Origin of the sequence: Streptomyces sp. Ag109_O5-1, assembly GCF_003814875.1 — a bacterium.
Classification (GTDB): Bacteria; Actinomycetota; Actinomycetes; order Streptomycetales; family Streptomycetaceae; genus Streptomyces; species Streptomyces sasae.
In genome coordinates, this window is record NZ_RKQF01000001.1 from 1,360,641 (window position 1) to 1,475,983 (window position 115,343).

Annotated in this window: 87 protein-coding genes and 3 pseudogenes (2 of these 90 cut by a window edge); 47 read left to right on the forward strand and 43 right to left on the reverse strand. The window is 70.6% G+C overall.

Features of this window, described 5'->3' with window-relative positions; all coding sequences use genetic code 11:
• Window positions 1–43: pseudogene (locus EDD90_RS06225) on the forward strand (SDR family oxidoreductase) (its annotated part extends 391 nt beyond the left edge of the window); the annotation flags it as partial.
• A 163-nt stretch (window positions 44–206) separates the two neighbouring features.
• The gene (locus tag EDD90_RS06230) at window positions 207–2,108 is read left to right on the forward strand and encodes an OmpL47-type beta-barrel domain-containing protein (protein WP_123972138.1); all 1,902 of its coding nucleotides are present in this window, start codon (window positions 207–209) and stop codon (window positions 2,106–2,108) included.
• Between the two features lie 483 nt (window positions 2,109–2,591).
• Here the strand turns inward: EDD90_RS06230 and EDD90_RS06235 are convergent, their stop codons facing one another.
• From EDD90_RS06235 to EDD90_RS06245, 3 genes are read right to left on the reverse strand one after another with little or no spacing between them, the layout of a single operon-like run.
• Window positions 2,592–3,254: a 3-oxoacid CoA-transferase subunit B gene (locus EDD90_RS06235; protein WP_123972139.1), complete on the reverse strand. Its 663-nt coding sequence runs from the start codon at window positions 3,252–3,254 to the stop codon at window positions 2,592–2,594.
• Entirely contained in the window at window positions 3,251–3,946 is a 696-nt protein-coding gene (locus EDD90_RS06240) for a 3-oxoacid CoA-transferase subunit A (protein ID WP_123972140.1), read from the reverse strand. The genes EDD90_RS06235 and EDD90_RS06240 overlap by 4 nt, the downstream gene beginning before the upstream one ends.
• Entirely contained in the window at window positions 3,943–5,148 is a 1,206-nt protein-coding gene (locus EDD90_RS06245; RefSeq protein ID WP_123972141.1) for a thiolase family protein, read from the reverse strand. The genes EDD90_RS06240 and EDD90_RS06245 overlap by 4 nt, the downstream gene beginning before the upstream one ends.
• A gap of 71 nt (window positions 5,149–5,219) precedes the next feature.
• On the opposite strand from EDD90_RS06245, the gene EDD90_RS06250 reads away from it, so the two are divergent.
• Window positions 5,220–6,101 (forward strand): LysR substrate-binding domain-containing protein, encoded by an 882-nt coding sequence (locus EDD90_RS06250; protein ID WP_123972142.1) that lies wholly within the window; start codon window positions 5,220–5,222, stop codon window positions 6,099–6,101.
• 415 nt (window positions 6,102–6,516) lie between these two features.
• Here EDD90_RS06250 and EDD90_RS06255 read toward each other — a convergent pair whose 3' ends face one another.
• Window positions 6,517–6,786 (reverse strand): hypothetical protein, encoded by a 270-nt coding sequence (locus tag EDD90_RS06255; RefSeq protein ID WP_260327666.1) that lies wholly within the window; start codon window positions 6,784–6,786, stop codon window positions 6,517–6,519.
• A gap of 838 nt (window positions 6,787–7,624) precedes the next feature.
• Here EDD90_RS06255 and EDD90_RS06260 point away from each other — a divergent pair.
• Genes EDD90_RS06260 through EDD90_RS06265 form a run of 3 tightly spaced genes read left to right on the forward strand, consistent with a single transcriptional unit; the run spans window position 7,625 to window position 9,791 of the window.
• Window positions 7,625–8,689, forward strand: a complete 1,065-nt coding sequence (locus EDD90_RS06260; protein ID WP_123972143.1) for an aromatic ring-hydroxylating dioxygenase subunit alpha — start codon at window positions 7,625–7,627, stop codon at window positions 8,687–8,689.
• Window positions 8,686–8,856 carry a hypothetical protein gene (locus EDD90_RS55145; RefSeq protein ID WP_185148957.1) on the forward strand — a complete coding sequence of 57 codons (171 nt, stop codon included), beginning with the start codon at window positions 8,686–8,688 and terminating at the stop codon, window positions 8,854–8,856. Before EDD90_RS06260 ends, EDD90_RS55145 begins: the two co-directional genes overlap by 4 nt.
• The gene (locus EDD90_RS06265; protein ID WP_123972144.1) at window positions 8,853–9,791 is read left to right on the forward strand and encodes a PDR/VanB family oxidoreductase; all 939 of its coding nucleotides are present in this window, start codon (window positions 8,853–8,855) and stop codon (window positions 9,789–9,791) included. The genes EDD90_RS55145 and EDD90_RS06265 overlap by 4 nt, the downstream gene beginning before the upstream one ends.
• Here the strand turns inward: EDD90_RS06265 and EDD90_RS06270 are convergent.
• Window positions 9,742–10,485 (reverse strand): IclR family transcriptional regulator C-terminal domain-containing protein, encoded by a 744-nt coding sequence (locus EDD90_RS06270; RefSeq protein WP_123972145.1) that lies wholly within the window; start codon window positions 10,483–10,485, stop codon window positions 9,742–9,744. The two genes, EDD90_RS06265 and EDD90_RS06270, sit on opposite strands and share 50 nt — an antisense overlap.
• A 193-nt stretch (window positions 10,486–10,678) precedes the next feature.
• On the opposite strand from EDD90_RS06270, the pseudogene EDD90_RS06275 reads away from it, so the two are divergent.
• Window positions 10,679–11,213 (forward strand): annotated as a pseudogene (locus EDD90_RS06275) (ABC transporter substrate-binding protein); the annotation flags it as partial.
• A 19-nt stretch (window positions 11,214–11,232) separates the two neighbouring features.
• Window positions 11,233–12,048, forward strand: a complete 816-nt coding sequence (locus tag EDD90_RS06280) for an ABC transporter ATP-binding protein (RefSeq protein WP_123980948.1) — start codon at window positions 11,233–11,235, stop codon at window positions 12,046–12,048.
• On the opposite strand, the pseudogene EDD90_RS06285 reads toward EDD90_RS06280, so the two are convergent.
• The 11 genes and pseudogenes from EDD90_RS06285 to EDD90_RS06335 all read right to left on the reverse strand — a co-directional run.
• A pseudogene (locus EDD90_RS06285) lies at window positions 12,017–13,132 on the reverse strand (discoidin domain-containing protein); the annotation flags it as partial. The gene EDD90_RS06280 and the pseudogene EDD90_RS06285 overlap by 32 nt on opposite strands.
• A gap of 235 nt (window positions 13,133–13,367) precedes the next feature.
• Window positions 13,368–14,993 (reverse strand): glycoside hydrolase family 13 protein, encoded by a 1,626-nt coding sequence (locus tag EDD90_RS06290; protein WP_123972146.1) that lies wholly within the window; start codon window positions 14,991–14,993, stop codon window positions 13,368–13,370.
• Between the two features lie 30 nt (window positions 14,994–15,023).
• The gene (locus EDD90_RS06295; RefSeq protein WP_123972147.1) at window positions 15,024–15,905 is read right to left on the reverse strand and encodes a carbohydrate ABC transporter permease; all 882 of its coding nucleotides are present in this window, start codon (window positions 15,903–15,905) and stop codon (window positions 15,024–15,026) included.
• Window positions 15,902–16,858 (reverse strand): carbohydrate ABC transporter permease, encoded by a 957-nt coding sequence (locus EDD90_RS06300; protein WP_123972148.1) that lies wholly within the window; start codon window positions 16,856–16,858, stop codon window positions 15,902–15,904. Before EDD90_RS06300 ends, EDD90_RS06295 begins: the two co-directional genes overlap by 4 nt.
• A 5-nt stretch (window positions 16,859–16,863) precedes the next feature.
• A complete protein-coding gene (locus EDD90_RS06305; protein ID WP_123972149.1) occupies window positions 16,864–18,216 on the reverse strand; it encodes an ABC transporter substrate-binding protein in 1,353 nt (450 codons plus the stop codon).
• A gap of 182 nt (window positions 18,217–18,398) precedes the next feature.
• The gene (locus EDD90_RS06310; protein ID WP_185148958.1) at window positions 18,399–19,394 is read right to left on the reverse strand and encodes a LacI family DNA-binding transcriptional regulator; all 996 of its coding nucleotides are present in this window, start codon (window positions 19,392–19,394) and stop codon (window positions 18,399–18,401) included.
• Window positions 19,395–19,536: 142 nt separating this feature from the next.
• Window positions 19,537–21,081, reverse strand: coding sequence for an amino acid permease (locus EDD90_RS06315; RefSeq protein WP_123972150.1), 1,545 nt, complete (start codon window positions 21,079–21,081; stop codon window positions 19,537–19,539).
• 88 nt (window positions 21,082–21,169) lie between these two features.
• A complete protein-coding gene (locus EDD90_RS06320) occupies window positions 21,170–21,985 on the reverse strand; it encodes an ABC transporter permease (RefSeq protein ID WP_123972151.1) in 816 nt (271 codons plus the stop codon).
• Window positions 21,986–22,003: 18 nt separating this feature from the next.
• Window positions 22,004–22,867, reverse strand: a complete 864-nt coding sequence (locus EDD90_RS06325; RefSeq protein WP_123972152.1) for an ABC transporter permease — start codon at window positions 22,865–22,867, stop codon at window positions 22,004–22,006.
• A 3-nt stretch (window positions 22,868–22,870) separates the two neighbouring features.
• Window positions 22,871–24,073, reverse strand: a complete 1,203-nt coding sequence (locus tag EDD90_RS06330) for an ABC transporter substrate-binding protein (protein ID WP_185148959.1) — start codon at window positions 24,071–24,073, stop codon at window positions 22,871–22,873.
• A 39-nt stretch (window positions 24,074–24,112) separates the two neighbouring features.
• Window positions 24,113–25,144: an ABC transporter ATP-binding protein gene (locus EDD90_RS06335; RefSeq protein ID WP_123972154.1), complete on the reverse strand. Its 1,032-nt coding sequence runs from the start codon at window positions 25,142–25,144 to the stop codon at window positions 24,113–24,115.
• A 123-nt stretch (window positions 25,145–25,267) separates the two neighbouring features.
• Here EDD90_RS06335 and EDD90_RS06340 point away from each other — a divergent pair, with 123 nt between their 5' ends.
• Window positions 25,268–26,008: a FadR/GntR family transcriptional regulator gene (locus EDD90_RS06340; RefSeq protein ID WP_123972155.1), complete on the forward strand. Its 741-nt coding sequence runs from the start codon at window positions 25,268–25,270 to the stop codon at window positions 26,006–26,008.
• A 38-nt stretch (window positions 26,009–26,046) separates the two neighbouring features.
• On the forward strand, window positions 26,047–26,841 hold the full coding sequence (locus EDD90_RS06345; RefSeq protein WP_123972156.1) for a cache domain-containing protein: 795 nt from the start codon (window positions 26,047–26,049) through the stop codon (window positions 26,839–26,841).
• 52 nt (window positions 26,842–26,893) lie between these two features.
• On the opposite strand, the gene EDD90_RS06350 is transcribed toward EDD90_RS06345, so the two are convergent.
• Window positions 26,894–27,565, reverse strand: coding sequence for a hypothetical protein (locus EDD90_RS06350; protein WP_185148960.1), 672 nt, complete (start codon window positions 27,563–27,565; stop codon window positions 26,894–26,896).
• Between the two features lie 226 nt (window positions 27,566–27,791).
• On the opposite strand from EDD90_RS06350, the gene EDD90_RS06355 reads away from it, so the two are divergent.
• The 3 genes from EDD90_RS06355 to EDD90_RS06365 all read left to right on the forward strand — a co-directional run bounded on the left by EDD90_RS06355 (window position 27,792) and on the right by EDD90_RS06365 (window position 29,467).
• Complete coding sequence (locus EDD90_RS06355; RefSeq protein WP_123972158.1) at window positions 27,792–28,448, forward strand: helix-turn-helix transcriptional regulator; 657 nt, start codon at window positions 27,792–27,794, stop codon at window positions 28,446–28,448.
• 37 nt (window positions 28,449–28,485) lie between these two features.
• Window positions 28,486–29,025: a toxin-antitoxin system, toxin component gene (locus tag EDD90_RS06360; protein ID WP_123980952.1), complete on the forward strand. Its 540-nt coding sequence runs from the start codon at window positions 28,486–28,488 to the stop codon at window positions 29,023–29,025.
• 214 nt (window positions 29,026–29,239) lie between these two features.
• The gene (locus EDD90_RS06365) at window positions 29,240–29,467 is read left to right on the forward strand and encodes a hypothetical protein (RefSeq protein WP_123972159.1); all 228 of its coding nucleotides are present in this window, start codon (window positions 29,240–29,242) and stop codon (window positions 29,465–29,467) included.
• A 14-nt stretch (window positions 29,468–29,481) separates the two neighbouring features.
• Here the strand turns inward: EDD90_RS06365 and EDD90_RS06370 are convergent, their stop codons facing one another.
• A complete protein-coding gene (locus EDD90_RS06370; RefSeq protein WP_123972160.1) occupies window positions 29,482–30,162 on the reverse strand; it encodes a 4'-phosphopantetheinyl transferase in 681 nt (226 codons plus the stop codon).
• Entirely contained in the window at window positions 30,110–31,015 is a 906-nt protein-coding gene (locus EDD90_RS06375) for a metallophosphoesterase (RefSeq protein ID WP_123972161.1), read from the reverse strand. Before EDD90_RS06375 ends, EDD90_RS06370 begins: the two co-directional genes overlap by 53 nt.
• Window positions 31,016–31,339: 324 nt before the next feature.
• On the opposite strand from EDD90_RS06375, the gene EDD90_RS06380 reads away from it, so the two are divergent.
• Together EDD90_RS06380 and EDD90_RS06385 are read left to right on the forward strand one after the other, a co-directional pair.
• Window positions 31,340–32,461, forward strand: coding sequence for an ATP-grasp domain-containing protein (locus EDD90_RS06380; RefSeq protein ID WP_123972162.1), 1,122 nt, complete (start codon window positions 31,340–31,342; stop codon window positions 32,459–32,461).
• Window positions 32,462–32,655: 194 nt separating this feature from the next.
• Window positions 32,656–34,335: a carbohydrate binding domain-containing protein gene (locus EDD90_RS06385; protein WP_123972163.1), complete on the forward strand. Its 1,680-nt coding sequence runs from the start codon at window positions 32,656–32,658 to the stop codon at window positions 34,333–34,335.
• Between the two features lie 80 nt (window positions 34,336–34,415).
• Here EDD90_RS06385 and EDD90_RS06390 read toward each other — a convergent pair whose 3' ends face one another.
• The 5 genes from EDD90_RS06390 to EDD90_RS06410 all read right to left on the reverse strand — a co-directional run bounded on the left by EDD90_RS06390 (window position 34,416) and on the right by EDD90_RS06410 (window position 41,927).
• Window positions 34,416–35,303: a sulfotransferase gene (locus EDD90_RS06390; RefSeq protein WP_260327669.1), complete on the reverse strand. Its 888-nt coding sequence runs from the start codon at window positions 35,301–35,303 to the stop codon at window positions 34,416–34,418.
• Window positions 35,304–35,480: 177 nt separating this feature from the next.
• Window positions 35,481–36,731 carry an alpha-L-fucosidase gene (locus EDD90_RS06395; RefSeq protein ID WP_123972164.1) on the reverse strand — a complete coding sequence of 417 codons (1,251 nt, stop codon included), beginning with the start codon at window positions 36,729–36,731 and terminating at the stop codon, window positions 35,481–35,483.
• 4 nt (window positions 36,732–36,735) lie between these two features.
• Window positions 36,736–39,780, reverse strand: coding sequence for a glycoside hydrolase family 38 C-terminal domain-containing protein (locus EDD90_RS06400; RefSeq protein WP_123972165.1), 3,045 nt, complete (start codon window positions 39,778–39,780; stop codon window positions 36,736–36,738).
• 48 nt (window positions 39,781–39,828) lie between these two features.
• On the reverse strand, window positions 39,829–41,166 hold the full coding sequence (locus tag EDD90_RS06405) for a 6-phospho-beta-glucosidase (protein ID WP_123972166.1): 1,338 nt from the start codon (window positions 41,164–41,166) through the stop codon (window positions 39,829–39,831).
• Window positions 41,163–41,927 (reverse strand): DeoR/GlpR family DNA-binding transcription regulator, encoded by a 765-nt coding sequence (locus EDD90_RS06410; RefSeq protein ID WP_123972167.1) that lies wholly within the window; start codon window positions 41,925–41,927, stop codon window positions 41,163–41,165. The genes EDD90_RS06405 and EDD90_RS06410 overlap by 4 nt, the downstream gene beginning before the upstream one ends.
• Before the next feature lie 127 nt (window positions 41,928–42,054).
• Here EDD90_RS06410 and EDD90_RS06415 point away from each other — a divergent pair, with 127 nt between their 5' ends.
• From EDD90_RS06415 to EDD90_RS06455, 9 genes are all read left to right on the forward strand, one after another.
• The gene (locus EDD90_RS06415) at window positions 42,055–43,074 is read left to right on the forward strand and encodes a carbohydrate kinase family protein (RefSeq protein ID WP_123972168.1); all 1,020 of its coding nucleotides are present in this window, start codon (window positions 42,055–42,057) and stop codon (window positions 43,072–43,074) included.
• Between the two features lie 77 nt (window positions 43,075–43,151).
• Window positions 43,152–44,429: an ABC transporter substrate-binding protein gene (locus EDD90_RS06420; RefSeq protein WP_123972169.1), complete on the forward strand. Its 1,278-nt coding sequence runs from the start codon at window positions 43,152–43,154 to the stop codon at window positions 44,427–44,429.
• 127 nt (window positions 44,430–44,556) lie between these two features.
• Entirely contained in the window at window positions 44,557–45,441 is an 885-nt protein-coding gene (locus tag EDD90_RS06425) for a carbohydrate ABC transporter permease (RefSeq protein ID WP_123980956.1), read from the forward strand.
• Window positions 45,408–46,334 (forward strand): carbohydrate ABC transporter permease, encoded by a 927-nt coding sequence (locus EDD90_RS06430; protein WP_398928457.1) that lies wholly within the window; start codon window positions 45,408–45,410, stop codon window positions 46,332–46,334. The genes EDD90_RS06425 and EDD90_RS06430 overlap by 34 nt, the downstream gene beginning before the upstream one ends.
• A 181-nt stretch (window positions 46,335–46,515) precedes the next feature.
• On the forward strand, window positions 46,516–47,424 hold the full coding sequence (locus tag EDD90_RS06435) for an alkaline phosphatase family protein (protein WP_123980960.1): 909 nt from the start codon (window positions 46,516–46,518) through the stop codon (window positions 47,422–47,424).
• On the forward strand, window positions 47,421–50,363 hold the full coding sequence (locus tag EDD90_RS06440; protein WP_123972170.1) for a glycoside hydrolase family 2 TIM barrel-domain containing protein: 2,943 nt from the start codon (window positions 47,421–47,423) through the stop codon (window positions 50,361–50,363). The genes EDD90_RS06435 and EDD90_RS06440 overlap by 4 nt, the downstream gene beginning before the upstream one ends.
• 49 nt (window positions 50,364–50,412) lie before the next feature.
• Entirely contained in the window at window positions 50,413–52,248 is a 1,836-nt protein-coding gene (locus tag EDD90_RS06445) for a LamG-like jellyroll fold domain-containing protein (RefSeq protein WP_123972171.1), read from the forward strand.
• 26 nt (window positions 52,249–52,274) lie between these two features.
• Complete coding sequence (locus EDD90_RS06450) at window positions 52,275–53,948, forward strand: PHP domain-containing protein (RefSeq protein WP_123972172.1); 1,674 nt, start codon at window positions 52,275–52,277, stop codon at window positions 53,946–53,948.
• 154 nt (window positions 53,949–54,102) lie between these two features.
• Window positions 54,103–54,996 carry an alpha/beta fold hydrolase gene (locus tag EDD90_RS06455; RefSeq protein WP_123972173.1) on the forward strand — a complete coding sequence of 298 codons (894 nt, stop codon included), beginning with the start codon at window positions 54,103–54,105 and terminating at the stop codon, window positions 54,994–54,996.
• Window positions 54,997–55,024: 28 nt separating this feature from the next.
• On the opposite strand, the gene fxsT is transcribed toward EDD90_RS06455, so the two are convergent.
• From fxsT to EDD90_RS06495, 8 genes are all read right to left on the reverse strand, one after another.
• Window positions 55,025–59,110 carry an FxSxx-COOH system tetratricopeptide repeat protein gene (gene fxsT / locus EDD90_RS06460; protein ID WP_123972174.1) on the reverse strand — a complete coding sequence of 1,362 codons (4,086 nt, stop codon included), beginning with the start codon at window positions 59,108–59,110 and terminating at the stop codon, window positions 55,025–55,027.
• A complete protein-coding gene (locus EDD90_RS06465) occupies window positions 59,097–60,404 on the reverse strand; it encodes a TIR-like protein FxsC (RefSeq protein WP_123972175.1) in 1,308 nt (435 codons plus the stop codon). The genes fxsT and EDD90_RS06465 overlap by 14 nt, the downstream gene beginning before the upstream one ends.
• Before the next feature lie 48 nt (window positions 60,405–60,452).
• Window positions 60,453–61,289 (reverse strand): aminoglycoside N(3)-acetyltransferase, encoded by an 837-nt coding sequence (locus tag EDD90_RS06470; protein ID WP_260327671.1) that lies wholly within the window; start codon window positions 61,287–61,289, stop codon window positions 60,453–60,455.
• The gene (locus EDD90_RS06475; RefSeq protein ID WP_123972177.1) at window positions 61,286–63,424 is read right to left on the reverse strand and encodes an FxsB family cyclophane-forming radical SAM/SPASM peptide maturase; all 2,139 of its coding nucleotides are present in this window, start codon (window positions 63,422–63,424) and stop codon (window positions 61,286–61,288) included. The genes EDD90_RS06470 and EDD90_RS06475 overlap by 4 nt, the downstream gene beginning before the upstream one ends.
• Before the next feature lie 478 nt (window positions 63,425–63,902).
• A complete protein-coding gene (locus EDD90_RS06480) occupies window positions 63,903–64,358 on the reverse strand; it encodes a MaoC family dehydratase (RefSeq protein ID WP_123972178.1) in 456 nt (151 codons plus the stop codon).
• 36 nt (window positions 64,359–64,394) lie between these two features.
• Complete coding sequence (locus tag EDD90_RS06485) at window positions 64,395–65,906, reverse strand: long-chain fatty acid--CoA ligase (RefSeq protein WP_123972179.1); 1,512 nt, start codon at window positions 65,904–65,906, stop codon at window positions 64,395–64,397.
• Between the two features lie 10 nt (window positions 65,907–65,916).
• The gene (locus EDD90_RS06490) at window positions 65,917–66,792 is read right to left on the reverse strand and encodes an amidohydrolase family protein (protein WP_123972180.1); all 876 of its coding nucleotides are present in this window, start codon (window positions 66,790–66,792) and stop codon (window positions 65,917–65,919) included.
• Complete coding sequence (locus EDD90_RS06495; RefSeq protein ID WP_123972181.1) at window positions 66,792–67,709, reverse strand: SDR family NAD(P)-dependent oxidoreductase; 918 nt, start codon at window positions 67,707–67,709, stop codon at window positions 66,792–66,794. The genes EDD90_RS06490 and EDD90_RS06495 overlap by 1 nt, the downstream gene beginning before the upstream one ends.
• A gap of 119 nt (window positions 67,710–67,828) precedes the next feature.
• On the opposite strand from EDD90_RS06495, the gene EDD90_RS06500 reads away from it, so the two are divergent.
• The 3 genes from EDD90_RS06500 to EDD90_RS06510 are packed head-to-tail and all read left to right on the forward strand — an operon-like array spanning window position 67,829 to window position 70,470.
• A complete protein-coding gene (locus EDD90_RS06500; RefSeq protein WP_394365529.1) occupies window positions 67,829–68,362 on the forward strand; it encodes a MarR family winged helix-turn-helix transcriptional regulator in 534 nt (177 codons plus the stop codon).
• Window positions 68,359–69,129 carry an IclR family transcriptional regulator gene (locus EDD90_RS06505; RefSeq protein ID WP_123972182.1) on the forward strand — a complete coding sequence of 257 codons (771 nt, stop codon included), beginning with the start codon at window positions 68,359–68,361 and terminating at the stop codon, window positions 69,127–69,129. Before EDD90_RS06500 ends, EDD90_RS06505 begins: the two co-directional genes overlap by 4 nt.
• A 9-nt stretch (window positions 69,130–69,138) precedes the next feature.
• A complete protein-coding gene (locus EDD90_RS06510) occupies window positions 69,139–70,470 on the forward strand; it encodes a lanthionine synthetase LanC family protein (protein ID WP_311737199.1) in 1,332 nt (443 codons plus the stop codon).
• On the opposite strand, the gene EDD90_RS06515 is transcribed toward EDD90_RS06510, so the two are convergent.
• The 3 genes from EDD90_RS06515 to EDD90_RS06525 all read right to left on the reverse strand — a co-directional run bounded on the left by EDD90_RS06515 (window position 70,455) and on the right by EDD90_RS06525 (window position 74,916).
• The gene (locus EDD90_RS06515; protein WP_123972183.1) at window positions 70,455–71,270 is read right to left on the reverse strand and encodes a hypothetical protein; all 816 of its coding nucleotides are present in this window, start codon (window positions 71,268–71,270) and stop codon (window positions 70,455–70,457) included. The two genes, EDD90_RS06510 and EDD90_RS06515, sit on opposite strands and share 16 nt — an antisense overlap.
• A 114-nt stretch (window positions 71,271–71,384) precedes the next feature.
• Complete coding sequence (locus EDD90_RS06520; RefSeq protein ID WP_123972184.1) at window positions 71,385–71,984, reverse strand: sulfatase-like hydrolase/transferase; 600 nt, start codon at window positions 71,982–71,984, stop codon at window positions 71,385–71,387.
• A 265-nt stretch (window positions 71,985–72,249) separates the two neighbouring features.
• Window positions 72,250–74,916 carry an FAD/NAD(P)-binding protein gene (locus EDD90_RS06525; protein ID WP_260327672.1) on the reverse strand — a complete coding sequence of 889 codons (2,667 nt, stop codon included), beginning with the start codon at window positions 74,914–74,916 and terminating at the stop codon, window positions 72,250–72,252.
• A 322-nt stretch (window positions 74,917–75,238) separates the two neighbouring features.
• Here EDD90_RS06525 and EDD90_RS06530 point away from each other — a divergent pair, with 322 nt between their 5' ends.
• The 3 genes from EDD90_RS06530 (at window position 75,239) to EDD90_RS06540 (ending at window position 79,243) form a co-directional block, all read left to right on the forward strand.
• On the forward strand, window positions 75,239–76,492 hold the full coding sequence (locus EDD90_RS06530) for an Ig-like domain-containing protein (protein ID WP_123972185.1): 1,254 nt from the start codon (window positions 75,239–75,241) through the stop codon (window positions 76,490–76,492).
• Window positions 76,493–76,670: 178 nt separating this feature from the next.
• Entirely contained in the window at window positions 76,671–78,080 is a 1,410-nt protein-coding gene (locus EDD90_RS06535; RefSeq protein ID WP_123972186.1) for a glycoside hydrolase family 16 protein, read from the forward strand.
• A 647-nt stretch (window positions 78,081–78,727) separates the two neighbouring features.
• The gene (locus tag EDD90_RS06540) at window positions 78,728–79,243 is read left to right on the forward strand and encodes a transglycosylase SLT domain-containing protein (protein WP_123972187.1); all 516 of its coding nucleotides are present in this window, start codon (window positions 78,728–78,730) and stop codon (window positions 79,241–79,243) included.
• 428 nt (window positions 79,244–79,671) lie between these two features.
• Here the strand turns inward: EDD90_RS06540 and EDD90_RS06545 are convergent, their stop codons facing one another.
• Window positions 79,672–80,571 (reverse strand): AraC family transcriptional regulator, encoded by a 900-nt coding sequence (locus tag EDD90_RS06545; RefSeq protein ID WP_123972188.1) that lies wholly within the window; start codon window positions 80,569–80,571, stop codon window positions 79,672–79,674.
• A gap of 145 nt (window positions 80,572–80,716) precedes the next feature.
• Between EDD90_RS06545 and tkt the strand changes: the two genes are divergently transcribed.
• The 13 genes from tkt to EDD90_RS06610 all read left to right on the forward strand — a co-directional run bounded on the left by tkt (window position 80,717) and on the right by EDD90_RS06610 (window position 99,408).
• A complete protein-coding gene (tkt, locus tag EDD90_RS06550) occupies window positions 80,717–82,795 on the forward strand; it encodes a transketolase (protein ID WP_123972189.1) in 2,079 nt (692 codons plus the stop codon).
• A gap of 41 nt (window positions 82,796–82,836) precedes the next feature.
• Complete coding sequence (gene tal / locus EDD90_RS06555) at window positions 82,837–83,979, forward strand: transaldolase (protein ID WP_123972190.1); 1,143 nt, start codon at window positions 82,837–82,839, stop codon at window positions 83,977–83,979.
• A complete protein-coding gene (zwf, locus tag EDD90_RS06560) occupies window positions 83,979–85,547 on the forward strand; it encodes a glucose-6-phosphate dehydrogenase (protein ID WP_123972191.1) in 1,569 nt (522 codons plus the stop codon). The genes tal and zwf overlap by 1 nt, the downstream gene beginning before the upstream one ends.
• Window positions 85,544–86,482: a glucose-6-phosphate dehydrogenase assembly protein OpcA gene (gene opcA, locus EDD90_RS06565; protein WP_123972192.1), complete on the forward strand. Its 939-nt coding sequence runs from the start codon at window positions 85,544–85,546 to the stop codon at window positions 86,480–86,482. Before zwf ends, opcA begins: the two co-directional genes overlap by 4 nt.
• Entirely contained in the window at window positions 86,475–88,115 is a 1,641-nt protein-coding gene (gene pgi / locus EDD90_RS06570) for a glucose-6-phosphate isomerase (RefSeq protein WP_123972193.1), read from the forward strand. Before opcA ends, pgi begins: the two co-directional genes overlap by 8 nt.
• 170 nt (window positions 88,116–88,285) lie before the next feature.
• Window positions 88,286–89,173 carry a phosphogluconate dehydrogenase (NAD(+)-dependent, decarboxylating) gene (gene gnd, locus EDD90_RS06575; RefSeq protein ID WP_260327673.1) on the forward strand — a complete coding sequence of 296 codons (888 nt, stop codon included), beginning with the start codon at window positions 88,286–88,288 and terminating at the stop codon, window positions 89,171–89,173.
• Window positions 89,174–89,179: 6 nt separating this feature from the next.
• Complete coding sequence (locus EDD90_RS06580; RefSeq protein ID WP_123972195.1) at window positions 89,180–89,773, forward strand: histidine phosphatase family protein; 594 nt, start codon at window positions 89,180–89,182, stop codon at window positions 89,771–89,773.
• 256 nt (window positions 89,774–90,029) lie between these two features.
• On the forward strand, window positions 90,030–91,277 hold the full coding sequence (locus EDD90_RS06585) for an ROK family protein (RefSeq protein ID WP_123972196.1): 1,248 nt from the start codon (window positions 90,030–90,032) through the stop codon (window positions 91,275–91,277).
• A 19-nt stretch (window positions 91,278–91,296) separates the two neighbouring features.
• Window positions 91,297–93,144: a glycoside hydrolase gene (locus EDD90_RS06590; protein ID WP_123972197.1), complete on the forward strand. Its 1,848-nt coding sequence runs from the start codon at window positions 91,297–91,299 to the stop codon at window positions 93,142–93,144.
• A gap of 261 nt (window positions 93,145–93,405) precedes the next feature.
• Window positions 93,406–94,677 (forward strand): ABC transporter substrate-binding protein, encoded by a 1,272-nt coding sequence (locus EDD90_RS06595; RefSeq protein ID WP_123972198.1) that lies wholly within the window; start codon window positions 93,406–93,408, stop codon window positions 94,675–94,677.
• Window positions 94,678–94,696: 19 nt separating this feature from the next.
• Complete coding sequence (locus EDD90_RS06600) at window positions 94,697–95,662, forward strand: carbohydrate ABC transporter permease (protein WP_123972199.1); 966 nt, start codon at window positions 94,697–94,699, stop codon at window positions 95,660–95,662.
• Window positions 95,659–96,525 carry a carbohydrate ABC transporter permease gene (locus tag EDD90_RS06605; protein ID WP_123972200.1) on the forward strand — a complete coding sequence of 289 codons (867 nt, stop codon included), beginning with the start codon at window positions 95,659–95,661 and terminating at the stop codon, window positions 96,523–96,525. The genes EDD90_RS06600 and EDD90_RS06605 overlap by 4 nt, the downstream gene beginning before the upstream one ends.
• Before the next feature lie 27 nt (window positions 96,526–96,552).
• On the forward strand, window positions 96,553–99,408 hold the full coding sequence (locus EDD90_RS06610) for a glycoside hydrolase family 2 TIM barrel-domain containing protein (RefSeq protein WP_123972201.1): 2,856 nt from the start codon (window positions 96,553–96,555) through the stop codon (window positions 99,406–99,408).
• 54 nt (window positions 99,409–99,462) lie between these two features.
• Here the strand turns inward: EDD90_RS06610 and EDD90_RS58520 are convergent, their stop codons facing one another.
• From EDD90_RS58520 to EDD90_RS06625, 3 genes are all read right to left on the reverse strand, one after another.
• Complete coding sequence (locus EDD90_RS58520) at window positions 99,463–101,382, reverse strand: glycosyltransferase family 39 protein (protein WP_123972202.1); 1,920 nt, start codon at window positions 101,380–101,382, stop codon at window positions 99,463–99,465.
• 273 nt (window positions 101,383–101,655) lie between these two features.
• Complete coding sequence (locus tag EDD90_RS06620; RefSeq protein WP_123972203.1) at window positions 101,656–103,446, reverse strand: sugar phosphate isomerase/epimerase and 4-hydroxyphenylpyruvate domain-containing protein; 1,791 nt, start codon at window positions 103,444–103,446, stop codon at window positions 101,656–101,658.
• 110 nt (window positions 103,447–103,556) lie between these two features.
• Window positions 103,557–104,438 (reverse strand): shikimate dehydrogenase, encoded by an 882-nt coding sequence (locus tag EDD90_RS06625; protein WP_123972204.1) that lies wholly within the window; start codon window positions 104,436–104,438, stop codon window positions 103,557–103,559.
• A 157-nt stretch (window positions 104,439–104,595) separates the two neighbouring features.
• On the opposite strand from EDD90_RS06625, the gene EDD90_RS06630 reads away from it, so the two are divergent.
• On the forward strand, window positions 104,596–105,261 hold the full coding sequence (locus EDD90_RS06630) for a TetR/AcrR family transcriptional regulator (RefSeq protein ID WP_123972205.1): 666 nt from the start codon (window positions 104,596–104,598) through the stop codon (window positions 105,259–105,261).
• A 197-nt stretch (window positions 105,262–105,458) separates the two neighbouring features.
• A complete protein-coding gene (locus EDD90_RS06635) occupies window positions 105,459–106,820 on the forward strand; it encodes an MFS transporter (RefSeq protein WP_123972206.1) in 1,362 nt (453 codons plus the stop codon).
• A 56-nt stretch (window positions 106,821–106,876) separates the two neighbouring features.
• Here EDD90_RS06635 and EDD90_RS58525 read toward each other — a convergent pair whose 3' ends face one another.
• Genes EDD90_RS58525 through wecB form a run of 4 tightly spaced genes read right to left on the reverse strand, consistent with a single transcriptional unit; the run spans window position 106,877 to window position 112,746 of the window.
• Window positions 106,877–109,066: a glycosyltransferase gene (locus EDD90_RS58525; RefSeq protein ID WP_123972207.1), complete on the reverse strand. Its 2,190-nt coding sequence runs from the start codon at window positions 109,064–109,066 to the stop codon at window positions 106,877–106,879.
• Window positions 109,063–110,874: a hypothetical protein gene (locus tag EDD90_RS06645; RefSeq protein ID WP_123972208.1), complete on the reverse strand. Its 1,812-nt coding sequence runs from the start codon at window positions 110,872–110,874 to the stop codon at window positions 109,063–109,065. The genes EDD90_RS58525 and EDD90_RS06645 overlap by 4 nt, the downstream gene beginning before the upstream one ends.
• Window positions 110,874–111,665 (reverse strand): bifunctional 2-polyprenyl-6-hydroxyphenol methylase/3-demethylubiquinol 3-O-methyltransferase UbiG, encoded by a 792-nt coding sequence (locus EDD90_RS06650; RefSeq protein ID WP_123972209.1) that lies wholly within the window; start codon window positions 111,663–111,665, stop codon window positions 110,874–110,876. Before EDD90_RS06650 ends, EDD90_RS06645 begins: the two co-directional genes overlap by 1 nt.
• Complete coding sequence (wecB, locus tag EDD90_RS06655; protein WP_123972210.1) at window positions 111,658–112,746, reverse strand: non-hydrolyzing UDP-N-acetylglucosamine 2-epimerase; 1,089 nt, start codon at window positions 112,744–112,746, stop codon at window positions 111,658–111,660. Before wecB ends, EDD90_RS06650 begins: the two co-directional genes overlap by 8 nt.
• Window positions 112,747–112,784: 38 nt before the next feature.
• Between wecB and EDD90_RS06660 the strand changes: the two genes are divergently transcribed.
• Both EDD90_RS06660 and EDD90_RS06665 read left to right on the forward strand, forming a co-directional pair.
• Window positions 112,785–114,260 (forward strand): glycosyltransferase family 4 protein, encoded by a 1,476-nt coding sequence (locus tag EDD90_RS06660; RefSeq protein ID WP_123972211.1) that lies wholly within the window; start codon window positions 112,785–112,787, stop codon window positions 114,258–114,260.
• A gap of 78 nt (window positions 114,261–114,338) precedes the next feature.
• On the forward strand, window positions 114,339–115,343 hold the 5' portion of the coding sequence (locus EDD90_RS06665) for a nucleotide sugar dehydrogenase (RefSeq protein WP_123972212.1). 318 nt of this gene lie beyond the right edge of the window; 1,005 of the gene's 1,323 nt are visible here — the first part of the coding sequence; its start codon is at window positions 114,339–114,341; its stop codon lies beyond the right edge, outside the window.

The following is a 115,343-nucleotide window of genomic DNA, read 5'->3' on the forward strand; positions in this document are numbered from 1 at the left end:
GGTCATCGACTGCGACCAGGACGTCTTCGGCGGGATGGACTGAGCCGCAACGGGAGGTGCGCTCCCCGCGAACCGGACCGCCGAAACCTCCGTCCTGGAGCCCGCTGCACGACCACGTCGATGCCCCGGCCCTGCGCCCGGCCAGTGGAGTGACCACGCGTCGCGTCACGCGGGGTGGAAACCGGGCGTCACCATACCGTGCGGCCATGAACACACAGCGTCATATCGGTGCTGTCGGGAGAAGAGCCGACAGCACAGGCCTGTCCCACTCCGGCAGGCTCGCGGTCCTGGGCATACTGACCTTGGTACTGGTCACTCTGGCGGCAGCCGGCACACCGGCCGCCGCCGCGCTGCGTTCGGGTTCCCTCCTGACCGTGAGGTTCACCAACAACAGCGACCGCGACCTGACCCTGGGCTCGAACAGGTACAACGGGTGCCCCGCCACCCTGCCGGACCGTATCGACGCGGGCGCCACCGCCACCTGGACCCTCAACGCGTGCAACGACCCCAGCGGCAACGTGGGGACCGTGGCATTCAACATCGCCCGGGAGTCCGGGCGGGTGAACATCGGGTGGAACGCCCCCCTGGTTGGTACGGCGAGCTACACCGAGTCGGCACCGTCCAGCTACGTGGTCAGCCACAGCGGTGGACAGGGTCTCGACCCGACCGTCGACTTCACCTTCGACTGCAGCTCCAGGACCTGCGACGGAATCCCCGACAGCTGGAAGACGAACGGTGTCTACATCAACCCGGCCGACGGCAGCGCCCACACCCAGCCCGGGCCCGGCCTGAAGTTCATCGACCTGCCGGCGATGGGGGCCAGCGTCAACAAGCCGGACATCTTCGTCCAGGTGGACTGGATGGCGGACACGACACACAGCCACGCCCTCTCGGCCGACGCGATCAAGCGGGTGGTCAACGCCTTCGCGAACTCGCCGTACCGCCGCCACTCGCCGAGCACCGGCATCAACCTGCACGTGGACGCCGGGCCGGACAGCATCCTCGACTTCGCGACCAACAAGACGTGGGGAACCCTGAGCACGGCCCGAAAACTCCCCGAGACGAAGAACCTGGGAACCTCGGTCAACGGCCGCTACCAGTGGAATGCGTTCAACACGATCAAGACGGAGGCCGGAGGCTTCACCAGCACCGGTCGGGCGCCGATCTTCCACTACGCCATCTCGGCACACAACCTGGAGTCCGGCAGCACCTCCAGCGGTATCGCCCCCACCCCGGGCAGTGACCTCATCGTCAGCCTGGGCAGCTTCACCAATCAGGTGGGCACCGTCTCCGAGCAGGCCGGTACGTTCATGCACGAGTTGGGCCACAACCTCAACCTGGAGCACGGCGGGAACAACGACGTCAACCACAAGCCGCAGTACTTCAGCGTGATGAACTACCTGTACCAGATGGGCCTCACCTCCGGGTCCACCACCGGAACGATGGACTTCTCCCGTCAGAGCACCGCACTCGACGAGAACAGCCTCGACGAGAGGTCGTATCCGACCAGCAGCGGGAACTACGACCTGAAGCACTACTGTCCGAACCAGGCAGGGGGCGGCTCCTTCGTCACCGTTCCCGCGGCGGACAAGCAGGTCGACTGGAACTGCGACGGCCAGATCACGGGTCTGGTCGGCTACGACGTCAACAACGACGGAGCGCGCACCACGCTCACCGGCTGGGACGACTGGAGCAACCTCCTGCTCCGTGCCGGCTCCATCGGCACCAGTTCCTCGGGCACCATGCCGGCGCCGACCTTGGAGGACGAGATGACTCCGGCCGACGAGGCGATGAACGAACCGCTGGACACCACGCCTCCGGTCACCAGGGCCAGGACGACCCCGCGCCCCGACAGCCACGGTGTCTACCACTCGAACGTCACCGTCACCCTCACCGCCACGGACGACCTGTCCGGTGTGGCCAGGACCGAGTACGACCTCGACGGCAAGGGCTGGAAGAAGTACACCTCACGGATCAAGGTGCGCGGCGACGGCAAGCACGAACTGCTGTTCCGCTCGATCGACCACGCGCAGAACCACGAGCTCGCGAAGTCCCTAGGTATCCGCATCAAGAGCGACTCGCACGGACACGGGGGCGGGGGCTCCTGACCCCGGACTCCGGCTCCTGACCCGAGACACCCTGACGGCCCCCGGCTCGCCCGGCGGGCCGTCCGGTTTTGCCGGCCGGCGGCCGCGCTCCGCTGCCACCCCCGTGACTCACCTCCGACTCACGGCATCGTGCGCCTCATCGTCCCTCCGGGCGTCTCGTGCCGACGCGCTGTCCGGTTGCCGCTCGGCGTTGTCCACCGTTCGCGGCACGTGACAAGGGCCAGGGTGCGACGACCCCGCCCGACACTCGCGGGCCCCCGGAACAGGACCTCAGTCCAGTACGGCGGAGCCGGGTTTCCGCGTACCGCGACCGAGGTGGGCGGAGCAAGGCGGTCAGGACGGTCTCGGTGGTCCCGTCGGAGTGGACGACCCCGACCTGGTTGACGCTGTTCAGCGGCCGAGAGAGCGGGGCCGGTCGGCCAGCCAGGTGGCCGCCTTCCGCCGGAACGCGGCACAGTCCGGGCGGTGCGGCAAGGAAGCGGTCTACGACAGTTGGATGCCGAGTCGCTCCGCGAGTTCGTGAGCGTTGACGCCGTAGGTCTCCCGGATCCGTACGCCGTCGGGGCCGACGTCGAAGACGCCGTGGTCGGTGTAGACGCGGCTCACGCAGCCGACACCCGTGAGCGGGTAGGTGCACCGCTCCACGAGTTTCGGTTCACCGGAGCGGGTGAAGAGCGTCATCATCACGTAGACGTCCTTCGCGCCGATGGCGAGGTCCATGGCGCCCCCGACGGCTGGGATGTCCTCGGGCTTGCCGGTGGTCCAGTTGGCGAGGTCGCCGTCGAAGGCGACCTGGTAGGCCCCCAGGACGCAGACATCGAGGTGCCCGCCGCGCATCATCGCGAAGGAGTCGGCGTGGTGGAAGTACGCCGCCCCGGGCAGCTCGGTCACCGGGACCTTGCCGGCGTTGGTCAGGTCGGGGTCGACCGCGTCGCCCTCGGCCTTCGGGCCCATGTTGAGCATGCCGTTCTCGGTGTGCAGCACCACCCCGGAGCCGGCCGGCAGATGGTCGGCGATCTTGGTGGGCTGCCCGATGCCGAGGTTGACGAAGGAACCGGCCGGGATGTCACGTGCGATGACGGCGGCCAGTTCATCCATCGAGAGCCGGTGGTCGGCGCGCACCTGATCGCTTCGCGTGATGGTCATCGTGCCCCCTGCACGGTGTAGTGACGGGCCTCGACCTGGACGACCCTGTCGACGTAGATGGACGGGGTGACGACGGCCTCGGGGTCGAGCTTGCCGGGCTCGACGACTTCGTCGACCTGGACGATGGTCGTCGTCGCGGCCGTGGCCATGACCGGTCCGAAGTTGCGGGCGGTCTTCCGGTAGACGAGGTTGCCCATCACGTCCGCGATGTGCGCACCGATCAGCGCGTAGTCCCCCTTGATGGGGTACTCCAGCAGGTACTTCCGGCCGTCGATCTCCCGTTCCTCCTTCCCCTCGGCCAGCGGTGTGCCGACCGCGGTCGGGCAGTAGAAGGCGCCGATACCGGCACCGGCCGCGCGCATCCGCTCGGCGAGGTTGCCCTGCGGCACCACCTCGAGTTCGATCTTCCCCGCGCGGTAGAGGCCGTCGAAGACCCAGGAGTCGGCCTGGCGTGGGAAGGAGCACACCACCTTGCGCACCCGGCCCGCGGCCAGCAGCGCGGCCAGCCCGACATCACCGTTGCCGGCGTTGTTGGACACGATCGTGAGGTCCTTCGCGCCCTGCCGGATGAGCGCGTCGATCAGATCGAACGGCATCCCGGCCAGGCCGAAGCCTCCGACGAGGATCGTTGAGCCGTCCTCGATCCCGGCGACGGCGGCGTCGGTGCTTTCGAGGATCTCCGCGCGGCTCATCGGTCCGCCCCCGTGACAGCGCAGTTCTCGAGTACGACGGCCAGGCCCTGACCGACTCCTATGCAGATCGCGGCGACGCCGTAGCGCTGTCCCGTCTCGCGCAGCACCTTGGCCAGCGTGGCGAGGATCCGGCCGCCCGAGGCGCCCAGCGGATGTCCGATCGCGATGGCGCCGCCCTTCTGGTTGACGATGGCGGGGTCGATCTTCCACGTGTCGACGCAGGCGAGCGACTGCACGGCGAAGGCCTCGTTGAGCTCGACCGCGCCCACCTGGTCCCAGCCGATCCCGGCCCGGGCCAGTGCACGGTTGGCGGCCTCGACCGGGGCGTAGCCGAAGGCCTGCGGCTCCAGCGCCATCACGCCGCGGCCGGCGATACGGGCGATCGGGTCGGCCCCGATCACGGCCGCGGCCTTCTCGCTGCCCAGCAGCACCGCGGAGGCGCCGTCGTTGAGGGGGCTGGCGTTGCCCGCGGTGATGGTTCCGCCCTGCTCCGCCGTACGGAAGACCGGCCGCAGCCCGGCCAGGACCTCCGGCGTGGATCCGGCCCGGATGCCCTCGTCGCGGGCGAGGTCGACGCCCTCGACCGGCACCACCAGGTCATCGTAGAAGCCCGACTCCCATGCGGTGTGGGCGAGTTGGTGGGATCGGGCGGCGAACTCGTCCTGCCGTTCGCGGGAGATCCCGAAGCGCTCCTGGAGCTGTTCGTTGGCCTCGCCGAGGCTGACCGTCCACTCCTTCGGCATCCGCGGGTTGACCAGCCGCCAGCCGAGCGTGGTGGAGACCGCGGTGACGTCGCCGGCCGGGAACGGTTTCGCCGACTTCGGCAGCACCCACGGCGCTCGCGTCATGGACTCCACGCCGCCGGTCAGCACCACCTCGGCGTCCCCGGACTCGATCGTGCGACTGGCCGTCATCGCCGCGTCGAGGCTCGACCCGCACAGCCGGTTGACCGTGGTGCCGGGCACGCTCACCGGAAGACCGGCGAGCAGCGCCGCCATGCGGCCGACGTTGCGGTTCTCCTCGCCGGCGCCGTTGGCGTTGCCCCACACCACGTCGTCGATCGCGACGGGGTCGAGGTCCGGCACCCGGGCGAGCGTCGAGGTGATCGCGGCGGCGGCGAGGTCGTCGGGGCGCACCCCGGCCAGCGCGCCGTTGAAGCGGCCGAACGGCGTGCGTGACGCGGCGTAGAGGAAAGCACTCATGGCAGCGACGCTAATCCCGGGCCACGATATTCTGAAGTACGCATATTCGAGCCGATTGATATGGAAGACATATGGATCTGCGTCACCTGCGGTACTTCGTGGCGGTGGCCGAGGAGCGCCACTTCGGTCGCGCCGCCGAGCGGCTCCACATGGCCCAGCCGCCGCTCTCCCAGCAGATCCGCCAGCTCGAGACCGAGCTCGGCGTCGAGCTGCTCCACCGCACCACACGCCGGGTCGACCTCACCGAGGCCGGCCGGGCCTACCTCGAGCGGGCGCGCGCGATCCTCGCCGACGTCGACGAGGCCGCCCACCACGCACGGCTCGTCGCCGCCGGCTCGGTGGGCCACCTCGCGATCGGATGCGTGGGCTCGGCGACGTACAGCCTCCTGCCCGCACTCTCGCGGCGGCTCACGGAGGAGCTTCCCGGCGTCGACTTCTCCTTCCGCGGCGAGATGCTCGCGCCCGACCAGGCCGACGCGCTGCGCACCGGCGCGATCGACGTCGCCCTGCTGCGTCCTCCGGCGGCCGACCTCTCCCTCACCGTGCACACTCTGCGCCGGGACCGGCTCGTCGTCGCCGTACCGGTCGACCACCCCCTCGCCCGCCGGAAACGCCTGCGGGCAGCGGACCTCGCCCGTGCCGACCTGATCGTGCACTCCGCCGACCGCCGGTCGGTGATGTACGACGTGGTGCTGGGCCTTCTGCGCGACGCCGGTGTCGAGCCGCGCATCCGCCACGAGGTCGGCGAGACCTCGACGCTGGTCACGCTCGTGGCCGGCGGCCTCGGCGTCGCGGTCGTGCCCGAGCCCGTGACCGCGTTGGCGCTCGACGGCGTCACCTATCTGCCGCTGGCCGGCGCCGACGCCCGCGTGGAGCTGGCCGTCGCCCACCGCGCGGACCGCTCCGAGCCGCACCTGGCGCGCACCGTGGGGATCATCCAGGCGATGTTCTGAGACGTCCACCGACGCCGGACAAGGCCCCGCACTTGGCGCGACAACCCCGCCTGGCAACGTCGGGTGATTCAGTGGGCCCGGTGGGCGCCGGCCTGCGAAGCTGCCACCCCAACGGCTGTCCCTCCCCCTGGGCTCGGCCTTTACGGAAACTCATCCTCACCAGGAAGTCGCCGTGGCCGGTGCGCGCCGCGGTCTCGTCGGGCAGCGCGAAGAGTCTGGCCCGGATCGACGCCCGCGGGGTCGGCCGGCCCCTGAAGGAGCGGCCGGGTAGAGCTGCACGAGCACCATCTTCGATCGCATCCCGGTCACTTCCGGCCGTTCAGTGTGATCATTCGATTCGGCTGCACCTGGTTGCCGGAATCCGGGGGAGGCACTGCTGCCGGTCCCGGCGGCGGCAGGTTCAGGAGGCCGGGCCTCAGTTCAGTACGGCGGGGTTGATCGTTCCGCGCTGCACCTTCGCGTCGTGGGGCTCGGCGAAACCGGCGTCGGTGATGTAGAGCCGGTTTCCGCGTACCGCCACGGAGGTGGGTGAAGCGAGGCCGTCCGACGCGGTCAGGGCGGTCTCGGTGGCCCCGTCGGGATGGACGACCGCGACCTGGTTGAGGCCGTTCTGCGCGGCGAACACCACGTCGGTGCGGTCGTTGAGAAAGTTGAAGTCGCCGACGCCGGTGAGGCCGCTGGTCACGGTGTGGATCCGGCCCGGGGCTCCGGTGGCGGTGACCGGGATCCGCAGCAGCGTACCGGATGTTGCGAGAGCGCCGGCTGCACCTCGCGAGGCGGCGGGGCCTCGGCCACGCCACCCGCCTACCACCCGTCTCCTGGATGGCCCCTGCCGCCCGGCAGGTCGGGCTCGGCCAGGAACCGCCATTCCCCGGCCGTCGCACGTCAGCCGCCCCGCCTGAAGACATGTCCGCAGGACATGACCACGAAAGGCGTGCACCACCAGCGAAGAATCCGCTGGTGAGCCCCCTGCCCCTGGCAGCCGACCACAGCCACTCAGCGCCTCTTCAGCGGCTCATCGGTCCGACTGCTCGTCGCGCCGTCCCCGTACGCGAGGCGAACCAGCACGTGACCTCACACCACCCTGACCAGCGGCGACACGCTCAACAGCCTAAAAGGGTGCGGATTCGAGCCGGATTCGACCCGAGAACCCCAGACTCCAAAACGATCAGTAGTTGAGCTGCAGTGATGATGATTCTTGCCGCTGTATCGGGCATCCATCAACAGATGGGTATCACATTCGCAATTAAGCGGACGTGTTTGGGCGATTAACGCTACGCAGTGAGTAGTCGCACTCGCCGTCGCCCTCTCCGGCCAACCCAAGCGCGAACCGAACAGCAGCACCACCCGGGCCACCTACTCTGGCGACTAGGGGCTGACAGAACAGGGCTCTGACCAGCCTCTTTACAGAAGTCCTTCCGCCTGACAGAAGCCACCTTGCCGAGCCGACACAAGCCTCACGACCCTGATTCCAACCACGGCACGCGGGGCGACGGAGCCCCGCCGACAGGGACGGGAACCCCATGCCTCACACGACCGCCTTCGCCAGGAACCAGTGGTACGTCGCCGCCTACAGTCATGAGGTGGGGCGGGAGTTGCTCGGGCGGACGGTGCTCGGGGAACCGCTCGTGTTCTACCGGGCCGAGGAGGACGGTGCGCCCGTCGCCCTCAACGACCGCTGTGTGCACCGCCGTTACCCGCTGTCGGAGAGCGGGCTCGACGGGGACCGGATCGTGTGCGGGTACCACGGGTTCACCTACGACCGGACCGGCGCGTGTGTGTATGTGCCGGGGCAGAAACGCATCCCGCGTACCGCCCGCGTCGCCTCCTACCCGGTCGTCGAGCAGGACTCCCTGGTGTGGGTGTGGATCGGCGACCCGGCGCTCGCCGACCCGCAGTCCATCCCGCGCGCGCGTCACCTCGACGCCCCCGGCTGGACGACCGTCCGGGGCATGGAGCCGATCGACGCCGACTACGGCCTCCTCGTCGACAACCTCCTCGACCTCTCCCACGAGACCTATCTGCACGGCGGCTACATCGGCACGCCCGAGGTCGCCGAGACGCCCATCACGACCGAGGTCGACGAGGGCGCGGGGATCGTGCGGGTGAGCCGGCACATGGACGACGCCGAGTGCCCGCCGTTCTACGCCCGTTCGACCGGGATCGAGGGCCGGATCACCCGCTGGCAGGACATCGAGTACCACGCGCCGTGCCTGTATCTGCTGCACAGCCGGATCGCGCCGGTCGGTGTGGTGCCGGAGGCCGACGGCAGCGACCCGAACGGCTTCCACACCGAGATCACCTATGCGATCACCCCATCCTCGGACGGCAAGGTGTACGACTTCTGGATGGTCTCCCGGGACTGGGCGACGGATGACGCCGAGGTCACCGAGTTCCTGCGGGGCAACAACCACACGGTGGTCATGCAGGACGTGGACGCCCTCAACCTCCTGCAGCGGACCCTGGGTTCGGAGCGTGCCGGCTACCAGGAGCTCAGCATCAACATCGACACCGGCGGTCTCGCCGCCCGCCGTATCCTCGCCCGGCTGGTCGAGGAGGGCGACAAGCCCGTGGAGAAGGTCCTGTGAGCACACCGACCGGCGAGGTCTACCGCATCGACTGGCTGCCGGGCACCGACGTGCTGCACGGCACCTGTCACTGCGGGGCCGAGCACACCGCCCAGGACCCGGTCGAGATGTGGGAGTGGATGCTCGGCCACCCCGAAGGACACCAGCCCCCGGAGAGCACCGCATGAGCACGTACGAGGCCGAACTGATCGTCAGCGAAAGGGTGTCGGCGGCCGACGGTGTCCTCGCCCTCACCCTTCGGCACCCCCTCGGCGAAGAGCTTCCGGGCTGGGAGCCGGGGGCGCATCTCGACGTCCTGCTCGGGCCGGAGCTGGAGCGGCAGTACTCGCTCTGCGGGGACCCCGGGGACCGTACCGCCTGGCGGATCGCGGTGCTCCGGGAGCCCGACGGGCGGGGCGGATCCGCCTACGTCCACGAGCAGTTGGGCGTCGGGGACAAGGTGCGGGTGCGCGGGCCGCGCAACCACTTCCGTCTCGAACCGGCGTCCCGCTACCGGTTCGTCGCGGGCGGCATCGGGATCACCCCGGTCCTGCCGATGCTCGCCGCCGCCGAGGCCGCGGGCGCCGAGTGGACCCTGCTGTACGGCGGACGGACCCGGCAGTCCATGGCGTTCACCGACGAGTTGGCGCGGTACGGCGGGGAGCGGATCACCGTCGCCCCGCAGGACGAGACCGGGCTGCTGGATCTCGGCCCGGTACTGGACGTCGTCCCGGACGGCACGCTGGTCTACTGCTGTGGTCCGGGGCCGTTGCTGGACGCGGTGGAGGCCCGCTGTCCGGCGGGCGTGCTGCGGGTCGAAAGGTTCCAGCCCAAGGAGCAACAGGCAGGCGGGGAGCGGGAGTTCGAGGTCGTTCTCGCGCAGAGCGGCCGTAGTCTCACCGTCGCACCCGGCGTCTCCGTGCTCGACACCGTCCGGGCCGCCGGGGTCGAGGTGCTCTTCTCCTGCACCGAGGGCACCTGCGGCACCTGTGAGACCGATGTCCTCGAAGGCACCCCGGACCACCGGGACTCGGTGCTCACCGAGGAGGAGCGGGCGGCCGGGGAGACCATGCTCATCTGTGTGTCGCGTTGCCGGGGGGAGCGTCTGGTGCTCGATCTGTGATCCGCAGGTCCGCCTCGATCGCCGCCACGGCCGCCCGCAGGCGCGGCAGCAGCTCGCGGCGGGCCCTCGCAGCGGAGGTCCGGCCGGAGTGCATCGCGAGCGTCACCCCGGCCACCACCCGGCCGCTCCGGTCCCGTACCGGGGCGGCCAGCGTTCTGACCCCGCTCTCCGGGTCGCCGTCGAGGATCGCGTACCCCTGACGCCGTATCACCCTGGCGTGGGACGAGGGGGACTCCGACGCCCGCGCCGGCAACACCCGGCCCGCCGCTGTGTCGTGGGCCGGAAAGCGGGCTCCCACTGCGATCGTCGCCGCCATCACCTGCCGGGCCGGGACCCGGGCGACGCACACGACGGCGTCGCCGTCCAGGATGCAGAGCGCGGCCGACTCCCCCGCCACCGCTACGAGTTGCTCCAGATGCGGCTGCGCAAGGCTCGGCAAGTCGAGGCCGGAGAGATAGGCGTGGCCGAGCTCCAGGACGCGCGGGGTGAGGCGGAAGCGGCGGCCGTCCGAGTGCACGTAGCCCAGGTCGGCGAGAGTGCGCAGCAGGCGGCGGGCGGCGGCGCGGGGCAGGTCGCAGGCGCGGGCCACCTCGCTGAGCGTGCGCGCCGGATGCTCGGCGTCGAAGGCGCGGATGACGGCCAGGCCGCGCTCGAAGGACCTGACGAAGTACGGTGCGCGGGCATCACTGGACATCGGCGCCTCCCCGGTCCGACACAGGCCGAGAACACGGTGAGAGCGCGGTTCGATAACTGTCAACAATTTTGTCAGCTAAACCCATTGACCGGGTCGTCCAGCCGGTTCTACCTTCCCGCTGAGCACCAACCGAGCGCCATTGTGCGCACAGCGCACAGCCTGTCGGAACACCGTTGTCTGCACAGGAGGAGCCATGCGTCGTCTGCTCGCCGGTCTAGCGACCGGCATCTTTCTGCTCGCCACGGCGGCCCTGCGGCTCCTCCGGGGGCTCGTCGTCCACCTCGCCCTCGTCGGGCGGCACCACCACCGTCAAGGTGGGAATCATCCCCATCGTCGATGTGGCCCCCCTCTATCTCGGCCAGAAGGAGGGCTTCTTCGGCAAGCGCGGTCTGGCGCTGTCGATGACGCTCGCGCAGGGCGGTGCGGCCATCGTGCCGGGTGTGACAAGTGGTCAGTTCCAGTTCGGGTTCTCCAATGTGACCTCGCTGATGATCGCCCGGTCCAACGGCGTGCCGGTGCAGGCGATCGCCAACGGCGTGGCCTCGACGGGCGTCGCGGGCAAGGACTTCGGCGGGCTCGTCGTGAAGAAGGGCAGCAGCATCACCTCGCCGAGACAGCTGGAGGGCAAGAAGGTCGCCGTCAACACGCTGAAGAACATCAATGAGACCGCCGTACGCGAGTCGGTCCGCAAGGCGGGCGGCGATCCGGACAAGGTGCAGTTCGGTGAGCATCGTGGAGGGGCGGGTCATGCTCGACGTACCCGGCCTGAACAAGGTCTACGAGGGGTCCGGCCGCCGGGTCGAGGCGGTACGGGACCTCACTTTCACCGTGGAGGCGGGCGAACTCGTCTGTCTGGTCGGCCCGTCGGGCTGCGGCAAGACCACTCTTCTCAAGTGCATGGGCGGACTGCTCATCCCGACCGGCGGCGAAGTCCTCCTGGAGGGCCGGAGGGTGACCGGGCCACCGCCCGGGATGGCGTTCGTCTTCCAGGAGTACGGCCGCAGCCTGTTCCCCTGGATGCGGGTCGCCGCGAACATCGAACTCCCGCTGAAACAGAAGGACTTGACGCGCGAGCGGCGAAAGGAACTGGTCACGGACGCGCTCCGCTCGGTCGGTCTCGCGGACGCCGCCGGCGCCTACCCCTGGCAGCTCTCGGGCGGTATGCAACAGCGGGTGGCGATCGCGCGTGCCCTCGCCTACGAGCCCCGGGTCCTCCTCATGGACGAGCCGTTCGCCGCCGTCGACGCCCAGACCAGGGCCGACCTGGAGGACCTGGACCTCGGTCTGTGGCGGGAACGCGGGATCACGATCCTGTTCGTCACCCACGACATCGACGAGGCGGTCTATCTGGGCCAGCGGGTGATCGTCCTGTCCGCCTCCCCCACCGTCGTCCAGGAGCAGCTGAAGGTCGATCTGCCGGACCGGCGGGACCAGTTGCACACCCGGGTCGCCCCGCGCTTCGCCGAGCTGCGGACCCATGTGTACGAGCAGATCCAGGCGGCGAAGCGCGGGGTTCCCCGGGAGCCGGGGGTCACGACGTCAGATACGCCTCCACCTCACTGAACTGCCCGGCCGGCCAGCCGTCGTTGGCGCTGACGGTGAGCCGCAGATAGCGCAGGCTGGTGGAGCCGGGCAGGGCGACGGTGACGGTGTTGCCGGTGGCCGGGTCGAAGCGGTAGCCCGTGGCACCCACGACCGTCGAGTAGCTGGAGCCGTCGGTGCTGCCCAGCACGGTGATGGTCTGGGTGCGTGCGTTCCAGGCCGAGAGCGGGGGCAGTTTCAGCACCAGCCGGCGGACCGCGTAGGAGGAGCCGAGGTCCACGGTCAGCGACTGCGGGAACGCGTTGTTGGCCGACTCCCAGTAGCTGTTCGCGTCGCCGTCGACGGCCTTGCCGGGCGTGTAGACGTCCTGCGAGCCGGTGGCGGTGGCCGGGCGGCCCTTGGCGAGGTTGCGGCCCGGGTCCGGGTCGGGATTGCCCTGCCCCGGCGTCGGCCAGGTCGAGCAGTCCGACCAGGTGCTGGACCACCCGGAGTTGCCGCCCCCGTCGGTGAGCGCGAAGGGGCCGGAGTTGGAGGGGTAGGGGCAGTTGTAGATGCCGGCCGCGCCCACACTCGTGGCGGTGACGTTGCGGAGGGTCGCAGCGCCCTGGGCCTCGGCCTGGACCACGACCGTCCCGGTGTTCCGCACGATCGCCCCGTCCACGGTGACGTTGCGGACCGGGTAGCCCTGCCCGCCGCCGGAGACGAACTCGAAGGCGCTGTACGGGCTGTCGGTGATCGTCGTGTTGGTGATGCTGACGGTGGCGTTGATGGCGCTGTCGTACGAGTCGACGCGCAACGCGCCCATCGGATGGTTCCAGTTGGGGTTCATCGCGCCGGTGCGGACGAGCGTGTTGCCGTCGACCGTGATGGTGCCGGCCAGCGGGTTGAAGGGGTCGAGGAACTTCTGGTTGGAGATGGCGATGCCGCTGCCGAGGGCGTCGGTGTCGGAGATCAGGTTGTTCTTCACGGAGATGTCCGTGCCGCCGTAGATCGCGATGCCGTTGGCGAGGTTCGGCTGGGAGATGGTGTTGTTCGAGAAGCTGGAGTTGGTGTCGGGCGAGTACAGCGACCACATGGCGAGGGAGTCGTCGCCCTGGTTGCGCAAGGCCGATCCTGGTGCCGGTGGTGGTCGCCGACTCCGCCTCGACCGAGGTGAAGGGCACACTGGCGCCCGCCGCCGCATGGGCGGCGGCGGCGATGGCGACGAGCATGCCGGCGGCGAGAGCCACCACCGCGGCCACGGATGGCATGCTCCTGACAGATCTGACCATGGTGCTGTGCATGTGCCGATCCCTTCCTGGTGGGGGGTGCTCGGGGACAGCGGGATGCGCGCCGGCGGTTCAGCTCAGCAGCCAGGCCGCCGTGTCCTGCGGAAGACGGCCTTCGTCGTCCAACGGGCCGCTGGTCAGCAGGAGTCGAGTGTGGTCGGGGAGTTCAGCGGGGGCGGGCGCGAGGTTGACCACGCAGGTCACGCCAGCGGCGCGGGTGAAGGCGAGGACGCCTTCGGGGGCGGGCAGCCAGGTCAGCGGGCCGTGGCCGAAGACGGGGCGCAGGGCGATCGCCCGCCGGTAGAGGGTCAGCATGGAGCCGGCGTCGTCCTGCTGACGGTCGACCGCATACGAGGCCCAGCCGGCCGGCTGCGGCAGCCAGGGCTCCGCCTGTGAACCGAATCCCGCATACGGCAGATCGGCCGCCCAGGGCAGTGGCACCCGGCAGCCGTCGCGGCCGGGGTCGGTGCCGCCGGACCGGAAGTACATCGGATCCTGGATGCGGTCCACCGGGATCTCGGCCTCCGGCAGCCCCAGCTCCTCCCCCTGGTAGATGTACACCGCGCCGGGCAGGGCCAGGGACAGCAGGGCGGCCGCGCGGGCCCGGCGTGTGCCCAGCTCCAGGTCCGTCGGGGTGCCGAAGGCTTTGGCGGCGAAGTCGAAGGCGGTGTCCTCACGGCCGTACCGGGTGACCGTGCGGGTCACGTCGTGGTTGCACAGCACCCAGGTGGCGGGGGCGCCGACCGGCGCGTGTTCCGCGAGGGTGGTGTCGATCGACGTCCGCAGCCGGTTCGCGTCCCAGGGGCAGGAGAGGAAGGAGAAGTTGAAGGCGGTGTGGAGTTCGTCGGGGCGCAGGTAGCGGGCGAAACGTTCGGTGTCGGGGAGCCATACCTCGCCGACGAAGACACCGGCGTAGACGTCGGCGACCTCGCGCCAGGAGCGGTAGACGTCATGGAGTTCGTCGCGGTCGACGAAGGGGTGCGGCTCCGGGTGGGTGGCGAGGTCGGGCAGGTCGGGGTCCTTGGCGAGCAGGGCGGCCGAGTCGATGCGGACGCCGGCGACGCCCCGCTCGAACCAGAACCTCAGGATGTCCTCGTGCTCCTGGCGGACGGCGGGGTGGGCCCAGTTGAGGTCGGGCTGTTCGGGGGTGAAGAGGTGGAGGTACCACTCGCCGTCGGGAAGCCGGGTCCAGACGGGTTCGGTGGAGCCGACGAACTGGGACGGCCAGTCGTTGGGCGGGAGTTCGCCGTTCGCGCCGCGCCCCGGCCGGAAGTGGAACAGCTCGCGCTCGGGACTGCCCGGGCCCGCCGCCGACGCCGCCCGGAACCAGGAGTGCTGGTCGGAGACATGGTTGGGGACGATGTCGACGATCGTCCGGATGCCCAGCTCGCGCGCCTCCGCGATGAGTTTCTCGGCCTCGGCGAGGGTGCCGAAGACCGGGTCGATGGCCCGGTAGTCGGCGACGTCGTAGCCGCCGTCCTTCATCGGTGACGGGTACCAGGGGCTGAACCAGAGTGCGTCCACGCCGAGTCCGGCGAGGTACGGCAGCTTGGCGCGGACGCCCGCGAGGTCTCCGGTGCCGTCTCCGTCGCCGTCGGCGAAGCTGCGGACGTACACCTGGTAGATGACGGCCGACCGCCACCAGTCGCGGTCCTCGCGGTCCTCGTGGCCCTTCGGGGCATGGCTGGGCTGTCCCACGGTGCGTGCCTTTCTGTCGAAGGAAGGGCGTCAGCCCTTGGTGCTGCCCGCGCTGATCCCCGCGATGATGTGCCGCTGGAAGACGAGGAACATCGCGACCATCGGGATGCTGGCGATCACCATCGCGGCGATGAGCACGGTGAGCTGGATGTTCTGCGACAGCTGGACCAGGGCCACGCTGATGGGCTGCTTGTCGGTGTCGGAGAAGACCATCAGCGGCCACAGGAAGTCCTGCCAGACCGCGACCAGGGCGAAGATCGAGACGACCCCGAGGACCGGCCGCGACATGGGCAGGACGACCGACCACAGGATGCGCAGCTTTCCGGCGCCGTCGATCTCTGCGGCCTCCAGGACGTCCTGCGGCAGCTGGTCGAAGAACCGCTTCAGCAGATACAGGTTGAAGGCGTTGGCGACGGCCGGCAGCCAGATGCCGAGCGGGTCGTTGAGCAGGCTGGTGTGGATGAAGGGCAGGTCGGCGGCGGTCAGGTACTTGGGGACGACCAGGGCCTGGGCCGGGACCATCAGGGTGGCCAGGATGCCGCCGAGGATCACCTTGCCGAAGGCCGGTCTCAGCTTCGACAGGGCGTAGGCGGCCGCCGTGCAGAACACCAGCTGGAAGGCCCAGGCGCCGGCGGCCTGCACCACCGTGTTCCACAGGTGCTGCGGGAGCTGCATCAGGTCCCAGGCGTCGGTGTAGCCGGAGATGTGCAGGTGCTTCGGGATCAGGGTGGGCGGGGTCTGGGCGACCTCGTCCGGGGACTTCATCGCGCCGGTCACCATCCAGTACACGGGGAAGAGGAAGGCGAGCGCGAAGAGGACGACGACTCCGGTGAAGACGGTCCAGTAGATCGCCTTGCCGCGCGGGCGGGCCAGCGTCGCAGGGGAGATCAGGGTGCGGGTGGCGCTGCTCATCCGTCCTCCCCGGATCGGGTCAGCCGCAGGTAACCGGCGGAGAAGATGCCGAGCAGCACCAGGAGCATCACGCTGAGCGCGCAGGCACCGCCGAAGTCGTTGTAGAGGAAGGCGTACTTGTAGATGAGGTAGAGCACGGTGACCGTGGCGTTCTCCGGGCCGCCCCCCGTGATCACGAACGGTTCGGTGAACACCTGCATGGTGGCGATGATCTGAAGGAGCATCAGCATGAGGATGACGAACCTGGTCTGAGGGATCGTCACATGCCGGATGCGCTGCAGAAGATTGGCTCCGTCGAGTTCGGCGGCCTCGTACAGCTCGCCGGGGATGGACTGGAGGGCGGCCAGGTAGATCAGGACGGTGCCGCCCATGTTCGCCCAAGTGGCGACGATCACCAGGGAGACGAGCGCGGTGTCGGCGCCGTTGGACCAGTTCGAGGTGGGCAGGTGCAGGAAGCGCAGGGTCTCGTTGGCGAGGCCGGCTCCGGGGTCGTAGAACCACTTCCACAGCAGGGCGCTGACCACCGGCGGGATCATCACCGGCAGATAGACCACGACCCGGAAGAACGCCTTCGCGTGCCGCAGTTCGTTGAGGACCAGGGCGAGGACGAAGGGGATCGCGAAGCCGATCAGCAGGGCCAGCAGCGTGAAGGTGAGGGTGTTGCGCCAGGCCGCCGAGAACTCGGGGTCGTGCAGGACCCGGGTGAAGTTGGCGGTGCCGACCCATTCGGGGGACGAGCCGGGCGTGTACTTCTGGAAGGCGATCACGACCGCGCGGATCGCCGGGTACCAGGAGAACAGGGCGAAGCAGATCAGTCCGCCGAGCAGGAAGCCGTAGGCGCGGGCCTGGTCGAGCAGCCGGCGCCGCCTCCGGTCCCCTGCCGGGGGCGGCGCCGGGACCTGTCGGGCGCCGACCGCCGCGGGGGAAGGCCGGCGCTCGGCCGTCTTGGTCATGGTGGTCAGCCCCGGGCCAGGATGCCGTCGATCTTGTCGTTGGCGTCCTTGAGGAGCTGGTCGATGTCGGCGTCCTTCTTGGTGAGGACGGCGGAGACGGTGCCGTCGAGGACGGAGTAGATCTGCTGGGCGTCCGGCGGCTCGATCTTCATCTGCAGGGACTGGTTGCCGTCCAGGAACGCCTGGTAGTTCTTCACCGGGACGTTGGCGTTGGCCTTCTTGACCTGCTGGTCCTTGGCGTCGGCGGTGCCGGTGAACAGCCGCGGCTCGGGCAGGCCGACCGGGGCGTTGTTCTGCTTGGCGCGGGCGTAGTCGCCGAGGAAGCCGTCGCCCGGGGTGAGGAACATGGAGTCCAGCCACTTGAGGCCGGCGTGGATCTGGGCGGGGGTGTCCTTCTTGTTGAACATGTAGCCGTCGCCGCCGATGAGCGTGGCCTTGCCGCCGGGCATCGGGCCGAGGGCGAGGTCGTCGTAGTTGCCGCCCTTCTCCTTGACCAGGATCGGGATGTTGTCCGGGGCGGAGAGGTACATGCCGAGCTTGCCCGAACCCATCATCTGCTGCACGTCGTTGATGATCAGCAGCTGCTTGCTGCCCATCGAGTTGTCGGTCCAGCGCATGTCGTGCAGGTTCTGCAGGACGGCATGCCCCTCGGAGGTGTCCACGGCCGCCGTCCTGCCGTCCGCCGACACCACGTCGCCGCCCTGCGAGTACAGCTCGGCGGTGAAGTGCCAGCCGCCCTGGTTCTGGGCGCTGTAGTCGGCGTATCCGACGGTGCCGTTGCCGAGTGCGGCGATCTTCTTGGCGTCGGCGCGGACCTCGTCCCAGGACGTCGGGGGCTGGTCGGGGTCGAGGCCGGCCTGCTGGAAGAGCTTGCGGTTGTAGATCAGGCCCATGGAGTAGCCGGTGCGCGGGATGCCGTAGACCTTGCCGTCGACGGTGTAGATGTCGCGCAGCTGCTTCTGGATGGTGTCGTAGCTCTTCAGATCCTTGAGGTACGGCGTGAGATCGGCGGCCTGGTTGATGTTCACGACGTGCTTGGCGTCGGTGAAGTACGTGTAGAAGACGTCCTCCATCTGGCCGCCGGCGAGCTTGGCGTCGAAGGTCTTCGGGTCCTGGCAGGGGAACGCGTCGTGCGCGACGACGTCGATGTCCGGGTTCTTCTTCTCGAAGGCGGCGATGTCCTGCTCGAAGAACGACCGGTCGACCTTGGCGCTCTTCGGCGGCTCGCAGTTGACGGTGATCTTCGTCTTGCCGCTCCCCGCGTCGTCGTCACCCGACCCGCAGGCCGAGGCGGAGAGCGCTAGGGACGAGCAGACGCCGATCGCGACGAGAGCACGGCGGAACCCGGTGCTGGACATCGGTGGACCCCCCAGAACAGGAGCGTTGGGCGCCGCACCGGGACCGGTGGGCGTCGCACACTCAAGCACCGGCGCCATACGTCCGCAAGATGTCGCGCAGAATCTGTAATTATTCGACAGCCAGCTGGATCTCTTGAATGCCTCCGTGGATCTCCTTGTCTCTCCTTGTCTCTCCTTGTTTCTCAGTCGCGGGGTGCTTGCGCGGTGGAGCCGCGGACCACCAGTTCGGGTTCGAAGAGCAGTTCGTCGCGGGCCACGGCGCTGCCGTTGATCTGCGCGTTCAGCAGCTCCACGGCCGCCCTGCCCATGGCCTCGATGGGCTGGCGGACGGTGGTCAGCGGGGGTTCGGTGCAGTTCATGAACGCGGAGTCGTCGTAACCGACGACCGACACCCGCGACGGGACGTCCATGCCCTTGCGGCGGGCCGCCCTGATCGCCCCGAGCGCAAGCGGATCGCTGGCGCAGATGATGCCGGTGACACCCCGGTCGATGAGCCGGGTGGCGGCCGCGTGACCGCCCTCGATCGAGAACATGGCCCGGGCGACGTGCGCGTCCGGAAGGTCGCCCATGGTGCGCGCGGCGGCCAGCTTGCGGGCCGACGGCATGTGGTCGGCGGGGCCGAGGACGAGACCGATCCGCTCGTGGCCGAGGGAGGCGAGGTGCCGCCAGGCCTGCTCCACCGCCACCGCGTCGTCGCAGGAGACGCCGGGGAAGCCGAGGTGCTCGATGGCCGCGTTGACCAGCACCACCGGGATGTTGCGGTCGGCGAGCAGCCGGTAGTGGTCGTGCGGCGCGTCGGCCTGGGCGTACAGCCCGCCGGCGAACACCACGCCGGAGACCTGCTGTTGCAGCAGCAGCTCCACGTAGTCCGCCTCGGAGACCCCGCCCTTGGTCTGTGTGCACAGCACCGGGGTGAGCCCGAGCTGGGCCAGCGCGCCGCCGATGACCTCGGCGAACGCCGGGAAGATGGGGTTCTGCAGCTCGGGCAGGACCAGACCGACGAGCCGGGCGCGCTCACCGCGCAGCTGGGTGGGCCGCTCGTAGCCGAGGACGTCCAGGGCGGAGAGCACCGCCTGCCGGGTGGCCTCGGAGACCCCGGGTTTGCCGTTGAGCACCCGGCTGACCGTGGCCTCACTGACCCCGACCTTCTTGGCCACTTCCGCAAGTCGTCGCGTCATAACCGCAAGACTAGCGCAAGTAACGCAAGCCTTTTGCGTAAACCAACGGACTCATGGTGCCGCAACGGCACACGCGGAGCGGCCGGCAGCGAGGAGGCTGCCGGCCGTGCCGGTCACCGTCGGGGGCGGGGTGGGGCTGTCGTTACGCGGACTCGGTGGGCTCGGTGGGCTCGGTGCCCGTGGCAACCGGCTCCGCCGCCTGTGTGGGCACGCGGGCGTCGTCGCGGATGTGCTCGCGGGGGCGCGCGATGAGCAGGTAGAGAATTCCCGCTCCGAGGACGATGCCGACCGAGATGGGGACGAGCCAGCGGTCGAAGAATCCCGTGCCGTTGGCCGGTGTCTTGATGCTGAGCACGATGATCGCGGTCACGCCGTAGACCAGGCCCAGCAGGTTGACCGCCCAGCCCCAGCGGCCCAGGCGGAAGGCTCCCGACGGCTGCCAGCCGCGGGCCCGGGCGATCGCAGAGGCGAGCACGACGCTCTGGAAGCCCAGGTAGATGCCGACGACGGCGAAGGTGATGATGCGGGCCACGGACGCGGAGGGCAACAGGGTGATTCCGGCCGGGACGACGGTGGCGACCGCGATCGCGCCGGGCGGCATGTGGAACGTGGGGTGGATCGTGGAGAACGCGCGCGAGCCGGCGATGACGCCGTCCCGGGCGAAGGAGTAGACCAGGCGGGTCGCGGCCGCCTGGATGGCGAGGACGCAGGAGATGAAGCCGAGCACGATCAGGGCGAGGGCGAACTTGGCGCCCACGGTACCGAGCGAGGCGTCGAGGATCGTGCCGATCGGGTTGGTGTCCTTGCCGCTGAGCACGGCGCCCATGTCGGGGACGGCCAGCAGCAGACCGAGCGTCAGGATGACGGTGGCCAGGCCGCCCACGGCGAGGGTCATGCTCATCGCCCGGGGGATCTTCCTGGACGGGTCCTTGACCTCTTCGGCGATGTCGCCGCACGCCTCGAATCCGAAGAAGATCCACACGCTGAACAGCGTCGCGGCCAGGAAGGCGCCGACCTGGCCGCCGGAGCCGCCGGCCCCGAGGTTGTGGCCGATGACGGAGATGCCCTGGTGGCGGTGGAAGAACAGCAGGTACAGACCGAGGACGACGGTGCCGACGACCTCGGCGACCACACCGGCGGTGGCGGCGAACGCCAGCCGTCTGACTCCGGCGAGGTTGACGGCGCCGCAGAGCACGATGACGACCACCGCGGTCAGGACCGTCGTGGCGTGGTTCACCGGGTAGCCGAGGAGCGGTCCGGCGTACCCCGCGATCGGGAAGGCGACCGAGGTGATGGTGATCAGCAACGCCCAGGTGTACATCCAGCCGGACAACCAGGCGTACCGCGGGCCGACGAGCCGCTTGGTCCACTGGTAGATGCCGCCGGCGATCGGGTACTGCGACGAGGCCTCGGCGAATGTCAGCATGACCAGCCCCTGGCCGATCAGGACGATCGGAATCGACCAGAAGAACACCGGGCCGCCGGTGGCCAGGCCGTAGCCGAACAGCGAGTACACGCCGACGAGAGGAGAGAGGTAGGTGAAACCGACCGAGAAGTTCTGCCACAGGCCGAGCGCGCGCGTCAGCTGCTGCCGGTAGCCGAGAGCGGCCAGTTGCGCGGCATCCGCCGCGTCCTGCCCGACGGGTTCGACGGGTTCTACGGCGGTGGGCGGAGGGCTCGTCGACATGCGGGGACTCCTTCGGGTTCGGGTTCGGGAGGTGCCCCGATATCCGGCTTGGGTGTTCGTCAGGACGTGGCTTCCCGGGTCGCCCCGGTCAGACCCGGCTTGCCGTGGCCGTGTCCGCGGACAGGCGTTGGGCGACGTAGATCGGAACGACGGACAGCAGGACCAGGACCGCCGCCACCACGTTCACCACCGGCGCCTGTTGGGGCCGGGTCATGTTGTCGAAGATCCACAGGGGCAGGGTCTGCACCCCCGGTCCCGCGGTGAACGTCGTCACCACGATCTCGTCGAAGGAGAGCGCGAAGGCGAGCAGTCCGCCCGCGAGCAGCGCCGAGCGCACCAGCGGGAAGGTGACGTCGACGAAGGCGCGGAAGGTGTCCGCGCCGAGGTCGGCTGCCGCCTCCTCGTAGCTGCCGGAGGTGCGGCGCAGCCGGGCGACGACGTTGTTGAAGACGATCACGACGCAGAAGGTGGCGTGTCCGACGACCACGGTGAACAGGCCGAGTCCGACGCCGAGCGGCTGCAGGACCGTGCTGAACGCCGAGTTGAGGGCGATGCCGGTGACGATGCCGGGCAGCGCGATCGGCAGCACGACCACGAAGGAGAGCGCGTCGCGGCCGAAGAAGCGGTACCGGGCGACGGCGAAGGCGGCCAGTGTGCCCAGCACCAGTGCGATCGCGGTGGCGCCGAGCCCGGCCTTGACCGAGGTCCACAGTGCGTCGCGGGCGCCGGAGCTGTGCCAGGCGACCGTCCACCAGCGGGTGGTCAGGCCGGGCGGCGGCCAGCTCGCGCTGCGGTCGGGGTTGAGGGAGTTGACGAGGACCAGGAGCAGCGGCACGTAGATGACGGCGAAGCCGAGGGCGGCGGCGACGCGGAGGGCGATACGGGCGGACCGGGAGAGTGGCATGTGACGTAGCACCCGTCGTCAGAGGCTGCTCAGCGCCCCCGTGCGCCGCATCGCCAGCAGGTACAGCACGATGACGACGACCGGGACGGTGGCGAGCGCGGCGGCCATGGGCAGGTTGAGTTCGATGTTGGCGTAGACGAGGTTGCCGATGAGCTGGGACTTGCCGCCGACGATCTGCACGGTGATGTAGTCGCCGAGGCTGAGCGAGAAGGTGAACACCGATCCGGCGGCCACCGACGGCAGCACCATCGGCAGGACCACGGACCGGAAGGTCCGCCAGGCGCGGGCGCCCAGGTCCGCCGACGCGTCGAGCAGGTTGTCCGGCAACTGCTCCAGCGCGGTGTGGATCGGCAGGATCATGTACGGCAGCCACAGGTATGTCAGCGTGAGCACGGTCGCCGGCAGCCCGAAGCCGGGTCCGCTGAGCCCGAACGGCTTCAGCATCCAGTCGGCGAGGCCGCCCTCGGAGAGGATCAGCCGCCATGCGTACACCTTGACCAGGTAACTCGCCCACAGCGGGGTGAGGATGGCGACCACGAGGAGCGGGCGCCGGCTCGGCCTGGCCACCCTCGCCGTGTAGAAGGCGACCGGGAAGGCGATCACCGCGCACAGGGCGGTCACCGCGAGGGCGACGCCGACGCTGCGCAGGATGACCTGCCGGAACACCGGTGTGGTGAACAGCTCGTGGAAGTTGTCGGTCGACCAGACCTTGACGACTTCCGAGGTGAAGGAGTCCGTCGTCCAGAACGCCGAGACGAACAGGACGGCCAGGGAGCCGAGGTAGAGCACGGCCAGCCACAGCAGCGGGGCGGTCAGCAGCAGGGCGAGGCGGAGCCGGGGGCGCCGGTGCAGCGCCCCCGCGGTCCGGGTGAGCACGGTCATGGCTCAGCCCTTGATCTCGGTCCAGGCCTGCACCCACTTGGCGTACGGCACGCACTTGACGTCGGTGCGGCCGTCCAGGCACTGCTCGATGGGCGTGTTCCAGAAGGCGATGTTCTTCCAGTAGCTCTCGTCGGCCGCGTGGTAGGTCGTGCAGAAGTTCTTGTCGGCGGTCAGGGCGCAGGCCTTGGCGTTGGCCGGGGCCTCGCCGAAGTACTCGGCGACCTCGGCGTTGACCTTCGGGGAGACGATCCAGTTCAGCCACTGGTAGGCGCAGTCGGGGTGCTTGGCCTTGGCGGAGACCATCCAGGTGTCGGACCAGCCGGTCGAACCCTCCTTGGGCACGAAGGCCTTGACCTTGGCGCCCTCGCCGGCGGCGAGGTTGGCGATGACCTGCCAGCTGGTGCCGATGACGGAGTCGCCGCTCTTGAAGGCGGAGATCTCCTTGAGGTAGTCGCTCCAGTACTCGCCGATGTCCGCGTTCTGCTGCTTCAGCAGGGCGACGGCCGCGTCGAACTGCTTCTGGTCGAGCGCGTAGGGGTCCTTGATCTTCAACTCGGGCTTGGTGGCCTTGAGGTACAGGGCCGCGTCGGCGATGTAGATCGGCGAGTCGTACGCCGTCACATGGCCCTTGTACTTCGCCGCGTCGTCGAAGACGGCGGACCAGGAGGTGGGTGCGGGGCTGACCTTCTGGGTGTTATACATCAGCAGGTTGGCGCCGCGGCCGTGCGGGATGCCGTACATCTGGCCCTTGACGGAGTTCCAGGCGCCGTTCTTCAGGCCGCTGAAGATGTCCTTGTAGTTCGGTACGAGCTTGGTGTTGACGGGGGCGGCGTCGCCGGAGGCGATCAGGCGCAGGGAGGCGTCGCCGGAGGCGGAGACCGCGTCGTACTCGCCGGTCTTCATCAGTTTGACCATCTCGTCGGAGCTGGCGGCGACCTTGGAGTGGACCTGGCAGCCGGTCTGCTTCTCGAAGTCGGTGACCCAGTCGACCTTGGGGTCGTCGGACCCGTCCTCGACATAGCCGGCCCAGGCGATCAGGTTGACCTCGCCCTCGGACTTGCCGAGCTTGGCGAGCGGCTTGAGGTCGGGCGGGTTGAGCCCGGTCGAGGCGCCGGAGCCGGAGGAGCCGCAGGCGGTGGCGGCCAGCAGCAGGGCGGCCGCGGCTGCCGAGGCGAGGGGACGGTTGAGGCGCACGACGTACTCCATACGTGAGGGACGGCGGATCCGGAGGCGAGGGACGGCGGATCAGTCGGGGACGTGGACGGTGTGCCGGCGCTGCCAGCGCAGCCGGACGCGGGTGCCGCGGTAGGCGGCGACGTCGTCGGCGGAGGTGTCGAGGTTCTGCTGGAGCGCGGTGAGCCGGCCGCCGCCGTCCAGGTCGACCAGGAAGCGGGTGGCGTCGCCGAGATAGACGACCTCGGCGACGGTGCCGACGGCGTCGGCGTGTCCTTCCCCGTCCGGGTCGGCGCTCTCCTCGAGGACCCGGATCTTCTCGGGCCGGATGCTGTGGGTGCCGTCCTGGCCGAGCACCCGGCGGGCGGTGTCGCCGGTGAGCAGGTTGGAGGTGCCGACGAAGGAGGCGACGAACGCGGTGGCGGGGCGTTCGTAGATCTCGGCGGGGGTGCCGACCTGTTCGATGCGGCCCTGGTGGAAGACGGCGACGCGGTCGCTCATCGTCAGGGCCTCCTCCTGGTCGTGGGTGACGAAGACGAAGGTGATGCCCACCTCGCGCTGCAGGGCCTTGAGTTCGATCTGCATCTGTTCGCGCAGTTTGAGGTCGAGGGCGCCGAGGGGTTCGTCGAGGAGCAGGACGCGGGGGCGTCCGACGAGGGCGCGGGCCAGGGCGACGCGCTGGCGCTGGCCGCCGGAGAGCTGGGAGGGGCGGCGGCCGCCGTAGCCGTCCAGGCGGACCTCGGCGAGCGCTTTGCGGGCGCGGACCAGGCGTTCGGCCTTGGGGACGCCGCGGACCTTGAGGGAGTAGGCGACGTTCTGCTCGACACTCATGTGCGGGAACAGGGCGTAGTCCTGGAAGACGGTGTGCACGTCCCGTTCGAAGGGGGCGCGGCCCGTGACGTCCTGTCCGGCGAGTTCGATCACGCCCGAGGTGGGGGTCTCGAAGCCGGCGATCATCCGCAGGACGGTGGTCTTGCCGGAGCCGGACGGGCCGAGCATGGAGAAGAACTCGCCGTCGCGGATCTCCAGGTCGACTCCGGTCACGGCGGTCGTGTCACCGAACGACTTCCGCAGATCCCGCAACCGGATCGCGCTGGCCTCCATGGGCGGGAACCTTTCTGCCGCTTTCTTGCGTTGCACCTGGTGACCGGAAAGATATGAAGTCATAGTTCAGAGCTCAAGACCCTTCTGAGGTAAAGCTTGGGTCAACGCATAGGGTGGTGGGCCGTGAGACAGCAGCAGACGGACGGCGGCGCCCGAAAGGCCGTCTTCGCCCCGGTGGACAGCGGCGCCCGGGTCGACGCGGTCGTGCGCCGGATCGGCGATGCCATCGAGCTCGGCCTGCTCGCCGACGGGGAGCAGCTGCCCGGCGAGACGGAGCTGGCCGGACAGCTGGGGGTGTCCACGGTGACCCTGCGGGAGGCGCTGATGGCACTGCGCCAGCAGGGCCTGGTCGTCACCCGCCGGGGCCGCGGCGGCGGCAGTTTCGTCTCCCTCCCCGAGCTTCCCGGTGCGGAGCGGCTCAGGGAACGCCTGCGCGGCTGGAGCTCGGAGGAGCTGCGCGACCTCGGCGATCACTGGGCGGCCCTGTCCGGCACGGCCGCCCACCTCGCTGCCGAGCGCACCGAGGACCACGACCTCGACCAGCTCAGGCGCACCACCGAGGAACTGTGCAAGGCGCCGGACGCGGCGGCGCGCAGCCGGGTGTACGGCCGTTTCCATGTGGAGCTGGCCGCCGCGGCGCAGTCGGCACGGCTCACCCGGGAACAGGTCGCGCTCCAGACGGAGGTCGGGGCGCTGCTCTGCCTTGTGCTCGGCGACGACGAATATCGTGAAGAGGTGGCGGACCGTCACCGGTCCGTAATCTCGGCCGTGCAGGATGGGGCGCACCAATCGGCCAGGGAGCTGGCCGAGCGGTGCGTACGGGACTCGACGGCGCGGCTCATCGCCCTGCGTCTGGCCCTTTAGCCGCGCCGCGCCCGGTCCCCCGTCCGCTGGAGGGCAGCATGAGCCGCAGCACCGCCCCCTCCGGTCCGGCGAACACGACACTGGACGCCGGCGCCGACACCGAGGAGTACGTCGCCGCGCGGGTCGGCCGTGCCCTGGAGGCGGTGTTCGACGCCGTCGCGCAGACCCGTGCCGACACGGCCGCGCTACTGGCCCGGGTCGCCGCCGAGGGCCGCCGGCCCGTGACCGCCGATCTCGCCGCACTGCGCCCCGGGCTCCATCTGCGCCTGACCCGGCAGGAACTGGTCTCCGGCGTCGGCTTCGTGGCCGCGCCCGGCCTGCTGGCCGACGTCCCGGCCTGGCTGGAGTGGTGGCAGACCGACGCCCAGGGAGACGTACGGCCTCTGCTCCTCGACCTCGATCCGCGGTCGTCGGCCTACTCGGACTACACGCACTGGGATTGGTTCGCGCTGCCCCGGGACACCGGACGGCGGGCGGTGGCCGGGCCGTACGTCGACTACCTCTGCTCGGACGAGTACAGCCTCACCCTGTCCGCGCCGGTGGAGGTGGGCGGGCGCTTTCTGGGCGTGGCCGCGGCCGATGTGTATCTGCGGCACTTCGAGGCGGCCGCGCTGCCCCTGCTGCGGGAGCTGCCCGGGCCCGCCCGGCTGGTCAACGCCCGCGGCCGGGTGGCGGCGTCGGCGGACCCGGCACATCTGGCCGGATCCCTGACCAGGGGGCCGGACTTCGCGGCCGTCCTGGAGAGCGGACGGCCGGGCGTCTTCGACGGGACCCGGCTGGTGCCCTGCCGAGGCGTGCCGCTCGTCCTGGTCGTGGCCCCGGAACGGGGATGAAGCCGACGTCCGGCCCGGCGCCGTCGGCGACCTGAACGCCGGCGGTGCCGGGTCAGGCTCCGGGGGCCGGAACGACGGTCAGATGGGCGCCCAGGCCGCCGGGCCTGCGGGAGCGGCGGGGGGTGGCCACGGGCCGTGGGGTGGCGCGCAGTACCAGGGTGTAACGCGCGTAGCCCAGGTCCTGAAGGGTCTTGGGGGTCTCGCCGACGACCCGGCACTCGGTGGCGCCCAGCAGCGGGTCCGGGTGGCGCAGCGGGCGGACGGCACCGTCGAGCTGAGCGCCGTCCTCGCCGACCGCGCGCAGCCAGTGCGGCAGCCCCTGCCGGAAGGCGGCCTCCATGATGGGGTCCTGGGCGATCTCCCGGCGGATCGACTGGAGTTCGGGGTCGTGGCCGTACCGTTCCAGAGTGGTCTTGAAGTGTGCGAGCAGCGGCAGGCACCAACCGGCCTCGTGCGCGCCGAGCACCGAGCCGGCGTCCGGGTGGAAGAGGACGAAGCGGAGGAAGTTGTCCCCCGGCATGGCGGTGGGGTGCGGGGCGACCGCGCGGAAAAGTGTCCCGAACGCGCCGTTGGCCAGCACGACGTCCCAGCGGTGGTCCACGACCAGGGACGGGAAGGGGACCGCGTCCAGCAGCAACGCGTAGTCCTGGAGATACGCCTGGACCTCAGGACTCTCGGGGACGGGCCGCGGCGCCGGCCGCCGCCCACCTGCCTGATATGCCATCGGGAGGTCACCCCTCTTGCCTATGCGGCCTTCTCGCGGCGATGTGATCCTGCTGCTCCACCTGGAGTCATGTCAACTATCGTGGCATTTCATGCCTGTTGACGGCCGAAATTGGCCACAGTTGTGGCGAGACCTGGATGTGAGTTCGAACGACCCGCTAATCTCCCGTGAGTTCACGACTTGTGAGAAGTCCCTGCTTCCCCTGAGAGACACAGGAGTTCTGTCGGTGACGGATGGCTACAAGGATCCGGGCGCCACGGCGACCGCCCAGCTGCCGGCCGACGTCGCCCGCGTCACCGCGCTCGCCGACCGGCTCGGGGTACGGCATGCCGACGTCTTCGACGTCGGGCGGCTCTCCTATGCCTCCGGTGTCCCCGAGTCCGTGGTGCGGGCCCTGCTGAGCGGCCGGCCCGCGGGCGAGCCGGACGTCCAGGCGCGCTTCCTGCAGCGCCTGGACCTGCTGCGCCGCACCCGCCTCAAGCCCAATGGCCGGAAACACACCCAACAGGAGATCGCCGACGGCGCGGGCATGTCCCGGCAGCAGGCCGGCGCGCTGCTCAACGGCGACCGGCGGCCGACGATGGAGCACTGCGACGCCCTCCAGCGGTTCTTCCGGGTGCACGCCGGCTTCCTCACCGCGGAGGACCCGGAGGCCCTTGCGGGCGCCCTCCAGCGGGTCGAGCAGGAGCTGCTGCAGAAGCTGGCCGACCGGGAGCGGGCCGCGGCCGGGGCCGCCGAGGACCCCCTGGAGCGGCTGCTGCAGGACCACGGGGTGCGCGGGATCGCCTGGCGGGCCGCCCAGCTGCCCACCGACCAGCACCGGGACAAGGTCGCCGAATGGCTGGACATGCTCCTGGAGAGCGTCAAGCGGCCCGAGTCGTGAGCTGAGCTGAGGGAGAACAGTGGGCATCGGCAGGGACATGCGCCGGCTGAGCGGTGAGCTGGTCGGGGAGCTGACCCTGCCCGCGCCCGCCCCGCCCCAGGAGCTGTACCGGGCGCTGTGCGACGCGATGGGCCGCCGCCGCGGCCGTCCCGTGCTGTTCCGTACGGCCGTCTTCCCGCCCGGCACGGCCAGCGGACTCTGGCTCGACCTGGCCGACAGCGACCTGGTCGTCGTCGAGGAACGCACCGCTCCCGATCACCAGTTGGTGATCCTCGGCCACGAACTGTGGCACATGCACGCCGGGCACCACGGCCATGACGTCGAGGGGGTCGGGGTGGCCGCGCGGCTCCTCGCCGAGGGGACGGGCGGCGAGCAGGCCGCGGTCCAGGCAGCCGTGCTGCGGGTCGCCGCCCGCACCCGCTGCGTCCGGGCCGAGGAGCGGGACGCGGAGACCTTCGGGCTGCTGCTGGCCAGCAAGTGCCGGACCTGGCTCGCCGGTTCGGCCCTGCGCGGGCCGGTACGGCGGCACGACGTCGCGGGGCGTATCGAGGCATCGCTCGGCTATCCGGGGAAGTGACCCGGCCGGGCCGGATTCCGTTGCCGGAACGGCGAAGAGACGTTCCCTCAGGGGGCTCGCGGCGCGGTTGCGCGTCGGCTGAGCGGGGGAACCGAGGTGTGGCCGGACGGCGTTGTCAGTGGCGCGCGGCAAGCTGGAGGGTGCGCACCGCACACGCGGTGGGCCCGCGCCGCACGGGCGTGTGACCGCGACGACCGACGGGGAGAGCCGACCCATGCCCACCGCTGTACTGACCGACCATGAGCGCACCGCCGTCCAGGCCTATCTGCGGCTGCTGCACACGGTGCGCGCGGCCTTCGACGGACCACCCGGCGAAGACCGGCCCCCGCTCGTACCACCGGCCGTGCTCGCCGAGGCCGAGGAGGCCCTGACCCGAGCGGGCCTGGCGGGCAACGAGGAGGCGTTCTTCCGGTTGCTGCACGACTGGTGCCCGCCCGTCTGAGCCGACGGGGGCGGTCAGGGGTGCGGCACCACCACGGCCGAGGCCAGCATGCCGTACCCCGCGCCCCAGCGGCCCTCGAAGACCTCCAGCTGCCGCCCGCCGACCGTCGGGCCGGGGACCAGGAGGCGGGCGCGCAGCGTGCCGCGCGGCCGTTCACCGGGCTCCGGGAAGAGCTCGATGTCGGCCTCCATGAAGTCCAGCCACTTCCCGGTGAGGGGGAACCACGCCTTGTAGACGGATTCCTTGGCACTGAACAGCAGGCGGTCCCAGTGCACCTCGGGCCGCTCCGCCGCCAGGCGGCCCAGCCGCTCCTGCTCCGAGGGCAGCAGCACGGACTCGCCGACGCCCTCGGGCAGCGGGCCCTGCGGTTCGGCGTCGATACCGATCGACGCCAGGTCGGCGGCGCGGGCCAGGGCGGCGGAACAGTAGCCCTCGCAGTGGGTCATGCTGCCGATCAGCCCGTCCGGCCAGCGCGGTGCGCCCCGCTCGCCGCTCACGACCGGCTGTGGCGGGACCCCCAGCTTCTCCATGGCGCTGCGGGCGCAGGCGCGCACGGCGGCGAACTCGCGGCGCCGCTTGGGCACGGCCCGCGCGACGATCGCCTCCTCCTCGGGGTAGAGCGGGGCCTCGCGGATCGTCTCGTCACCGAGCATCTCCACGACCACCACCGAGTCCGGGAGCAGCTCCTCGATCACCGGTTCCGACCTCCATCGGCAGTATGCGGCGCAGTTCGCCCGGCGGCCGGGAGCGCTTGCGCCACTCGCGGGGGTATCCCACGGAGACTTCTTCGAAGCGGACGCCTTCGTGCCAGGTGGTGCGGGGGATGTGCAGATGACCGTAGACCATGGTGTCGACGCGGAATCTGCGGTGCCAGTCGGCGGTGAGTGTGGTGCCGCACCACATGGCGAACTCCGGGTACCAGAGCACGTCCGTGGGGTGCCGGTCCAGCGGGTAGTGGCCCGCCAGCACGGTCGGCAGGTCCTCGGGCAGCTCGGCGAGCCGACGCTCGGTGGCCTCGACCCGGGCCCGGCACCAGGCCTCGCGGGTCGGATAGGGGTCGGGGTGCAGCAGGTACTCGTCGTTGCAGACGACGCCGGTGCCGTGCGCGTAGGCGAGGCCTTCCTCCTTGGTGGCGCAGCCGGCCGGCAGGAAGGAGTAGTCGTACAGCAGGAACAGCGGTGCTACGACGACCGGGCCGCCCGGGCCCTCCCAGACCGGGTAGGGGTCCTCGGGGCTGACCACGCCCAGTTCCCGGCAGAGCTCGACGAGGTGCTCGTAGCGGGCGACGCCGCGCAGGGTGACCGGGTCCTTGGGGTGGGTCCACAGGTCGTGGTTGCCGGGTGCCCACAGCACCTTGCGGAAGCGGCCGGCCAGGGTTTCGAGGGTCCAGCGGATGTCGGCGACGGTCTCCGCGATGTCACCGGCGACGATCAGCCAGTCCTGGTCCGTTTCCGGTCGCATTTTCCCGACGAGCTCGCGGTTCTCCGGGTACGTGATGTGCAGGTCACTGATGGCCAGCAACCGCCCGGCACCGGCCGTGGACTCCACCCCGTACCCCTTCCGATCATGTCGTCTCCACCCACCACAGCACACCACGGGCACGGCGAACAAGGGGACCCGGCCGACCGGGCGTATGCCCGTCACCGGCCAGTCAAGGAAACCGGCAGGGACGGCGCAGGAAAACGCGCGTGGACACTCCGGGGAAATCCGTAACACTGGCGTTGCACGCGGGGCCCCTTGAAAGCCGTATGATCCCCCCAACACCACCGCCACGAACTTCCCTTCGACCAGGGCGGTTTGGTGACCCTCCAACCACCCTGCCCGGGCACGGGCCCGCTGACCCCTGCCCGAAAACCCCGAAAGGCGGCATTAATGCGCTCTCGCGTACGCGTCTGGCTCAACCGCACGTACGCGGAGAACGTGTTCTTCATGGATCAGTTGCGGAAAAATCCCAGCGACCGGGCGGTCGAGATCCATGCGACGCACGGTGACGCGGACTCCCCCGTGCTGGCCGCCGCCGACACCGCCGACCTGGAGCCGGAGGGTCTGTCCCCGGCCGCCTACGTCGAGTACGCCCTCGACCAGTGCCAGCGCCGTGGCATCGATGTCTTCGTGCCCCGGCTGCACCAGTCGGCGATCGTCGCCCACCGCGCCGACTTCGAGGCGGTCGGCACGGCCCTGCTGGCGCCGACGCCGGAGGGGACCGCGGTCTTCGAGGACAAGGCGACCGCGTACGAGGCGGTCGCCGCGGTCGGCGTGCCGGTGCCGCCGTGGTGGCGGGTCCGTACGGCGGACGAACTGGTCGACGCGGTCGAGAAGTTGGAGGCCGACGGGCACAAGGCGTGCTTCAAGCCCGCGGCCGGTGCGGGCGGGGTGGGCTTCCGGGTGATCACACGCGCCCCCTTCTCGCTCTTCCACCTCGGCGGGTTCCCCGGGCCGTACGTCCAGCTCGACCTGGTCGTCAACGCGCTGCAGCAGGCCGATCACCCGGTGGACTGGCTGGTGATGCCCCGTCTGGAGGAACCTGAGGTGTCCGTGGACTGCCTCACCGGTCCCGACAACCTGGTCCGGCTGGCCGTGGGCCGTACGAAGAAGGGCCGCCGGCGCGGTTTCACCCTCGACGAGCGGTGGCTGGAGCCGGCGCGGATCATCGCCGAGGGCTTCGGGCTGCACTACCTGTCCAACATCCAGTTCCGGATGTACGGCGACGAGCCGGTCCTGCTCGACGTCAACACGCGGCCCGCGGGCGGGTTGCACCAGCTGTCCCTGTGCGGCGTCAACGCGCCCTGGGCCGCGGTGCAGTTGGCGCTGGGCGAGGACCCGGGGGTGATCGAGCCGCCGTTCCTGGGGCAGGACTACGCGGTGGTTTCGGGGCCGCGGCCCGTACTGCCGTCCGTGCCGGTGGCGCGGGAGGAGGTCGACGTTGTGTTGGCGCCGGCGTTGCCCGTGGAAGTGGAGTCGGTTGACGCTGCGGCTGCGGTGTTGCCGCTCTAGATTGTCGGCCGACTGCGGGTCCACTGTGGCTGGTCGCGCAGTTCCCCGCGCCCCTTTCGGGCGCCTCACCTCACCGGTATGGACCAATTCTCGTTCGTCTTCTTGACACGCGGATTGGTCCATACCAACTTTGTTGCGCACCCCCTCGCACGTTCGTGCACTCCCGAACACCCCCATTCCTTCAGGGAGATCGTGTGCGCAACTCACTCAGACGTTCCAGACATCGGATACTCGCCCTGCTCGGGTCCGCCGCACTCGCGCTCGCCGGGGCGATCGCGCTGCCCGGTACCGCGCAGGCGGCCAACGTCCTGTCCAACCCCGGCTTCGAGTCGGGGAGTCTCTCGCCCTGGTCATGCTCCGGGAACCTCGGCTCGGTCGTGTCCTCCCCCGTGCACGGTGGCTCCAAGGCCCTTGCGGGGGCCGTGAGCTCCAGTGACACCGCCCAGTGCACCCAGACCGTCGCCGTGCAGCCCAACACGACGTACTCGCTGAGCGGCTGGGTCCGCGGCTCGTACGTCTATCTCGGGGTGACCGGCGGCACCTCCACCTGGACCACCTCGCCGTCCCAGTACAGCCAGCTGAGCGTCTCCTTCACCACCGGCGCCTCGCAGACCAGCGCCCAGATCTATGTCCACGGGTGGTACGCCCAGGGGCCGTACTACGCCGACGACATCAGCCTCGACGGGCCCGGCGGCAGCTCGGACACACAGGCGCCCACCGCACCCACGAACCTCACCTCCACCGGGAAGACCTCGTCGAGCGTCTCCCTGTCCTGGTCGGCCGCGACGGACAACGTCGGGGTGACGGCGTACGACATCTACAGCGGGTCGAGCCAGGTGGCGAGCGTCTCCGGGACCACCGCCACGGTGAGCGGGCTGGCGGCCAGCACGGCGTACACCTTCACGGTGAAGGCACGGGACGCGGCCGGGAACGTCTCGGCGGCCTCCAACGCCGTGTCCGTGACCACGAACGCGGGCAGCGGCGGCGGCACCGGCTTCAAGCAGGCCGCGCCCTACCTCTTCGAGGGCTGGGGTGATCCGCCGAGCCCGTCCACCGTGATGAGCGCGACCGGCATCAAGAACTTCACCATGGCCTTCGTGCTCGACTCGGGCGGCTGCACCCCGGCCTGGGACGGCAGCAGGGCACTCACCGGTGGCGTCGACCAGACCGCGATCAACCAGATCCGGGCGGCCGGCGGTGACATCACCCCGTCGTTCGGCGGCTGGCAGGGCAGCAAGCTCGGCGCCAACTGCTCCTCCGCGAGCGCGCTGGCCGGAGCGATCCAGAAGGTGATCGACGCCTACGGTCTCAAATCCGTCGACATGGACATCGAGAACACGGACGAGTTCGAGAACGAGGCCGTGCAGGCGAAGATCCTGACCGCCCTGAAGACGGTCAAGGCCAACAACCCCGGTCTGAAGACGATCGTCACCTTCGGGACGTCCACCACCGGGCCGACGTACTACGGCAACAGGCTGATCGAGCAGGCTCAGTCGATCGGCGCCGGCATCGACGTCTTCACGATCATGCCGTTCGACTTCGGCGGCGGCTCCGACATGTACGGCAACACCGTCGCCGCGGCCGAGGGGCTGAAGACCAAGCTGAAGTCCACGTTCGGCTGGGACGACGCGACGGCCTACGCGCACATCGGGATCTCCGGCATGAACGGGCTGTCCGACCAGCAGGAGACCACGACCCCGGCGATCTGGACCCAGATCCGTGACTGGGGGAACTCGCACCACATCGCCCGGCTCGCGTTCTGGGCGGTCAACCGGGACCGCGGCTGCGCGGGCGGCGGCGTGGTGAGCAACTGCTCCGGGATCAGCCAGAACAACTGGCAGTTCACCTCGATCACGGCCGGCTTCACCGGCTGAGCGAGCGGCCGGTTTCACCGGCTGACCGGGCTTCCGGTCTGACCGGCCGAGCGGGCAGCGACCGAACGGCGTGGGGGTGCCTAGACGGGGTACCCCCACGCCTTCGCTATCTCCGCCAGCCGGGGCGGGAGTTCGGCGCCGGGGTCGGCCTGCCGGGCGGCCTGGATACGGCCGGACCTGATCTCCTCGCTCCAGTCGCCGAGCTTGGGGCGGAAGGTGCCGTGGTCCTTGGTGCCGTACTCGAGCATGCCGCTCTCCCAGGGGACACCGAGGTACTCGCACAGGCCACGGGTGACCTGCTCCGGTTCGGCGGTCAGGTCCTCATAGGTGATCACATGGGCGCCGGGGAGCTGCTGCCGGGCCTCTTCCAGCTTCTCGGCGTAGCCCAGGACCTCGCCGCGGATCTGGTCGTGGTCGGGTTCGGCGCGGCGGCTGGTCAGGGACTGGATGACGGCGCCGGGGTGGCGCAGCAGCAGGACGAACCGGGCCTCGGGCCAACATCGGTGCAGCCGGGGCCACATGAGGGTGTTCGGCGGGGTCTTGTCGACGATGACGTCCTTGCCGCTGCGGGAGAGTTCGAGGTGCAGCACGCGGTCCCACAGGACGTGCTCCAACTCGTCCTTGTCCAGGGCGAGTTCCTTCATGGCGTCCGCCGTGAACTCCCGGGACATCCGGACGTGGACCGTGCGCAGATGCATCTCGTGCGGGGCGCGGATACGGCTGTGGCTGTTCAGCAGCACCCGCAGGAGGGTGGAGCCGGAGCGCACCGAGGAGAGGACGAAGACCGGGGACTGCACCAGGCGCGGGGCGAGCGGGGCCACATAGCCGCCGGAGGGCTGCTCCTGCCCGACCGGGCGCTGCGTCGGGATCCCGTCCAGGGTCCTGCGCGACGGGCTCACCGCCTGTGCCATGAGCCGTCCGCGGCGCTTGAGCCCCTTGGCGATCGCTGACATTCGCGGGTCTCGCACGGTGATGCCTCCCTCTCGTCCCTGCCGTCACGCATCCCAGGGGTGCCAAGCGAACTCAAGGTGTCCAAGAGGCGAACCAACAGGGTCACGGCGGCCCGAAAAGCCGCCGTGACCTGTGCACTTACCGATCTCTTAATTCTTCATATGAGAATCTCCGGCTTTTGTGGCCGAAGAACCTCAGAACCGGCCGGATCCCCGGTACAGCTCCAGCTCCCCGTCGAGTTCGACGGCGAGCACGGTGGCGTACGGGTCGAGGTCGGCCTCGGCCGGCGGGTCGATCCACAGCACGCCCACCGCCTCGTGCAGTCCGCCGACCACCCGGTGGCCGAGTTCGGTGCCGGTGCCGAGCACGGTCACCTTGGTGACCTTCGTGGCGAGGCCGCGGACACCGATCTCGGCGCGCGGGGCGTCGAACAGGGTGAGGTAGAGGGTACGACGGTCCGCGGAGAGCGTGCTGGGGCCGTAGTGGTGCCCGGCGGGCAGCCCGCGGACGGTCCCGTACACCGCTTCTTCATGCTTGCGGATCCACTCCCCCAGCCCCTCAAGGCGCTCCACCTGCGGCTGGGGGATGGTGCCGTCCTCCATGGGGCCGACGTCCAGCAGCAGGTTGCCACCACCGCCGATGGTCTCGGTGAAGTAGCGGATCAGCTGGGCCAGTGACTTGTGGTTGTGGTCGTGGTGCTGGTAGCCCCACGAGTCGTTGATCGTCAGGCAGAGTTCCCAGGGGCCCTCCGGGGGCACCACGGGGGCGCCCTGCTCGGGGGTCGCGTAGTCCCCCTCGCTGAGCATCCGCGCGTTGAAGACGACGTGCGGGACGTACGAGCGGATCAGCGCGGCGAGTTCGGGGATCCGCCACTGCTCCTCACTGCGGTCCCACTCCCCGTCGAACCACATCAGGTCCGGCCGGAAGCGGGACGCCAACTCCCTTGTCTGGCCGTCCCGGTAGACGATGAAGCGTTCCCAGGCGGCCAGGTCCTCGTCCTCGGCCGCCACCTCGGAGTAGCGGTTGTCCTCCTGCTCCGGCGGGCGGCCGGGCTTGCGGGTGGAGGCGTAGTCGGGGTGGTTCCAGTCGGAGTGCGAGTAGTAGAGACCGACCTTCAGCCCCTTCTCGCGCAGGGCCTCGGCATAGGGGCCGAGGTAGTCCTTGCCGAGGTTGAGGTCGCCGTACTCCGTGTCCCACAGGGCCACACCGTCATGGTGACGGCTCGTCAGCACGGCGTACTTCGCGCCGGCGCGGGCGAACAGGTCCGCCCACGCCCTCGGGTCGTACGCGGCGCCGGTGAACCGGCCCAACTGGGACATGTACTGCTCGTGCGGCACGATGTCGTCATAGAAGGACCAGGACTCCTGGACGCCGTCCACGGCGTAGATGCCCCAGTGCACGAAGATCCCCAACTTGGCGTCGGTGAACCAGGGTTGCATCGCCATACGGTCAGCCCCTCCGCAGCCGGAGGGTGAGGATCTGGAAGGGGCGCAGCTCCACCGCGACGGTGTCGCCGTCGGTGGCCGCGTCCTCCAGGGGGCGCTCCAGCAAGTCGGTCACCTGGGCGCCCGCGAGCGGGAAGCCGGTGCGCAGGACGCCCTGGGCGCGACCGCCCCGGGACTCGTAGAGCCGGACCACGACATCGCCGGAAGCGTCGTCGGCGAGCTTGATCGCCTCGACGGTCACGCCCGCACCGTCCACCGAGACGACCGGCTGCGGCTCGCCCGCCGAATCGGCCACCCGGAGCGGGAGGTTGAGGGCGTAGCCGGCCTCGACCGCGTCCTCGATGCTCGCGCCGGGCAGCAGGGAGTAGGTGAAGCGGTGGCGGCCCTGGTCGGCGCCCGGGTCCGGGACGCGCGGGGCGCGGACCAGGGAGAGGCGGACCGTGGTGGTCGTGCCGCCGTCCTCGCGGACCGTGCGGGAGACGTCGTGGCCGTAGGTCGAGTCGTTGATGACGGCGACGCCGTAGCCGGGCTCGGCGAGGTGCACCCAGCGGTGGCCGGAGACCTCGAAGCGGGCCGCCTCCCAGCTGGTGTTGGTGTGGGTGGGCCGCTGGACGTGGCCGAACTGGATCTCGGCGGAGGAGTGCGCGGCCCGGATGTCCACCGGGAAGCCGGCCTTGAGGAACTTCTCGGCCTCGTGCCAGTCGATGTCCGTCTCGAAGTCGATCCGGGGGCTGCCGGCGCGCACGGTGATCGTCTGGACGATCGTCGAGCCGTTGCCGAACGGACGGGTGACCCGGACCGAGCCGAGCAGCGGGTCCTCGTCGACGACCGTGATCTCGGAGGGGTCGAGGAGGTCCGTGTAGCGGTTCTTGTAGTGCTTGTCGACGTCCCAGGCGTCCCAGTAGTTCGGGAGGTCGGTGTGCAGCCGGAGCAGGTTGCCCTGGTCGGCGAGGACCTCGCGGGCCGCCCGGAGGTCGTACACGGACGACAGCGTGCCGTCCTCCGCGATCTCCACGCGCACCAGGCCGTTGTCGATGACCCGGCCGGTGACGGTCACCGGCTGCGGAGTCCCGGCGCCGCCCGTCAGCGGGGCGCTGCCGCTCGCGGGGACCTCGACGTACACCGGGGTGCCCGCGCCGTCGCGGACGACCTCCGCGCGGTCGTAGGGGCTGGTGTTGAAGACCCGGGAGGTGCCGCCGCCCAGCGCGGTGACCGCCTCGGCGGTCAGGACCTCCAGTTCCTCGGCGACGCGCGCGTACTCGGCCTCGGCCTCGCGGTGCACCCAGGCGATCGAGGAGCCCGGCAGGATGTCGTGGAACTGGTGCAGCAGGACCGTCTTCCAGAGCCGGTCCAGCTTCTCGTGCGGGTAGCTGTAGCCGGGCGCGTGCAGGGCGGCCGTGGTCGCCCACAGCTCGGCCTCGCGCAGCTTGTGCTCGCTGCGCCGGTTGCCCTGCTTGGTGCGGGCCTGGGAGGTGTAGGTGGCGCGGTGCAGCTCCAGGTAGAGCTCGCCGACCCAGACCGGGGCGTCCTCGTACTCGGCGCGGGCCTTGGCGAAGAAGGCGTCCGGGTGCTCGACCTCGACGCGCGGCGAGCCCTCCAGGTCCTTCAGGCGGCGGGCACGCTCCATGATCTCGCGGGTGGGGCCGCCACCGCCGTCGCCCCAGCCGAACGGGGCCAGCGAGCGGGTCGCGGCGCCCTTCTCGGCGTAGTTGCGGACCGCGCGGGACATCTCCTCGCCGCTGAAGCGGGCGTTGTAGGTGTCGACCGGCGGGAAGTGCGTGAAGATCCGGGTGCCGTCGATGCCCTCCCACCAGAAGGTGTGGTGGGGGAACTTGTTGGTCTGGTTCCAGGAGATCTTCTGGGTGAGGAACCACTCGTTGCCGGCCAGCTTGGCGAGCTGCGGGTAGGCCGCATTGTAGCCGAAGGAGTCCGGCAGCCAGACGCCCTTGGTCTCGATCCCGAAGTGCTCGATGAAGAACCGCTTGCCGTGCACGAGCTGGCGGGCGATCGCCTCGCCGCCGGGGAGATTGCCGTCGGACTCGACCCACATGCCGCCGACCGGGGCCCACTGGCCCTTCTTCACGGACTCCTGGATCCGGGCCCAGACCTGCGGGTAGTTGTCGCGCACCCACTCGTACTGCTGGGCCTGCGAGCAGGCGAAGATGAACTCCTCGTACTCGTCCGCCAACGATGTCACGTTGGAGAAGGTCCGGGACGTCTTGCGCTTGGTCTCGCGGATCGGCCACAGCCAGGCCGAGTCGATGTGCGCGTGGCCGACGCCGGAGATGACGTGCGCGCTGGCGTGCGCGGGCTTCGACAGCGCGGGCTTCAGGGCCTCGCGGACGGCGGCGGCCGAGCCGGAGATGTCGTCCAAGTCCAGCAGGTCCATCGCGTGGTCGAGGGCGTGCGCGATCTCGTGCCGGCGCGGGTCGTGCTCGCCGAGCTCCAGCATCAGCTCGCGCAGCACCTGGATGTCGAGGTCGAGGTGCCAGACGTCCTCGTCGAGGACGGCGATGTCGGCGCGCTTGAAGGTGTAGAGCGGCTTGTCGCCGGCCGTCAGGACATCGCCGAGGGGCGTGGGCTCGCGGAAGTCGTTGGCGAGGATGTCGGGGTTGGAGGCGGCCTCGACCAGGTAGTCGATCACCTCGCCGCCGGTCGCCGGGTCGGCGATCCGCACGTACTGGTTGAGCGGGTTGACCGCCTTCAGCGGGGTCCCGTCGGTCAGGTGCACCAGGGCCTCGGCCTGGTTGCCGGGCCAGTCGCCCACGAACCCGAGGTCGATGACAGCCTCGACCCGGCGGCCCGCGAACTCCGCGGGCACCTCGCCGTGCATCCGGAACCAGGTGGTGCCCCAGGGCGGGCCCCATGGGGTGTCCATGGCGAACGGCTCATAGGGGGCGGCCGCGGCCTCCTCGAAGGGGACCGGCTCCCCGGGGGCCTGCCAGGCGGCGACCTCGAAGGGGACGGTGGCCGCGTAGATCGCGGGCTTGATGCGCTGGTTCTGGAGGCGCTCTACGCGCTCCTCGATCCGGCGGCGTTCGTCGTGCATGGAAGTCTCCAGAAGAGGGTGAGAAAGCGCTTTCCGATCCGCTGACGTCTACTTTAGATAACCCAGGCCGGGGTGGACCGAGGTGTACCCCTCCACCAGCCGACGGGCCACGTTCACCGAGTCGACCAGCGGGTGCAGCGCGAACGCCTTCACCGCCGTCGTGCGGGATCCGGACTCGGCCGCGGCGAGCACCTCGCGCTCCACGGCCTTGACCGCGCAGACAAGACCGGTGGCGTGGTCGGGCAGCGGGGCGACGGCGACCGGGTGGGCGCCGTTGGCGTCGACCAGGCAGGGCACCTCGATGACGGCCTCGCCGTCGAGCGCCGAGAGGGTGTCGCGGTTGCGGACGTTGAGGATCAGGGTGGTGCGTTCGTCGCGGGCGATCGCCCGCATCAGGGCCAGGGCGACCTTCTCGTAGCCGCCGGACAGGTCGTCGGCGTCGCGCTCGCCGGCGCCGGCCGTCTCCCGGTTCTCGGCCATGTAGGTGGCCTCGCGCTCGGCGCGGGTGCGGTCCCAGACGTCCAGGGCCTTCGCACCCGGCTCCGTGACCGCCTCGTAGAAGTGCGCCTGCTGGTCGCGCAGGAAGGCACCGCGGGTCTTCTCGGCCTGCTGGTAGGCGCGGACGGCCTCGCGGTTGAAGTAGTAGTAGTGCAGGTACTCGTTCGGGATCGCCCCGAGGGACTGCAGCCAGTCGACGCCGAAGAGCTTGCCCTCCTCGAAGGAGCCGAGCAGGTCGGGGTCGGCGAGCAGGCGCGGGAGCTCGTCGCGGCCCGCGATGTGCAGGCCGCGCACCCAGCCGAGGTGGTTGAGGCCGACGTAGTCGATCCAGGCCTCCTTCGGGTTCGCGCCGAGCACCCGGGCGATCCGGCGGCCGAGGCCGACCGGGGAGTCGCAGATGCCGATGACGCGGTCGCCGAGGTGGCGGGACATGGCCTCGGTGACGAGGCCGGCCGGGTTGGTGAAGTTGATGACCCAGGCGTCGGGGGCGAGCCGGGCCACCCGCCGGGCGATGTCGACGGCGACGGGCACGGTCCGCAGCCCGTAGGCGATGCCGCCCGCGCCGACGGTCTCCTGGCCGAGGACGCCCTCGGCGAGGGCCACCCGTTCGTCGTCGGCCCGGCCCTCCAGGCCGCCGACGCGGATCGCGGAGAAGACGAAGTCGGCGCCGGTGAGGGCCTCGTCCAGGTCGGTGGTGGCGGTCACGGTCGGCGCGTCGGGCACGTCCGCGGCCTGTTCGGCCAGGACCCGGGCGACCGCGGAGAGCCGGCCGTGGTCAAGATCGTGCAGCACGACCTCGGTGACCCGCCCTTCGGCCCGGTCCGCCAGCAGTGCGCCGTACACGAGCGGCACACGGAATCCGCCGCCGCCAAGAATCGTCAGTTTCACGCTAGAGCCTTTCCTGCCAGGACCACGTCGACACCGGCCTCCTCCAGGGCGGACCGGGTCGCCGGGTCGACCGACGCGTTCGTCACCACCACGTCCAGGTCCTCGGGACCACAGACCTTCGCCATGCCCGTACCCGGGAACTTCGCCGCGTCGGCGAGCAGGACGACCTTGTCGCTCGCCTTGATCATGGCGCGCTTGACCGGCACCTCGACGACCGTCGTGTCCATCACCTGGCCGCCCGGACGCACCCCGCTGGTGCCGAGGAACAGCCAGTCCGCGTGCAGCTGGCGCAGGTTGTCCTCGGTGAGGAAGCCGACCAGGGAGCGGTACTCGCGGCGGAGCATGCCGCCGAGCAGCACCAGCTCTATGCCCTCGTCGTCGGCGAGCTCCTCGTAGACCACCAGGTTGCTGGTGATCACGGTGAGGCGGCGGCCGTGCAGCTGGCGGGCCAGCCGGTAGGCGGTGGTACCGATGTCCAGGAGCACCGACTGGCCGTCGGCGACCATCGACGCGGCGTGCGCGGCGATGGCGTCCTTCTCGGCCACCCGCACCTCGGCGACCTCGGCGAAGGGCTGGTCGCCCTCCTCCACGACCGCTCCGCCGTGCACCCGGGTGAGCAGCCCGTCCTCCTCCAGCTTGACCAGGTCACGCCTGATCGTGGCCGGGCTCACGCCCAGCTGTTCGGAGAGGTCGGTCACAGCGGCGGGCCCGCCGGAGCGCAGGGCCCGCAGGATGAGTTGATGTCGTCGTTCTGCCAGCACACGGCGAACACTACTCGTCATCTTCAATCAAATCCATGCTCACTTCTGCTCGGGTATTGACCAATCCCACGGATCAGCGCACGATTCCCGTCATCAAAATGACGAGTTTTGACGAGAGGGTGTGCGCGTGGACGACGACAGGCCCGATGTGCTGCTGACCGGGCTGCTCTTCTACGACCTCGTCCTCACCGGCCTCGGGAAGCCGCCGACGCCGGGCGAGGAGATCTGGACGTCCGGTATGGGCTGCGGCCCCGGCGGCATCGCGAACCTCGCGGTGGCCGCGGCGCGGTTCGGCCTGCGCACCTCGCTGGCCACGGTCTTCGGCGACGACTTCTACGGCGCCTACTGCCGCGAGGTCCTGGCCGGCCAAGAGGGCGTCGACCTCTCGCTCTCCCGCGTCGCGGACGGCTGGCCCACCCCCGTCACCGTCGCCCTCGCCCACGGTCAGGACCGCGCCCTGGTCACCCACGGCCAGGAACCGCCGTACTCGCAGGACGTGCTGATGGGCGACCCGCCCGAGGCGCGTACGGCGCTGGTGCACATCGAGGCCGAGCCGCGCGAGTGGATCGCCAAGGCGGCCGCGAACGGCACCCGCGTCTACGCGGACGTCGGCTGGGACCCCACCCAGGAATGGTCCCGCGACCTCCTCGACCAGCTCGCCCTGTGCCATGCCTTCCTCCCGAACGAGACCGAGGCCATGGCCTACACCCGCACCGACAGCGCGCGGGCCGCGCTCGGCACGCTCGCCGAGCTGGTCCCGGTCGCGGTGGTGACGCGCGGCGGGGACGGCGCGCTGGCCGTCGACCAGACCACCGGCGAGTACGCGGAGGTCCCGGCCCTGGCCGTCGACGTGCTGGACGCCACCGGCGCCGGGGACGTGTTCGGCGCGAGCTTCGTCGCGGCCTCGCTCGGCGGCTGGCCGCTGGCCGAACGGCTCAGGTTCGCGGTGCTCGCGGCCGGGCTCTCCGTCCAGCGGCACGGCGGGGCGCTCGCGGCCCCCGGCTGGTACGGCGTCGACCGCTGGTGGCGCTCACAGACCGATCCCGAACTGCGGCGCGCGTACGGCTTCCTGGCCGACCGCATCCCGGCCGACGTGGGTCCGCCCGTGCACCACGCCCCCGTCACCCCGCCCGCCCCGCAGCACTGACCCGCACCCGATCCACAGCCCACGCCCGACACCACTACGCCCCTCAGTACCACGAACAGGAACAACAGGAGTGACCCGTGGACCTTTCACGTAGAGGCTTCCTCCAGGCCGCCGCGCTCACCGCGGCCGCGTCCGGTCTGACCGTCGCATGCGGCGGCTCAGGATCGGGCGGCACCAAGAACGGCAAGAACCTCACCCTGTGGTACTGGGGCGGTGCGCTCAGCGACAAGGTGGTCGCGGAGGCGAAGACCCACTTCAGCGGTTCGGTCAAGCTGACCGCCGCCTCCATCGGCGGCGACTTCAAGCAGAAGCTCACCACCACGCTCGCCGCGGGCGGCTCCTCCGTGCCCGACATCACGGGCATCAAGGGCGAGGACATAGCCTCCTTCCTGCCCAACGCCTCCCGCTTCCTCGACCTGAACGACCTGGGCTTCAAGAAGCTCTCCTCGCAGTACCTGGGCTGGAAGACCAAGCTCGCCCAGACCTCCGACGGCAAGCAGATCGGCTTCCCGATCGACATCGGCCCCACCGCGCTCTTCTACCGCGAGGACCTGTTCGCCAAGGCCGGCGTGGCCACCGACCCCGCCAAGGTCGCCGCGCTGGTCACGACCTGGGACGACTACTTCACGCTCGGCACCGAGCTGCAGAAGAAGAACCCCGGCACCTTCCTGGTCAACAACATCGGCTCCGTGTTCGACATGACCGTCGGCCAGGGCACCCAGCGGTTCATCGACAAGAACAACCACTTCATCGGGGACCAGGACCACATCCGCGCCGCGTGGACCACGTCGGTGCGCCCCTACACCCTGGGCCTCGACGCCAAGATCAACGACAACTCCTGGAACGCCGCCGTCGGCAAGAACCTCCTCACCGAGCTCGGCGCCGCCTGGCACGCGCTGGACATCGAGCAGGCGGCCCCGCAGACGAAGGGCAAGTGGCGGGTGTGTGCGATGCCCGTCGGACCGGCCAACCAGGGCGGCTCCTACCTGGCCCTGCCCAAGCAGTGCCGGAACCCCGAAGAGGCCTTCAAGATCATCAGCTGGATCCTCAGCCCGGCCAACGACGCCCGCGGGTTCACCGACGCCGCCATCTTCCCCGCCGCCCCGGCCGCGTACACGATGCCGGCCATGACGGGCCCCGACGCCTTCTTCGGCGGGCAGAAGATCATCGAGGTCTTCGGACCGGCCGCCAAGGCCGTCCCGGACAGCTACGAGGCCCCGGCCGACGCCGCCGTCATGGCTCCCTACAAGACGGAGCTGACCAACATCGAGGCCAAGGGCAAGAAGCCCGACGACGCCTGGAAGGACGCGGTCAGCCAGGCCAAGCAGATCGCCCGGCGCCAGGGGGTGAACTGAGGTGACGTCACCTCCGGTGACCGGTCCCGCCGCGGTGCCCGAACACCGCGGCGGGCCGGGCCCGGCCCGGTTCCGCCCGCGGCGCGCCACGCCCGCGGGCACCACCGCACGGCCCCGGCGGCGCGGGCTGCTGTCGTACTGGCGGCAGTACCTGGCGATCTCGCCCTTCTACCTGATCTTCGCCGCGTTCTCCTTCTTCCCGGTCTTCTACTCCCTGTACCTGGCCTTCCAGCGCTGGGACGGCCTCGGCGACATGCAGTTCGTGGGCCTGCAGCAATTCCGGTTCCTGTGGTCGGACCCGGTCTTCTGGCTGTCGATCCGCAACACCCTGGTGATCTGGGTGCTGTCCACGGTGCCCACCCTGCTGGGCGCCCTGGTGCTCGCGACGCTGCTGCACTCGGTGCGCCGCTTCAAGGGCTTCTACCGGATCGCCCTCTACGTACCGAACGTCACCTCGATCGTCGCCGTGGCGATCTTCTTCGGCGCGGTGTTCAGCAACAACTTCGGTCTGGTCAACGCGATCCTGGGCACGGTGGGCATCTCGCCGGTGCCGTGGCTGAGCAACCCGTGGCTGATCAAGGTGGTCATCTCGCTGCTGATGACCTGGATGTGGACCGGCTACAACATGATCATCTACCTGGCCGGTCTCCAGGCGATCCCGACCTCGATCTACGAGGCGGCGAAGATGGACGGCGCCGGCCCGGTCCGCACGTTCTTCCAGATCACCGTCCCGATCATGCGGCCGATCATCCTGTTCACCGTCATCATCTCGACGATCAACGGTCTGCAGAGCTTCAGCGAACCCCAGGTCCTGTTCGCCAACAACGCCGCCAACGCGAACCTCGGCGGCCCGGGACAGGCCGGTCTGACCACGCTGCTGTACTTCTACCAGTCGGCCTTCCTCAACAACGACTACGGCTACGGCGCGGCCATCGTGTGGGCCTTCTTCCTGCTGATCATCGTCCTCGTCGCCGTCAACTGGCGCATCACCCAACGAGGGAGGAAGCCGTGACCACATCCGACCCGACAGCCGGCCCGACGACAGCCGACCCGACGCGGCCGGCCCCGCGCGCGAGGCGGCTGCGCCGCCCCAAGGGCCTGACCGCGCACATCATCCTCATGGCGGCCGTCCTGCTCTCGGTCTTCCCGTTCGTGTGGACGATCGTCATGGCGACCAACACCACCCAGGACATCTACAAGAGCCCGCCGAAGTTCACCTTCGGCTCACACCTGCTGGAGAACATCCGGCACGTGCTGAACACCATCGATTTCTTCGGGTCGATGCTCAACACGGTCATCGTCGCGACCGTCACCACCGTCCTGGTGCTGTTCATCGACTCGCTGGCGGCCTTCACCTTCGCCAAGTTCGACTTCCCGGGCCGCAAGGTGCTCTTCGGCACGCTGCTGCTGTTCATGATGCTGCCGCTGCAGCTGGCGATCCTGCCGCAGTTCATCCTCATGTCGAACATCGGCTGGGTCGGCATGCTCAAGGCGCTGGTCCCGCCCGCCCTGGCCAACGCCTTCGGCATCTTCTGGCTGCGCCAGTACATCGAGAACGGCGTGCCCGACGAACTCCTCGACGCCGCGCGCATCGACGGTGCCGGGTTCTTCCGCCAGTACTGGAACATCGCGCTGCCGATGATCAGGCCCGCGCTGTCCTTCCTCGCCATCTACGCCTTCGTCGGTGCCTGGAACGACTACGTCTGGCCGCTCATCGTGCTCACCAACCCCGACCATGTGACCCTCCAGGTGGAGCTCGCCCAGCTCAACGTCGGCCACACCACCGACTACAGCATGGTCATGGCCGGTGTGCTGATGGCGTCCCTGCCGCTGGTGCTGGTCTTCGCCATCTTCGCCCGCGGTTTCATCGCGGGCGCCACCGAGGGCGCGGTGCAGGGCACCTGACCCGCGCCCCGTGTGAGACACACGTGTGAGACAGAGGAGGGATCCGGTGACGGACGCCGACGCCGGGCGGACGCGGGCAGCGGAGGGTGCGGGACCCTCCGCCCGCCTGCCGTTCGCCCGGCGCCGTGCCGTGCCCCCCGGCCGGGGCGGCACCGCGCACGGCAAAGTGCTCGTGGTGGGCATGGACGGGCTGCGCCGCGACCGGCTGCCCCTCCCGCAGCCTCCGGCCGGGGGGACCCCCATCTCGCATCGCTCGCCTGCCCACGCGCCCGTCCTGCACGGCCTGATGGCCACGGGCGCACACGGCACCAGCCTGCTGCCGTACGGCGAGGCGGACGGCCAGGCCCCGGACGGGCCGTCGACCAGCATGGCGTACACCGACTCCGGGCCCGGCTGGTCGAGCGTGCTGACCGGGGTGTGGCCCGACCGGCACGGGGTGACCGGGAACGACTTCGCCGGTGCCGACTTCACCCGTCACCCCGACTTCCTCAGCCGCGCGGCCGTCGCCCGCCCCGGTCTGCGCACCGCGGCCGCCGTGTCCTGGCCGGAGCTGGTGCACCGCGGCGTCCTGGGCCCGGCCGTCGGCCGCCGTGTGCACTACGACGGCGAGAGCGACGGCTACGCGACCGCGGACGATCTCGTCGCCCGCACCGCCGCCCGCTGGCTCACCGAACACGACCCGGACCTGCTGTTCGTGTACTTCGGCGCGACCGACGAGGCCGGCCACGCCACCGGCCCCCTCTCCCCCGCCTACGACCACGCCCTCCTCGCCCAGGACACCCACCTCGGGCGGCTGCTGGCGGCGATCGACGCCCGGGGCTCCGGCGAGCGGTGGACCGTACTGGTCACCACCGACCACGGTCACCTGGACGCCGGCGGCCACGGCGGCGACACCCGCGCCGAACGCGAGGTCTTCGTGATCCTGGCCGAGCCCGGCGGGCCCGCCGCGGGCACCCTGCTCGACACCCCCCGTCTCGTCGACATCGCCCCCACCGTCCTGGACCGGCTCGGCATCCCCGTCGACCCCGCCTGGGGCCTGGCGGGACGGGTCCTGCCAAGCCCCACCACACCGACTTCGGAATGGTCATGACCGACGAACTTCCCACCGACCCCCTGATCGCCCTCCGCCCCTGGGAGGCACCCGAAGTGACCTCCTGGGGGCGGCTCCCCATGAACGCCGTCGACCGGCGCACCGGAGGACTCCCCCTGGACGGCGACTGGCGCTTCCAGTTGCTGCCCGCTCCGGACGCGCCGGTCGGCGGCTCCTGGTCCACGGCGTTCGTCCCGGGTGCCTGGACCGTGCAGGACACGGACGACCTGCCGCAGTACACGAACGTCACCATGCCGTTCCGGGAGTTCCCTCCGCAGGTGCCGTCCGTCAATCCGACGGGGGTCTACGAGCGTGAACTCGACGTCCCCGCCGAGTGGGCCGGGCGGCGCGTCGTGCTCCAGGTCGGCGCTGCGGAGAGCGTGCTCCTCGTGCACGTCGACGGGCGGCCGGTCGGTATCTCCAAGGACTCCCACCTGGCGGCCGAGTTCGACCTGACCGGCGTCGTCCGCCCCGGCGGGCGGTCGGTCCTGCGGCTGACCGTCGTCAAGTGGTCGGACGCGACGCACATCGAGGACCAGGACCACTGGTGGCACGGCGGGATCACCCGTTCCGTGCTGCTGTACGCCACGGATCCGCTGTATCTCGCGGACGTGACCGTACGGGCGCGCCGGGACGGCGAGCTGCGGGTGGACTGTCTGGTGCGGAACGCTGCGGGCGACCGGGCGCTGCCCGAGGGCTGGTACGTCACCGGCGATCTGGACGGCGAACCCCTCGCGCAGGACGCCGAGTTCGACCGGCTCAACACCGAGGACGACCGGGTCTCCGACTTCCTCGGCGAGGCCCGTATCCACGCCGTCGTGCCCGAGGTGCGCACCTGGAACGCGGAGGAGCCCGAACTGTACGGGCTGACCGTCCGGCTGCACCGCGCGGACGGCACGGTCGCCGACGCGTCGCACCACCGCATCGGGTTCCGGGACGTGGCGATCGTCGGCCGGGACCTGCTGGTCAACGGCGAACGCGTCTTCATCCGCGGTGTGAACCGGCACGACTTCCACCCCCTCACCGGGCGGACGGTGTCGTACGACGACATGCGCGCGGACCTGGTGGTGCTGAAGCGGTTCGGTTTCAACGCGATCCGCACCTCGCACTACCCGAACGATCCGACGCTCTACGACCTCGCGGACGAACTGGGCTTCTACGTGGTCGACGAGGCGGACATCGAGTCGCACGACCACGCGCACGAGATCGCCGACGACCCGTGCTACCTGAACTCCTTCGTGGACCGTGTGTCACGGATGGTGCTGCGCGACAAGAACCACCCCTCGATCATCATCTGGTCGCTGGGCAACGAGTCCGACTACGGCGCCAACCACGACGCGGCGGCGGGCTGGGTGCGGCGGCACGACCCGACCCGGCCCCTCCAGTACGAGGGAGCGGCCAAGCTCGGCTGGGCGGACCCGGACGTGGCCTCCGACATCGCCTGCCCGATGTACGCGGCGCTGGAGGACTGTGTGGCGCACGCGCTGTCCGGTGAGCAGACCAAGCCGCTGATCCAGTGCGAGTACTCCCATGCGATGGGCAACAGCAACGGCACGCTGGCCGACCACTGGGCCGCCATCGAGTCCACTCCGGGGCTTCAGGGCGGGTTCATCTGGGAGTTCTGGGACCACGGAATTCTCCAGCGGGTGAGCGACGGAAGACCGGTCGGGCGCACGGGCGCCGGACTGTATGACAACGGTGTCGCCGCGCCCGGCCACCGCTGGGCGTACGGCGGCGACTTCGGCGAGGCCCTGCACGACGGGGCGTTCGTCGCGGACGGGATCGTCTTCCCCGACCGCACCCCCAAGCCCGCGATGTACGAGCACCGGGAGATCGCGGCGCCGGTCCGCATCCGGTGCTTCAGGCACGAGGGCGTCGTGCTCGCCAACCACCAGCACTTCCGCGGCCTGGACTGGCTGACGGGCACCTGGGAGCTGGCGCTGGCCGACGGCCGTACCCTGACCGGCCCGGCGGTCCTGCCCGATCTGCGGCCCGGTGAGACCGCGGCCGTACCGCTGCCGTTCGCGGTGCCCGCGGACGGCGGGGAGGCGTGGCTGACGTTGCGGGTGACGGTCGCCGAGGATCAGGCGTGGGCGCCGGCCGGTACGGAGGTATGCGCACCGCAGATCCGGCTCCGGGCGGCGGACGCACCGCGTGAGCGGGTTGCCGTGGGACCGGCCGTCGAGGTGGACGGCGAGGGGCTGCTGCTGCACCCGCTGCTGACGGCCGGGCCGACGCTGTCGTTGTGGCGGGCGCCCACCGACAACGACGAGCTGGGCGGGATCGCGCCGCGCTGGCGCGCCTGGGGCCTGGACCGGCTGGTGCGCAAGGTGGTCTCCGTGCGCCGGGATCGCGACCTGGTGACCGTGCTCGCGGAGTACGCCGGCACCGTCGGGGTCGTACGGCACCGGCAGGAGTTCACGCCGGTCGAGGGCGGGGTCCGGGTCGACGAGTCGGCCGAACTCCCCCAGGAGTTCCACGACGTGGCCCGGGTCGGCTCGGTCTTCGAGACGGTGGCCGGACCCGATCTGCTGGAGTGGTTCGGTCAGGGTCCCTGGGAGTCGTACCCGGACCGTGCCGCCGGAGCCCCGGTCGGCCACCACTCCCTGCCCGTGGACGAGTTGTTCACCCCCTATCTCCGGCCGCAGGAGAACGGCGGCCGGCACGGCGTACGGCGGTTCACGCTGTCGGCGCCCGACGCCACCGGGCTCGCGGTCGAGCTCGACGAGCCCCGCCAGGTCTCCGTCACCCGCTACCGCGCCGAGGACCTCACCGCCGTCACGCACCACGACGAACTCGTGCCGCGGGCCGGCTGTGTGGTCCACCTCGACGCCGCACACCGGGGTCTCGGTACGGCCTCGTGCGGTCCCGACACCTTCCCCTCCTACCTCGTCGCACCGGGCATCCACCGCTGGAGCTGGACCCTGCGCGTCCTCTGAGATCCCCCCACGCCCTTCGCTGCCACTTCTGCACACTCACGGAGCACACGTGTGTACTTCGCATGACCACCCTCAGGGCGAGGCCGCGCAGGCCGGAGCCGGAAGACGCAACTTCCTCAGGGCCACCGCGCTGCTGGGCGCCGCCGCCACCGCGGGGGTGGCCCTGCCGGCCGTCGCCGAGGCGTCGTCCTCCGGGTCCGGCCGGCGGCCCGACCCGGAGAGCCGGCGCTTCACCCTCGCGGTGATGCCCGACACCCAGTACCTCTTCGACGGGCCGAGCATCAACCCGGCGCCGATCGAGGCCTCACTGCGCTATCTCCTGGAGCAGGGCGGCGAGTCCGACGAGAACATCGTCTTCCTGTCCCACCTCGGCGACCTCACCCAGAACGGTGCCGAGGAGGAGTTCGCCGCGATCAGCAAGGCGTTCGGGATCCTCGACCGGCACGGGGTCGGCTACAGCGTGCTGGCCGGCAACCACGACATCCGGTCGTCCACGGACGACCAGCGCGGCTCGACGCCGTACCTGGACGCCTTCGGACCGCAGCGCTTCCAGGGCAAGCCGACGTTCGGGGGCGCCTCTTCGGACGGCTACAACACCTACCACCTGTTCCGGGCGGCCGGGCGGGAGTGGCTGGTGCTGGCGCTGGACTGGCGGCTGTCGGCGAAGGGGTACACCTGGGCGAAGGACGTCATCGCCCGGCACCCGAAGGCGCCCGTCATCCTCACCACGCACGAACTGGTCGTGGACGACGACGAGTTGTCGTCGTACGGGCAGCAGCTGTGGGACCAGCTGATCGACGAGCACGACCAGATCTTCCTCACCCTCAACGGCCACTACTGGCCGGCCCGCCGCGCCACCCGCAAGAACGCGGCCGGCAACGAGGTGCACCTGCATCTGACGAACTACCAGAACCGCTACTTCGGCGGCGCGGCGATGATCCGCCTCTACCACTTCGACCTGGACCGCGACGTCATCGACGTGGAGACGGTCTCGCCGTGGATCCTCGGCCGGGCCGCGAAGGGCCTCAACGAGCTGGAGCGACAGGAGATGGAGCTCAGCGGCGACGCGGACCGCTTCTCCGTCGACATCGACTTCGCCGACCGCTTCGCCGGCTTCGACCCGGTGCCGGTCCGCCCGGCGCGCCCCGCGTCGCAGCTGCTGGTCCGGGGCACGGCCGCCTACTGGCGGTTCGACTCGGCGGTCTCCGGAACGGTCCGCGACCTGTCCGGCAACGGCAACGACCTCACCGTGGTCTCGGTGGGCGGCGGCACCCTCGGCTGGTCGGCGGACCACCACCCGGACCAACCGGGCCACGGCAGCCTGGAGTTCACGGGGTACAAGTCCCCGCTGAAGGGTGCGTACCTGAAGACCGTCGACGGTGCGCCGCTCAACTCGGCGACCTTCAAGGACGGTTACACCATCGAGGCGTTCTACCGGCTGCCCGCCGACTGGGACGCCTCGCACAACGCCTGGTCCGGCCTGGTCAGCCGCACCGGCCGCAACGGCTCGGTCGGCACGGTGACCGACGACCCCGACGAGCCCCTCGCGACCCTCTCCCTCTCCGACGGTCCCGGCCCGCAGTGGGCGGTGCACCCGCTCAACCAGCAGCAGCTGGCCACCAACTGGGGTGACGAGACCGACCCCGAGATCTGGTGGCACGTGGCCGTGGTCAACGACGGCCGGCACACGGTCTTGTACGTCCAGGGCTGCCCGGTGGCCCGCAACCCGCACGCCCCCGCGATCGGCATCGCCTCGTCCGGGAAGTCCTGGCTGCTCGGCGGCTACGAGTACGCGGACAAGATCGACCAGATCCTGCACGGCCGCCTCGGCGACGTCCGGATCGTCTCGCGGGCGCTGCCCGTCTCCTCCTTCATGACCCACTGACCCCCGTCACGAGGATCACCACTTTCATGACCGAGCAGCAGCTCCCCACCTGGGCCGACCCCGCCGTCGCCCCCGCCGAACTCGACGCCCAGGGTGTGTCGAGACGTCAGCTTCTGCGCCGTGCGGGCCTGTTCGGCGCCGCGTTCGCGCTCGGGTCGGCGACGACCCCGGCGTTCGCCGCGCCCGCGCAGCGCGGTCTGGGCGGCGAGGACCCGCGCCTCGCCTACCTGGTCGGCGACCACCACGTCCACTCCGTGTACAGCCACGACGCCAAGTACACGTTCTCCCAGCAGGCCCAGGCCGCCGCGAAGTACGGCCTGGACTGGATGGTGTTCAACGAGCACTCCAACTTCGGGCACGCCTACTACGGCGCGAAGCTGGAGCACGCGGAGATCCTCAAGGCCCGTGCCGCGAACCCGCGTCAGCTGATCTTCCAGGGCCTGGAGTGGTACATCCCGGCCGCCGAGCACTGCACGGTCTTCGCCGCGCCCGGCCCGAACGAGACCGACCTGCTCACCCAGTTCGAGCTGGCCTACGACGGCAAGCTGCTCGGCTACACCGACGGCTCCGCGGACGGCGCGAACACCGCCCGCAACGAGGCCCACGCCGTCAAGGCCATCCAGTGGCTGGCCGAGCAGCGCCGCACCGGCTACGTCGACGACGTCCTCGTCCTCGCCAACCACCCGCTGCGCCTCGGCATCGACTCCCCGCACGAGATGCGCAACTGGCGGGACGCGGCCTCCGAGATCATGATCGGCATGGAGGGCGCGCCCGGCGCCCAGGGTGCCGCGATCCCCGGCTGGCGCGGCACCACGTCCATCCGCGGCGAGTACGAGAACAAGCCCTCCGCACAGTCCTGGGCGGGCTACCCGGCGGACGCGTACCTGACGTACGGCGGCTTCGACTGGGCGACGGCGACGGTCGGCGGTCTGTGGGACGCGATGCTGTCGGAGGGCCGTCTCTTCACGATCACCACCAACTCCGACAACCACCGCACGGTCTTCGACACCTGGAAGAACGGCGACTGGCCGGCCGGCCAGAACTTCGACAACACCGGCAAGCTGCCCGACCCGGTGAACACCGACACCCCGCAGCCCGGCAGCGACTTCTGGCCGGGCGAGTTCAGCCGCACGCACGTCGGTGTGACCCGCTACGGCTACCGTGCGGTGATGGCGGGCCTGCGCGCGGGCCGGGTCTGGCTGGACCACGGCCACCTCCTCGACGGCCTCGACGTCCGGCTGAAGCGGGACTGCGACCACGGCAACGGCGTCACCCTGGGCGGGCGGCTGCGCGTCCGCAAGGGCGAGCGGATCACCCTGTACGTGACGGTGACGACCGCGTCCCGGGCCAACGCCCAGGGCATCCTGCCCCAGTTGGCGCACGTCGACGTGATCCGGGGTGCGGTGCGCGGCCCGGTCGCCGACCGCGACACCTGGCGGGCGCCCGACACGAAGGTCGTCCAGTCCAAGGACGTCAGCGACCGCAAGGGCACCTACACGCTGCGCATCCCGATCACCGCTGGCGACGAGTCCTTCTACGTCCGCCTGCGCGGCAGCGACGGCAAGCGGAACGGCACCGGCTACCTTGGCGCGTCGATCGACCCGCACGGCCCGATCCCGCACGAGCCGGGCAACGGCGACCCATGGGCGGACACCTGGTTCTACTCGAACCCGATCTTCGTCGACGTGGCCGGTTCCTGACGGATCGTCATCCTGGCGGCTCTCCTCCGCCCCCGCCTCTGCGATATCGCCAAAACTCCGCACACCCGGATGATCTGGGTCACCATGGGGAATGGCCGTTGCACGAGCACGAGGCATGCCGTAGCGGGCGGGGGCTCTCGAGGGGAGGCCGCGGATGCACAAAGAGGTGTCCACGGGGGACGGACGGCGATTAGCGGTCGAGGTCACCGGTGATCCGAAGGGCTCACCGGTGTTCCTGCTGCACGGCACCCCCGGAAGCAGGCTCGGCCCGGCACCCCGGCCGATGCTGCTCTACCACCAGCGGGTCCGGCTGATCACCTACGACCGGCCCGGCTACGGCCCCTCCGACCGGCTGCCCGGCCGCCTGGTGTCCCACGTGGCCGCCGACATCGCCGCCATCGCCGACTTCCTCGGTGTCGAACGCTTCTCCGTGGTGGGCCGCTCCGGCGGCGGACCGCACGCCCTGGCCTGCGCCGCCCTGCTGCCCGACCGGGTCACCCGGGTCGCGGTGCTGGTGAGCCTGGCACCGCACGACGCCGAGGGACTCGACTGGTTCGCCGGCATGGCGGCCTCCAACATCAACGAGTACTCCCAGGCCCTGGCCGGACCCGAACAGCTCGCGGCCAGTCTGCGAAAACGTTCCCTCGACATTCAGGCCGATCCACGCAAGCTGCTGGCCCAACTGCGCTGGGAACTGACGGAGTCCGACCTCCGGGTGGTGGCCGATGCCGGGATCCGGGCCATGCTCATGCGCAACTACCGCGAGGCGCTGAGTGTGTCCGCCGACGGATGGGTCGACGACGCGCTGTCCTTCTGCCGTCCCTGGGGCTTCTCACTGGCCTCGATCTCCGCACCGGTGCTGCTCTGGCACGGCGAACAGGACGTGTTCTCGCCGGCCAGCCACACGAGGTGGCTGGCCGACCGCATTCCGGGAGGCACGGCCGTCCTGCATCCCAGGGCCGCGCACTTCGCGTCGCTGCGCGTCCTGCCGCAGGTCATGACCTGGCTGCTGGGCGGGCGGTCCCGGCTGGGCGTCGACAACGTCTGAGGTCCGGCCGGCCAGGCCGCCCTTCCGGTCAGACCGTCAGCGGTTCCAGGTCCCGGTGGATGCGCTTGCCCTCGCGCACGGTCACCGTGTGCGGATGGTCCTCCCCGAGGCTGTGGGCGAGGTCCGCCTCTGCACCCGACTGGAGCTGGTCCGCCTCGGGGATCCGGCCCAGGGCCCGCAGGGTCACCGACAGGTTGACGCGTGAGACGACGGTGTCCGGGTGATCGGGGCCGAGGACCGCCTGGAACCCGGCGATGGCCTTGCGCTCCAGTTCCTCGGTCTCCCGCAGGCCCCCCAGCTCGGCCAGAGTGTTGGCGAAGTTGACCGCGCAGGACAGCGTGTACGGGTGCTGGTCGCCGAGCGCGTCCCGCAGCATGGCGAAGTTCTTCTCCAGCAGGGTCCGGGCCCGGCCGGCCTCCCCCGCCCCGCGCAGGAAGATGCCGAGGTTGTTCACGGCGGCCAGGGTGGCCGGATGCCGCTCGCCGGGCGCCGTCCGGTACTGCCGTACGGTGCTCTGCGCCAGTTTCAGCGCCTCGTCGCGGGCGCCGGTGGCGTACAGGTCCGTCGCGTAGTTCAGGGTGCAGTCCAGCACGTCCGGGGTGGCCGGGGGCGTGCCGCGCAGCCGGTAGTGCTCGCGGGTCTGCTGGGTCAGAGCGCGTGCCTCGTCCACCTGCCCGGCCTTGCGCAGCGACACGGCCAGGCACTTGGCCATCCGCAGGGTGTCCGGGTGGGCCTCGCCGAACAGGCCCATGTACGTCTGCAGGCCCGAGCGCAGCAGCGTGATCGACTCCTCGTACTCACCGACCTCGCGCAGATCGCGGCCCAGGTTGAGCACGCTGAGCAGGGTGTACGGGTGGGCGGCGCCCAGCCCTTCGCGACGCTGCTGGTAGACCTCCTCGTCGACGTCGCGGGCCTCGCCGTAGCGGCCGAGCAGCCGAAGGCACCAGGCCCGGTTGTTGTTGGCGGAGAGCGTGCGCGGGTGGTCGTCGCCGAAGCTCTCGCGGAAGCCGACGTACGCCTCCGTGGCCGTCTCCAGAGCGTCGTCGAACCGGCCGATGCTGCCGAGGTCCGTGGCCAGGGCGCTGGCCGTCATGAGGATGTGCGGATGCCCCGGGAGCAGCACCTCGCGCTGCCGGGTCAGGGTCCGGTCGCCCAGGTCCGCGGCCTCCACGTACTTGCCGAGCGAACGCAGCACATTGGTCATGTGGAACTGCAGGTACAGCAGCTGGGTCTGGAGGTTGGCCGCGTAGCGTCGCTCCTCGGCGAGCGTGCGCGGCGCCCGCGCGTCGCCGCTGCCGCCGGCCCCTGGGCCCGGCGCCGCACCGCCGTCGGCCTTCTCCCGTTCGAGCTGCGCGACGCGCGCGCGGCTGCGCGCCAGTTGGCGCTCCCACAGGGCGTGCAGTTCCGCGCCGAAGGCGTTGGCCCGGTCGAGGTCGCCGCGCTTCCACAGGTAGCGAAGGCGGTCGATGAGCAGTTGCCGGGTCCCGGGCTCGTCGCAGGTACTCGCCTCGGAGGCCTCCAGGTGCGGCCAGATCGCCTCGAAGACGGGCTGGTACTTGGGGTCGTCGATGGGCTCCTCGCCCGGGGGCCGGGCGCCGGCGAGGACGCGGTGCACGATGTGCTGGGCGTCCTCCTGCGCGCGTGGTGTGAGCTGGTCGCGGATCACGGCCTGGACCAGGCGGTGCACCTGCATCGTGCCCGCCGCGCGGTCGATCTTGGCGAGGGCGAACCGGCCGATCTCGCGGATCACCTGGCCGAGGACCATCTTCTCCTGGAGCGAGGGGTCGTCCTCGGCGAGCACGCGGGTCATCTCGTCGCCGTAGACCAGGTTGTCCAGGGAGATCGGCTCGGCGGCGAAGAAGGCGCAGAGCTGGAGCAGACGGACGGCGGCCGGGGAACGTTCCTTCAGCCGTTGGATGGAGACGTTCCAGATGGCTCCGACCGGTTCCGGGTAGTCCGTCGGCCGGCTCAGCGACAGTACCCGCTCGGTCTGTTCCTCCAGTTCCGCGAGGTAGGTGTCGACGCGCGTGCCGGTCTCCGCGAGCCAGGCGCCCGCCTGGTCGAGTGCGAGGGGCAGGTCACCGACGGCTTCGGCGACCCGGTCGGCCTCCTGCGGGGTGAGGCCCGCGGCCCGGCGCAGCAGGTGCTCGATGCTCTCCTCGCGCAGGAACGGGTCGATCTCGATAGCGTCGGAGATCTGCAGCCAGGTCTGGTCGCGGGAGGTGACCAGGATGTGTCCCCTGCCGTCGGGGAAGTGTTTGCGGAACTCGTTCGGCTCTCCGTCGGCGTTGTCGAACACCAGCAGCCAGCGCAGCGCCGGACTCGACTGCCGCAGATGGTCGCGGACGTCCTGGGCGACCTGCGCCGCGTCCTCTCCGACCCGCAGGCCCAGCTTGGCCGCCAGGGGCGCCAGGGCCGAGACGACGAACTCGTTCTTCTCCGAGGGGATCCACCACACTACGTCGTAGTCCGCGGCGAACCGGTGGGCGTACTCCAGTGCGATCTGTGTCTTGCCGACACCGCCGAGGCCGTACAGGGCGTATGTGGCCGGGGAGTTGCCGGAGCCGCCGCCGGTGAGCCCGTCACGCAGTCGTTCGAGGAGTGCGCTGCGGCCGGTGAAGTTGGTGTTGCGCTGCGAGGCGTTCCAGATCCGGGCGGCTCCGCCCGGGAAGCGGACCTCGGCCGGCGTGTCCTGGTCGGACGCCTCCCTGGCCAGGGCCGGTTTGCCGAGCGCCCTGAGCAGCGCGGAGGTATCGCTCTGCTCCAGGATGCGAACGGTGTCCGCTGACGCCGCCGACTCGCTGAACGCCGACGAGGGGCGGAAGTCGCCGACCCGGACCGCGACCACCTGGCGCCGGCCGGTGTGGGAGCCGCCGGCCGCCGCCTCCCACACCTGGAGGGCGCGCGCGGAGCGCTGGTACGCCTGGGACATCACGACGACGGTGCGGTCGGCCGGTTTCTCGGCGCCGTCGTCCTCGCAGCCGACGTACTTCAGTACGACCCTGAAGCCCGTGCGGGACAGCGCCGAGGCGATCCAGTCGGCCCACATCCGGTCCTCGGAGACATAGCTGACGACCAGGTCGGCCGGGAGCGGCGTGCTGGTCCGGGTGAAGTCCTTGTTGACCCGCTGGCGGGTCTCCTCGTCCATGCGGGGCAGCGTCGTGACAGCCTGGTCGCTGATCACCCCGGTGAGCCGTTCGAAGGCCGACAGCAGGGAGTTCGGGCTGCTGCCGCTCTTGTCACCGAAGGTGGCCAGCGTCTCCTCGTAGGCGTAGAAGGGGCGGTACGGGACCTCGACCGCCCCCCAGTAGGCTGCCCGTTCCTCCTCGGACATGTCGGAGGGGAATCCGTCGAACTTCGCCCGGGCCAGGGAGCGGCCCGCGTCCGCCTTCACCTTCTCGCCCTCGTCGACGCGCATGGGCACGGGCAGGATGCGTATCCGGCGGCTGCGGAAGCGTTCCGCGATGTCGTGGGCGACCAGAGACGCCCCGTCGATGCTCTGGTCGCTGAGGGTGAAGCAGTCCACCAGCACGTCCGGCAGGTGGGCGGTGCAGATGTCGGCGATGTCGGAGAGGCCGGTGCGGCTGTCGATGAGGACGTAGTCGTAGTTCTCCCGCATGTCGTCGCGCAGCGCGTCGAAGAACAGGCCGCCGCCGAGCCGGTCGTAGAAGTTGTCCCAGTCGAAGGAGTTCACGACGGCCGAGTAGTCGCGGTTCTGCCGTCCGGCGGAGACCAGGTCGAGCGTGCCGGGCTCGGGGAACGGCCAGTTGAGGGAGACGGCGTGCCGCTGGATGCGGGCGTAGTCACGGTGCCAGTCGGCGGCCCGCGGCTTGCCCTCTTCGGCTTCGGGGTCGGTGGCCGCCCAGGCGTACTCGGTGAGCAGATCGATGACTCCGGTGGTGGCGCCGAGTGTGGCCGGGTCGAGGAACGGGTGGAAGAAGCGATGCAGCCCGGGGGCTTCCAGGTCCCAGTCGACGACGAGGACGCGTTTGCCGTTGGCGGCAAGGATCCAGGCGGTGTTGGCGAGTGCCATGGTCCGGCCGGTGCCGCCCTTGAACGAGTAGAACGTCACGATGCGGCCGTCATGGCTGTCCGGTCGGTCAGGGCTGCTCATCGCGGTTTCCCTCCTCGGCGTTGCGACGGTGTTGCGGTGGCCGACCGGCGTGACTGCCGGAATCGCCGACCCTGAATCGTTCGGTGCCCGTGCCGGACGGCGGATGGGCGGCGGCAGTACGCAGGTACTCCTTGGAGGCCCAGGTGACGACCTCCGGCAGCAGTTGGTTGAAGGTGCGGTGGTCGGGGATGCCCAGTGCCGCGGATCTGCCCGCCAGGCGCTGCCTGCTGGTCCGCAGCGGCATGGCGGACTCCACCTCGGCGGCCAGTTCGTGCTGGACGCCATGGCTGTCGGGATCCGCCTCGTTCCACGGGACGACCAGTCCGGTGGGCCGCGTGCTGTCCGCGTCGAACACCTTCAAACGCTCGCGGTGGCCGGGGTCGCGCAGCACCCAGCGGTCCAGGAGCAGGATCTCGGGGCCGTCGGCGGGCTCGGAGTCGTGGTCGAATTCCTGTACGACGGGACGGTAGTCGAGACGTCCCGCGACCGCCTCGGCCGTCCTGACCAGCGGTTGGTCGGACTCGGGGTGATAGGGGTTCCATGCGAGCGGCGAAGAACCGTAGCAGTCGGGGCTGCGTCCTTCGGGCAGCCGGTCCTGCGAGCCCGCCGCCACACTGATCCGGAGCGTGCGGCTCGCGGTCGAGCGCACTGCCCGCGGTGACGCGAAGGCGTCGTGCGCCGACTCGAGATGGGTGCCGTCACCGGGTTCCACGGCGATGCTCTCGCCCACCTCGACGATACGGCGGGCCAGTTGCAGCACCGCGCGCTGGTAGTCCGCCCGAAAGGAGTTGACCTTGATCAGTCCGTAGAGCCCGAACGTCCGGTAGCGGTTGCCCAGATCGGGATGGGTGTACTGCATGTCCCGTACGGTCTCGGGAAGTTGGCGGTCCGGAACGGGCGACCAGATGGCCGGTACCACCGCGCTCGGTGTGCCGGCTTCCCCCTTGTCCACGAACTCCGCGTGGCGTCGGCCGAATACCGTCCATTCCCTGCCGCACCACGGGCTGATGAAGTAGCGGGGTGAGTACAGCGGCACGAACACCCGGCATCCGGTGAGCGACTGGGCGATTTCGTCGGGCCAGTTCTGCCCCGTGCGCAGGTTTCGGTCCATGAACCCCGCGTCGCTGCCCGACACCGTGGTCATGTGCCGTATGTGACCGGACAGGTCGCGGAAGAGACGGTGCACCCACAGGTCGGGATCGGAGTCGTCGTCGCCGTCCCCCGGGGTGTGGGCGTAACTGAGGAAGAAATAGGGGCCGGAGGCTTCCGACCCTCTTGGCTCCGACCACACCACGCGACCCCCCGATCCCGCCCCCGTCCCCGTCTCGCAGGGCGCGGACACTCAGTGTAGGAACCGTGCAGCAGTTTGTGACGGGTCCACGGAAACGCCGTGGGGTCGATTTTCGGCCAGCCATCGGACGGCGAAATCGACGGCGGGCGCCAGCGGGAACAACCGGGTGCGTGTGCCGCCGAGCCGCCCGTGCCGTACGAACGGGTCGGCACGCTCGGCGTCCTCGGCCTCGAAGGCGGCGCCCAGGGTCCCGAAGTCGTGGTCGTCGAGTTCGATGTCCTTGTAGGAGATCCAGCGCCGCTCGCCGTCGCGCAGGACCGCACAGCTGTACTCACGCCAGGGGGCGTCGCCGACCCGGTATTCGGCGAGATGGAAGGCGCTGCAGACCTCGTAGCCGACGCCGAGGAACAGCACCCGGGCGCCGGCGTCGTAGAGCCGGGCCAGTGGCGAGCGTTCCCCCAGGTGGCACTCCTCGTCGTGGTCCGCGAGCAGTTCGGCGGCCCGGCGGCCCACGGCGGCGAACGAGGTCTGCGGATGCGCGCTGCGAGCGGCTCCCGGGCCGCACCGTACGGCCTCGGCGAGCACGCCCATGTCCTCGGACGGTGTGCGCTCCGGGTCGAACGCCGGCATACGCCTTCGGTGGGCGGCCCGCTGACGCTCGGTCATGCCACGGGTGCGGGCGAGATAGGTCCGTGAGGTGTCGGAGTTGCCCGCGGTGAAGGCGGGCACGACCAACGTGCCGTGCGGGCCGAGGAGTTCGAGCAGGGCCGCCAGGACCGTGTCGGGCGGGGCGCCGATCCTGCGCAGGGAGGCGTGCACGAGCAGGGTGTCCCCGCTCCGCACGCCCAGCGCCCCGAGGCCCGCGCGGAGCGAGCGGTGGACCGTCACAGACTTCGGCCCATGCCGTCGACGAACCGCCGCCCGAGCGCGGTCAGTGAGGCGGCCGAGGCCAGCTCCTGCCATTGCGCGCGGGTACGGCGGCCTGATTCCGGGTTGTGTCGCAGGGCGTCGGTGGCCGCTCTCGCGTAGGTGTCGGCGAGCAGCCTGCCCGTGCGGGCGTCCGCCTCGTCGTAGAGGTCGCATTCGTCGAGCAGGACGTCCAGCAGACCGAGCCGGAATCCGCGCACGAGGTCGCGCGCGACCCGTACCGGGTCGCAGTCGAGGTGGAGTCCCAGCGCGGCGAAGCCTCCTCCGGGCGTGCCGGCGCGGGGGTCGACGCGGCCTGTGAGAGGGGTGATGACGCGCAGGCCCTGTGCCATCGCCGATGCCGTCCCGGGCAGGGCCTTGCGGATCGACGCCCAGGACTGTGGCAGGACATGTCGCCACTGCTCGGCCTCCTCGTCCGTCAGCCGCCCGGAGACCGGACCGCCGAAGCAGTCCCGGTGGGGGTCGACGTCGTCGATGACGACGTCCATCCCTTCGGCTCGGACCGACCGCAGGGGCTCCCAGTCCGGGGCCGGTCCGGAGAACCGAGAATACGTCAGGTCGATGGCGGTGAGCCCTGTTCGGACGCGAAGTCGTCCCAGTCCCGGCAGGTGGACGAGGCCGGAGCGCACCGGAACCCTGACGCTCTCGACGAGTCCGGCGGGCAGGGCGACGGCCGCCACGAGGCAGGCGAGGTCCCCCGGCAGGGCCCTGTCGTCGAGACAGCGTGCGGCCCAGGTCCGCGTGTAGGGGTGGGAGAGGAGGGCTTGCGTGAAGGTGCCGTCGCTGCGCCCCAGGTCGAGGGCGAGTTCCCACGCCGGGTCCCACAACTCGCGTTCCCGCGAGAGCTGTTCCTCGTTGAGCGTGCTCAGCAGTTCACGGGTGACGGCCTGCCTGACCCGGGCCAGCGCCCGCAGGGCCGTTCCGTCGTCGGTGCCGTCGGCCAGTGCGTCGAAGCCGTCGACCGGACGGTCGGCTCCGGCACCGGTGCGGGCGTCGAGTCCGCGGACCAGTTCCTCCAGGTCCGCGCAGAAGACCGAGGGGTTGGCGAATCCGGTTCCGTCGCCGCGGTAGCGGTGGGCGAACAGGCCGCCGCCGCACGAACGCACCACGGGGCAGGTACGGCACTGCTCGGCCAGGTCGTCCGCTCCGTGCTGCCGGGCCGTCATGCCGGGATGCCGGGCCACTTCGTCGAGCGTGTGCCGGAAGACGTCCATACCGGTCACGGGTGCCCCGTCGTAGGCGGTCTTCAGGGAGTCGGCCTGTTCGTAGGTTCCGTCGGTCTCGATCACGACGACGTCGGCCGACTCCAGCCCCATCGACTCGGTGAGGCCCGGGCCGCCGCCGAGCGTGCTGATCACGGAGTCGAACAACCGTACCGGCATAGGGCGGCCCTGGGCGTTCCAGCGGTCGTGGACGGCCAGCAGCCAGTCGGCGTACGGGGTGGACGCACCGTCGGGACGCAGCGGCGGTGCGTCCCAGGTGGCGTGCGGAAGCAGGAAGTCGATCCGGGGGGCTGCTGTGGCGGCCAACGCGTCATAGACGGCGGCAGGATCGTTGCGTACGTCGATGGTGCACAGGATGCCTGCGAACAGGTGACGGTAGCGGTCCCCGTTCAACAGACCGATCGCCTTGAGTACCTTGTCGTGGCTGCTGCGGCCGTCGGCGAACAGCCGGTGGCGGTCGTTGGCCGCCCGGTCTCCGTCCAGGGAGACGCCCACCCGGACGCCGAACTCGGCGAACAGATCGAGGTAGCGTTCACTCAGTTGGACGCCGTTGGTGTGGATGCGCAGATCAAGTTCGGACACGCCGTGCAGAGCGGTACGCAGCGCGTGGCAGACGTGCCGTAAGCGTGCCGGTCCGGCGAGCAGGGGCTCGCCTCCGTGCAGGATCACCTGAACGGAGGCGAGTTCGTGGTTCCGGGCATGCTCGGCCAGCCGGAGTGCCGCCCGGGAGACGACCTCGTCCGAGATCACCCTGGGCCGGGAACTCCAACTCTGGTCGGCGTGTTCGTACACGTAACAGTGCCGACAGGCCAGATCACACCTGCTGTGCACCTTGAGCACGAGCTGCCGCAGTGGAACGAGCGGACCGGTCACGACAAGCTGGTCGATTCGTCAGATGGACGAGTTGAACGTGACCCCTGCCTCCTTGTGAACCCGGGTGGCCGAGAGGGCCCGGCGCACTCCTCGGACGCTCTTCGGAGCGCGTGGGGCGTCGAGACGCAGCGCAGGCCCGAAAGACTCGACGGCGACCACCGGCTGCACGGTTCTTGCAGCGAGGCTTACTGGATTGGTCACGGCGTTCCCTGTCGGAAGGGCTGCCCGGAAGGGCAGAGGTGAACGCCCTTCGCCGGTGACTCGGGGAAGGGAGTGTTTATGGCAGAACGCTACCGGTGGCCGAGGCGCAATGGAGGCGTTTCAGCCACGGCATATCCATTTTCCCAGGTCACTGGTGAGACGCCTGTTGTCGGTGTGACTCCGCTCGGGTGACGGTGCGGCCGGAGGTGGACGGCATGCGGCCGGTGGAGCAGGTGGTCGCTCGTCAGCGTAGCGGGGAACAGGCGCCGACCGCCCGTCAGACGTAAAATCGCGACAGACTCTGCAGCACCGCCGCCGGCTTCGTGGCGCCCTCGATCTCGATCGTCCCGTCGACGGCGATCTGAACCCCGCCGGGTACGTCCTCGACCTCCGTGAGGCGGGCGGTCAGGCGGATGCGGGAGCCGACCTTCACCGGGGAGGGGAAACGGACCTTGTTCAGGCCGTAGTTGACCTTCGTGGTGACGCCCTGGACGTCCAGGAGTTCGGTGAACAGGGGGATGAAGAGGGACAGGGTGAGGTAGCCGTGGGCGATCGGGGCGCCGAAGGGGCCCTTCGCCGCGCGCTCGGGGTCGACGTGGATCCACTGGTGGTCGCCGGTCGCGTCGGCGAAGGTGTCGATGCGGTCCTGGGTGACCTCGATCCAGTCGCTGCTGCCCAGGTCGCTGCCCGCGAGCTTCTTCAGTTCGTCGAGGCCGTTGACGGTGACGCTCATGTCGTTTTCCTTGTCTGGGAGTTGTCCAGGAGTTGTCTAGGAACCGGAACCGGAGCCGTAGCGCTTGCGCACGCGGGACTTGAGGAGTTTTCCGGAGGCGGTGCGCGGGAGTTCGTCCGCGAGCACCAGGGTCTTGGGGAGCTTGTACTTGGCGAGGCGTCCTGCCAGGGAGGCCAGCACCTCGTCCGGGTCGAGAACCGCGCCCTCGCGCGGGACGACCACCGCGCGCGGCACCTCGCCCCACTTGTCGTCCGGGACGCCGATGACCGCGCACTCGACGATGTCCGGGTGGGTGAGGAGCAGGTCCTCGATCTCGGCGGGGTAGATGTTCTCGCCACCGGAAATGATCATGTCCTTGAGGCGGTCGACGATGAACACATAGCCGTCCTCGTCGACCCGGGCCGCGTCCCCGCTGCGGAACCAGCCGTCCGTGAAGGAGGCCGCCGTCTCCTCAGGCAACCCCCAGTAGCCGGGCATGACATGGGGCCCGCGGACCACCACCTCGCCGGGTTCGCCGACGTCGACCGCGCTCAGGTCGGGCCGTACCACCCGTACGTCGCTGAAGAAGTGCGGTACGCCCGCCGAGCCCGCCTTGCCGATCGCGTGCTCGGCGTCGAGGAAGAGGGTGCCGGGCGAGGCCTCGGTCATGCCGTAGCCCTGCAGGAAGGTCAGTCCCCGTTCCTGGTAGGCCGCGATCAGCGGGGTGGGGACCGGGGAGCCGCCGCAGGTGAGGATGCGGAGGGAGGAGAGGTCGGCGGCCGCCCAGCGGGGGTGCCGGGCGATCTGGTCGAACATCGTCGGGACCCCGAACATGAAGGTGATCCGGTGCCGTTCGATCAGGTCGAAGGTGGCTTCCGGGTCGAAGGACTCGACCAGGACACAGGTGCCGCCCTTGAGGAGGACCGGGAGGGTGAGCATGTTCAGGCCCGCCGTGTGGAACAACGGGGCGGAGACCAGGGCGCGTTCGTCGGCGATCAGGTCGGTGTCGACCAGGACGTTGATCGCGTTCCAGGTCAGGTTGGCGTGGGTGAGCATCGCACCCTTGGGGCGGCCGGTCGTCCCCGAGGTGTACATGATGATGCAGGTGTCGTCGGGGGTGACGGGTTCGTCCATCGGGTCGTCGGCCGCCGACTCCAGCAACTCCTCGTACTCGGCGCCCACCTCGACGTACGTCCGGACGTCGGTGGTGCCGGGCAGGCCCGCCACCAGGCCGGCGTGCGAGGGGCCGTAGAGGAGGGCCTTGGCGCCGGAGTCGGCGAGCTGGTAGGCGATCTCGGGGCCCGCCAGGCGGGTGTTGAGCGGGACGAAGACCGCGCCGAGGATACCGGCCGCGAACAGGGTCTCCAGGTAGGCGGGGTGGTTGGGGCCGAGGTAGGCGATGCGGTCGCCGCGGCGGATGCCCCCCGCCCGCAGGGCGTGGGCAAGGCGGGTGGTGCGGTTGTGCAGGGTGCGGTAGTCGGTCGACCGGTCACCGTGCACCAGCGCCGTGCGGTGCGGGGTCTTGCGGGCCCGGCGTGCAGGCCATGAGCCCAGTCCCTCGTTGCGCATCTGCGGCCCCTTATGGCTTGGTCAGCCCGAGCAGACGGGCGGCGTTCTCCTTGAGGATCTTCGGCCGTGCCTCGTCCTTGATCGGCAGCTTCGCGAAGTCGGCGAGCCACCGGTCGGGGGTGAGGACGGGGAAGTCCGAGCCGAACAGCACCTTGTCCTTGAGCAGTGTGTTGGCGTACTGCACCAGCTGCGGCGGGAAGTACTTCGGCGACCAGCCGGACAGGTCGATGTGCACGCCCGGCTTGTGGGTGGCGACGGCGAGGGCCTCGTCCTGCCAGGGGAAGGAGGGGTGCGCCAGGATGATCTTGAGGTGCGGGAAGTCGGCGGACACGTCGTCGACGTGCAGCGGGTTCGAGTACTTGAGACGGATGCCGCCGCCGCCCGGGACGCCGGCGCCGATGCCGGTCTGGCCGGTGTGGAAGAGGGCGATGGTGCCCGTCTCCTCGATCACCTCGTAGAGGCCGTACGCCACGGCGCGGTCGTTCGGGAAGAACCCCTGGATGCTGGGGTGGAACTTGAAGCCCTTCACCCCGTACTCCTCGACCAGACGGCGGGCCTGCCTGATGCCGGCCTTGCCGCGGAAGGGGTCGATGGAGGCGAAGGGGATCAGCACGTCGGAGTTGGCGGCCGCGGCTTCGGCGACCTCCTCGTTGGGGACCGGTGCGGTGCCGGTGGCGGACTCGGCGTCCACCGTGAAGATCACGGCCGCCATGTTCCGCTCGCGGTAGTAGGCGGCGGTCTCCTCGATGGTCGGCTTCCGCTTGCCCTCGACCTTGAAGTAGGCGGAGGAGGCGTCGTGCAGGTCGTCGTCGAGGGAGGAGTGGCCCTTGGAGGAGATCTCGGCGTGGGTGTGGACGTCGATCGCCGTCAGTGCCTCGATGTCCATCACGCCTCCGGGAGCTTGGGCGCGGGGATGCCCACGGTCTGGAGTTCGGCGCCGACCGAGGTGGGGAAGGCGTCGGCCAGGGTGTCCGGGGTCCAGCCGCCGTCGGCGTAGGCCGCCCGGATCTCCTGGGGGTGCGACCAGAGTGCCACCTTGTCGCCGCCGATGCCGATGGCCTGGCCGGTGATTCCGCGGGCGGCCTCCGAGGCGAGGAAGGGGACGAGGGCCGCGCAGTCCTCGGGGGTGCCGAAGCCCTCGCCCTTGCGCAGGAAGTCCGGGAGCGGCTCGCCGTTCTTCATCGCCTCGACGTAGGGGGCGAAGGCGGGGATGGTCTCGGTCATCGCGGTGGCGGCCACCGGGACGATCGCGTTGACGGTGATGTTCGCCCGGCCCAGCTCCATCGACCAGGTGCGGGCCATGGCGGCGATGCCCGCCTTGGCGGCCGCGTAGTTGGTCTGGCCGAAGTTGCCGCGCTGGCCGGCCGGGGAGCCGACCAGGATCAGGGTGCCGCCCTCGCCCTGCTCGCGCATCCGCACGGCGGCGGCGCGGGCGCAGGTGAAGGTGCCCTTGAGGTGGGTGGCGATCACCGCGTCGAAGTCGTCGTCGGTCATCTTCCAGAGCACCTTGTCGCGCAGGATGCCCGCGTTGGTGACCAGGGCATCGAGGCGGCCGAACTCCTGGACCGCCCTGTTCACGAGCCGGTCGGCGGCCTCGGCGGTGCCGACCGGGACCACCTCGGCGACGGCGGTGCCGCCGGCCTCGGTGATGGACTTCACGGCCTGCTCGGCGACGGCCTCGTCCACGTCGTTGACGACCACGGAGACGCCGTGGGCGGCGAGGGCATGGGCGTAGGCGAGGCCGAGACCCCGGCCGCTGCCGGTGACGACGGCGGCCTTGCCGGTGAGATCGATGGTGGGCACGGGCGGTGTCCCTTCACGAACGACGGTTACGACTGCGCAACGACGGTTGCGACTCCGAGATCGAAGCTAAGAGCAATAATTGTTGACGTCAATAGTTGTTGTCATCCAACGGGTGCGCCATGCTGGAATGCGTGCCACAGACCGCCCCACCGCCCGGGGCCCGTACCAGGGAGACCGCCATCACCCGCCAGCAATCCGAGAACCCGGCCTCGATCGACGCGGACGAACCGTGGATGCGCGGGCTGCACGCGGACACCGGTTACCTGCTGTACCGCCTCGGTCTGCGCTCGGGGCAGTTGTTCAACACGTTCCTGCAGGAGTCGGGAGTGCGGCTGCGCCACTACGCGGTGCTGCGTTTCCTCGCCACCGCGGAGGGCGCGCTGCAGCGGGAGCTGAGCACCCGGCTCGGCTACGACCCGAGCGCGATCGTCGGCTTGGTCGACGACCTGGAGAAGCTGGGCTTCGCCGAGCGGCGCCCCTCCCCCGACGACCGCCGCAGCCGGATCGTCGTCCTGACCGAGGCCGGCCGGGAGTTCCTGCGGGACACCGACGAGGCGGGCCAGCGGGTGACGAACGACCTGCTGGGCCCGCTCGACCCCGCCGAACGCCAGGCGCTGCACGACCTGCTGCTGCGCGTCGCCGACCGGCCATGACGGCCGCCGCCCGCTCCGCGCCCGACCGGCTGCTCGCGGTCCTGGCCGCCTTCGACCACGGACATCCGGCGCTGAGCCTCACCGACATCAGCCGCCGGGCCGGGCTCTCCCTGACCACTGCGCACCGGCTGGTCGGCGCGCTCACCGAGTGGGGCGCGCTGGAGCGGGACACCGACGGCCTGTACCACGTGGGGCTGCGGCTCTGGGAGCTGGCCGCGCTGGCACCTCGGGGTCTCGCGCTGCGCCAGATCGCGCTGCCGTACCTGGAGGACCTGTACGAAGCGACCCACGAGAACGTGCAGTTGGCGGTGCGGGACGGGTCCGAGGTCGTCTACATCGAGTGGCTGTCGGGGCGTTCGGCGGTGGGGGTGCACATCCGGGTGGGCGCCCGCTGGCCGCTGCACGCGACGGGGGTGGGGCTGGCGCTGCTCGCACACGAGACGCCCGCCTTCCAACAGGAGTACTGCGCTGGGCCGTTGGCGTGCTTCACGCCGTACACCATCACGGATCCGGCCAGGTTGCGCCGTTCACTGGCCGAAGTGCGGCGCACGGGTGTGGCAGTGAGCAGCCGTCAGGTCACCGACGACGCGCTGTCGGTGGCGGCTGCGGTGCGCGGGGCCACGGGGCAGGTGGCCGCGGCCGTCTCGGTGGTGGTGCCCCAGGCCGACGCCCAGGTACCGGCGTTGGTCCCGGCGGTGCGGCTGGCCGCGCGGGGCATCTCGCGGGCGCTGGGCTGGCAGCCGGAGCGGACGGACCGGGCCGTGTAGCGTGGCCGGGTGACGGCGAGCGAGGTGTATCGGGAACTGGGCGAGGCCGCCTGGTCATGGGTGCTGGACCAGGTACGGGAGGACGAGGGGCCCTGGCTGCCGGAGACGGTGGCCGAGGAGGAGGCCCAGGATCTCGCACCCGGGGAGGACCGGGACTCGCTGTACGCGGGCATCGCGGGGCTGGCCCCGGTGCTGGCGGAGATCGCGCGGTACCGGACGCTCAGCGAGCGGGAACAGACTCTGGCGGCCGGCATCGTGCGCCGCCTGTCGGCGCAGGCCCCCGTCGTGGCCGAACCCTCCCTCTACATCGGCCTGGCGGGCCACGCCACGGCACTGCGGCTCCTCGAACCGGGCAGCGAGGCGGTCGTGCTGCGGCGGCTCGCCGGGCTCGCGACCCCCGAGGGCTGGCGGACCACCACCACGTTCGTACCGGACTCCGACGCGCCCCTGACCGACATCATCATGGGCGTCGCGGGCGTGGTCATGACGGCCGTCTGGGCGGGCGGAGAGTACGCGGAACCGATCGCGACGACCGGCGGCGAAGCCCTGCTGCGGATGGCCGACAGGACCGAGGCGGGCCTGGACTGGGGGATCTCGCCGAGCACGGAGTGGCGGTGCCCGAACTACTCGCACGGTGCCGCCGGGGTGTCCGCCGCCCTGGCGGTGGCGGGCGCGACGCTGCACCGCGAGGACTTCGTCACGGCCGCCGTGGAAGGAGCCCGGCACGTGTTGTCCATGGGCTCGCTGGCGGACGGCGGCTTCATCGTCCCGCACACGATTCCGCCGTCGAAGCGCGAGGTGGAACCGGTCACGTACACCTGGTGCCACGGCCCGGCCGGCACCTCGCACCTGTTCGCCGCGCTGACGCACGCGGGGGTCGAGGAGGTGGCGGGCCACGAGGTGGCCGCGCTGCGGCAGCGCTGTCTGGCCTCGACCCTCGCCTCGGGAATCCCGGAGCGGCTGCGTCCCGGGTTCTGGGACAACGACGGCCGCTGCTGCGGCACGGCGGGGGTCGGGGACATCCTCCTGGACGCGGCACAGGACTGCGCGGGGACGCCCCGTGCGGACACGCTGTCCGGCGGGGCGGTGCGGATGGGCGACGCGCTGGTGGAGCGGGCGATCACGGACGGGGCGGGTGCCTACTGGCGGTTCCTGGAGCACCGCAACGATCCCCCGCTGCTGCCGCCGGGCACGTCGTGGATGCAGGGCGCGGCGGGCATCTCGGCGTATCTGCTGCGTCTCGCGCGGTATCTCGAGACCGGTCCGGATGCTCCGGTCGTGGACCGGCCGGACCAGTGGTGGGCGGTGCCGGCGCACGTCCGGGGTCAGAGAGCGCTGTAACAGGGTCCGGGGGTGAGCTTCTCGGCGGTCACGGACCCGGCCTGGGCGCGGAACTCGTAGCAGTCCCGCCCCAGCGGCCACTCGTTGGTCATCAGCCAGGCGCGGACCACCAGCCGGCCTCCCGAGAGATCGAGATCCCGCATCGCGAGTTCGATGCCCCGGCTCCGCCACACCGGGTCGTCGTACGCCGCTTCCGGTCCGGCGCGGCGGTAGGCGGAGCGCAGTGCGGCGACCACGTGGGCGGCGGTCCCGGCCGACAGCCGGGACGTCTCGTCGGGCGTGCCGTTGCAGCCTTTGTCGGAGAGCTGCCGGACCGACACCTCCGGCGGCCGGACCCGGAACTCGTAGCAGCCGCCGGCCTCGGTGTCGCCGAAGAGGACGGCCGGTGCGACGCCCGTGATCCGTGCGGTCACGGTGACGGTGTCGCCCTGCCTGCGCACCCACGCACGGGGCCGGTACGGGGCGCCGGTCACGTCCTGGTCGATCTCCCGGTAGAGCAGGGTGCCGTCCGCCGCGGACCTCCGCAGCCGGGACGCCGACTCGGTGACGGAGGCCCGCAGGTCGGCGCGGGCCTGGCTGCGGTAGTGGGCGGGGCCGATGGCACCGAGCCATGCCCAGGCACCGATCACCATCAGCAGGGCGGTCACCAGCACGACCAGGCAGCCGTTCCACAGACAGCCCGCGACACCGCCCCTCCCGAGCGAACTCCCCCGGGCCGCCTCGTCCGGTGGCCGCAGGTGCGGATCATCGCGTCGCACGGCCCGCTCCAGCCGATGGTCCCGCAGTCTGTCGTCCCCCATGCCCCCAGGCTGCCCCCCAATACAACGGCCGACGGGACCCGTTTCCGACACGTGATCGAATCGGGGCCCCGACGGAGACGTTCCGTCAGCCGGCCGTCGCGGTCGCCGTGTACGTCACCTCGTCGTCCCCGTGGTGGGCCGTGCCCCGGCAGGTGAGCGTGGTGGCGGTGGAGACCTGGGGGCGGGTGACCTGCCAGTGCGTCGTGAGGTGTTCGCCGGGGTCCAGGCGGGTCGCGGCGGCCGCGCCCCGGGGGCGGTGCGGTAGCCGAGCGCCCTGAGCGCCTCGGCGAAGGTGAAGTCCTTGTCGGTGAGGGCGCCCTGGCCGCCCGGTCCGAAAGGGTTGTTCCGCACGGTCGCGTGCCCGCTGTGCAGGCCGGTGAGCAGCGAGCAGCGCGAGGGCGCGCACACCGGGGCGGCCGCGTAGGCCTGGGTGAAGCGCAGGCCCTCGGCGGCGAGGGCGTCCAGGCGCGGGGTGTGCATCAGCTGCTGGCCATAGGAGCCGAGTTCGCCGTAGCCGAGGTCGTCGGCGAGGATCACCACGAAGTTGAGCCGGTCGGACGGGCTCTGCGCGGCGGATGCCGCGGCAGCGGGCTTGACGGTGTGCCGGGCCTGCCGGGCGGACTGCGCCTGGTCCCCGTCCTCGCATGCCGTGGCCGCGGCGAGCGCGGCGGGCGCGGCGACGGCCCCGGTGAGGAAACGGCGGCGGCTGGGCATACGGATCCCCCGGGGTGACGGCGGTGCGTGCTGCTGGACAGATGGTGATCGCTGCCGTCCGTCCAGGACCATGCTCACACTGTGAACACTCTGTTTCGACAAATGGGTTCGTCTCGTGACGAGGGAATCTCGGGGTCTGAGGTTCCCTCTCCATGACATCAGAATGATCACAAACGGAAGCCGCACCCCTTCACCCAGGGGTGCGGCTTCCGGCCGTCGGTTCGTCCGTGCCGGTCGCCGGCGCTCGCGGGACCGCGCCGTCGGCTCAGGAGGGCAGCGCCGCCCGCAACCGCCGGTCCCGTGGCGCGGGTTTGCGGTCCAGCCGGGTGTCCAGGAGGCGCCGGGCGGCGTCGCAGCGCCCGGCCGCGACGAGGGCGTACAGCAACGTCTCCTCGACGACCTCCCGTTGGGCCGCGCTGCCGCCGACCCGGCGCAGCACCGGCAGCAGCGCGTCGAGTCCCCGGGCCGCCTCATGGAAGCGCTCCTCGACCAGCGCGGCGAGGGCCTCGCACAGCGGTGCGATCACCTCCCGCTGCACGGGATCGGCGCCGGCCGCGTGGTCGCGCAGCCGGTGCAGCGCCGGCAGGTCCCCGGCGGCGGTGAGAGCGACGGCCGCGTGCAGCGCGGTGAACGCGGTGGCGGGCCGCTCCAGCACCTCCCTGGCCACCGAGTCCAGTACGTCCGCCGTCGGCAGTTCCCCGTCCCAGCTGTCGCTGAGCCGGGCCCGCCACAGCAGCGAACCGGAGTCGACCAGGGCCCGCAGCCCGCGCACCCGGCCCGGCGCGAGCTGGGTGAACCAGCGGCGGCGTACGGCGGCCGGGTCGTCGAGGGCGAGTTCGTGCAGGGCGATGTGCCAGGAGAAGTGCGCCCGGTGCACCGCGCCCCGCCCGCGGCCGGACACCCACCCGTCGAGCCAGTCCCGGCCCGCCCGGTGCGCCCCGGACTCGTAGTGGACGTGGGCCAGGGCGTGCACCGCGTGCCCGGAGGCGGGCTCCGCGGCCAGCGCGCGGTGGGCCAGCTCCCCCGCCTCGTACAGCCGTCCCTCCTCCTGGCGCAGGAAGGCCAGCAGCGAGGTGTGGAACCAGTGGCCGTCGTACGCGGGCGAGGTCAGTTCCAGCAGCCCGAGGGCGTCGTCGTCGTGCAGGTCGCTCACCCCGGAGAACGCGATGGTCGGCACGGCCGCGGCGAGCGCCAGCGCGTCCCCGGGGTGCTCGCGCAGATGCCGTACGAGCGCCTCGTCCCCGTCGTCGCCGGTCACCCGGCGCGTGACCACCGCCACGAAGGACCGCTCCCGTTCGTCGGAGCGCTCGCGGGCCGCGCGCTGGGCGTCGGCGAGGGCGCGGGGCACGTCGACGGCGGCGGCGCACTCGTGGCCCAGCAGGGCGAGGGCCGCGTGGCCGAGGGCGAAGCCGGGGTCGAGGGCGACCGCGCGGGCGAAGGCGTCCTCGGCACCGGAGCGCACCTTGAGGACCCGGCCGAGACCGCTGCGGTAGGCGGCGGCCGCCTCGGCGTGGGTGGAGAGGGGCAGACCGTGACCGTCGACGGGCCGCCGGGAGCCCCGCCCCCGGCGCGGCAGGGGCAGCAGCCGCTGGGCCAACTCGGCTGCCTGGACGCGGATTTCCGGGATGGCGGTGGTCTCCCACAGCTCGCCGCGGCGTGGGGCGCCGAGCGTGAACAGGGGAGCCTCGGCCCGGCCCCGGGCGTCGAGGAGCTGTCCGTCGCGGGTGGCGGCGCCCATGCCGAGCGGGCCGGGGACGGCGAGGCCGGAGCCGAACAGGGCCTGCCACAGGGGTGAGTCGAGGCTCCGGCCCGGTCCCGTGCAGTCGATGACCCAACCGACCCGCGTCACCTGCCCGTTGGACAACTCGACTGCGAGGGAGCCGTCTTCGGATTCGGTGGCGCGGAGGACCGTACCGGTGTGGACGTGCAGCCGGCGTGCGGTGCGGGCGCGGGAGACGTGTTCGGCGGTGGCGGGGGCCATCCGGTGGCGGTGGGTGTTCCACAGGGCGCCCTCACGGGCCAGGAACTCCTCGCGCTCCTCGGGGGTGAGGCTGCGCCACAGGCGTGCGGTGTGCGGGCGGAGGCTGTCCAGGCCGGGGCGCCAGTCGCCGTGGGTGCGTACGGAGCGGCTGACATGGCGGTAGACCGCGCGGCGCAGCCGGCCCAGCGAGGTGTCGTCGAGGCCCTCCGGGGCGGGCATGGCGCCGGCCGGGCCGAGGGCGTGCGGCTGCGGCAGCAGTCCGCTGCGGGAGAGGGCGTGCAGGGTGCGGCCGGGGCGGTCGAGGGTGAGGGCGAGGTCGACGGCGGTCAGGCCGGTGCCGACCAGGAGGACGTCGTCGGGGCTCTCCCGTACCGCGTCCAGGGCGCCCGGAGACCACGGGGCGGCGATGAAGCGGGGCGAGGTGCGCAGGGCGGGCGGGGCCCAGCCGGCGGTGGCGCCCGCCGGTCCGGTGGCAAGGACCGCGCCGTCCGCGAGCAGGTGTCCCCCGTCGGCGAGGTGGAGTTCCACCCGTCCGTCGGGGGTGCCGGTACAGCTCTGCGCGCGTGTACGCAGCCGGCGTACGGCGACCGTGCCGTGGGCGCGGACGAGGGCCTGGCCGAGGGTGTCGGCGAGGTAGGCGCCGTAGCGGTAGCGGGTGGCGAAGTCGGTGCCGGTGACGGTGGGTTCGCCGTGCCGGCACAGCCAGCGGACGAAGTGTCCGGGGTCGTCCGGGTAGGCGCTCATGTTGCCGGCGGGCACGTTGAGGCGGTGCCGGGGGTCGCGGGTGGCATAGGCGGTGCCCCGGCCGGCCTCCGGGGCCGGGTCGATCAGGACGAGGTCGAGGGCGGTCCGGCGGCGGTGCGCCGTCTCGCAGAGCTGGACGGCGGTGAGTGCGCCCGCCGCTCCTGCTCCCACGATGGCCACACTGTGCCGCTTGCGGACGTCGGTCACGGAATACCTCCGGCGGGGGTCGGCCTGCTGCTTCTCTGCTATTCCGATCGGATACATGGGGAAGCCTTCCCGGGAGGGGGGGAACTCACCGGAAACTCAGGCCGCCGGTCGGGCGTTCATACTCTGTTCACGAACACGGGCGGGGACAACCCGGGTTCCGGCCGACTCACCCCCGGCCCGGCGGGGGATTCCCCCCGCTCCGCAGCGTGACCGCCCGGCTCCTCATCCGAATCTCAGGGATCACCCCCGTGATTCAAAGGAACCCCCCATACAACCAGCGCAGGATGCCCTGACACAGGTGAACAAGTCAGGAAGGCGTGGCGTGGGCGTCCAGCACATATCGAACCGGTCCGGACGGCAGTCGGGGAGGTGGTCCCGGCGCGGGAGCCTCGCCGCTCTCGGCGCGGTGCCCGCGGGGGCGGCGCTGGCCGGATGCAGTTCCTCCGCCGACGCCTCGGCCTCGGCCCCGACGGACGGGAAGGGCGCGACGGCCTCTGCCAAGTCCGCGGCCAGGAAGGCGACGATCACGGTCACGCCCGTCTCCGGCACCAAAAAGGCCGACTTCGGCAGCCCGGTCGAGGTGACGGTGGCCGACGGCACGCTGGCCTCCGTGACGGTCGCGGGCAACGACGGCTCGACGCTGTCGGGCGCCTTCAACGCCGCGAAGACGAAGTGGACGTCGGCGAAGAACCCGTACTCGGGCACGAAGTACACGGTGACCGCGAAGGCCGAGGGCGCGACCGACGAGACCGTGGCGACCTTCACCACGAAGTCCCCCGGCGAGACGTTCGTCGGCTACTTCACACCCGAGGCGGACTCCACATCCGGCGTGGGCATGCCGGTGTCGATCAACTTCACGCATGCCGTCAAGGACCGTGCGGCCGTCCAGAAGGCGATCACCGTGACCGCCGAGCCGGAGGTGGAGATCGTCGGGCACTGGTTCAGCGACACCCGGCTCGACTTCCGTCCGGAGACGTACTGGGCGAAGGGCACCAAGATCACGCTGAGCCTGCGGCTGAAGGACGTCGAGGGCCAGGACGGCGTCTACGGCGTGCAGTCCAAGGACGTCACCTTCCACATCGGCCGGGAGCAGATCAGCACGGTCGACCTGTCCACCAAGCAGATGGTCGTGAAGCGGGACGGCGCCGCCTACGCCAGCTACCCGGTCTCCGGCGGCAACGCCCAGCACACCACCTGGTCCGGGATCATGGTGATCAGCGAGCGCTTCAAGCAGACCCGGATGGAGTCGTCCACGGTCGGCCTCGGCGACGAGTACGACATCTCCGACGTCCCGCACGCCCAGCGCCTGACCACCTCCGGCACCTTCGTGCACGGCAACTACTGGGCCTCCACCTCGGTCTTCGGCAACGAGAACACCAGCCACGGCTGCGTCGGCCTGCACGACGCCAAGGGCGCGAGCGACTCCTCGGTCGCCGGCTACAAGTTCTACGAGAGCTCGATGATCGGCGATGTGGTGATCGTCAAGAACTCCGGCGAGAAGACCGTGGAGGCGTCCAACGGCCTCAACGGCTGGAACCTGTCCTGGTCGGACTGGAAGGCCGGCAGCGCGGTCTGACACCCGGGCGCCTTCAGCGTGTGAACTCCCGTGGGATACAAGGAGTTTCTTTGTTTTAACTCTTGACGGCCGCAGGCGCGGAGAGCACATTGGGCCCACTTTGAGAGCGCTCTCAGCCAGTCCTGGCGCTCTCGAAGGCAACCCGCGCACCCCCACTCCGTACCCGAGAGGCACCCCCATGAGTGAAACCTCCGGTATACCTCCTGCGGATCACAGACGGCGGCGTTCGTTCCGTCGCGCGCTGATCGCCGCGTTCGCCACCATGGGCCTGGCGGTCGCGGCCGCCACGACCGCGACCCTTCCCGCCAACGCCTCGGCGCCCAGCGTGCCGTCCGGCTGGAGCCAGGTCTTCCTGGACGACTTCAACGGCGCCGCGGGCACCGGCGTCGACAGCTCCAACTGGCAGTACGACACCGGGACCTCGTACCCCGGAGGAGCCGCCAACTGGGGCACCGGCGAGGTCGAGACGATGACCTCCAGCACCACCAACGTCGCCCTGGACGGCAGCGGCGACCTGAAGATCACCCCGGTCCGGGACTCGTCCGGCAACTGGACCTCGGGCCGGATCGAGACCACCCGTACCGACTTCCAGCCCCCGGCCGGCGGCAAGCTGCGCGTCGAGGCCCGCATCCAGATGCCGAACGTCACCGGCACCGCCGCCTACGGCTACTGGCCGGCGTTCTGGATGCTGGGCGCGCCCTACCGGGGCAACTACCAGAACTGGCCGAGCGTCGGCGAGCTGGACATCATGGAGAACGTGCAGGGCCTGGACAAGGTCTGGGCGACCATGCACTGCGGCACCAACCCGGGCGGCCCCTGCAACGAGACGACCGGCCTGGGCAATTCGACCGCCTGCCCCAACACCACCTGCCAGTCCGGCTTCCACACCTACACGATGGAGTGGGACCGCTCGGTGAGCCCCGAGGCGATCCGCTTCTACGTGGACGGCGTCAACTACCAGACGGTGACCGCCGGCCAGGTCGACGCCACCACCTGGGCGAACGCCACGAACCACGGCTTCTTCGTCATCCTGAACGTGGCGATGGGCGGCGGCTTCCCGGACGCGTTCGGCGGCGGCCCCACCAGCGCCACCGAGTCCGGCCACCCGATGGTCGTGGACTACGTCCAGGTGCTGTCGGCCAGTGGGAGCGGTACCACCACCCCGCCGAGCGGCAGCCGGGGCGCGTACAGCGCGATCCAGGCCGAGTCGTACGACAGCCAGTCCGGTGTCACCGCCGAGACCACCACGGACACCGGCGGCGGCCAGGACATCGGCTACATCGCCAACGGTGACTGGGCGCTCTACAAGGGGGTGGACTTCGGCCCCACGGCGGCCACCCAGTTCTATGCGAGGGTGGCGAGCGGCGCGGCCTCCGGGGTGAGCGGCCTGGTCCAGGTCCGGCTCGACAGCCCCTCCAACACCCCGATCGGCAGCTTCTCGGTGGCCAGCACCGGCGGCTGGCAGAACTGGACGACGGTCCCGGCCAACATCAGCTCGGTGACGGGCACGCACGACGTGTACCTCACCTTCAGCAGCGGCCAGTCGGCGGACTTCGTGAACGTGAACTGGTTCGACTTCGGTCACTGACACCGGCCCGGAAGGCCTGGAGGGTGCCCCGCGGACAGAGTGCTCGCGGGGCACCCGCACGCCGCCGGACCGCCGGCCGCCATGCATATAGAGGGGGCGCCGCGCGCGAGAAGGTGTCACCGCGCACTCCGGCCGCGGCCTCTCACCGAGCGGGTCGACACGGTCAGGCCGGTGCCGACCGAGCCCTCGCCCCGCGCCATGCGCCAGGCGCGTCCGGCGGGCCCGGTTCGCCGACCGCCTCGTCCCCGCCCGCGCTGGAACTTCCGCCGGGCGGCGTCCGGCGCTCGGTTTTCGGCTCGGTCTCAGCCGCGAAAAACGGCCCTGCGAGGGCCCGTAGGCGTGACGCCACCCATAGGAGCCAGATCACATCCTATCCGGCATCGTAGGAACGGAACACTCCGAACAGGAAGTAAGTTCCCCAATACCCATCATTTCGGGCATTTCTCCTAAGTAGGGTAGTACGTCACATCATTGCGCCCCAGCCCTCCCGCCGCTAACCATTGCTGTCGTCGCCGGGAGACGGGCGATGGACCGAACGGATCACCGCCAGGTCCGCCCACTCTCGACCGCAGCCCGCGGCCCGCACCACGCAGGCCGTCGACCGCAGCCGACACCGACGATGTCCCCCACCGGAGGATTCCTTTCACATGACCATGACCACTCGCACCCGCATCGCCCGCCTTCGCACCATCGCCCTCACCGGCATCGCCACCACCGGTGCCGCGGCCGCCGCCCTCACCCTGATGCCGGCGAACGCCCAGGCAGCCGAGATGACGCAGGCGCACGTGTCCAGTGCGGTCACGGCCTCCTCCAACAGCAGCCACACCCAGAAGTCCGGCTCCGCCAACAACCTCGACGGCTGGATCAAGCAGTCCCTGCAGATCATGAAGGCCAAGGGCATCCCGGGCAGCTACGAGGGCCTGAAGCGCAACATCATGCGCGAGTCCGGCGGCAACCCGACCGCCCAGAACAACTGGGACGTCAACGCCAAGCAGGGCACCCCCTCCAAGGGCCTGCTGCAGGTCATCGACCCCACCTTCAACGCCTACCACGTGGCCGGCACCGCGCACAGCGTCACCGACCCGGTTGCGAACATCACCGCGGCCGCCAACTACGCCGCCCACCGCTACGGCTCCATCGACAACGTCAACTCCGCGTACTGACCGGGTCCCTGGCAGCCGTCGGCGCACCGCCCCGCCAAAGAACCGGGGCGGAGCCGACGTACAGGCCGGGCCGGCCGCGCCCGCCGGATCCTCACACCGGACGGGCGCCGACGCTCCGACCGCACAGATCACAGCTCCACGCAGACCCCGGGCCCACCGGGTCGAGGCCGCACCGCGCCCGTCACCCGCACGCCCATGACAGGGTCTGCCGCATGACGACCAGGGGTGCCGCACCCAGGCCGTGTCGACGTCCGGCCGCACCACGCCCAGCGACGGCGCCCCCACCGGCTGCGTCCCCGTCCACACGAATCCCGGACGAGCCGTCCGCCACCCCGGAAGGGCATCCCCGGGGTGGACGCCGTCTCGACGCCCCGAAGACGCAGGCCAACGCAGGCCGATCGGCCCGGCAACCCGGTGCCGCCGTCGCGCTAGCGCAGTTCCGCGCGGAAGGTCACCGGTGTCTGCCCGGTGTGCAGATGGAAGAACTTGGAGAAGTTCGCCGCGTCGGGGAAGCCGACCGCGGCGCCGACGCGGCCGATGGGCAGGTCCGTGTGGGCGAGGAGGCGTTTGGCCTCCAGGACGACCCGCTTGTCGATGAAACCCTTGGGGGTCTCCCCGGTCGCGGCGCGCACGGCGCGGACCAGGGTGCGGCGGGAGTAGCCGAGCGCGTCGGCGTAGGCGCTGACGCTGTGGTTCGTCGCGAAGTCCTTCTCCACCGCGTCCCTGAAAAGGGTGAACGTGGTGTCGGACTGGCGGCGGGCCGCCTCCGCCGAGCTGGCCGCGAGATGGGCGAGCCGCAGCAGCAGCGCGGTGAGGGAGTGCCGCAGCACCGAGGTGTGCAGACTCGGCGGGAGGGTCTCGGTGTCCTCGTACTCACGCCGCAGGTTCGCCAGGGACGCCTGGAGCGCGGCGAGTTGGGCAGGGTCGGGGCGGAGCAGCGGCGGCAGGTCGTAGCGGTAGAGCCCGGTCGCCTCCACGATCGCCCTCGGCAGGAATCCGGGCTGCATGGCCAGCACGGTTCCCCGGTACTCGCAGGTCCGTGAGAAGCGATGCACCTGACCGGGGCGGATCCACAGCAGGTCGCCGGCCCGCGCCTCGTACTCGGCGAAGTCGATCATGTGGCGGACAGGCCCTTCGGTGAAGAGCATGACCACGTGGAAGTCGATGCGGTGGACGCGCTCCAGCGGGGCGTCCGCGGCATGCCAGCGACGCCCGTTCCCCATCGGCCCGACCTGTACGCCGACACCGCCGACGCTCAGATCCACCGGGAACGGGAAGGTTCTGATCCCGTCACCGTCGCCTGCCCCTTCGGGCGTTCTGTCCGCCATGTCCTTCTCGTGCCGTCCCTGTCGAAGATCCGTGTCCCACTTTCACCACAGGCTGACACACTCCGACCTTCCTTCTCAAAAGTCCGACTTTTAGTTTTGAACGCGTCAGGCCAGCCAGAACGCTTCGAACGAGGACTTCTTGAAGATGAGCACGCAGACATCAGACGGCTTCGAGTGGACCGACCTCGACCGGCGTGCCGTGGACACCGCGCGCCTCCTCGCGGCCGACGCCGTACAGCAGGTCGGCAACGGGCATCCCGGCACCGCGATGAGCCTGGCCCCGGCCGCGTACACGATCTTCCAGAAGGTGATGCGGCACGACCCGGCCGACCCGGAGTGGACCGGCCGTGACCGCTTCGTCCTCTCCCCCGGACACACCTCGCTGACCCTCTACACCCAGCTGTTCCTCGCCGGGTACGAGCTGGAGCTGGACGACCTCAAGGCCTTCCGGACGCACGGTTCGAAGACGCCGGGCCACCCGGAGTACGGCCACACGGCCGGGGTCGAGACCACCACGGGACCCCTCGGCCAGGGCGTCGCCAACGCCGTCGGCATGGCGATGGCCGCCCGCTACGAGCGCGGCCTCTTCGACCCCGAGGCCCCCGAGGGCACCTCCCCCTTCGACCACACGATCTGGGCGATCGTCTCCGACGGCGACCTGGAGGAGGGCGTCTCCGCCGAGGCCTCCTCGCTGGCCGGCCACCAGAAGCTCGGCAACCTGGTCTTCGTCTACGACGACAACCACATCTCCATCGAGGGCGACACGGCCACCGCCTTCTCCGAGGACGTGCTGAAGCGGTACGAGGCCTACGGCTGGCACACCCAGCGCATCGAGCCGACCACCGAGGGTGATGTCGATGTTCACGCCTTGTACGCAGCCCTGAAGGCAGCCCAGGCCGAGACCGAACGCCCCTCGATCATCGCCATGCGCACGATCATCGCGTGGCCCGCCCCGAACGCGCAGAACACCGAGGCCTCCCACGGCTCCGCGCTCGGCGCGGACGAGATCGCCGCCACCAAGCGCGTCCTCGGCTTCGACCCGGAGCAGTCCTTCGAGGTCGCCGACGAGGTGCTGGCCCACGCCCGCCGCGCCCTGGACCGGGGTGCCGAGGACCACGCGGCCTGGGACAAGCGGATCGCCGAATGGCGCACCGCACAGCCGGCGCACGCCGAGCTCTTCGACCGGGTCGTCGCCGGGCAGCTCCCCGAGGGCTGGGAGGACGCGCTGCCCGTGTTCGAGGAAGGAAAGTCCGTCGCCACCCGGGCCGCCTCCGGCAAGGTCCTGCAGGCGCTCGGCCCGGTGCTGCCGGAGCTGTGGGGCGGCTCCGCCGACCTCGCGGGCTCCAACAACACCACCATCGACAAGACCTCCTCCTTCCTGCCGAAGGGCAACCCGCTGCCCGAGGCGAACCCGTACGGCCGTACCGTCCACTTCGGCATCCGCGAGTTCTCGATGGCCGCCGAGATGAACGGCATCGCCCTGCACGGCAACACCCGGATCTACGGCGGCACCTTCCTGGTGTTCTCCGACTACATGCGCAACGCCGTCCGGATGTCGGCGCTCATGCAGCTCCCCGTGACCTACGTCTGGACGCACGACTCCGTCGGTCTCGGCGAGGACGGCCCCACCCACCAGCCGGTAGAGCACCTGGCCGCGCTGCGCGCCATCCCGGGTCTGAACGTCGTCCGCCCGGCCGACGCCAACGAGACCGCGACGGCCTGGGCCGAGATCCTGAAGAGGCACGCCACGCACCCCGCCCCGCACGGACTCGCGCTGACCCGCCAGGGCGTGCCGACGTACGCACCGAACCCGGACGCGGCCAAGGGCGGTTATGTGCTGCGCGAGTCGTCCACCGAGACCCCCGAGGTGATCGTCATCGCCACCGGTTCCGAGGTGCACCTCGCCGTCGAGGCGCGTGACCTCCTGGAGGCCGAGGGGATCGGCACCCGGGTGGTGTCGATGCCGTCCGTGGAGTGGTTCGAGGAGCAGCCCCGCGAGTACCGCGAGAGCGTGCTGCCGCCGGCCGTGAAGGCGCGGGTCGCCGTGGAGGCCGGGATCGGCCTGACCTGGTACCGCTTCGTGGGCGACGCCGGCCGGATCGTCTCCCTGGAGCACTTCGGTGCCTCCGCCGACGCCGGGACCCTGTTCGCCGAGTTCGGCTTCACCGCCGGGAACGTGGCCGCACAGGCCCACGCGTCCCTCGCCGCCGCCCGTACCGCCTGATCCGCACGCAAGAAGAGCCAGAAGAGTTCCAGAAGAGGAAGATGATCACTGTGACCGAAGCAACCGCCACCGCGGGAGCACTGAAGAGCCTCTCCGACGAGGGCGTCTCCATCTGGCTGGACGACCTGTCGCGCAAGCGGATCAGCACCGGCAACCTCGCCGAGCTGGTCGCCACGAAGAACGTCGTGGGCGTCACCACCAACCCCTCGATCTTCCAGGCCGCCATCGGCTCGGGTGAGGGGTACGAGGAGCAGCTCGCCGACCTCGCCGTGCGGGGTGTCACGGTCGACGAGGCCGTGCGGATGATGACGACCGCCGATGTGCGGGCCGCCGCCGATATTCTGCATTCCGTATACGATGCGTCACATGGCGCGGACGGCCGTGTCTCCATCGAGGTCGACCCCCGCCTCGCCCACGACACCGTCGCCACCGTCGCGGAGGCCAAGCAGCTCGCCTGGCTCGTGGACCGCCCCAACGTGCTGATCAAGATCCCGGCCACCCAGGCCGGTCTCCCCGCGATCACCGAGGTCATCGCCCAGGGCATCAGCGTCAACGTCACGCTGATCTTCTCCCTGGAGCGCTACCGCGAGGTCATGGCCGCCTACCTGGCCGGCCTGGAGCAGGCCGCCGCCAAGGGCCTGGACCTCGCCACGATCCACTCCGTGGCCTCCTTCTTCGTCTCCCGCGTCGACAGCGAGATCGACAAGCGGCTGACCGTCCTCGGCACCGACGAGGCGCTCGCGCTGAAGGGGAAGGCCGCACTGGCGAACGCACGGCTCGCCTACGAGGCGTACGAAGAGGTCTTCGCCGGCGACCGCTGGAGCGCCCTGGAGTCCGCGGGCGCGAACCGGCAGCGCCCCCTGTGGGCCTCCACCGGCGTCAAGGACCCGGCGTACAAGGACACCCTGTACGTCGACGAGCTGGTCGCGCCGGGCACGGTCAACACCATGCCGGAGGCGACGCTGAACGCGACCGCCGACCACGGCGACATCCACGGCGACACGGTGACCGGCGGCTACGCGCAGGCCCGCGCCGACCTTGCGGCCGTCGAGAAGCTCGGTATCTCCTACGACGAGGTCGTGGGCAAGCTTGAGGACGAGGGCGTCGCCAAGTTCGAGGTGGCCTGGCAGGAGCTGCTGGACGCCGTCACGAAGTCCCTGGACAGCAAGGGAGTTGAGGCGTAATGAGCGAGACCGCCAAGGAGGTGCGGGTGCCGGTGGTGCCCGTGGCCGACTGGGACAATCCGTTGCGCGACGCGCGCGACCGGCGGCTGCCGAGAGTCGCGGGCCCGTCGGGCCTGGTCATCTTCGGTGTGACCGGTGACCTGTCCCGCAAGAAGCTGATGCCGGCCGTCTACGACCTGGCCAACCGCGGGCTGCTGCCGCCGGGTTTCTCGCTCGTCGGCTTCGCCCGCCGGGACTGGGAGGACCAGGACTTCGCGCAGGTCGTCCACGACGCGGTACGCGAGCACTCCCGGACCCCGTTCCGTGAGGAGGTCTGGCAGCAGCTCGCCGAGGGCATGCGGTTCATCCCCGGCGACTTCGACGACGACACCGCGTTCAAGCAGCTGAAGGCGGCCGTCGACGAACTGGACAGCTCCCGGGGCACCGGCGGCAACTTCGCCTTCTACCTCTCCGTGCCGCCGAAGTTCTTCCCCAAGGTCGTCCAGCAGCTGAAGAAGGTCGGCCTGGCCGCCCCGCCCGCCGGGTCCTGGCGCCGGGCGGTCATCGAGAAGCCTTTCGGCCACGACCTGGCCTCCGCGCAGGACCTCAACGCGGTCGTGCACGACGTGTTCGACCCGGACCAGGTGTTCCGGATCGACCACTACCTGGGCAAGGAGACCGTCCAGAACATCCTGGCGCTGCGCTTCGCCAACCAGATGTACGAGCCGATCTGGAACCGGTCGTACGTCGACCACGTGCAGATCACCATGGCCGAGGACATCGGCATCGGCGGTCGTGCGGGCTACTACGACGGCATCGGCTCGGCCCGTGACGTCATCCAGAACCACCTGCTCCAGCTGATGGCGCTGACCGCCATGGAGGAGCCGATCGCGTTCGACGCGGACGCGCTGCTCACCGAGAAGCTGAAGGTCCTCAAGTCGGTGCGGCTGCCGGAGGAGCTGGGCAGGCACACCGTGCGCGGGCAGTACGCGGCCGGCTGGCAGGGCGGCGAGAAGGTCATCGGCTACCTCGAAGAGGACGGCATCGACCCGAAGTCGAAGACCGACACCTACGCGGCCGTCAAGCTGGGCATCGACAACCGCCGTTGGGCGGGCGTCCCCTTCTACCTGCGCACCGGCAAGCGGCTGGGCCGCCGGGTCACCGAGATCGCGGTCGTCTTCAAGCGGGCCCCGCACTCACCGTTCGACTCGACGGCGACCGAGGAGCTCGGCTCCAACGCGATCGTCATCCGCGTCCAGCCCGACGAGGGCATGACCGTACGGTTCGGCTCCAAGGTGCCGGGTACCTCGATGGAGATCCGGGACGTGACGATGGACTTCGCGTACGGCGAGTCGTTCACGGAGTCCAGCCCTGAGGCGTACGAGCGGCTCATCCTGGATGTGCTGCTCGGCGACGCCAATTTGTTCCCCCGTCACCAGGAAGTGGAAGAGTCCTGGAAGATCCTCGACCCGATCGAGACGTACTGGGCGAAGCATGGCAAGCCCGCACAGTACGAGTCGGGCAGCTGGGGACCGAAGGAAGCCGACGAGATGCTCGCACGAGACGGACGGAGCTGGCGCAGGCCATGAAGATCGACCTGACCGACACCACGGCAAGCAAGATCAACAAGGCGCTGGTGCAGGGTCGCCGCGCCATCGGAACCCCTGCCGTGGGCATGGTCCTGACGATGGTGATCGTCACGGACGAGGAGAACGCCTACGACTCGATCAAGGCGGCCGAGGAGGCCTCGCACGAGCACCCCTCGCGCACCCTGGTCGTCATCAAGCGGCACGCCCGCACCCTGCGCGACCGCACCACCTCCCGCCTGGACGCGGAGGTCCGGGTCGGCTCCGAGGCCGGCACCGGCGAGACGGTCGTGCTGCGGACGTACGGCGATGTCTCCGACCACGCCGACTCGGTGGTCCTGCCGCTGCTGCTGCCGGACGCCCCGGTGGTCGTGTGGTGGCCGGTGGAGGCCCCCGAGACCCCGTCCAAGGACCCGCTGGGCGCGCTCGCCCAGCGCCGGATCACCGACCTGTACGCGGTCGAGCGGCCGATGCAGGTCCTGGAGACTCGCGCCCGCAGCTACGCGCCCGGCGACACCGACCTCGCCTGGACCCGGCTCACCCTGTGGCGGTCCATGCTGGCGGCCGCCCTCGACCAGGCGCGGGCCAAGGTGACCTCGGCCGCCGTCGAGGCCGAGGCGGACAACCCGAGCGCCGAACTCCTCGCCCGCTGGCTGGAGGCCCGCCTGAAGGTCAAGGTGGACCGCGTGGTCTCGCCCGGCCCGGTCGTCACGGCCGTCCGGCTGGGCACCGCCACCGGCGAGATCGTCATCGACCGCCCCGAGGGTCCCCTCGCCAGCCTGACCCTGCCGGGCCAGCCGCCGCGCACCCTCGCCCTCAAGGTCCGCGCCACCTCCGAACTCATCGCCGAGGAGCTCCGCCGCCTCGACGCCGACGAGATGTACGCCATCGCCCTGCGCGGCGAGGGCAGCGACAAGGAGACCGTCTCCCATGTCTGACACCCCCCGGCTCACCCGGCGGCCCGAGTGGACCGCCCTGGAGGACCACCGCGCCGAGGGCCGGCCGGTCCTTCGTGAGCTGTTCGCGGCGGACCCGGCGCGCGCCGAGCGGTACGTCGTACGCGTCGGCGACCTCCACATCGACTACAGCAAGCACCTGATCACGGACGAGACCCTCGCCCTGCTCCAGGAACTGGCCACCGCCACCGACGTGTTCGGGCTGCGGGACGCCATGTTCCGGGGCGAGAGGATCAACATCACCGAGCGGCGGGCGGTCCTGCACACCGCGCTGCGCGCCCCTCGGGACGCGGTGGTCGAGGTGGACGGCGAGAACGTCGTGCCGGCGGTGCACGCGGTCCTCGACAGGATGGGCGACTTCGCCGACCGGGTCCGCTCGGGCGAGTGGACCGGTCACACCGGCAAGCGCATCAAGAACGTCGTCAACATCGGCATCGGCGGCTCCGACCTCGGTCCCGCGATGGCGTACGAGGCCCTCCGCGCCTTCACGGCACGGGAGTTGACGTTCCGTTTCGTGTCGAACGTGGACGGCGCCGACCTGCACGAGGCGACCCGGGACCTGGACCCGGCGGAGACCCTCTTCATCGTCGCGTCCAAGACCTTCACGACGATCGAGACGATCACCAACGCCACCTCCGCGCGCCGGTGGCTGCTCGACGGGCTGGACGGCGAGGACAAGGCGGTCGCCAAGCACTTCGTGGCCCTCTCCACGAACTCCGAGAAGGTGTCGGACTTCGGCATCGACACGGCCAACATGTTCGAGTTCTGGGACTGGGTCGGCGGCCGTTACTCCTACGACTCGGCGATCGGCCTCTCCCTGATGATCGCCATCGGCCCGGACCGCTTCCGCGAGATGCTCGACGGCTTCCACCTGGTCGACGAGCACTTCCGCACCGCCCCCGCCGAGTCCAACGCGCCCCTGCTCCTCGGCCTGCTGGGGATCTGGTACGGCAACTTCTTCGACGCCCAGTCGCACGCGGTACTCCCGTACAGCCACTACCTGTCCAAGTTCACGGCGTATCTCCAGCAGCTGGACATGGAGTCCAACGGCAAGTCGGTGGACCGCGACGGGCATCCGGTGGACTGGCAGACCGGTCCCGTGGTGTGGGGCACACCCGGCACCAACGGCCAGCATGCCTACTACCAGTTGATCCACCAGGGCACCAAGCTGATCCCGGCGGACTTCATCGGCTTCGCCGAGCCGGTCGCCGAGCTGAGCGCTGGACTCAGGGGGCAGCACGACCTGTTGATGGCGAACTTCTTCGCCCAGACGCAGGCACTGGCCTTCGGCAAGACGGCGGAGGAGGTCCGCGCGGAGGGCGTGGCCGAGGAGCAGGTCGCGCACCGCACCTTCCGGGGCAACCACCCGACCACCACGATCCTGGCCCGCGAGCTGACCCCGTCCGTGCTCGGCCAGCTGATCGCGCTCTACGAGCACAAGGTGTTCGTCCAGGGCGCCGTCTGGAACATCGACTCCTTCGACCAGTGGGGCGTGGAGCTGGGCAAGGTGCTCGCCAAGCGCATCGAGCCCGCCCTGACCGGGGGTGCCGACGTGCCCGGCCTGGATCCCTCCACCGCCGGGCTCGTGGCCGCGTACCGCACACTCAGGAATTGAATCCTCACTCTCGCGAACGAGGGTGATTCCTGACTCTCACAGCCCAGTGGAAACAGCATTCCGCCAGGTCTTACGTGATCAGCGCCAGCCGGGTCGAAACCTGCCCGGCAGCGTGCTTGCTATCACACGCTGAGCTTCGTAACTTACACCACACGAATGGACCACGCAAAGTGACTGTCATGCAGATCGGACTGATCGGTCTCGGCAAGATGGGCGGCAACATGCGCGAGCGGATCCGCCGCGCAGGCCACACCGTCATCGGTTACGACCGCAACCCCGACGTCTCCGACGTGAAGTCCCTGGAAGAACTGGTCGAGAAGCTCGACGCCCCGCGCGTGGTGTGGGTGATGGTCCCGGCGGGCCACGCCACCCAGTCCGTCGTCGACGAGCTCAAGGACCTGCTGTCCGAGGGCGACACGGTCGTCGACGGCGGCAACTCGCGCTGGACGGACGACGAGAAGCACGCCGCCGAGCTCGCCATCAAGGGCATCGGCTTCGTCGACGCCGGTGTCTCCGGCGGTGTGTGGGGTCTGCAGAACGGCTACGCCCTGATGGTCGGCGGCGACAAGCAGCACGTCGAGCGGCTCCAGCCGATCTTCGAGGCGCTCAAGCCGGAAGGCCCGTACGGCTATGTCCACGCCGGCAAGGTCGGCGCCGGGCACTTCTCCAAGATGGTCCACAACGGCATCGAGTACGCCATGATGCAGGCCTACGCCGAGGGCTGGGAGCTCCTGGAGAAGGTCAAGTCCGTGGACAACGTCCGCGAGGTCTTCCGCTCCTGGCAGGAAGGGACCGTTATTCGCTCCTGGCTCCTTGACCTCGCGGTCAACGCCCTGGACGACGACGAGCACCTCGACAAGCTGAAGGGGTTCGCACAGGACTCCGGCGAGGGCCGCTGGACCGTCGAGGCGGCCATCGACAACGCGGTGCCGCTGCCGGCCATCACCGCCTCCCTCTTCGCGCGGTTCGCGTCCCGCCAGGACGACTCCCCGCAGATGAAGATGATCGCGGCGCTGCGCAACCAGTTCGGCGGCCACGCCGTCGAGTCGAAGGAGTAGTCCGCCATGGGGGACCTTCTCCTGGTCCGCCACGGTGAGACGGAGTGGAGCCTGTCGGGCCAGCACACCAGCTGGACCGACCTGCCCCTCACCCAGCACGGTGAGGAACAGGCCAAGTCCCTCGCCCCGCTGCTCACCGGCCGGACCTACGCACTGGTACTGGCCAGCCCGCTGGGCCGCGCGATACGCACGGCCGAACTGGCCGGTCTCACCGGGGCCGTACCCGACCCCGACCTGCACGAATGGGACTACGGCGGCTACGAGGGCATCACCACGGCCCAGATCCACCGCTCCCGCCCCGACTGGTACCTGTGGACCGACGGCGTCCCGCCCGGCGCGGAGGGCCACCCCGGCGAGTCGCCGGAGCAGATCGGCGCCCGGGCCGACCGGGTGCTCGCCAAGCTGGACGCCGCGCTCGCCCGCGACGACGGCGATGTGGTCCTCGTGGCCCACGCCCACTTTCTGCGCGTCCTGACGGCCCGCCGGCTGGGGCTGCCGCCGGCCGAGGGGCGCCTGTTCCAGCTGGCGACCGGGACGGTCAGCCGGCTGTCCATGGAACACGGGTGGCCCGTGATCACCGAGTGGAACCGGCTGCCCTGATCGGTGGAACGCCTGCCGTGATCGGCCCCGTAACGGCCCGCCAGTGACAACTGGCGGGCCGTTACGACGTATTGGGCCCCGGCCGGAACGGCAGGTATACCAATCGCCTGCCGCGGAGAGTTTCTACGGCCCCTTTCCTAACCCCTTGTCGAAAGTCCTGTGAAGCCCATAGCCTGACGCCGCGCCGGTGCCGTCGTACGCCCCGGCCCGGTCGTGACGGGATGGCCGGTCGTGACGGGACGGGAGGGGCAGCTGCGTGAAGCGCACATCGCGAGACATCCGCACCGCGAACCGCTACGAGGTGCTGCGCCAGATCATCGCCCAGTCCCCCACCTCCCGGCAGACGCTGGCCGCCGCCACCGGACTGAGCGTGGCCACGGTCGCCACGCTGGTCGGCGAGCTGCTCGACCTCCGGATGATCACGGAGGTCGGCTTCGAGGACTCCGCGGGGGGCCGCCCCCGGGGTCTCGTGGCCGTGAACGCGGCGGGCGGCGCGCTGATCGGCGTCGACATGGCGGAGACGTACGTCCGGGTGGAGCTGTTCGACCTGGGGCTGAACGTGCTGGCCCGGGCCGAGGAGGACATGCGCCCCGGGGAGCACCGGCCCGAGCAGGCGGTCGGTCATGTCGCCACGGCCGTCGGCTCGGTGGTGGCGCAGGCCGGTGTCGAGGGGGCGCGGGTCCTCGGCGTCGGGGTGAGCGTGCCCGGCCAGGTCGACCGGGACACCGGGATCGCCGAGTACGCGCCCAACTGGGACTGGCACGACGTGCCGTTGCTGGATCTGCTCTCCGAACACATCGCCTACCCGCTGTACCTGGACAACCCGCTGCGGGCGAGTGCGGTGGCCGAGCTGTGGTTCGGGGCCGCGCGCGGGCGCGAGGACGCCGTGGTGGTGAACCTCGGGACCGGGGTCGGGGCCGGGCTGGTCCTGGCCGGCGGCCTGTACCGGGGGGTGAGCAACAGCGCCGGGGAATGGGGGCACACGACGCTCGTCCTCGACGGCCGGCTGTGCCACTGCGGCAACCACGGGTGCGTGGAGACATACGTCGGTGCGCCGGGCATCATGCTCAACCTGCGTGAGCTCAGCCCGCGCAGCACGCTGTTGCACCCGGAGGACCAGACCGCCACCATCGCCGCCCTGGCCCGGGGGGTGGCCACGGGCGAGCCGGTGGCCGTCAAGGTCGTCCGTGACACGGCCCGTTACCTGGGCGCGGGCATCTCGGACCTGGTGAACCTCTACAACCCCGAAGTGGTCGTGCTCAGCAGCTGGGTCGCCAGGAAGCTGGGCGCACCGCTGCTCGACGAAGTGCGCGAGGCCGTCCGGCGGCACGCGCTCAGAAGGCCGTTCGCGGCCACCGAGATCGTCCTCTCCCCCATCCCCACCGACCCGGTGTGCCTGGGCGCGGCCACGTTCGCGCTGGAGGGCGCCCTGCAGTCGGTGGGCCAGAGGACACCGAGACGCACCTTCACCACCGCAAGGAGCCGTACCGCACCGCCCGTATGACGACGGAAGGGATGCCGTTTTGACGCGCACCAGGAGATCGGTCCTCGCCACGACCGCGGCCACGCTGGCGGTCACCGGGGCCCTGATCAGCTCCCCGCCCGCGAACGCCGCCGAGACCGACACGGCGGCCACCACGACCGCCGAGGTATCGCCGCACGCCGCCCAGACCATCGACGACATCGGCGCCTCGGGCGCCTGGTGGGTCAACGACCTGCAGCACTTCGACCCCAAGGTCCAGGCCCGGGTGGCGAAGCTGCTCTTCTCCGAGCAGGGCCTGGACCTCAGTTCGTACCGCTACAACATCGGCGGCGGCGGGGTCGCGGTCACCACCCCGGCCCGGGCCGCCGAGGACTTCCTGGACTCCGACGGCTCCTACGACTGGAGCAAGGACAAGGGCGGTCAGACCTTCCTCAGGTACGCCGCGAAGTACGGCGTCAAGGACCTGATCGGCTTCGTCAACAGCGCGCCTGCCCAGCTGACCACCATCGGGCAGAGCTGCGGCGGCCAGTTGAAGGCGGGCAGTGAGTCGGACTTCGCCAAGTACATAGCCGATGTCACCGACCACTTCGCCCGCAAGGGCGTGAAGCTGGACTACATCAGCCCCTTCAACGAGCCGGACAACGACTTCGGGGACTGCGGCCAGGAGGGCATGCAGGTCACGGTCGACCAACGCGACGACATCGTGCGGGCGCTGGGCGCCGAGCAGCGGGCCCGGCACCAGAAGACGTCGATCATCGCCGACGAGTCCAGCAAGACCACCCAGTTCGTCTCCGAGCTACCGCAGTGGATCTCGCAGCCGGACACCGCGCAGTACGTGTCCAAGCTCGCCCACCACACGTACAACAACCCCACCGACGGCCAGCTCGGCAATGTCTACGAGACGGCCACGTCGGTCGGCAAGCCGTCCTGGGCGTCGGAGATCTGCTGCTTCGGCAAGGGCTCCACGGGCTGGAACCAGGAGTACGACCCGACCATCGACAACGCCCTGCTGATGTCGAGGATCATCTACAAGGACTTCGCGAGCGCCCATGACTCGGCCTTCCAGTGGTGGGTGGCGCTCGCCAGCGGGTACGGCAGCGACCCGACCGCGAGGAACGACGACGGCTGGAACGACGGCCTGATCTACTACGACCCCGACTACGCGACGAACGGCAACCAGACGCTGTACTTCACCAAGCGCTACTACGCGCTCGGCCAGTACAGCAAGTTCGTCAGGCCGGGCTCGGTCGCCCACAACGTGACCGGGGCGCCGGACGGCGTCGAGGTGTCGGCCTACGACCGGAACGGCAAGTGGGTGGTCGTGGTCAACAACCAGAACACCACCGACACCCCGCTGAGCCTGCACTTCAACAGCGGGACACCGGTGCGGGCCGCCCAGGCCGTACGGACCTCGGCCACCGAGGACTGGGCCAAGGTCCGGAAACCGTCGGTGAGTTCGGGGACGGTCTCCGCCACCCTCGCGGCCCGCTCGATCACGACGTACGTCTTCGACCAGAAGGGCCACGCGAGTTCGGCCGTGACCGGGGCGCTGGTGGGCAAGCAGTCCGGCAAGTGCCTGACCGCCGGCACCTCCGGGGCCGCCATCGCCACCTGCACGGTCGGCGAGGACCAGTCCTGGTCGTACGACGCGAAGGGCGCCCTGAAGGGCGCGAACGGCTATCTGACGGTGACGAGTTCCGGCCTGACGACCGCCGCCGACTACACCGGGGACGCGAGCCAACGCTGGCTGCTGAACGCCAACGGCCAGATCCTCAGCGAGGCGTCCGGCAAGTGCCTGGACGTCAGCGGACAGGCTACCGCCGACGACAGCCAAGTGATCCTCTACAGCTGCAACGGCGGCCCCAACGAGGCCTGGTCCCGACAGTAGACGCACAACTCCCGTACAGACCGAGGGCCGTCGGTCACCCCTGACCCGGCGGCCCTCAACTCGCCCTGCTCTCCCATCTGTTCGCCATTCCGAACCGGGTACAACGTTTCGCGCAGACTTCGTCCAACCTCTTGCCGAAGTGTTAGCCGAAGGTTAACGTCCCGCACCGCAACGCAATTTCAGCCATCTGGCTCCCCGGGGTTTTCAGGGCCTCGCACGGCCGCAGGGCCGCAGCCGCACTCGACAGACAAGGACGTCAGCATGTCGGCAATGAGCAACAACAACTGGTCCCGCCGGTCCATCTTCCGGGCGGCCGCGGGCATGGCCGCCGCGGGCACGCTGGCCGCGTGCGGCGGCAACAACGGCCGCGGCGGATCCGGCGGGTCCGGTTCGGGTCCGCAGCTCACCCAGTACTTCCACGCCTACGGCGAGGCGGGCACCGAGCAGGCCCTCAAGCGGTACGCGGCGGCCTACAAGAAGGCCGACGTGAGCACCAGCTGGATCACGGGCAACAACTTCGAGTCCGCGCTGTTCGCGGCCCTGCTCACCAAGAAGGCCCCCGACGTCTTCGAGTTCCACCCGCAGCTGCAGCTCGTCAAGAGTGGCCAGGTGGCGGACCTGAGCGACATCATCGACCCGGTCAAGGACGACTTCAACCCGAACGACATCAACTCCCACACGGTCGACGGGAAGATCTACGGGATCCGGATGATCGACGACCCGCAGTTCTTCTACTACCGCAAGTCGATGCTGGAGAAGGCCAAGGTCGACGTCCCGACCACGCTCGACGAGCTGATCGAGGCCGCCGCCAAGCTCACCACGAGCAAGGTCAAGGGCGTCTTCCTCGGCAACGACTTCACCGCGATCCAGAACACCCTGATCTGGTCGGCCGGCGCCGACACCCTCGACGCGAAGAACCAGATCGCCTACCACACCCCGGGCGTCATCGAGGGCCTGAAGAAGCTCAGGACCCTGTTCACCAGCGGCAACGTACTCCTCGACGCCCCGACCGACTTCTGGGACCCCTCCTCGCTCAACCAGGGCCTGTGCGCCATCCAGTGGGGCGGCATGTGGTCCATGCCGGCCATGCAGCAGGCCCTCGGCGACGACCTCGGCATCTTCCCGTTCCCGAAGATCGGCAGCGCGGGCAAGCTGTCCGTATACAACGGCGGCTGGTCGATCTTCGTCAACGCCAAGGGCAAGAACGTCGACGCGGCCAAGGAGTACGTCAAGTGGCTGTGGATCGACCAGAAGCAGTATCAGGAGGACTGGGCCACCTCGTACGGCTTCCACATCCCGCCGCGTACCTCGATAGCCCAGTCGGCCACCAAGCTGAAGTCGGGCCTGCCCGCTGAGGGCGTCAAGCTCTTCACCGACTACGGCCACTTCGACAACATCGGCTTCGACCAGACCATGATCACCGCCTTCAACGATGTGATCGCCTCCTCCGTGCGCAAGAACGGAGACCCCGAGGCCGCGCTCGACGCCTGCGACAAGAAGGTCAATGTCGAGCTCAAGAAACTGTTCGGATAGGCGCCGGGAAGTCCACGACATGTCGACCACCACCACCCGCGGGGTCGCCCGGCCCGCCCCGGCCAAGGCCTCCCCGGCCCGGCCGCGGCGGGGCCTGCGGGGCAACCCGACGCTCAACTTCTGGCTCTTCACCGGGCCGTTCCTCATCGGCCTGGTGATCTTCGTCTTCGTGCCGATCGTCTGGAGCTTCTGGCTCAGCTTCTTCGACGCCCGGTACACCGTCACGCCGAGCCATTTCATCGGCTTCGACAACTACAAGCAGATCCTGACCAACAGCAACTTCCCCGCCTCGCTGGTCACGTTCACCGTGTTCGCCGCGTTCATCGTGCCGACCACCTGGGCGCTGTCGCTGGGTCTCGCGCTGCTGGTGAACCAGCTGCGCTTCATGCGGGCGTTCTTCCGGTCGGTGTTCTTCCTGCCCACCGCCGTCTCCTACGTGGCCGCGGCGCTGATCTGGAAGATGTCCATCTTCAACGGTGTCCGGTTCGGCCTGGCGAACACCGTCATGAGCTGGTTCGGCGTGGACAGCATGTCCTGGATATCCAACCCGAGCCCGCCCTGGTACTGGCTGGTCATCGTGACGCTGCGGCTATGGATCCAGGCCGGCTTCTACATGATCCTGTTCCTGGCGGCGCTGCAGAACATCCCGCCGGAGCTGTACGAGGCCGCCTCCATCGACGGCGCCAAGCGGGGCTGGCAGACCTTCCGGTACATCACGCTGCCCCAGCTGCGCGCCACCTCCACCGCGGTGATCCTGCTGCTGCTCATCGCCGCGTACCAGGCGTTCGACGAGTTCTTCAACATCATCGGGACCAAGGCGACCTGGGCGCAGACACCGCTCATGGAGCTGTACAAGACGGCCCTCGGCACCGACCAGGACTACGGTGCCGGCAGCGCGGGCGCGGTCATCCTGTCCGTACTGATCTGCATCGTCACCCTGGCCCAGGGCAAGATCATGGGCTTCGGCGGAGGGGAGGAAAAGTGACCGTCGCCACACCGCAGGTCCGCAGGGACCGCAAGAAGGGCTCAGGCGTCCTCGGCAACACCGGTCTGTACATCGCCGTCAGTGTCGCCGCGTTCCTCTTCCTCATCCCCTTCTACCTGATCTTCCGCAACGCTCTCTCCACCGACCCGGAGATCACGGGCGAGAACTGGAAGCTGCTGCCCTCCTTCCAGTGGGGCAACATCTCCGAGCTCTTCGACGACCCCACCGTCGAGTTCGCCCACTCCATGTGGAACTCCACGGTGATCGCCGTCCTGAGCACCGTCGGCACCCTGCTGTTCTGCTCCATGGCGGGATACGGTCTCGCCCGCATCCCCTACAAGCACGCCAACAAGGTCTTCTACGCCGTTCTGGCGACTCTGATGGTCCCCACGGCCGTCACCTTCGTGCCCAGCTTCGTGCTGGTCTCGTCCCTCGGCTGGATCGACACCTACCGCGGCATGATCGTCCCGGGTCTGTTCAGTGGTTTCACCTGCTTCCTTTTCCGGCAGTACTTCCTGGGATTCCCCAAGGAACTGGAGGAGGCGGCACGCGTGGACGGGCTCGGCTACTGGGGCGCGTACTGGCGGATCGTCGTCCCCAACTCGCTGAACTTCTTCGCGGCGATAGCCACGATCACGTTCATCAGCGGCTGGAACGCCTTCCTGTGGCCGCTGGTCATCGGCCAGGACCCGAACGCCTGGACCGTGCAGGTCGCGCTCTCCTCGTTCATGACCAACCAGACCGTGAACTTCCACCTGATCTTCATGGCCACCGCCATCTCCATCCTGCCCCTGGTGTTCGTCTTCCTCTTCCTCCAGCGCTGGCTGGTCCAGGGGATCGCGCAGACCGGCATCAAGGGCTGACGCCGCACACTCACGACCTGGAGACCGATGTCTTTCCGCACCTCCGCCACCGACTACGTCGAGGACGTCTCACCGGGTTCGGGCGCCCTGCCGCCGCGCGCCCGGTACCCACACTCGGATGCCGAGTCCCTGTCGCTGAACGGCAGTTGGCGGTTCCGGCTGTCGCCGACGGCGGACGCCGAGGACGACGCGTTCGCCGCGCCGGGGTACGACGCCGGCGGCTGGGCGGAGGTCTCGGTCCCGGGCCACTGGGTGCTCCAGGGCCAGGGCGCACCGGTCTACACGAACCACCTCTACCCGTTCCCGGTCGACCCGCCGCGGGTGCCGACCGAGAACCCCACCGGAGACCATCTGCGGTTCTTCGACCTGCCGGACGGCTGGGACCTCACGGAGGGCGGTGCGATCCTGCGCTTCGACGGGGTCGAGTCCTGCGCCCGGGTCTGGCTGAACGGCACGGACATCGGCGAGTTCAAGGGCTCCCGGCTGCCGCACGAGTTCGCGGTCGGCCATCTCCTGAAGCCGGCCGGGAACGTCCTCGCCGTCCGGGTCCACCAGTGGTCGGCCGGCTCCTACCTGGAGGACCAGGACCAGTGGTGGCTGCCCGGCATCTTCCGTGACGTGACCATGCTGCACCGCCCCGTGGGCAGCGTCCTCGACTTCTTCGTGCACGCCTCCTACGACCACACCACCGGCCAGGGCACCCTGCGCGTCGACTCCGACGTCGACGGGCGGGTGTCCGTGCCCGCCCTGGACATCGATGTCGCCACCGGCGAGCCGGTGACCGTCACGGTCGAGGCGTGGACCGCCGAGACCCCGAAGCTGTACGACGGGGTCCTGGTCACCGAGGGCGAGCGCGTCCCCCTGCGGATCGGCTTCCGCACGGTGGAGTTGGCCGACGGCCTGATCAAGGTCAACGGCAGAGCGATCCTCTTCAAGGGCGTCAACCGGCACGAGTGGCACCCGGAGAAGGGCCGCGCCCTCGATCTGGAGACCATGCGCGAGGACGTGCTGCTGATGAAGCGGCACAACATCAACGCCGTGCGCACCTCGCACTATCCGCCGCACCCGGACTTCCTGGACCTGTGCGACGAGTACGGCCTGTGGGTGATCGACGAGTGCGACCTGGAGACCCACGGCTTCACCGAGCAGGCGTGGCGGGACAACCCGGTCGACGATGACCGCTGGACCCCGGCCCTGCTGGACCGGGCCGCCCGGATGGTCGAGCGGGACAAGAACCACCCGTCGGTGGTGATCTGGTCGCTGGGCAACGAGGCCGGCACCGGACGGGGCCTGACCGCCATGGCCGAGTGGATCCACGGCCGGGACTCCTCGCGCCTGGTGCACTACGAGGGTGACATCGACTGCCGTGACACCGATGTGTACTCACGGATGTACGCCGACCACGCCGAGGTCGAGCGGATCGGCCGGGGCCTGGACGGTGGCACCCACAAGCGGCGCCAACTCCCCTTCATTCTCTGCGAGTACGGCCACGCCATGGGCAACGGCCCCGGCGGCCTCGCCGACTACCAGCGGATCTTCGAGTCCTACGACCGGCTCCAAGGCGGCTTCATCTGGGAATGGATCGACCACGGCATCGAGGACAACCGCTACGAGTACGCGTACGGCGGCGACTTCGGCGAGGAACTGCACGACGGGAACTTCGTCTGCGACGGACTGGTCTTCCCCGACCGGCGGCCCTCCCCCGGCCTCGTCGAGTACAAGAAGGTGATCGAGCCCGTCGGCATCGAGGGCGACGGCACCACGGTCCGGGTCACCAACAAGCAGGACTTCGCCGATCTTTCCGCGCTGGCCTTCGAGTGGTCGTACCAGTTCGACGGCGAGACCATCGAGTCGGGCAGCCTGGCCGTGCCGGCGCTGGCGCCCGGCGAGTCGGCGGACGTCAAGCTGCCGGAGCCGCCCGCCGCCACGGGCGGCGGCGAGACCGGGTGGACGGTGCGGGCGCTGCTGGCGGCCGACACCGCCTGGGGACCACAGGGGCATGTCGTGGCCTGGGGGCAACTCCCCGTCGCCGCACGGCAGTCGCCACCGTTCGCCGCGACCGGCGGGCCGGTGTCCGGCGAGGGGCTGATCACGCTCGGACCGGCCGTCTTCGACGCCCGCAGCGGCGCGCTGCGGAGCATCGGCTCGGTGGACGTGACCGGTCTGCGGCTGGATGTCTGGCGGGCGACCACCGACAACGACGACGGCGCCGCCTGGCAGAGTGACCTCCGCTACGGCGCACTGTGGCGCAAGTTCGGTCTGCACCGGATGCGGCACCGCCTGGACGCGGTGGAGCCGGCCGGGGACGCGCTGACCGTGCGCACCCGGGTGGCCCCCGCCGCCTGGGAGTTCGGGCTGGCGACGGTCTACCGCTGGACCTCGGACGGCGACCGCCTCGGGCTCACCGTCTCCGTGTCCCCCGACGGCGACTGGACGGTTCCGCTGCCCCGGCTCGGCATCCGCTTCGGGCTGTCGTCGGCCGACCGTGTGCGGTGGTTCGGCGGCGGGCCCGAGGAGGCCTACCCGGACACGAAGTCTGCCTCCCTGGTCAGCCGTTGGGAGTCGACTGTGGACGACATGCAGACTCCGTATGTCCGTCCGCAGGAGAACGGCGCCCGCGCGGACGTCCGTTGGGCGGAGATCGGCGGCCTGCGGATCGAGGGCGACCCGGAGTTCTGGTTCACGGCCCGCCGCTGGACCACCGAACAGCTGGACGCGGCCGCCCACCGCACGGACCTCACCCCGGGGGACACGGTGTGGATCAACCTGGACCACGGCCAGCACGGCATCGGCTCTCAGTCCTGCGGTCCTGGTGTCCTGCCGCAGTACCAACTGCACGCCGGACCGGCGGAGTTCTCCTTCGTCTTCTCCGACATCGGCTGAACCGTACGAGCGCGAAGGCCCCGGACCCCGCTTGGTCCGGGGCCTTCGCGCGGCTCAGCCGCCGTGCGCGGCGCTCCCGCAGCGGTACAGCGTGTACGGCCAGATGCGCACCGGCGAGCAGTGGCCGACGGCCCAGCGGACGAGGGCCCGGTCCGGTGTGTCGGCACCCCGGGTGCCTCGGGTCCCTCGCACGTTCCGGGCTTTCCCGGCTCGGTGGGTGAGGTCGGTGGAGGCCAGCACGAGGTAGCGGAGCCGGCCGGTGTCGATCAGGTGGTGGAAGGCCGTGGCCGACGGGTAGGGCACCTGGGTGGTGAAGCCGCCCAGCGGCAGGATCGACGCGTTGTCCGAGAGGATGTAGGGCGCCGCCATCTGCCAGCGGGGTACGGCGGCCAGGTAGCGGGCGCCGTCGCGGTGGGCGTCGAGGTAGGCGAGGACGCGCTGCTGGGCCGGGTCCAGGGCGTCGGCGGGGTTGCGGGTGGGGGTGCTGGTCGGGCCGATCTTGCCGAAGCCGCCGGGCTGGTTGTAGCGCAGGGACATCGCGGACGCGGACCACACGGTGGGGGCGATCAGGACGGCGGCGAGGGCGACGGCAAGGGCGGTCCTGCGCGGACGCGGCCCGCCGACGCTGAACACGACCAGCGCCGGCAGGGCCAGGGCCACGGCGACGCCGACCGACCAGGCGAAGAAGCGCGGGTAGTGGAGGGTGAGGGCCGCGCACCAGGCGACGTTGACGGCGAGTACCGCGCACAGCACGATGCGCCGCCGGACCCGGGTCACGGCCGCCGCGGCCAGGGCCGACAGGCCGACCGCCACCACACCCATGTAGTAGGTGTGTCCGGTCACGCTGCCGAAGCTGAAGACCAGGAAGAACGTGACCAGCCAGACACCCCACAGCAGGTACCCGGCCAGGATCGGGTCGGTGCGCGGCACCCGGCGGCGCCACAGCATCAGCGCTCCCGCCGCCAGGCCCAGGGCCGCCAGCGGGTACAGCCAGCCCGTCTGGGTGGCGAGCCCGGGGCTGAACATCTTCCAGACGCTGTCCCCCATGCCCGGCGTGCCGTGCCCGTGTCCGTGCGGTGCGGCCTGGTCGGTGACGATGCTTCCGGTGCCGGCCGCGTCGACGCCCAGCGCGTGGAAACGGGTCAGAAAGTTGTAGCCGACGACCAGGGCGAACGGCGAGTTGTTGGTCGTACCGTCGAGGTAGGGGCGGGCTGTGGCGGGGGTGAGGCCGGCGACCAGCATCCAGGACAGGGACACCGCCAGCATGACCGCGCCGGACACGGCGAGGTCCCGGATCCGGCGGCGCAGGGTGGTGGGCGCGGCCACCAGATAGGTCACGGCCAGTGCGGGCAGCACCGCCCACGCCTCCAGCATCTTGCACTGGAAGGCCACCCCGACCCAGAAGCCCGCGAGGACGAGGGTGCGCAACCGGGCCTTGGCGGTGGCCCGTTGGGTGGCCTCGGCGGCCAGCAGCAACAGCAGGACGAACGGCGCGTCCTCGGTCACCGAACGGCCCAGGCCCACGGTCACCGGGGTGAGTGTGAGGAAGGCGGCGGCCAGCAGCCCGGCCGGGGCGCCGGCCCAGCGCCGTACCACCACGTGCAGCAGGACCACCGAGGCCACGCCCTCCAGGGCCTGCGGGATCACCAGGGACCACGGGTGGAAGCCGAAGACCAGCGCCGACAGGGCCTGCGGCCACAGGAAGCCGGGCAGCTTGTCCAGGGTGATGGAGTTCGCCGGGTCGAAGGAGCCGTAGAGGAAGGCCACCGGGTTGTCGGTCATGCTGCGGACCGCGCTCGCGTAGAAGGCGTGGTAGGCGCTGTGCCAGATGCCCCAGCAGAAGAACAGCGCGGCGACGGCGGCGATACCGGCGAGGAGCGGAAGCTCGTAGCGCTCGGTGCGGGTCCGCGCCGGGGTCGGTGGCCGTGGCCCCTCGACACGGACGAGCGGCTCGGCGCTGACAGGGCTCGGCATCGGGGACGGCCTCCAGGACTCCCGGGTATCCAGGACTTCCAGAACGCCCCGGACTTCTACGACCTGTAGGACGACTGGACTTCCACGAACGTCACTTCCGGAATGCCAAGGAACATTCAGGATCTTCGTGAGTGTGGGTCGTGAAAGCTGTAAGAATCCTGAATCCCGCCTGTGTCTCACCGGCTTCTCACCGCATGCTCACCCGCGGCACAACGGCACAACGGCTCGGCGGACCGGGGGGCCGGGGGACAGTCGGCGCGACTGACCGCCGGCTCAGCGGGCCGGCCGCCCGGCATGCTGGGCCGCGAGTCGCACCGGCGCGTTCTGGGCGCCGTAGCCGCGGTACCCGGGATCCCGCTCGACCAGCTCGAAGAACACCCGGCCGACCGTCCGTGTGTAGCAGTGCCGGAAGACCCCGCCCGCGTCCCGGTCGTAGAGGATGCCGAGTTCGCGGTACGTCTCCAGCTCACCGTCGGCGAACTCGTGGCGGGCGGCCAGGTCGTCGTAGTAGTTGGCGGGGATGGGCAGCAGGGTGCCGCCGGCCGCGCGGAAGGCACGGGCCGCGGTGACCACGTCGCCGGTGGCGAGGGCGATGTGCTGGGCGTGCAGGGTGTCGTCGGTCGGGGCGGCGCCGACACCTAGGGCGATCCGGACGCTGCCGTCGGCGTTGGTGACGGCACGGGAGCGCTGCAGCCCGTAGGGGTCGGCGACATCCACGCTGTCCTGGGCGTGCAGGCCGAGGACGCTGCGGTGGAAGAGGGCCGCCTCGTCGTACTGGTGCCAGGGCTGGGTGAGCGCGAGGTGGTCGATGTGCGCCGGGCCGGGCGCGGGGGTGTGCGGCACTTCGGTGAAGTCGGCGCGCCAGTCGGGGAGTTCGGGTCGGCGGGCGGTGGCGCAGAAGAAGAGTTCCGTGCCGTCGGGTGCGGCGACCGCGTCGAGTGGGGCGTCCTCGGGGGCGCGGCGTCGGGGCAGCACGGGGGCGAGCAGGGCCTCGGCGCGACGAGCGGCGGCCCGCGGATCCGGCGACTCCAGTCCGATCGCGGCGAGTTGGGTGCCGTCGCGGCGGGCGGCGGGACCGGTGTTGACCAGAATCCGGGCCTCGCCCCGCTCCCAGAGGTCGACGGGCTTGCTCCGATGGCGGGCGGTCCGGGCCAGGCCGAGGGCGCCGAGCAGTGCCGCGACGGGTTCGGCGTCCGGGGTGACGAGTTCGGCGAACGCGACACCCGTCGGCACGACCGGCGCGGGCAACTCCCCCACGCCGACGGCCTCTTGGAGCACCAGCAGCGAACGGTGCGCATCGACGGCGGTCGGCCCGGCCTCGGCCTGCCGGAAGACGTCGTTGAAGACTTCGAGCGAGAACGGCCCGGCGTACCCCGCACGCAGCACGTGCCGCACCAGCCCGGCGACATCGAATCCGCCCTGCCCCGGGAAGCACCGGTGGTGACGGCTCCACTGGAGGACGTCCATGGCGAGCAGCGGGGCGTCGGCCAGCTGGAGGAAGAAGATCTTCTCTCCGGGTATGTCCTCGATGCCCTTGGGGTCGGACCCCCGGGAGAGGATGTGAAAGCTGTCGAGGCAGGTCCCGAGGGCGGGGTGACCGGCCGCCTCGACGATCCGCCAGGCATGGTCGTACGTGCTCACATGCCGACCCCAGGCGAGCGCCTCGTAGGCGACGCGGATGCCGAACTCGCCCGCCAGATCGGCCAGTCGCGACAGCTGCTCGGCGGCGAGAGCGTCGTCGTCGAGGGCGAGCGGGGAGACGGACGAGCAGACGAGGACTGTGTCGGCCCCCAGCTCCCGCATCAGCTCGAACTTGTGCCGAGCGCGCCGCAGATTGCGCGCGAACTCCTCCTCCGGCACGGCTTCGATGTCCCGCATCGGCTGGTAGAGATCGATACTGAGCCCGAGATCGGCACAGCGGGCACGGATCTCACGGGGCGACAACGGACTCGCCAGCAGATCGTTCTCGAAGATCTCGACCCCGTCGAACCCGGCCCGGGAGGCCGCGGTGAGCTTCTCGGTGAGAGATCCACTGAGCGAGACGGTGGCGATGGAAGTACGCATGACCTTTTTCCTTAGGGGTGTACAGCGCCCCGTCTTTCAGGGGCGCGGGGCTGTATCGATTTGCGGCTACCGCCGCGTGGGCGCGACCAGCCACAACCGGCCCGCGCCGATCACACGACCTGCCCCGCCGACTTCTCGCCCAACTCCGCGATGTCGGCCAGCATCCGACCACTGTCGGGCTCCAGCCCCGTGAACAACCGAAACGCATCCGCAGCCTGGAACACGGCCATACCGCCCCCGTCCAGCACGGCACACCCCAACGCCCGAGCGGTCCGCACCAGTTCCGTCTCCAGCGGCCGGTACACCACCTCGGCCACCCACAGCCCGGCATGCAGCAGCTCCGCGGGCAACGGCAGCCCCGGATGCGCGGCCATCCCCGTCGGCGTCGCATGCACCAGCCCGTCGGCGCCCGCGAGCAACGCCGGCAACCGGTCCGGCGTCGCGGCGACCGCGCGCCCCGCGCCGAAGTGCCGGTTCAGGGAACCCGCGAGATCCGCGGCCCGGTCGGCGAGCGCGTCCACGACGGTGACCCGCTCCGCCCCCAACGTGAGCGTCGCATGTGCCACCGCGGCCCCCGCGCCCCCGGCGCCGAGCTGTACGACCCGCTCCAGCGGAGCGTCCCGCAGCCCGCGCGCGAACGACGCCGCGAACCCGGTCACGTCCGTGTTGTGGCCGACGGCCCGCCCGCCCTCCTCGAAGACGACCGTGTTGACCGCGCCGAGCGCCTCGGCCTGCGGGGCGAGCGCGTCCAGGTGCTCGATGACCAGCTGCTTGCACGGATGCGTGATGTTCAGCCCGTCGAAGCCGAGATCCCGCGCCGCCCGGACCAGATCGCCCACGGCCTCCGGCGCCACGCCGAGCACGTCGATGTCGATCAGCCGGTACAGGTACCGCAGCCCCTGCCGGTCGGCCTCGCGCTCGTGCAGGGCCGGGCTGAGCGACGGGCCGATGCCGGAGCCGATCAGTCCGACGAGATACGAGTCCTTGGCCACGTGGCCCTCCCGAGCGGCATCGCTAATGTACGAACTAGTACGTTAGCTATAACACCGGAGACCGCGACAAGGGAAGACCTCTCCGAGAACGCCTCCGGCGGGGGCTTCTAGAATCTCCGCACCGGCCACCCCTGCGAAGGCACCCGATAGGAACCCGATGACCAGCGTCGACGAACCGGCACAGACCAACGGGCGGATCCGTGACGCCGCCCGCACCCAGGCCGAGATCCTCGACGTGGCCACGCGGGAGTTCGCGCGAGCCGGTTACGACGGTGCGCGCGTGGACGAGATCGCGGCCCGCACCCGCACCACGAAGCGGATGATCTACTACTACTTCGGCGGCAAGGAGCAGCTGTTCACGGCGGTGCTGGAGCGCGCGTACGGCGTGATCCGGGAGGCCGAGCAGCAGCTGGACGTGGAGCATCTGGACCCGGTCGCGGCGATCCGCCGGCTCGCGGAGCTGACCTTCGACCACCACGAGCAGCACCCGGACTTCATCCGCCTGGTCAGCATCGAGAACATCCACGGCGCCGAGCACATCGCGGCCTCCGAGAAGCTGGGCCGGATCGGCTCGCCGGCCCTTGAGGTGATCCGCCGGATCCTCGGCCAGGGCCAGGAGTCCGGCCTGTTCACGGCGGACGTGGACGCCGTCGACCTGCACGCGATGATCAGCTCCTTCTGCTTCTTCCGGGTGGCGAACCGGGCGACCTTCGGCGCCCTGTTCGGCCGTGACCTGGTGGCCCCGGCGCAGCGCGAGCACTACCGGACGATGCTCGGCGACATGGTGATCGCCTACCTCACCGCGGAGCGCGCGGCGGACTGACCGCCGTGCCGGAGCTTCCGGCGCGACCTCTTGACAGCGGGGAAACGCGGGCGCAACATCCGTACCCATCGCGACTAACTACCCAGTGGGTTAATTAGCACCGGCCCCTGGTCCGCCGACCCCGTCATCCCTGGGATCCGGCCTTCTCCCCCGCCGCTCACTCCGCCTACGTTGGAGTTCCCCGAAGGAGCACCGCCGTGTCCGTCCCCGCGCAGTCCGCCGCCACCGCCGTTCCACCCGGTGGCCAGCCGAGGAAGGCCGCGCTGGCCGCCTGGATCGGCAGCGCCCTGGAGTACTACGACTTCTTCATCTACGGCAGCGCTGCCGCGCTGGTCTTCCCGAAGGTCTTCTTCGACGATTCGGACCCGGCCAACGCGACCCTGCTCTCGCTGGCCACCTTCGGTGTCGCGTACGCGGCGCGGCCGGTCGGCGCGTTGTTCCTCGGGCACTTCGGGGACCGGATCGGCCGTAAGAAGATCATGGTCTTCACGCTGCTGCTGATGGGTCTGTCGACGTTCCTGATCGGCTGTCTGCCGACCCGTGCCCAGGTGGGCGGCCTCGCCCCGGTGCTGCTGGTGCTGTGCCGGGTGCTGCAGGGCATCTCGGCGGCCGGTGAGCAGGCCAGCGCCAGTTCGATGAGTCTGGAACACGCACCGCCGGGCCGACGCGGCTTCTTCACCAGTTTCACGCTCGGCGGCACCCAGGGCGGCCAGCTGATCGCCACCCTCGTGTTCATCGCGGTCTCGCAGCTGCCCGAGGACCAACTGCTGTCCTGGGGCTGGCGGGTGCCGTTCTGGCTGAGCGTGGTGGTGGCCGTGGCCGGCTGGGTGATCCGGCGCCGGCTCCAGGAGACTCCGGCGTTCGCCCGGCAGGCGGCGACCGAGGGGGTCGTACGGCTGCCGCTGGTGACGCTGCTGCGGCACCACTGGGCGGATGTGCTGCGGGTGATCGGGGGCGCGGTGATCGCCTCGGTGAGCACGATCTTCACGGTGTGGGCGCTGGCGTACGCGACGAGCGACTCGGTCGGGATGTCCAAGACGTCGATGCTGTGGGTGGGCGCGCTGGCGAACCTGGTGGCGCTGGGCGCGATCCCGGCGTGGGCGACGCTGTCGGACCGGATCGGCCGGCGCCCGGTGTACCTGATCGGCGCGGTGGGCAGCGCGGTGGCGATGTCCGGCTACCTGTGGGCGATCTCCACCGGCTCCTACCCGCTGATCATGCTGCTCGGTGTGGTCGCCTTCGGTGTCGTCTACAGCGCGGCGAACGGCGTCTGGCCGTCGTTCTACGGCGAGATGTTCTCGACCCGGGTACGGCTGTCGGGCATGGCGATCGGCACCCAGATCGGCTTCGCGGTCGCCGGGTTCGCGGTGACGTTCGCGGCGCGGATCGCGGGTCCTGGTGGCGACGACTGGTCGGCGGTGGCCCTGTTCACGGCCGCGCTGTGCGTACCGCCGGTGATCGCCGCGCTGACGGCACGGGAGACCCACGCGGTGCCGACCGAACTGCTCGGCGAGCGGCCGGGGGCGGAGGCGGCACAGCCGGAGGCGGTGTCGGCCTGAGTCCCGCGCGGGTCCCCCCGGAGCCGGTGGACAAGGCTCCGGGGGCCCGCCCGTCCTCAGCCGGACACCAGCAGCTCCGTCCAGTCCTTCGCCACCCGGTCCAGCGAGAACCCCTCCCGCACCTGCCCGCGGGCCGTTTCCCCGGCCGCCTGCCAGTCCTCCTGCTCGGCGAGCCCGGCGATCGCCTCGGCCATCGCCTCGGGGGTGCCGTGGATCCAGCGCCGGTCGTAGATCTCGTCCGCGCCCGGCCACGGCAGCAGCGCGGGTACGGCGCCGGAGGCCATGCCCTCGGCCGGGGCGAGGTGGAAGCTCTCGTCGTCGCTGGTGGACAGCACATGGCCGACGCGGCGCAGCCAGCCCGGCACATCAGGGCCGAACCGGTCGAAGACCACGGCCCCTTCGAGCAGCGGCGAGGTCTGCATCCGGCGCAGGACCTCCTCGTAGTGTGCGCGCTCCTCGGGCTTGTTCCAGATCCACCAGTACTCCCACGGCGGCTTGGACTTGACCGAGAGATGCCAGCGCCGGTCATGGGCGCGGAGCGCTTCCAGGACGTCGAGGCCGAGGTCGAGGCGTTTGCGGCTGGGCGCGATGCCGATCATGCCGAGGCGGTGGCGGGCGCCGGGCGCCTTGGGCCGGTCGAACTGGTCGACGTCGACCCAGTTCCCGATCGTGGTGATCTTCGCGGCGGGCCAGCCGGTGCGCTCATGGGTGCTGCGGGCGTAGTAGGGGCTGACGCACACCACCCGGTCGACGGCGTCGATGTCGACCTGCCGGGGATAGCCGGCGTCGAGTTCGAAACGGTGCAGGCGCACGATCAGCCTGCTGCCGCGCCGCTTGTGGCGGCTGTACCAGACGGCCGCCGGGCCGCACCACTCGACGACCACCACATCGGCCCAGCCGGCGAGTTCACGGCTCGCGGCCGGATCGTGCCGGGCGAGCGCGGGCCACTCGTCGACCCGGACCTCCAGGCCGGGCAGCGCGCGGAAGTGGTCGAGCAGCCGGGTGAGGAACTTCAGGTCGTGGCCCGCGACTCCGACCCGCAGCGGACGCGCGCGGGTGGTGACGGCGGCGGGTGCGGAGGGGAAGGCGCGGTCGAGGTGGGCGCGCCAGCGGGTCGCGGCTGCCTCCATGGTGTACTGCCGGGCGGCCGCCGCGCACCGGTCGGCGGCGAGCTGCCTGGCCCCGGGATCGTGTACGGCCAGGGCGACGGCGTCCGCCGCGTCGAAGAGGGCCGCGCCGCCCGGTACGAACAGCGGGTAGTCGCCGCCGAGCAACGCCTCGTGCGCCGGAGTGCGGTTGAGGACGACCGGCAGACCGAGGGCACCGAACTCCAGGACCTTGGTGGAGAGTTCGAGACTGGCGTCGAGGGAGGCGTCGCGCCAGCCGAGGCCGAGGTCGCAGCCGGCGGCGATGCGCATGGCCTCCTCGCGCGGCACACCGCCGTGGTGGACGACCTCGGGCGTGGTGCGCAGCGCCTCGGCCATGGCCGTCTCGAAGCCGGGGTGCGCGGCATCCTTGTGGATCTTGTCGCCGACGGTGTGGAGTTCGGTGCGCACCCCGCGCTCGGCGAGCAGCGCGGGCAGCCGGGTCATGGGCAGGGTGTTCCAGCGGGGTGCGAACTTGCCGGTGTACACGAGACGCAGGGGATCGTGCGGGCGGCCGTTCCGCCCCGGGACCGGGAAGCCGGGTTCGGGTACGGCGGGCGGGCTGAGCACGGACCGGCCGCAGGCCTCCGGCACCCAGGCCTCCAGGAAGCAGCGCAACTCCTCTGTCTGACAGAGGAGTTGACGGGAGGCGGCGGCGATGCGGGCGAGGTCGGTACGGGCCTGTTCGGTCATCTCGGCCGGGGACTGCGGGATGTCGGTGAGGTAGGCCCAGATCCGACCCTCGAAGGCGCCGTCGGCGACGACCTGGCGTACCAGCCGGCGGCCGCGCAGCACCAGGAGGTCGCAGGGCTCCTCCGTATCGAGGCGGGCCAGCAACTGCGAGGCCTGAAAGGGCGAGAGCGGGTGTGCGCCCTGGCCCGGGACGAGGTGTTCCTCGTAGGGGCGCACCACTGTGACGCCGGGCAGTCCGGCCAGCGGATCGGTCAACCTCCCTGTCGCCTCCGGGGCCTTGAGGACCAGACGGGTCCGGCAGCCCGCCCGGGACAGCGCCTGGACCGTCGACTGGGCCCAGACGGCGGAGCCGTCGATGAGGTTGAGGTCGACGTCGCCGTAGACGAGCGCCCTGGGGGTGCGGGTCATGACGGCTCCTTTCCACGCACGGCGAACAGGCGGTGCCCGGCGCGTGACCAGGTGTCCGGCGGGGCGCCGGAGTCGAGCAGGGACCGGCGTACGAGCAGGGGGCGCAGGGTCGGTACGAAGGCGTAGTCGTCGGCGGCCGGGGTGTGGCCCACCGCGTCCGCGCCCGAGAACTCCTGGGCACAGAGCAGGTCGAGCAGCAGGGTGTCCGGGCGGTCCTCGGTCAGATCCGTCCAGTCGGCGACCCAGGGCGCGGTGGGCGGTCCGGCGTGGACGGTGACGGAGGCGGCGGTGAGTTCGTCGAGGGCGAGGCCCGCGGGGTCGGCGACGACCACCTCGGCGGGCCGGTGCTGCTGGCCGAGGGTCTGGGCGACGAGCCGGGCGACGTCGGTGGCGTCCCGAGGCGCGGCCAGTACGGCGATCCGGCGGGCGTCCAACGGGTCGGGGGCGCCCACCAGTTCGGCGAGCATGGCGAGCCGTACCCGGGTGCTGTCCTGCTGGAAGGCGTCCCGGATCCGGTCCCGGCCGTCGGTGACGGGGTCCAGCCGGGCGAGCCGTACCCCGGTGTCGCCGTCGAGGACCGCGTCCCACGGAAATCGGGAGAGACCGGGGGCGCCCGTTGCCGGGCCGTCCCGCCACAGCACGGCCGTACGGCCCGACGCCCTTGCCTGGCCGATCAGTTCGGCGAGCGTGCGGTCGAGGTCGGGGGCGAGTGCGGTGCCGGTGAGCGCCCAGGGGCCGTGCTCGTCCGTGCACGCGCTGAGCTGGACGAGGAAGACGTCCGGGTCGGTGCGTTCGACCAGCAGCCGTCCGTCGTGCGGCAGTACGCGGCTCACCACGGCGTCCGCCGCGAAGTCCTCGGCGGTGCGGTCGCTCAGCACGCCGGTGATCACCAGCCGGTCCCGGGGCGCGACGGACAGGGCGCGGTGGGAGAGATGGAAGCGGTCGTCGGCCCCCGTCTCCGGGGCCGGGGCGGGGGCCGGGGAGCCGGAGGTCCGGCCCTGGCCGCCCTTCCGCCGCCGCCACAGCCCGTACAGTTCCCCGGGCAGCCGGACCGCGCCGCGCCGCGGCGAACGGGCCGCCGACACCAGCGCCTTGCCCACCCGCAGCGAGGTGGAGCCCTCCAGCATGGCCACCCGTGTCTCAAGGACGTCGACCCGGTCCCGGGCCCCGCGCAGGGCGGCCGCCAGCTGGTCCTTGTCGCGTACGGCGGCGGCCAGGCGCTCGGCGAGACCGTCCTCGCGGGCGGTCTCCAGTGCGCGGGCGGTCTCCTCGGCGGCGCGTTCCAGGTCGATCAGCCGGGCCCGCTGGGAGCGGGAGACGAAGTCGGCGAGGACGTACTCGTCGGCGATCCTGAGGGCCGTGGCGAAACCGTCGGCCGGCAGCGGGCGGCCGAACCAGTCGTGGGGCGGCAGGAGTTCCTCGGTGCATGCGAACACCGCGCCGGCGTGCAGATGCGTGTAGCCGAGCGAGGCGGCGTGCAGCACCTGGCAGCGGTGGGCCACCAGGGCGTCGAGGAGGCGGTGGTAGGGCAGGTCGGTCCCGGGGTGGCCGAAGACGATCAGGCCGCGGCCGCCGGGCCGCATGCGTTCCAGCGCGGCGAGACAGCCCGCCTCGTCGCCGTGCAGCGCGGGGTCGGGGCCGTGGCAGAGGAGCAGCAGCTCCCCTTCGCCGACGGGCTGTTCGTGCCGGGTCGGCGTGACGCCCGGCGGGAGGTGCAGATACGGGTCAAGACGCAGGCTGCCGCTCGTCGCGTCCACGACGGAGGTGACCTCGTCCAGGTGCGGGTGGAGCAGATCGGTCAGACGCATCAGCGGGTCCTCGTGAAGACATGGAAGCCGACCCGGTTCTCGCGGAAGCCGTAGGGCCGGAAGAGGGTGTGGCCCAGGCCGAGGGGCTCAAGCTCCCTGAGGTAGGCGGCTGTCGGGCGGTGCAGGATGTAGTCGCCGCGCGGGACGGGCTCCTGGGTGTCCTCGTCGGTGACGATCAGCCGGCCGGTGATCCGGACGAGGGAGGCGAGGTTGCGCAGGCTCGCCGCCCACTCCGCGTCGTCCAGGACGTGGAAGAGGACGTCCACGCAGAGCACGACGTCGTAGAGCCAGGGGCTGCGCCACTCGTCGAGGGCGGAGACGCCGTAGCGGGGGCCGCCGCCCTCGGCGCGGGCGTAGGTGACGGCCTCCTCGCTGGCGTCGAAGGCGTCGACGTGGTGGCCGCAGCGGGCGAGGGAGCGGGCGAAGTGCCCCTTGCCGCAGCCCGCGTCGAGCACGAACAGCGGGGAGACGGGGCTGGACAGGTCGCCGATCAGAGTGAGGAGCTGGCCGAGCCGTACCGCGTAGAAGATCTCGTTGCCGGGGCGGTCCAGGCCGATGTGACCGCCGGAGGCGAGGTCGTCGCGTTCGCGGTGCCGGGTGTCCCAGTAGGTACGGGGGGCGTCGTAGGTGTGGGTGGCGTCGTGGGCGCGGGGTGGTCCGTGGAGGCGCGGGGCGTCGTAGGCGCGTGCTGCGCCATACGCGCGCGGGGCATCACGGGGGCGCGGGGCTTCGCCGGCGCGTGCGGCGTCGTAGGTGCGCGGGGCTTCATAGGCGCGCGGGGCGTCAGTCATGGCGCTCCAGCCAGTCGGTGAGCACACGGGCGATGCGGGGACCTGCCTTGCCGTCCCACAGCGGCGGCCCGTCGGGGCCGGGCGCGGCTCGGCCGTCCAGGACCTTGCGCAGGGCGGGCACGAGTTCGCCGTGCCGGACCAGGCGGTTGGTGCCGTGGGTGACGGTGACCGGGCGTTCGGTCGTGGTGCGCAGCGTCAGACAGGGGACGCCGAGCACGGTGGTCTCCTCCTGGACCCCGCCCGAGTCCGTGATCACGGCGGCGGCCCCGCGGACCAGGCCCATGAACTCGACGTAGCCGAGCGGTTCGAGGAGGTGGACACCGGGCGCGTCGGCGAGGCCCGCCCTGCGCAGTGCCTCCCGGCCGCGCGGGTGCAGGGGCACGGCGAGGTCGAGGTGGGTCGCGGCCTCGGTGAGGGCACGGGCGGCGGCCGCGGCCGCCTCGGGGTCGTCGACGTTGGCAGGGCGGTGCAGGGTGACCACGCCGTACCGCGCGGGCAGTCCGTGGGCGGTGCGGGCGGCGACCGGGTCGAAATGCTCCAGATGGGTGAGCAGGGTGTCGATCATGGGGTTGCCGACGAAGTGCACCCGGGCCGGGTCGACGCCCTCACGGGCGAGGTGGCCGACGGCTTCGGGGCTGGTGGCGAAGAGCAGCTCGGCCAGCTGGTCGACCAGGCGCCGGTTGACCTCCTCCGGCATCGTCATGTCGAAGCTGCGCAGCCCGGCCTCGACATGGGCCACCGGGATGCCGAGCTTGGCGGCGACCAGGGCCGCGGCCAGCGTGGAGTTCACATCGCCGTACACGACGACCAGGGCCGGGGCGCGGGTGAGCAGCTCGCCCTCCAGGGCCACCAGCAGGTCGGCGGTCTGCCGGGCGTGGCTGCCGGAGCCGACGCCGAGGTCGGTGTCGGGGGCGGGCAGTCCCAGCTCCCGGAAGAAGACGTGTGACATCCGTTCGTCGTAGTGCTGACCGGTGTGCACCAGGACCTGGTCGTGCCCGCTCGCGCGCAGTGCGGCGACGACGGGCGCGGCCTTCACGAAGTTCGGTCTGGTCCCTACGACGTGGAGTACGCGGCCGTTCATGTCGTACGTTCTCCGCTCTGTCGGCCTACCTTGGCGACATGGCCCGACGTCCGTCCCGGCACCAGCCGCGTCGCATCCCCCGTGCACTCAGCTTGGCCGCATCGGTCGCATGGGGCGAGTTGCGGCACGACCCCGCGCGGGCCGCGCTGCTCGGCGTACGGCTGCTGCCGGGGCGGGTGCGGCGCGGGCTGGAAGGCGTCGAGCGGCGGCTCGCCGCCCGGGCCCGTACGGCCGGGCCGGCCGCCACGCCGTCCGCGGCCCGGGTTCCGGCGCCGACCGGGCGGCCCGTGCGGCCCGAGCCGGGCCGGGTGCTCCATGTGGTCACCAACGGGCTGCCGTTCAAGCACGCCGGTTACACCGTGCGCACCCAGGCCCTCGCCGAGGCGCAGCGGGCGGCCGGGCTCGATCCGCACGTGGTGACCCGGATCGGGTTCCCGGTGGCGCAGGGCGTCCTGGACGCCCGTCCGCTGCAGATCGTGAACGGGGTGCCGCAGCACCGGCTGCTGCCGCCCGTACTGCCGTACCGGCAGGGCGCGGTGCTCGCCCGCAACGCCGAACTGGCCGGACGCCTGGTGGAGCGGCTGCGGCCGGCCGTGCTGCACGCGGCCACCGACCACGCCAACGGGCGGGTGGCGCTCGCCCTGCGGGAGACCTACGGGCTGCCCGTGGTCTACGAGGTGCGGGGCTTTCTGGAGGAGACCTGGCTGACCCAGGCGGCGGGGCGCGGCCCGGACGACGAGACCTACCGCGCCCGGCGCGCCCTGGAGACGTACTGCATGCGCCGGGCCGATCTGGTGCTGACGCTGGGCACGGCGATGAAGGCCGAGATCGTGGGCCGCGGGGTACCCGAGGAACGGGTCCTGATCGTGCCCAACGCGGTCGACGACACCTTCCTCGCCCCGCCCCCGGACGGGGCGGAACTGCGCACCCGGCTCGGCATCGCGGCCGACGACTATGTGGTGGGCACCGTGAGCAGCCTTACTCCACACGAGGGAATCGGCACATTGCTCCATGCGGGTGCCGAGCTGCGCCGTCGGGGTGTCCCGCTGCGGCTGCTGATCGTCGGTGAGGGACCCGAGCGCGCGGCGCTCCAGGCGCTCGCCGGACGGCTCGGTCTCGACGACGGCACCGCGCTCTTCACCGGATGGGTGCCGCACCGCCAAGTGCGCTCCTACCACGCCGTTCTGGACGTCTTCGCGGTACCGCGCACCGACGAACGGGTCTGCCGTCTGGTCACCCCGCTCAAGCCGGTCGAAGCGATGGCGAGCGGTCTTCCCGTGGCGGCCAGTGATCTCACAGCGCTGCGGGAACTCGTGCAACCCGAGGTGAACGGACACCTGATCACTCCCGAATGCCCACAAGCTTGGGCAGAAGCTCTCGAAGTATTGCTCTACAGTCGAAAACGGCGGCATGAATGGGGAGCGTCCGCCCGCGCTCTGGTAGCGCGTGACCGCACCTGGAAAAGGGTCGCTGCCACGACCCGGGAGGCGTATCGCGCTCTCGGATGTGTCTGAGGCCCCTCGCCCGGAACCGTGTCCTCCGGGCCCTTCGGATCCGTACGGCGTCTGCCGTCGAGGGCGGAGTGAATCCCTATGCAGGTCGAAAAGGCCGTACCGCTCGGGGAATTGAGCGAATCGCTCGGGGACGAAGAACAGATCGACGGCTTCGAGCTGGCCGTCATCGGGCTGGGTTACGTCGGGCTTCCGCTCGCGCGGGAGGCATCGGCGGTGGGCCTGAGAGTGGCGGGGCTCGACCTGGACCCACGAGTCGTCGAGGGCCTCAACGCCGGGCACTCCCATGTGGGCGACGTGTCCGACGAGGACGTCGCCCGGATGCGGGCGGCCGGGTTCACCGCGTACACGGACAGCGCCTGTCTGACCCGTGCGCAGACGATCGTGATCTGCGTGCCGACCCCGCTCGGCGAGGACGGCGGCCCCGACCTGCGCGCGGTGACCTCCGCCACGACGACGGTGGCGGGCGGACTGCGCCGCGGACAGCTCGTCGTCCTCGAGTCGACCACCTATCCCGGCACCACCGAGGAAGTGGTCAAACCACTCCTGGAGGAGTCGGGGCTGCGGGCCGGTGCGGACTTCGCGCTGGCCTTCTCACCGGAGCGCATCGACCCCGGCAACACCACACACGGGCTGCGCGGGACACCGAAGGTGGTCGGCGGCTGGACCCCGGCCTGCGCGGCCCGCGCGGCGGCCTTCTACGGCAAGTTCGTCGACACCGTCATCCAGGCCAAGGGCACCCGGGAAGCCGAGATGGCCAAGCTTCTGGAGAACACCTACCGGCACGTCAACATCGCCCTCGTCAACGAACTCGCCATCCTCTGCCGTGAGCTGCGCGTCGACGTATGGGACGCGATCCGCTGCGCCGGGACGAAGCCGTTCGGCTTCCAGGCCTTCCGGCCGGGCGCCGGGGTGGGCGGCCACTGCATCCCCATCGACCCCAACTACCTTTCCTACAAGGTGCGTTCGATCGGCTACGAGTTCCGGTTCGTCGAACTCGCCCGGGAGATCAACGCGCACATGCCGCTGTACGTCGTCCGGCGCGCCCAGGACCTGCTCAACCACGAGGGCCGCGCGCTGCACGGC

Bases quoted from the DNA above. Each gene is read 5' to 3' on its own strand.
- EDD90_RS06230 (WP_123972138.1), top strand. From the start codon at position 207: ATGAACACACAGCGTCATATCGGTGCTGTCGGGAGAAGAGCCGACAGC.
- EDD90_RS06235 (WP_123972139.1), bottom strand. From the start codon at position 3,254: ATGACCATCACGCGAAGCGATCAGGTGCGCGCCGACCACCGGCTCTCG.
- EDD90_RS06240 (WP_123972140.1), bottom strand. From the start codon at position 3,946: ATGAGCCGCGCGGAGATCCTCGAAAGCACCGACGCCGCCGTCGCCGGG.
- EDD90_RS06245 (WP_123972141.1), bottom strand. From the start codon at position 5,148: ATGAGTGCTTTCCTCTACGCCGCGTCACGCACGCCGTTCGGCCGCTTC.
- EDD90_RS06250 (WP_123972142.1), top strand. From the start codon at position 5,220: ATGGATCTGCGTCACCTGCGGTACTTCGTGGCGGTGGCCGAGGAGCGC.
- EDD90_RS06260 (WP_123972143.1), top strand. From the start codon at position 7,625: ATGCCTCACACGACCGCCTTCGCCAGGAACCAGTGGTACGTCGCCGCC.
- EDD90_RS06265 (WP_123972144.1), top strand. From the start codon at position 8,853: ATGAGCACGTACGAGGCCGAACTGATCGTCAGCGAAAGGGTGTCGGCG.
- EDD90_RS06270 (WP_123972145.1), bottom strand. From the start codon at position 10,485: ATGTCCAGTGATGCCCGCGCACCGTACTTCGTCAGGTCCTTCGAGCGC.
- EDD90_RS06280 (WP_123980948.1), top strand. From the start codon at position 11,233: ATGCTCGACGTACCCGGCCTGAACAAGGTCTACGAGGGGTCCGGCCGC.
- EDD90_RS06295 (WP_123972147.1), bottom strand. From the start codon at position 15,905: ATGAGCAGCGCCACCCGCACCCTGATCTCCCCTGCGACGCTGGCCCGC.
- EDD90_RS06300 (WP_123972148.1), bottom strand. From the start codon at position 16,858: ATGACCAAGACGGCCGAGCGCCGGCCTTCCCCCGCGGCGGTCGGCGCC.
- EDD90_RS06305 (WP_123972149.1), bottom strand. From the start codon at position 18,216: ATGTCCAGCACCGGGTTCCGCCGTGCTCTCGTCGCGATCGGCGTCTGC.
- EDD90_RS06310 (WP_185148958.1), bottom strand. From the start codon at position 19,394: ATGACGCGACGACTTGCGGAAGTGGCCAAGAAGGTCGGGGTCAGTGAG.
- EDD90_RS06315 (WP_123972150.1), bottom strand. From the start codon at position 21,081: ATGTCGACGAGCCCTCCGCCCACCGCCGTAGAACCCGTCGAACCCGTC.
- EDD90_RS06320 (WP_123972151.1), bottom strand. From the start codon at position 21,985: ATGCCACTCTCCCGGTCCGCCCGTATCGCCCTCCGCGTCGCCGCCGCC.
- EDD90_RS06325 (WP_123972152.1), bottom strand. From the start codon at position 22,867: ATGACCGTGCTCACCCGGACCGCGGGGGCGCTGCACCGGCGCCCCCGG.
- EDD90_RS06330 (WP_185148959.1), bottom strand. From the start codon at position 24,073: ATGGAGTACGTCGTGCGCCTCAACCGTCCCCTCGCCTCGGCAGCCGCG.
- EDD90_RS06335 (WP_123972154.1), bottom strand. From the start codon at position 25,144: ATGGAGGCCAGCGCGATCCGGTTGCGGGATCTGCGGAAGTCGTTCGGT.
- EDD90_RS06345 (WP_123972156.1), top strand. From the start codon at position 26,047: ATGAGCCGCAGCACCGCCCCCTCCGGTCCGGCGAACACGACACTGGAC.
- EDD90_RS06350 (WP_185148960.1), bottom strand. From the start codon at position 27,565: ATGGCATATCAGGCAGGTGGGCGGCGGCCGGCGCCGCGGCCCGTCCCC.
- EDD90_RS06360 (WP_123980952.1), top strand. From the start codon at position 28,486: ATGCGCCGGCTGAGCGGTGAGCTGGTCGGGGAGCTGACCCTGCCCGCG.
- EDD90_RS06365 (WP_123972159.1), top strand. From the start codon at position 29,240: ATGCCCACCGCTGTACTGACCGACCATGAGCGCACCGCCGTCCAGGCC.
- EDD90_RS06380 (WP_123972162.1), top strand. From the start codon at position 31,340: ATGCGCTCTCGCGTACGCGTCTGGCTCAACCGCACGTACGCGGAGAAC.
- EDD90_RS06395 (WP_123972164.1), bottom strand. From the start codon at position 36,731: ATGGCGATGCAACCCTGGTTCACCGACGCCAAGTTGGGGATCTTCGTG.
- EDD90_RS06400 (WP_123972165.1), bottom strand. From the start codon at position 39,780: ATGCACGACGAACGCCGCCGGATCGAGGAGCGCGTAGAGCGCCTCCAG.
- EDD90_RS06435 (WP_123980960.1), top strand. From the start codon at position 46,516: ATGGACGGGCTGCGCCGCGACCGGCTGCCCCTCCCGCAGCCTCCGGCC.
- EDD90_RS06440 (WP_123972170.1), top strand. From the start codon at position 47,421: ATGACCGACGAACTTCCCACCGACCCCCTGATCGCCCTCCGCCCCTGG.
- EDD90_RS06450 (WP_123972172.1), top strand. From the start codon at position 52,275: ATGACCGAGCAGCAGCTCCCCACCTGGGCCGACCCCGCCGTCGCCCCC.
- EDD90_RS06455 (WP_123972173.1), top strand. From the start codon at position 54,103: ATGCACAAAGAGGTGTCCACGGGGGACGGACGGCGATTAGCGGTCGAG.
- fxsT (WP_123972174.1), bottom strand. From the start codon at position 59,110: ATGAGCAGCCCTGACCGACCGGACAGCCATGACGGCCGCATCGTGACG.
- EDD90_RS06480 (WP_123972178.1), bottom strand. From the start codon at position 64,358: ATGAGCGTCACCGTCAACGGCCTCGACGAACTGAAGAAGCTCGCGGGC.
- EDD90_RS06485 (WP_123972179.1), bottom strand. From the start codon at position 65,906: ATGCGCAACGAGGGACTGGGCTCATGGCCTGCACGCCGGGCCCGCAAG.
- EDD90_RS06490 (WP_123972180.1), bottom strand. From the start codon at position 66,792: ATGGACATCGAGGCACTGACGGCGATCGACGTCCACACCCACGCCGAG.
- EDD90_RS06500 (WP_394365529.1), top strand. From the start codon at position 67,829: ATGCTGGAATGCGTGCCACAGACCGCCCCACCGCCCGGGGCCCGTACC.
- EDD90_RS06505 (WP_123972182.1), top strand. From the start codon at position 68,359: ATGACGGCCGCCGCCCGCTCCGCGCCCGACCGGCTGCTCGCGGTCCTG.
- EDD90_RS06515 (WP_123972183.1), bottom strand. From the start codon at position 71,270: ATGGGGGACGACAGACTGCGGGACCATCGGCTGGAGCGGGCCGTGCGA.
- EDD90_RS06520 (WP_123972184.1), bottom strand. From the start codon at position 71,984: ATGCCCAGCCGCCGCCGTTTCCTCACCGGGGCCGTCGCCGCGCCCGCC.
- EDD90_RS06535 (WP_123972186.1), top strand. From the start codon at position 76,671: ATGAGTGAAACCTCCGGTATACCTCCTGCGGATCACAGACGGCGGCGT.
- EDD90_RS06540 (WP_123972187.1), top strand. From the start codon at position 78,728: ATGACCATGACCACTCGCACCCGCATCGCCCGCCTTCGCACCATCGCC.
- EDD90_RS06545 (WP_123972188.1), bottom strand. From the start codon at position 80,571: ATGGCGGACAGAACGCCCGAAGGGGCAGGCGACGGTGACGGGATCAGA.
- tkt (WP_123972189.1), top strand. From the start codon at position 80,717: ATGAGCACGCAGACATCAGACGGCTTCGAGTGGACCGACCTCGACCGG.
- tal (WP_123972190.1), top strand. From the start codon at position 82,837: ATGATCACTGTGACCGAAGCAACCGCCACCGCGGGAGCACTGAAGAGC.
- zwf (WP_123972191.1), top strand. From the start codon at position 83,979: ATGAGCGAGACCGCCAAGGAGGTGCGGGTGCCGGTGGTGCCCGTGGCC.
- opcA (WP_123972192.1), top strand. From the start codon at position 85,544: ATGAAGATCGACCTGACCGACACCACGGCAAGCAAGATCAACAAGGCG.
- pgi (WP_123972193.1), top strand. From the start codon at position 86,475: ATGTCTGACACCCCCCGGCTCACCCGGCGGCCCGAGTGGACCGCCCTG.
- EDD90_RS06580 (WP_123972195.1), top strand. From the start codon at position 89,180: ATGGGGGACCTTCTCCTGGTCCGCCACGGTGAGACGGAGTGGAGCCTG.
- EDD90_RS06595 (WP_123972198.1), top strand. From the start codon at position 93,406: ATGTCGGCAATGAGCAACAACAACTGGTCCCGCCGGTCCATCTTCCGG.
- EDD90_RS06600 (WP_123972199.1), top strand. From the start codon at position 94,697: ATGTCGACCACCACCACCCGCGGGGTCGCCCGGCCCGCCCCGGCCAAG.
- EDD90_RS06610 (WP_123972201.1), top strand. From the start codon at position 96,553: ATGTCTTTCCGCACCTCCGCCACCGACTACGTCGAGGACGTCTCACCG.
- EDD90_RS58520 (WP_123972202.1), bottom strand. From the start codon at position 101,382: ATGCCGAGCCCTGTCAGCGCCGAGCCGCTCGTCCGTGTCGAGGGGCCA.
- EDD90_RS06620 (WP_123972203.1), bottom strand. From the start codon at position 103,446: ATGCGTACTTCCATCGCCACCGTCTCGCTCAGTGGATCTCTCACCGAG.
- EDD90_RS06630 (WP_123972205.1), top strand. From the start codon at position 104,596: ATGACCAGCGTCGACGAACCGGCACAGACCAACGGGCGGATCCGTGAC.
- EDD90_RS58525 (WP_123972207.1), bottom strand. From the start codon at position 109,066: ATGACCCGCACCCCCAGGGCGCTCGTCTACGGCGACGTCGACCTCAAC.
- EDD90_RS06645 (WP_123972208.1), bottom strand. From the start codon at position 110,874: ATGCGTCTGACCGATCTGCTCCACCCGCACCTGGACGAGGTCACCTCC.
- EDD90_RS06650 (WP_123972209.1), bottom strand. From the start codon at position 111,665: ATGACTGACGCCCCGCGCGCCTATGAAGCCCCGCGCACCTACGACGCC.
- wecB (WP_123972210.1), bottom strand. From the start codon at position 112,746: ATGAACGGCCGCGTACTCCACGTCGTAGGGACCAGACCGAACTTCGTG.
- EDD90_RS06660 (WP_123972211.1), top strand. From the start codon at position 112,785: ATGGCCCGACGTCCGTCCCGGCACCAGCCGCGTCGCATCCCCCGTGCA.